This window comes from Flagellimonas meridianipacifica (assembly GCF_003001695.1).
In the GTDB taxonomy this organism is placed as follows: domain Bacteria; phylum Bacteroidota; class Bacteroidia; order Flavobacteriales; family Flavobacteriaceae; genus Flagellimonas; species Flagellimonas meridianipacifica.
This window is the reverse complement of the sequence record NZ_PVYX01000003.1, coordinates 1-115,343: the sequence shown is the minus strand read 5'-3', so window position 1 is coordinate 115,343 and position 115,343 is coordinate 1. Positions and strand designations below refer to the sequence as shown.

111 protein-coding genes, 5 tRNA genes and 1 pseudogene (1 of these 117 running past the window's edge) are annotated in these 115,343 nt (G+C 39.9%); 54 read left to right on the top strand and 63 right to left on the bottom strand.

All coding sequences use genetic code 11. The features are described 5' to 3' along the window. The 4 genes from CLV81_RS19945 to CLV81_RS19930 all read right to left on the bottom strand — a co-directional run. A protein-coding gene (locus tag CLV81_RS19945) for an HYR domain-containing protein (RefSeq protein WP_106147934.1) crosses the window boundary here: on the bottom strand, positions 1-3,113 show its 5' portion. 2,368 nt of this gene lie to the left of the window's left edge; only the first 3,113 of its 5,481 coding nucleotides appear in the window; its start codon is at positions 3,111-3,113; the stop codon falls past the left edge of the window. A 221-nt stretch (positions 3,114-3,334) separates the two neighbouring features. Further along, entirely contained in the window at positions 3,335-5,287 is a 1,953-nt protein-coding gene (locus CLV81_RS19940; RefSeq protein ID WP_106147932.1) for an OmpA family protein, read from the bottom strand. 9 nt (positions 5,288-5,296) lie between these two features. Then, complete coding sequence (locus tag CLV81_RS19935; protein ID WP_106147930.1) at positions 5,297-6,247, bottom strand: PorP/SprF family type IX secretion system membrane protein; 951 nt, start codon at positions 6,245-6,247, stop codon at positions 5,297-5,299. Between the two features lie 15 nt (positions 6,248-6,262). Next, complete coding sequence (locus CLV81_RS19930) at positions 6,263-9,085, bottom strand: gliding motility-associated C-terminal domain-containing protein (protein WP_106147929.1); 2,823 nt, start codon at positions 9,083-9,085, stop codon at positions 6,263-6,265. A gap of 387 nt (positions 9,086-9,472) precedes the next feature. Between CLV81_RS19930 and CLV81_RS19925 the strand changes: the two genes are divergently transcribed. Together CLV81_RS19925 and CLV81_RS19920 are read left to right on the top strand one after the other, a co-directional pair. Next, positions 9,473-11,068, top strand: a complete 1,596-nt coding sequence (locus CLV81_RS19925; protein WP_106148109.1) for a peptide chain release factor 3 — start codon at positions 9,473-9,475, stop codon at positions 11,066-11,068. 94 nt (positions 11,069-11,162) lie between these two features. Beyond that, positions 11,163-11,594, top strand: a complete 432-nt coding sequence (locus tag CLV81_RS19920) for a hypothetical protein (RefSeq protein WP_106147927.1) — start codon at positions 11,163-11,165, stop codon at positions 11,592-11,594. Positions 11,595-11,642: 48 nt separating this feature from the next. Here CLV81_RS19920 and CLV81_RS19915 read toward each other — a convergent pair whose 3' ends face one another. From CLV81_RS19915 to CLV81_RS19785, 27 genes are all read right to left on the bottom strand, one after another. Continuing rightward, positions 11,643-11,960, bottom strand: coding sequence for a DUF3467 domain-containing protein (locus CLV81_RS19915; protein WP_106147925.1), 318 nt, complete (start codon positions 11,958-11,960; stop codon positions 11,643-11,645). 61 nt (positions 11,961-12,021) lie between these two features. Then, positions 12,022-16,320, bottom strand: a complete 4,299-nt coding sequence (rpoC, locus tag CLV81_RS19910) for a DNA-directed RNA polymerase subunit beta' (RefSeq protein ID WP_106147924.1) — start codon at positions 16,318-16,320, stop codon at positions 12,022-12,024. A 43-nt stretch (positions 16,321-16,363) separates the two neighbouring features. Then, complete coding sequence (gene rpoB / locus CLV81_RS19905; protein WP_106147922.1) at positions 16,364-20,173, bottom strand: DNA-directed RNA polymerase subunit beta; 3,810 nt, start codon at positions 20,171-20,173, stop codon at positions 16,364-16,366. A 128-nt stretch (positions 20,174-20,301) separates the two neighbouring features. After that, complete coding sequence (rplL, locus tag CLV81_RS19900) at positions 20,302-20,685, bottom strand: 50S ribosomal protein L7/L12 (RefSeq protein WP_106147920.1); 384 nt, start codon at positions 20,683-20,685, stop codon at positions 20,302-20,304. 52 nt (positions 20,686-20,737) lie between these two features. After that, complete coding sequence (gene rplJ, locus CLV81_RS19895) at positions 20,738-21,253, bottom strand: 50S ribosomal protein L10 (RefSeq protein ID WP_106147919.1); 516 nt, start codon at positions 21,251-21,253, stop codon at positions 20,738-20,740. A 25-nt stretch (positions 21,254-21,278) separates the two neighbouring features. Then, the gene (gene rplA / locus CLV81_RS19890; RefSeq protein WP_106147917.1) at positions 21,279-21,968 is read right to left on the bottom strand and encodes a 50S ribosomal protein L1; all 690 of its coding nucleotides are present in this window, start codon (positions 21,966-21,968) and stop codon (positions 21,279-21,281) included. Positions 21,969-21,986: 18 nt separating this feature from the next. Then, a complete protein-coding gene (gene rplK, locus CLV81_RS19885) occupies positions 21,987-22,424 on the bottom strand; it encodes a 50S ribosomal protein L11 (protein WP_106147915.1) in 438 nt (145 codons plus the stop codon). A gap of 67 nt (positions 22,425-22,491) precedes the next feature. After that, the gene (nusG, locus tag CLV81_RS19880) at positions 22,492-23,043 is read right to left on the bottom strand and encodes a transcription termination/antitermination protein NusG (RefSeq protein ID WP_106147913.1); all 552 of its coding nucleotides are present in this window, start codon (positions 23,041-23,043) and stop codon (positions 22,492-22,494) included. A 6-nt stretch (positions 23,044-23,049) separates the two neighbouring features. Further along, a complete protein-coding gene (gene secE, locus CLV81_RS19875; protein WP_106147912.1) occupies positions 23,050-23,238 on the bottom strand; it encodes a preprotein translocase subunit SecE in 189 nt (62 codons plus the stop codon). Positions 23,239-23,259: 21 nt separating this feature from the next. Beyond that, a tRNA-Trp gene (locus CLV81_RS19870) sits at positions 23,260-23,332 on the bottom strand. A gap of 115 nt (positions 23,333-23,447) precedes the next feature. After that, entirely contained in the window at positions 23,448-24,635 is a 1,188-nt protein-coding gene (gene tuf, locus CLV81_RS19865; RefSeq protein WP_106147910.1) for an elongation factor Tu, read from the bottom strand. 48 nt (positions 24,636-24,683) lie between these two features. Continuing rightward, positions 24,684-24,755: transfer RNA gene (locus tag CLV81_RS19860), tRNA-Thr, on the bottom strand. Positions 24,756-24,841: 86 nt separating this feature from the next. Then, positions 24,842-24,914 (bottom strand) — tRNA-Gly (locus CLV81_RS19855). Between the two features lie 80 nt (positions 24,915-24,994). Continuing rightward, positions 24,995-25,077: transfer RNA gene (locus tag CLV81_RS19850), tRNA-Tyr, on the bottom strand. A 22-nt stretch (positions 25,078-25,099) separates the two neighbouring features. Next, positions 25,100-25,173 (bottom strand) — tRNA-Thr (locus tag CLV81_RS19845). Positions 25,174-25,274: 101 nt separating this feature from the next. Next, positions 25,275-25,577 (bottom strand): ribosome hibernation-promoting factor, HPF/YfiA family, encoded by a 303-nt coding sequence (hpf, locus tag CLV81_RS19840; RefSeq protein WP_106147908.1) that lies wholly within the window; start codon positions 25,575-25,577, stop codon positions 25,275-25,277. A 59-nt stretch (positions 25,578-25,636) separates the two neighbouring features. Next, positions 25,637-26,527: a tyrosine-type recombinase/integrase gene (locus tag CLV81_RS19835; protein WP_106147906.1), complete on the bottom strand. Its 891-nt coding sequence runs from the start codon at positions 26,525-26,527 to the stop codon at positions 25,637-25,639. Between the two features lie 94 nt (positions 26,528-26,621). Further along, positions 26,622-26,816 (bottom strand): 30S ribosomal protein S21, encoded by a 195-nt coding sequence (rpsU, locus tag CLV81_RS19830; protein WP_106147904.1) that lies wholly within the window; start codon positions 26,814-26,816, stop codon positions 26,622-26,624. Positions 26,817-26,898: 82 nt separating this feature from the next. Then, complete coding sequence (locus CLV81_RS19825) at positions 26,899-28,071, bottom strand: acyl-CoA dehydrogenase family protein (protein WP_106147903.1); 1,173 nt, start codon at positions 28,069-28,071, stop codon at positions 26,899-26,901. A 9-nt stretch (positions 28,072-28,080) separates the two neighbouring features. Then, positions 28,081-28,974, bottom strand: a complete 894-nt coding sequence (locus CLV81_RS19820) for a ComEA family DNA-binding protein (RefSeq protein ID WP_106147901.1) — start codon at positions 28,972-28,974, stop codon at positions 28,081-28,083. Between the two features lie 10 nt (positions 28,975-28,984). Beyond that, a complete protein-coding gene (locus CLV81_RS19815; protein ID WP_106147899.1) occupies positions 28,985-30,592 on the bottom strand; it encodes an alanine/glycine:cation symporter family protein in 1,608 nt (535 codons plus the stop codon). An 87-nt stretch (positions 30,593-30,679) separates the two neighbouring features. Further along, a complete protein-coding gene (locus tag CLV81_RS19810; protein ID WP_106147897.1) occupies positions 30,680-31,687 on the bottom strand; it encodes a potassium channel family protein in 1,008 nt (335 codons plus the stop codon). Positions 31,688-31,690: 3 nt separating this feature from the next. Continuing rightward, complete coding sequence (locus tag CLV81_RS20840; protein WP_106147895.1) at positions 31,691-31,918, bottom strand: PspC domain-containing protein; 228 nt, start codon at positions 31,916-31,918, stop codon at positions 31,691-31,693. Between the two features lie 2 nt (positions 31,919-31,920). Further along, complete coding sequence (locus CLV81_RS19800) at positions 31,921-33,207, bottom strand: DUF2851 family protein (RefSeq protein ID WP_106147893.1); 1,287 nt, start codon at positions 33,205-33,207, stop codon at positions 31,921-31,923. A gap of 75 nt (positions 33,208-33,282) precedes the next feature. After that, positions 33,283-33,594 (bottom strand): rhodanese-like domain-containing protein, encoded by a 312-nt coding sequence (locus CLV81_RS19795; protein ID WP_106147892.1) that lies wholly within the window; start codon positions 33,592-33,594, stop codon positions 33,283-33,285. Between the two features lie 74 nt (positions 33,595-33,668). Continuing rightward, a complete protein-coding gene (locus CLV81_RS19790) occupies positions 33,669-34,283 on the bottom strand; it encodes a thioredoxin family protein (protein WP_106147890.1) in 615 nt (204 codons plus the stop codon). A 6-nt stretch (positions 34,284-34,289) separates the two neighbouring features. Then, positions 34,290-34,850 (bottom strand): TlpA disulfide reductase family protein, encoded by a 561-nt coding sequence (locus tag CLV81_RS19785; RefSeq protein WP_170068344.1) that lies wholly within the window; start codon positions 34,848-34,850, stop codon positions 34,290-34,292. 131 nt (positions 34,851-34,981) lie between these two features. Between CLV81_RS19785 and CLV81_RS19780 the strand changes: the two genes are divergently transcribed. The 11 genes from CLV81_RS19780 (at position 34,982) to trpA (ending at position 43,833) form a co-directional block, all read left to right on the top strand. Beyond that, positions 34,982-35,428, top strand: a complete 447-nt coding sequence (locus CLV81_RS19780; RefSeq protein ID WP_106147887.1) for a MarR family winged helix-turn-helix transcriptional regulator — start codon at positions 34,982-34,984, stop codon at positions 35,426-35,428. A 1-nt stretch (position 35,429) separates the two neighbouring features. Beyond that, positions 35,430-36,062, top strand: coding sequence for an NAD(P)H-dependent oxidoreductase (locus CLV81_RS19775; RefSeq protein ID WP_106147885.1), 633 nt, complete (start codon positions 35,430-35,432; stop codon positions 36,060-36,062). Positions 36,063-36,087: 25 nt separating this feature from the next. Continuing rightward, positions 36,088-36,660 carry a YceI family protein gene (locus CLV81_RS19770; RefSeq protein WP_106147883.1) on the top strand — a complete coding sequence of 191 codons (573 nt, stop codon included), beginning with the start codon at positions 36,088-36,090 and terminating at the stop codon, positions 36,658-36,660. Between the two features lie 247 nt (positions 36,661-36,907). Continuing rightward, positions 36,908-38,305, top strand: coding sequence for an anthranilate synthase component I family protein (locus CLV81_RS19765; RefSeq protein WP_106147881.1), 1,398 nt, complete (start codon positions 36,908-36,910; stop codon positions 38,303-38,305). Positions 38,306-38,308: 3 nt separating this feature from the next. Beyond that, complete coding sequence (locus tag CLV81_RS19760) at positions 38,309-38,875, top strand: anthranilate synthase component II (RefSeq protein ID WP_106147879.1); 567 nt, start codon at positions 38,309-38,311, stop codon at positions 38,873-38,875. 100 nt (positions 38,876-38,975) lie between these two features. Then, positions 38,976-39,971: an anthranilate phosphoribosyltransferase gene (gene trpD, locus CLV81_RS19755; RefSeq protein WP_106147877.1), complete on the top strand. Its 996-nt coding sequence runs from the start codon at positions 38,976-38,978 to the stop codon at positions 39,969-39,971. Positions 39,972-39,994: 23 nt separating this feature from the next. Next, positions 39,995-40,786 carry an indole-3-glycerol phosphate synthase TrpC gene (gene trpC, locus CLV81_RS19750; protein ID WP_106147875.1) on the top strand — a complete coding sequence of 264 codons (792 nt, stop codon included), beginning with the start codon at positions 39,995-39,997 and terminating at the stop codon, positions 40,784-40,786. Positions 40,787-40,870: 84 nt separating this feature from the next. After that, a complete protein-coding gene (locus tag CLV81_RS19745; RefSeq protein WP_106147874.1) occupies positions 40,871-41,551 on the top strand; it encodes a phosphoribosylanthranilate isomerase in 681 nt (226 codons plus the stop codon). Beyond that, positions 41,535-42,716, top strand: a complete 1,182-nt coding sequence (trpB, locus tag CLV81_RS19740) for a tryptophan synthase subunit beta (protein WP_106147872.1) — start codon at positions 41,535-41,537, stop codon at positions 42,714-42,716. The genes CLV81_RS19745 and trpB overlap by 17 nt, the downstream gene beginning before the upstream one ends. Continuing rightward, positions 42,601-43,032 (top strand): GIY-YIG nuclease family protein, encoded by a 432-nt coding sequence (locus CLV81_RS20895; RefSeq protein WP_313790298.1) that lies wholly within the window; start codon positions 42,601-42,603, stop codon positions 43,030-43,032. Before trpB ends, CLV81_RS20895 begins: the two co-directional genes overlap by 116 nt. 36 nt (positions 43,033-43,068) lie before the next feature. Continuing rightward, on the top strand, positions 43,069-43,833 hold the full coding sequence (gene trpA, locus CLV81_RS19730) for a tryptophan synthase subunit alpha (protein ID WP_106147871.1): 765 nt from the start codon (positions 43,069-43,071) through the stop codon (positions 43,831-43,833). Here the strand turns inward: trpA and CLV81_RS19725 are convergent. Continuing rightward, positions 43,830-45,104, bottom strand: a complete 1,275-nt coding sequence (locus CLV81_RS19725) for a sensor histidine kinase (protein WP_146129952.1) — start codon at positions 45,102-45,104, stop codon at positions 43,830-43,832. The two genes, trpA and CLV81_RS19725, sit on opposite strands and share 4 nt — an antisense overlap. Positions 45,105-45,210: 106 nt before the next feature. Here CLV81_RS19725 and CLV81_RS19720 point away from each other — a divergent pair, with 106 nt between their 5' ends. From CLV81_RS19720 to CLV81_RS19710, 3 genes are read left to right on the top strand one after another with little or no spacing between them, the layout of a single operon-like run. Then, the gene (locus CLV81_RS19720) at positions 45,211-46,713 is read left to right on the top strand and encodes a M20/M25/M40 family metallo-hydrolase (RefSeq protein ID WP_106147867.1); all 1,503 of its coding nucleotides are present in this window, start codon (positions 45,211-45,213) and stop codon (positions 46,711-46,713) included. Between the two features lie 50 nt (positions 46,714-46,763). Next, positions 46,764-47,123: a hypothetical protein gene (locus CLV81_RS19715; protein WP_106147865.1), complete on the top strand. Its 360-nt coding sequence runs from the start codon at positions 46,764-46,766 to the stop codon at positions 47,121-47,123. A 12-nt stretch (positions 47,124-47,135) separates the two neighbouring features. Further along, positions 47,136-48,017, top strand: coding sequence for a hypothetical protein (locus tag CLV81_RS19710; protein WP_106147863.1), 882 nt, complete (start codon positions 47,136-47,138; stop codon positions 48,015-48,017). Between the two features lie 163 nt (positions 48,018-48,180). Here the strand turns inward: CLV81_RS19710 and CLV81_RS19705 are convergent, their stop codons facing one another. The 5 genes from CLV81_RS19705 to CLV81_RS19685 form a co-directional block, all read right to left on the bottom strand. Then, positions 48,181-50,745: a phosphoenolpyruvate carboxylase gene (locus CLV81_RS19705; protein WP_106147861.1), complete on the bottom strand. Its 2,565-nt coding sequence runs from the start codon at positions 50,743-50,745 to the stop codon at positions 48,181-48,183. 125 nt (positions 50,746-50,870) lie between these two features. Continuing rightward, entirely contained in the window at positions 50,871-51,545 is a 675-nt protein-coding gene (locus CLV81_RS19700; RefSeq protein ID WP_106147860.1) for a uracil-DNA glycosylase family protein, read from the bottom strand. Between the two features lie 17 nt (positions 51,546-51,562). Next, positions 51,563-52,324, bottom strand: a complete 762-nt coding sequence (yaaA, locus tag CLV81_RS19695) for a peroxide stress protein YaaA (protein WP_106147858.1) — start codon at positions 52,322-52,324, stop codon at positions 51,563-51,565. A 92-nt stretch (positions 52,325-52,416) separates the two neighbouring features. Then, complete coding sequence (locus CLV81_RS19690) at positions 52,417-53,442, bottom strand: RluA family pseudouridine synthase (protein WP_106147856.1); 1,026 nt, start codon at positions 53,440-53,442, stop codon at positions 52,417-52,419. Position 53,443: 1 nt separating this feature from the next. Continuing rightward, positions 53,444-54,031, bottom strand: coding sequence for a PASTA domain-containing protein (locus CLV81_RS19685; RefSeq protein WP_106147854.1), 588 nt, complete (start codon positions 54,029-54,031; stop codon positions 53,444-53,446). A gap of 78 nt (positions 54,032-54,109) precedes the next feature. On the opposite strand from CLV81_RS19685, the gene CLV81_RS19680 reads away from it, so the two are divergent. The 5 genes from CLV81_RS19680 (at position 54,110) to CLV81_RS19660 (ending at position 59,877) form a co-directional block, all read left to right on the top strand. Then, positions 54,110-55,114, top strand: coding sequence for a D-alanine--D-alanine ligase (locus CLV81_RS19680; RefSeq protein WP_106147851.1), 1,005 nt, complete (start codon positions 54,110-54,112; stop codon positions 55,112-55,114). Between the two features lie 29 nt (positions 55,115-55,143). After that, positions 55,144-55,602: a pantetheine-phosphate adenylyltransferase gene (gene coaD, locus CLV81_RS19675; RefSeq protein ID WP_106147849.1), complete on the top strand. Its 459-nt coding sequence runs from the start codon at positions 55,144-55,146 to the stop codon at positions 55,600-55,602. A gap of 183 nt (positions 55,603-55,785) precedes the next feature. Beyond that, positions 55,786-57,630, top strand: a complete 1,845-nt coding sequence (locus CLV81_RS19670; protein ID WP_106147847.1) for a PAS domain-containing sensor histidine kinase — start codon at positions 55,786-55,788, stop codon at positions 57,628-57,630. Continuing rightward, positions 57,614-58,027 (top strand): response regulator, encoded by a 414-nt coding sequence (locus CLV81_RS19665; protein WP_106147845.1) that lies wholly within the window; start codon positions 57,614-57,616, stop codon positions 58,025-58,027. The genes CLV81_RS19670 and CLV81_RS19665 overlap by 17 nt, the downstream gene beginning before the upstream one ends. A 92-nt stretch (positions 58,028-58,119) precedes the next feature. Further along, positions 58,120-59,877 carry a M14 family metallopeptidase gene (locus CLV81_RS19660; RefSeq protein WP_245912113.1) on the top strand — a complete coding sequence of 586 codons (1,758 nt, stop codon included), beginning with the start codon at positions 58,120-58,122 and terminating at the stop codon, positions 59,875-59,877. On the opposite strand, the gene CLV81_RS19655 is transcribed toward CLV81_RS19660, so the two are convergent. Beyond that, positions 59,864-60,466 (bottom strand): NUDIX hydrolase, encoded by a 603-nt coding sequence (locus CLV81_RS19655; protein WP_106148103.1) that lies wholly within the window; start codon positions 60,464-60,466, stop codon positions 59,864-59,866. The genes CLV81_RS19660 and CLV81_RS19655 overlap by 14 nt on opposite strands. Before the next feature lie 7 nt (positions 60,467-60,473). On the opposite strand from CLV81_RS19655, the gene pyrE reads away from it, so the two are divergent. Then, the gene (gene pyrE / locus CLV81_RS19650; protein ID WP_106147844.1) at positions 60,474-61,115 is read left to right on the top strand and encodes an orotate phosphoribosyltransferase; all 642 of its coding nucleotides are present in this window, start codon (positions 60,474-60,476) and stop codon (positions 61,113-61,115) included. A 6-nt stretch (positions 61,116-61,121) separates the two neighbouring features. Further along, positions 61,122-61,517 carry an SRPBCC family protein gene (locus CLV81_RS19645; RefSeq protein WP_106147842.1) on the top strand — a complete coding sequence of 132 codons (396 nt, stop codon included), beginning with the start codon at positions 61,122-61,124 and terminating at the stop codon, positions 61,515-61,517. On the opposite strand, the gene CLV81_RS19640 is transcribed toward CLV81_RS19645, so the two are convergent. After that, a complete protein-coding gene (locus CLV81_RS19640) occupies positions 61,514-62,257 on the bottom strand; it encodes a biotin--[acetyl-CoA-carboxylase] ligase (RefSeq protein ID WP_106147841.1) in 744 nt (247 codons plus the stop codon). The two genes, CLV81_RS19645 and CLV81_RS19640, sit on opposite strands and share 4 nt — an antisense overlap. A gap of 81 nt (positions 62,258-62,338) precedes the next feature. Here CLV81_RS19640 and rsfS point away from each other — a divergent pair, with 81 nt between their 5' ends. Genes rsfS through CLV81_RS19610 form a run of 6 tightly spaced genes read left to right on the top strand, consistent with a single transcriptional unit; the run spans position 62,339 to position 67,068 of the window. After that, complete coding sequence (gene rsfS / locus CLV81_RS19635; RefSeq protein WP_106147839.1) at positions 62,339-62,716, top strand: ribosome silencing factor; 378 nt, start codon at positions 62,339-62,341, stop codon at positions 62,714-62,716. 3 nt (positions 62,717-62,719) lie between these two features. Then, positions 62,720-64,660 carry an ATP-dependent zinc metalloprotease FtsH gene (gene ftsH, locus CLV81_RS19630; RefSeq protein WP_106147837.1) on the top strand — a complete coding sequence of 647 codons (1,941 nt, stop codon included), beginning with the start codon at positions 62,720-62,722 and terminating at the stop codon, positions 64,658-64,660. A gap of 52 nt (positions 64,661-64,712) precedes the next feature. After that, positions 64,713-65,321 carry an LUD domain-containing protein gene (locus CLV81_RS19625; RefSeq protein ID WP_106147836.1) on the top strand — a complete coding sequence of 203 codons (609 nt, stop codon included), beginning with the start codon at positions 64,713-64,715 and terminating at the stop codon, positions 65,319-65,321. A gap of 5 nt (positions 65,322-65,326) precedes the next feature. Next, complete coding sequence (locus CLV81_RS19620; protein ID WP_106147834.1) at positions 65,327-66,130, top strand: phosphatidate cytidylyltransferase; 804 nt, start codon at positions 65,327-65,329, stop codon at positions 66,128-66,130. After that, complete coding sequence (locus CLV81_RS19615) at positions 66,120-66,785, top strand: phosphatidylserine decarboxylase family protein (RefSeq protein ID WP_106147832.1); 666 nt, start codon at positions 66,120-66,122, stop codon at positions 66,783-66,785. The genes CLV81_RS19620 and CLV81_RS19615 overlap by 11 nt, the downstream gene beginning before the upstream one ends. Next, positions 66,778-67,068 carry an acyl-CoA-binding protein gene (locus CLV81_RS19610; RefSeq protein WP_106147830.1) on the top strand — a complete coding sequence of 97 codons (291 nt, stop codon included), beginning with the start codon at positions 66,778-66,780 and terminating at the stop codon, positions 67,066-67,068. The genes CLV81_RS19615 and CLV81_RS19610 overlap by 8 nt, the downstream gene beginning before the upstream one ends. Before the next feature lie 4 nt (positions 67,069-67,072). Here the strand turns inward: CLV81_RS19610 and CLV81_RS19605 are convergent, their stop codons facing one another. From CLV81_RS19605 to CLV81_RS19580, 6 genes are all read right to left on the bottom strand, one after another. After that, a complete protein-coding gene (locus tag CLV81_RS19605; protein ID WP_106147828.1) occupies positions 67,073-68,341 on the bottom strand; it encodes a sterol desaturase family protein in 1,269 nt (422 codons plus the stop codon). 103 nt (positions 68,342-68,444) lie between these two features. Next, on the bottom strand, positions 68,445-69,329 hold the full coding sequence (locus CLV81_RS19600; RefSeq protein WP_106147826.1) for a dienelactone hydrolase family protein: 885 nt from the start codon (positions 69,327-69,329) through the stop codon (positions 68,445-68,447). A gap of 134 nt (positions 69,330-69,463) precedes the next feature. Then, the gene (locus CLV81_RS19595) at positions 69,464-70,309 is read right to left on the bottom strand and encodes a sugar phosphate nucleotidyltransferase (protein ID WP_106147824.1); all 846 of its coding nucleotides are present in this window, start codon (positions 70,307-70,309) and stop codon (positions 69,464-69,466) included. 1 nt (position 70,310) lies between these two features. Next, positions 70,311-71,366 (bottom strand): mevalonate kinase family protein, encoded by a 1,056-nt coding sequence (locus CLV81_RS19590; RefSeq protein WP_106147821.1) that lies wholly within the window; start codon positions 71,364-71,366, stop codon positions 70,311-70,313. Between the two features lie 18 nt (positions 71,367-71,384). After that, positions 71,385-72,782, bottom strand: a complete 1,398-nt coding sequence (locus CLV81_RS19585) for a Gfo/Idh/MocA family protein (RefSeq protein ID WP_106147819.1) — start codon at positions 72,780-72,782, stop codon at positions 71,385-71,387. 39 nt (positions 72,783-72,821) lie between these two features. Further along, positions 72,822-75,446 carry a valine--tRNA ligase gene (locus CLV81_RS19580; RefSeq protein WP_106147818.1) on the bottom strand — a complete coding sequence of 875 codons (2,625 nt, stop codon included), beginning with the start codon at positions 75,444-75,446 and terminating at the stop codon, positions 72,822-72,824. A gap of 195 nt (positions 75,447-75,641) precedes the next feature. On the opposite strand from CLV81_RS19580, the gene CLV81_RS19575 reads away from it, so the two are divergent. Continuing rightward, the gene (locus tag CLV81_RS19575; protein WP_106147816.1) at positions 75,642-76,031 is read left to right on the top strand and encodes a DUF1573 domain-containing protein; all 390 of its coding nucleotides are present in this window, start codon (positions 75,642-75,644) and stop codon (positions 76,029-76,031) included. Between the two features lie 50 nt (positions 76,032-76,081). Here the strand turns inward: CLV81_RS19575 and CLV81_RS19570 are convergent, their stop codons facing one another. Further along, on the bottom strand, positions 76,082-77,422 hold the full coding sequence (locus CLV81_RS19570) for an aspartyl protease family protein (protein ID WP_417935443.1): 1,341 nt from the start codon (positions 77,420-77,422) through the stop codon (positions 76,082-76,084). Between the two features lie 141 nt (positions 77,423-77,563). Between CLV81_RS19570 and CLV81_RS19565 the strand changes: the two genes are divergently transcribed. The 9 genes from CLV81_RS19565 to CLV81_RS19525 all read left to right on the top strand — a co-directional run bounded on the left by CLV81_RS19565 (position 77,564) and on the right by CLV81_RS19525 (position 86,362). After that, the gene (locus CLV81_RS19565; protein ID WP_106147814.1) at positions 77,564-78,757 is read left to right on the top strand and encodes a pyridoxal phosphate-dependent aminotransferase; all 1,194 of its coding nucleotides are present in this window, start codon (positions 77,564-77,566) and stop codon (positions 78,755-78,757) included. Then, the gene (gene murB / locus CLV81_RS19560) at positions 78,754-79,770 is read left to right on the top strand and encodes a UDP-N-acetylmuramate dehydrogenase (protein ID WP_106147812.1); all 1,017 of its coding nucleotides are present in this window, start codon (positions 78,754-78,756) and stop codon (positions 79,768-79,770) included. The genes CLV81_RS19565 and murB overlap by 4 nt, the downstream gene beginning before the upstream one ends. 199 nt (positions 79,771-79,969) lie before the next feature. Then, positions 79,970-80,536, top strand: coding sequence for an RNA polymerase sigma factor (locus CLV81_RS19555; RefSeq protein WP_106147811.1), 567 nt, complete (start codon positions 79,970-79,972; stop codon positions 80,534-80,536). Continuing rightward, positions 80,533-81,291 carry an anti-sigma factor gene (locus tag CLV81_RS19550; RefSeq protein WP_106147809.1) on the top strand — a complete coding sequence of 253 codons (759 nt, stop codon included), beginning with the start codon at positions 80,533-80,535 and terminating at the stop codon, positions 81,289-81,291. Before CLV81_RS19555 ends, CLV81_RS19550 begins: the two co-directional genes overlap by 4 nt. A gap of 76 nt (positions 81,292-81,367) precedes the next feature. Next, on the top strand, positions 81,368-81,574 hold the full coding sequence (locus tag CLV81_RS19545; protein ID WP_106147807.1) for a membrane or secreted protein: 207 nt from the start codon (positions 81,368-81,370) through the stop codon (positions 81,572-81,574). Between the two features lie 38 nt (positions 81,575-81,612). Further along, entirely contained in the window at positions 81,613-82,170 is a 558-nt protein-coding gene (locus CLV81_RS19540) for an RNA polymerase sigma factor (protein WP_106147805.1), read from the top strand. 62 nt (positions 82,171-82,232) lie between these two features. Further along, the gene (gene lipA, locus CLV81_RS19535) at positions 82,233-83,108 is read left to right on the top strand and encodes a lipoyl synthase (protein ID WP_106147803.1); all 876 of its coding nucleotides are present in this window, start codon (positions 82,233-82,235) and stop codon (positions 83,106-83,108) included. 24 nt (positions 83,109-83,132) lie between these two features. Continuing rightward, positions 83,133-84,143: a type I glyceraldehyde-3-phosphate dehydrogenase gene (gap, locus tag CLV81_RS19530; protein WP_106147801.1), complete on the top strand. Its 1,011-nt coding sequence runs from the start codon at positions 83,133-83,135 to the stop codon at positions 84,141-84,143. Positions 84,144-84,220: 77 nt separating this feature from the next. Next, the gene (locus tag CLV81_RS19525; RefSeq protein ID WP_170068347.1) at positions 84,221-86,362 is read left to right on the top strand and encodes a tetratricopeptide repeat-containing hybrid sensor histidine kinase/response regulator; all 2,142 of its coding nucleotides are present in this window, start codon (positions 84,221-84,223) and stop codon (positions 86,360-86,362) included. Here CLV81_RS19525 and lpxK read toward each other — a convergent pair. Continuing rightward, entirely contained in the window at positions 86,359-87,390 is a 1,032-nt protein-coding gene (gene lpxK / locus CLV81_RS19520) for a tetraacyldisaccharide 4'-kinase (protein WP_245912111.1), read from the bottom strand. The two genes, CLV81_RS19525 and lpxK, sit on opposite strands and share 4 nt — an antisense overlap. Before the next feature lie 14 nt (positions 87,391-87,404). Here lpxK and CLV81_RS19515 point away from each other — a divergent pair, with 14 nt between their 5' ends. The 4 genes from CLV81_RS19515 (at position 87,405) to CLV81_RS19500 (ending at position 90,315) form a co-directional block, all read left to right on the top strand. Next, positions 87,405-88,499, top strand: coding sequence for a Nif3-like dinuclear metal center hexameric protein (locus CLV81_RS19515; RefSeq protein ID WP_106147795.1), 1,095 nt, complete (start codon positions 87,405-87,407; stop codon positions 88,497-88,499). A gap of 3 nt (positions 88,500-88,502) precedes the next feature. Continuing rightward, positions 88,503-89,285: a zinc ribbon domain-containing protein gene (locus tag CLV81_RS19510; protein WP_106147793.1), complete on the top strand. Its 783-nt coding sequence runs from the start codon at positions 88,503-88,505 to the stop codon at positions 89,283-89,285. 60 nt (positions 89,286-89,345) lie between these two features. Continuing rightward, positions 89,346-89,732: a DUF4174 domain-containing protein gene (locus CLV81_RS19505; protein WP_106147791.1), complete on the top strand. Its 387-nt coding sequence runs from the start codon at positions 89,346-89,348 to the stop codon at positions 89,730-89,732. Positions 89,733-89,916: 184 nt separating this feature from the next. Further along, positions 89,917-90,315 (top strand): DoxX family protein, encoded by a 399-nt coding sequence (locus CLV81_RS19500; RefSeq protein ID WP_106147790.1) that lies wholly within the window; start codon positions 89,917-89,919, stop codon positions 90,313-90,315. A 33-nt stretch (positions 90,316-90,348) separates the two neighbouring features. On the opposite strand, the gene CLV81_RS19495 is transcribed toward CLV81_RS19500, so the two are convergent. Next, positions 90,349-91,689, bottom strand: coding sequence for an FAD-dependent oxidoreductase (locus CLV81_RS19495; RefSeq protein WP_106147788.1), 1,341 nt, complete (start codon positions 91,687-91,689; stop codon positions 90,349-90,351). 130 nt (positions 91,690-91,819) lie between these two features. On the opposite strand from CLV81_RS19495, the gene CLV81_RS19490 reads away from it, so the two are divergent. From CLV81_RS19490 to CLV81_RS19475, 4 genes are read left to right on the top strand one after another with little or no spacing between them, the layout of a single operon-like run. Continuing rightward, positions 91,820-92,485: a flavin reductase family protein gene (locus CLV81_RS19490; protein WP_106148099.1), complete on the top strand. Its 666-nt coding sequence runs from the start codon at positions 91,820-91,822 to the stop codon at positions 92,483-92,485. Continuing rightward, positions 92,454-92,588, top strand: a complete 135-nt coding sequence (locus CLV81_RS19485; RefSeq protein WP_106147786.1) for a DUF2256 domain-containing protein — start codon at positions 92,454-92,456, stop codon at positions 92,586-92,588. The genes CLV81_RS19490 and CLV81_RS19485 overlap by 32 nt, the downstream gene beginning before the upstream one ends. Position 92,589: 1 nt before the next feature. Further along, entirely contained in the window at positions 92,590-93,882 is a 1,293-nt protein-coding gene (locus CLV81_RS19480) for a DASH family cryptochrome (RefSeq protein WP_106147784.1), read from the top strand. A 4-nt stretch (positions 93,883-93,886) separates the two neighbouring features. Next, entirely contained in the window at positions 93,887-95,419 is a 1,533-nt protein-coding gene (locus tag CLV81_RS19475) for a cryptochrome/photolyase family protein (RefSeq protein ID WP_106147782.1), read from the top strand. Positions 95,420-95,556: 137 nt separating this feature from the next. Here CLV81_RS19475 and CLV81_RS19470 read toward each other — a convergent pair whose 3' ends face one another. The 4 genes from CLV81_RS19470 to CLV81_RS19455 all read right to left on the bottom strand — a co-directional run bounded on the left by CLV81_RS19470 (position 95,557) and on the right by CLV81_RS19455 (position 97,856). Further along, on the bottom strand, positions 95,557-96,105 hold the full coding sequence (locus tag CLV81_RS19470) for a ClpP family protease (protein ID WP_106147780.1): 549 nt from the start codon (positions 96,103-96,105) through the stop codon (positions 95,557-95,559). An 83-nt stretch (positions 96,106-96,188) separates the two neighbouring features. Further along, entirely contained in the window at positions 96,189-97,016 is an 828-nt protein-coding gene (locus CLV81_RS19465) for a mechanosensitive ion channel family protein (RefSeq protein WP_106147778.1), read from the bottom strand. 22 nt (positions 97,017-97,038) lie between these two features. Beyond that, a complete protein-coding gene (locus CLV81_RS19460) occupies positions 97,039-97,227 on the bottom strand; it encodes a hypothetical protein (protein ID WP_106147776.1) in 189 nt (62 codons plus the stop codon). Continuing rightward, positions 97,227-97,856, bottom strand: coding sequence for an RNA polymerase sigma factor (locus tag CLV81_RS19455; RefSeq protein WP_211298032.1), 630 nt, complete (start codon positions 97,854-97,856; stop codon positions 97,227-97,229). Before CLV81_RS19455 ends, CLV81_RS19460 begins: the two co-directional genes overlap by 1 nt. Positions 97,857-97,943: 87 nt before the next feature. Between CLV81_RS19455 and CLV81_RS19450 the strand changes: the two genes are divergently transcribed. Both CLV81_RS19450 and CLV81_RS19445 read left to right on the top strand, forming a co-directional pair. Next, complete coding sequence (locus CLV81_RS19450; RefSeq protein ID WP_106147774.1) at positions 97,944-98,627, top strand: hypothetical protein; 684 nt, start codon at positions 97,944-97,946, stop codon at positions 98,625-98,627. After that, the gene (locus CLV81_RS19445; RefSeq protein ID WP_106147772.1) at positions 98,624-99,793 is read left to right on the top strand and encodes a peptidase associated/transthyretin-like domain-containing protein; all 1,170 of its coding nucleotides are present in this window, start codon (positions 98,624-98,626) and stop codon (positions 99,791-99,793) included. The genes CLV81_RS19450 and CLV81_RS19445 overlap by 4 nt, the downstream gene beginning before the upstream one ends. Here the strand turns inward: CLV81_RS19445 and CLV81_RS19440 are convergent. Further along, positions 99,790-100,941, bottom strand: coding sequence for an MFS transporter (locus CLV81_RS19440; protein WP_106147770.1), 1,152 nt, complete (start codon positions 100,939-100,941; stop codon positions 99,790-99,792). The genes CLV81_RS19445 and CLV81_RS19440 overlap by 4 nt on opposite strands. Before the next feature lie 5 nt (positions 100,942-100,946). Continuing rightward, on the bottom strand, positions 100,947-101,726 hold the full coding sequence (locus tag CLV81_RS19435) for an aldo/keto reductase (protein ID WP_281258023.1): 780 nt from the start codon (positions 101,724-101,726) through the stop codon (positions 100,947-100,949). 198 nt (positions 101,727-101,924) lie between these two features. Between CLV81_RS19435 and CLV81_RS19430 the strand changes: the two genes are divergently transcribed. Next, the gene (locus CLV81_RS19430) at positions 101,925-102,782 is read left to right on the top strand and encodes an AraC family transcriptional regulator (protein WP_158259161.1); all 858 of its coding nucleotides are present in this window, start codon (positions 101,925-101,927) and stop codon (positions 102,780-102,782) included. Here the strand turns inward: CLV81_RS19430 and kynU are convergent. Together kynU and CLV81_RS19420 are read right to left on the bottom strand one after the other, a co-directional pair. Further along, the gene (gene kynU, locus CLV81_RS19425) at positions 102,771-104,039 is read right to left on the bottom strand and encodes a kynureninase (RefSeq protein ID WP_106148093.1); all 1,269 of its coding nucleotides are present in this window, start codon (positions 104,037-104,039) and stop codon (positions 102,771-102,773) included. The two genes, CLV81_RS19430 and kynU, sit on opposite strands and share 12 nt — an antisense overlap. 29 nt (positions 104,040-104,068) lie before the next feature. Then, a complete protein-coding gene (locus CLV81_RS19420) occupies positions 104,069-104,551 on the bottom strand; it encodes a GNAT family N-acetyltransferase (RefSeq protein ID WP_106147766.1) in 483 nt (160 codons plus the stop codon). Positions 104,552-104,618: 67 nt separating this feature from the next. Between CLV81_RS19420 and CLV81_RS19415 the strand changes: the two genes are divergently transcribed. Beyond that, positions 104,619-105,260 (top strand): O-methyltransferase, encoded by a 642-nt coding sequence (locus CLV81_RS19415; RefSeq protein ID WP_106147765.1) that lies wholly within the window; start codon positions 104,619-104,621, stop codon positions 105,258-105,260. Here the strand turns inward: CLV81_RS19415 and CLV81_RS19410 are convergent. From CLV81_RS19410 to CLV81_RS19380, 7 genes are all read right to left on the bottom strand, one after another. Further along, positions 105,216-105,797, bottom strand: a complete 582-nt coding sequence (locus CLV81_RS19410) for a phosphatase PAP2 family protein (RefSeq protein WP_106147763.1) — start codon at positions 105,795-105,797, stop codon at positions 105,216-105,218. The two genes, CLV81_RS19415 and CLV81_RS19410, sit on opposite strands and share 45 nt — an antisense overlap. Positions 105,798-105,800: 3 nt before the next feature. Continuing rightward, positions 105,801-106,073: a Sec-independent protein translocase subunit TatA/TatB gene (locus CLV81_RS19405; protein WP_106147761.1), complete on the bottom strand. Its 273-nt coding sequence runs from the start codon at positions 106,071-106,073 to the stop codon at positions 105,801-105,803. An 84-nt stretch (positions 106,074-106,157) separates the two neighbouring features. Beyond that, on the bottom strand, positions 106,158-108,479 hold the full coding sequence (locus CLV81_RS19400; protein ID WP_106147759.1) for a M1 family metallopeptidase: 2,322 nt from the start codon (positions 108,477-108,479) through the stop codon (positions 106,158-106,160). A 62-nt stretch (positions 108,480-108,541) separates the two neighbouring features. Continuing rightward, on the bottom strand, positions 108,542-109,054 hold the full coding sequence (locus tag CLV81_RS19395; protein ID WP_106147757.1) for a DUF6702 family protein: 513 nt from the start codon (positions 109,052-109,054) through the stop codon (positions 108,542-108,544). Between the two features lie 41 nt (positions 109,055-109,095). After that, positions 109,096-109,908 carry a carboxypeptidase-like regulatory domain-containing protein gene (locus CLV81_RS19390; RefSeq protein WP_106147755.1) on the bottom strand — a complete coding sequence of 271 codons (813 nt, stop codon included), beginning with the start codon at positions 109,906-109,908 and terminating at the stop codon, positions 109,096-109,098. Continuing rightward, on the bottom strand, positions 109,905-110,699 hold the full coding sequence (locus tag CLV81_RS19385; RefSeq protein WP_106147753.1) for a peptidase associated/transthyretin-like domain-containing protein: 795 nt from the start codon (positions 110,697-110,699) through the stop codon (positions 109,905-109,907). Before CLV81_RS19385 ends, CLV81_RS19390 begins: the two co-directional genes overlap by 4 nt. Beyond that, entirely contained in the window at positions 110,689-111,429 is a 741-nt protein-coding gene (locus CLV81_RS19380) for a peptidase associated/transthyretin-like domain-containing protein (protein ID WP_106147751.1), read from the bottom strand. Before CLV81_RS19380 ends, CLV81_RS19385 begins: the two co-directional genes overlap by 11 nt. 213 nt (positions 111,430-111,642) lie before the next feature. Here CLV81_RS19380 and CLV81_RS19375 point away from each other — a divergent pair, with 213 nt between their 5' ends. The 3 genes and pseudogenes from CLV81_RS19375 to CLV81_RS20625 all read left to right on the top strand — a co-directional run. Beyond that, positions 111,643-113,208 carry an autotransporter outer membrane beta-barrel domain-containing protein gene (locus tag CLV81_RS19375; RefSeq protein ID WP_106147749.1) on the top strand — a complete coding sequence of 522 codons (1,566 nt, stop codon included), beginning with the start codon at positions 111,643-111,645 and terminating at the stop codon, positions 113,206-113,208. Further along, positions 113,208-114,371, top strand: coding sequence for a gliding motility-associated C-terminal domain-containing protein (locus CLV81_RS19370; RefSeq protein ID WP_106147748.1), 1,164 nt, complete (start codon positions 113,208-113,210; stop codon positions 114,369-114,371). Before CLV81_RS19375 ends, CLV81_RS19370 begins: the two co-directional genes overlap by 1 nt. Positions 114,372-114,546: 175 nt before the next feature. After that, a pseudogene (locus tag CLV81_RS20625) lies at positions 114,547-115,343 on the top strand (hypothetical protein); the annotation flags it as partial.

Below are 115,343 nucleotides of genomic sequence, written 5' to 3'. Positions count from 1 at the left end.
ATTTCAACCTCGGTCGAAGTCCCGTTTCCTCCTGTTGAGGCACCAAGTATCTCATCATGTAAGGCTGGCTCACTTGTCACTACACCGTTGGAAGTAGTCGTCATGTTCATTACATTGGCATCAGCGTCCCCACTAAATACATCTTCATAAACAAATGTTACGGCAAAGTTGTTTGCATTTCCTCCAACATTATCATCTACCACAGTAACCGTATAACCTAAGGCCGTTAGCTTATTAATTGTATTTTGCTCTTCCGTTCCTGGGGTTCCATTCGTCACCCACAGTACTGTAAATGCATTTGGACATTCCACTGAATCCAAGATACCATCGTTATCATCATCCAAATCGGCCGAATCCACAATACCATCCCCATCAGAATCTACGGAAATCAGTAATGTGGCTTCATTTGAGGTGACTGCGGGACAAGAACCTGAAGAATTGGATACCAAAATTCTAAAAATGTAGTTGTCTTTTGCCAAGTCAACATTTAAAACGGTCAATATTTGGGTGTTAGTTCCTGAATATTCGGCTCCATCAGATATGTTGGAAAAGCCACCTCCACCATTCGTGCTTACCTGCCATTGATACGTATCCGAATTACTGGAACTCGTGGTGAAAGTTGCGTTGCTTCCAAGACTTACCGTTTGATCAGAAGGTTGTGTATTAATCGTTATAGGCGTTACGGTAATGGTTTGGGTGACATCCACCGTATTGCCAGCGTCATCTGTTACTCTATAGGTCCTAGTGATGATTTCTGGATTTGTTCCCCCATCACTAACATCACCAATAAAGGTGACAGCAGGATTAGCTGTACAATTATCTGCTTCATCCGTGATTATATTAATATCTGATGCGGGTACATCCGCAGAACAGAAAACGGTTACTGGCGAAGGATTACTTGCGGTAGGCGCTACGTTGTCTACAGTAACGGTAGTGACACCTGTTATGCTTAAAACCGGGTCTCCTACCGTACCTCCATACTCCACTACATATCCTTGAGGTTGATAGGGACCAGAACCAGCCCCTGTATTAGATAGATCATTCCAGGATCCTGGTGATGAAGTTACAGACGGATCCGTAATGTGAGCATAGTCTTCATTACCCGATTGATTTGGCTCGCCAGAGTTCCAAAATGCAAAATTAAAGGGTGGAGTCGTTGTACCTCCTGCTGTACCCGTCCAAAACGTAGTTCCAGCTTCCGGTCCAGTTACCCATTGCCAATCTCCTTCCGTTGCCGCATCACTAGCTCCAATCCATCCCACTCCTTGGGCCTGTGATCCAGAGAAATCCGCTTCAGCTTGTGATGTCAAAGTGGCTAGATAGCCTTGTAGACCAAAATACGTGCGTAAAGCAGCCGCATCTCTTGCATCAGTCCATGTAATACCAATATCCGGGACGAATTCATAGTAGTGCCCTGTTGGTGGTAAATAGTTTGCCGTACCCGGTGTAATGGAAAACTGTCGAGTTCCCGTTGGTGATGGATTACTACTAGAAAATTCTACACCAAGGATTGCCGCTTCAAATTCGGGAAAAGTAGCGGGCCCCTGAAGTGTAAGCTCGCCTTCCGTAGCATCCCATGTCCCAGTTATATTTGGATGGGTTCCAGTAAGAGTCAATAAATCCTCTCCATTTACATAACCTGATGATATTTGGATATATATCGCATCAATTGTGGCATCATCAGGGTCTGTTAGACTTACTGTTTCTGCAATACCTAAAGAACCTCCAGGGCAATACACTTGGTTCCCCGTAATCGTTAACACCGGTGGCTGATCTAATGTTGGCACAATAGATTCATTTAAATCATCTGCTGTGGCATTGCTGTCTGTTTGATCAGCGTTTACGGCAGTAATAGTGTTCGTTATGGTAGAACTATTTGTGCCCCAATTTACATTTGCTGTGATATTTAGTGTGGCCGTTGAACCATTGTTTAGATTGCCTATCGTCCAAACTCCAGTTCCTGAAACATAGGAACCATCATCACTAACGTAAGTAACCCCAGCAGGTAAAACATCCGTAATACTCAAATTGGTAGCGTTTCCAGGACCATTGTTGGTTACGGATAGGGTATAAACAATATCAGTACCCTCTTTGGGTGTATTGTCATCTACCGTCTTTGTAACAGCCAAATCGGTACTTGCCGATGTACATACACTTATTGAGAAGCTGTTTAATGTCCCTGTGTCGCCACTGAAATCATCAAATATGGAAAGAGTCCAGGTACCATTGGGATTTTCACCATCGAAATCAGAGAGATTACCTTCTGGTCTATAAATGCCATCAAATGGGGCAGTTCCTGCAGTTACCGCCGTTGCGCCAGCGTCGTCAAAAATCGTGTTGGTATAATCATCACCACTGCCGCCGTTATCGCTAGAAAGCAATACTGTGGTCCCCGATGGACTCGTCAGGCTAATATCCAAATCTTCATCCCAAGTATGCGTAATGTCCAGGGTCACATAGACATCTGTAATGGTTCCCGCACCAAAACCACTTAAATTTGAGTTTAAGGTCGTTAAATCACTTATAGTAGAACCTGGTGAGGATGTAATCGTGTTACAGGTAGTATTCAAAGGGTCACCTTGGACTCTAATATTATCTATCTCGTATAATTCAGAACCTCCGGTATTATAAAAGGTTATCCTGAACTCCAAGGTACTTCCTGACAGCCCAGTTACAGAATAAGAAGATTGTATAGGGTCGGATGGAGAATTATCTCCGGAGGCGTTTTCAATCTCAATGTAAGTACCTCCGTCAATTCGATATTCTATCTGAAATACGTCTTGACCAAAATCCAAAGTTCCTCCTTGACCGACGTCCAAACTAAATGAAACATTGGAATAACCTGCTATATTGATGGTATTCGTAGTCCAACGTGCAGTAGTATTGTCTGTATTCTGTCCTCTCAGGACTTGTGTGCCGCCAGAAGTACGAACATCCACATCCCCATCATTGGTAGACCAAGTAGCTGTGCTAATACCTTCTCCTGACCCTGTCTGATTCCCGGTGCTGTTATCTTCGAAGTTTTCCAACCAAATGGTAGTCTGCCCAGAGCATAGCAAAGTGCCAAAAAAAAGGAAGAATACTAAAAGATTTCTTTTGCTTGGTGAATTCATCTATGGATTTTAGCACGAAAACTTCCTCCATAGCAACGAAAGTCTTCTTATGGATGCTAAAAATAGAAGGGTATTAGGGTGTAGCCCAAAAAATGTTGTATAAGCTCCAATTTGGAATATGTAGCCTACTAAAATCGAAGTAAGTCAAAGAAAAAAGCCAAAAAAAACACGCTCCGTTTATCGATGAAGCTGCCATTTTATTGGACGTAATAGACCAACTGTTACTCAAAAATTATGAACTCGGAACGTCTGTTCAATTGATGCTTATCTCTGGAACATTGTACTCCATTCTCGCATTCATTGACCAGTCTGGTTTCTCCATATCCTACCCCTTCCAACCGATCTGGTGAAATCCCTTTGGAAATCATATAATCTACCGTAGATTCAGCTCGTTTTTTGGATAACCAAAGGTTGTAGGCGTCGTTCCCTCTACTATCTGTATGTGAATTGACTTGTATCTTTAGACTAGGATACTTTTCCATGGCAACAATCACCTTTTGAATCTCAATCTCCGCATCTGGTCTAATATTGAACTTATTCAAATCAAAATAAATGGTACTCAGCTGCAAAAGTTTGGCCAAATCATCCCCAAAACCTCCGGTAACAACATCCCTCTCCAAGTAAAAATCAACTATTCTTGGTTTTCCATAGGATTTAGTCAGGTATTCTTCGGCGGGTACGTAACCATCCCTTGATGCTCTTACAAAATTTCCTTTTGAGCAATCCAATTGAAGCACATAGTTCCCTTTTGAATCAGTTATAGTAGAAGTCAACTCTCGGTTCTCTTCATCAATAAGTTTTACGGTTGCACCTGCCAAAATTTCATTTGAAATTCGATCTCGTACAGTTCCCGTAACTTCTTGGATACAGTCCAAAACCAACGGCTTGGTCTCAAAGAAGTGGTAAATATCATCCTCGCCCATGCCTCCTTCCCTGTTAGAAGAAAAGTACCCTTCCTTTTCTTCATTATTTATGATAAAAGCAAAATCATCTGTTGGTCCGTTAATAGGTCTTCCAACGTTTACAATTGGCTGATCATATTCATCAAAAGCAATTTTAGTTGCAAAAATGTCCAAACCTCCAAGGCCAGAATGTCCATCCGAAGAGAAGTACAACACACCATCCTTAGTGATGAATGGGAAGGTTTCTCTAGCTCCGGTGTTGATGTTTTTTCCTAAGTTGACAATGGGCCCATATGTACCATCACCAATTATCTCTGTCATGAAAATATCCGATTCTCCATATGACCCTGGCATGTCTGAAACAAAGTACAGTCTCTTTTCATCGGGACTTAGAACAGGGTGAGCGATAGAATACGAATTGTTATTAAAAGGTAGTTCGACAATATTTGTCCACTCCCCATCAATGTATTCGGCACTATATATCTTCAGTCGAATTACTCCTTTTTCATCTTTGTACTTCTTTCCGTCCAGAAAGTTATTTCTTGTGAAGTACATCACTGAGCCATCTTTAGTCACCACCGATGTGGATTCATGCAACCTGGTATTAACATCTCCTTCAAGTTTGACAACATTGTCATTTGAGATACTATCAGCATTTACCTTGTATAAATCCAAAAAGTCTCGAGAGTTCCATGTATGCCTATACCGTGCCAGATTTCCGGTATCCCTATCGGAAGCGAAAATCAATCCCTTTTCGTAATACGAAGCTGCGAAATCCGTGTACTTACTATTATATTTGAAAGGTGCAATATCGTATCTTCCAGAATTTGCTTCAATCTTATCCAAGTAGTCTTCATCAAAATCAACTTCTAAAGATGATGCCATTTGTTTGAATTTAGCCATCACCTTGGCCGATTCATCATAATCACCCAGTGTTTTTAGAGATTGTGCATACCTAAAGAAAAAATCCGCTTCAGTATCTTCGGGAAAGGTTTCTATCAGCTTTTTATAAACATTTGCAGCCTCCTCATACTTAGCATTGAAATAGTAGGAGTTGGCCAGACGCTTCAACAAATCAGGTGAGGAATAGCCTTTGTCCAACACCTTTTTATAAATGTCAATTGCCGGACTAAAGGAATACTCGTCATATCGTTCATCAGCCTTTGCTTTTACCCGAGCCTGTAACTTGTCTTCAATTTCCTCTTCTTGTGCAGTAAGCTGCACTGAGCTTCCAACCAATACAAAAAGAATTAAGAATACTCTTTTTATCATATCCCGGTTTTAAAAGAATCTTGGAGAAACGGTTCTTTGGAATGCTTTCAGCAGTTCCAATCGTAAAAACACTTCAAACGATCCATCATTAAACTGCGTTCCACCCAGCTCGGTTGTTTCCCGGTCATAGGCCAGTCCCAGCATAATCTGGTCCGTGATTTGAAATCCAGCCAAAGCGCTAACCGCAGCATCCCATCTATATGCAGCTCCAAAACTAAAACGATCGGCAAACAAGAAGTTAGCTGACATATCTACTTGCAAAGGAGCTCCCCCCACAGCTTTAGTTAACAAAGCAGGTTTGAATTTCAATTGACTATTCAAGTCAAATACATATCCAGTGATAAAGTAAAAGTTAATTCGCTCTGTAGCCAAAAAATTCACTGAGTTTGAATCTCCTGCACTATTATCAAAGAACTCAGTTTCCAAAATATTTGGAGCAGATAGACCCGCATAAAACCTATCCGTATGATAATAAACACCCAAACCAAAGTTTGGAGAAAACTGATTATCAATGTTTTCTTGACTTACTACTTCCTGATCAAAATTACGAAGACCATTAAAGTCCAAGCTAAGCATATTTCCACCTGCTTTTAATCCGAAAGAAAGCTTGGCATCCAAAGAAACATCAATTGTATAAGATAACACGGCATCTAGATAGGTTTCTTGAACCACACCATCACCAATATTATCATTTACTATTGAGATTCCATAACCCAGTCTACTGTTTCGGATAGGTGAGTGAAGGTTTACCGTAAAGGTTTCTGGAGCACCTTCCAGCCCAACCCATTGGGAACGATACAAACCAGCGAAACTTAACTGTCCCCTTGAACCAGCATAAGCCGGATTAACACTCAAGGTATTAAACATATACTGGGTGTATTGGGCATCTTGTTGTGCAAAAACCGAGTTTAAGGTTATCGCAAGAAACGAGAGAAGGACCCAAAAATATCTTCTATTCATGCTATATCAAGTAAGTTATTGGCTTATGTATAAGAATTCGGAATCTGTGAATCTGCCTTCATCGGTTTCGTATTCAAAGATATAAAAATATACCCCTGAGGGTAGAAAATCGTTGACACTCAATGTAGATCTTCCCCTTGATCGTCCATCAAATACATTGTTCACATTATTGTAATTTTCACCATCATAGACTTTTACACCCCATCTGTTGAAGATTTGAAGCGTGCTGCTTCGTACCAATTCCAATCCTCTGATAAATAAGAAGTCATTTCTACCATCTCCATTTGGCGTCACCAATTGGTTGACTTCCACTTCCTGTGTAGGAGGTCCAGGATTGTTATCGGGATCAAGGTAGTCGGGGGTGCCGTCACCATCGGTGTCGTCATCGGTAGGGTCGCCGTCCTCGTCCGCGTCCTCGTCCGGGGTGTCGATACCGTCGCCGTCATCGTCGAAGTCCCTATAGTTCACGTCCTCCGTGCCGTCCGTGTCAGGAAGGTCGTTCGCAGGGTCGTCTATCTCGTCGTTCACATCGTAGCCGTCGTTCACGTCACTGCCCTCATAGCCGTCATCGAGACCGTCGTTGTCCGTATCGGTGCCCGTGAACTGCTGGTCCGGAACGCCGTCGAAGTTGAAGTCGTTGCCCTCGTTGTTGTCCGCAACTAGGTCGTTGTCAGAGTCGTCGTCCAGATAGTCCGGCTCGTCCTCGCCGTCCGTGTTCTCAGGGGTGAGGCCCTCGTCCCCACTGCCCTCGTAGGCATTGTCCAGACCGTCATTGTCGTCGTCCTGGCCCGTGGGAGGGACATAGCCATTGGTCGGCTGCGCCTCAACGTTGTCCGGGATGCCATCATCGTCACTGTCGATGTCAAGGCTGTCCGGACGGCCGTCACCGTCACTGTCACCTAGCGGCTCCTCAACCACATCCAGTATACCGTCGTTGTCATCGTCGATGTCAACAACATCGGGAACACCGTCCCCGTCCGTGTCCGGACCGTTGTCGGGATCAAGGTAGTCGGGGGTGCCGTCACCATCGGTGTCGTCATCGGTAGGGTCGCCGTCCTCGTCCGCGTCCTCGTCCGGGGTGTCGATACCGTCGCCGTCATCGTCGAAGTCCCTATAGTTCACGTCCTCCGTGCCGTCCGTGTCAGGAAGGTCGTTCGCAGGGTCGTCTATCTCGTCGTTCACATCGTAGCCGTCGTTCACGTCACTGCCCTCATAGCCGTCATCGAGACCGTCGTTGTCCGTATCGGTGCCCGTGAACTGCTGGTCCGGAACGCCGTCGAAGTTGAAGTCGTTGCCCTCGTTGTTGTCCGCAACTAGGTCGTTGTCAGAGTCGTCGTCCAGATAGTCCGGCTCGTCCTCGCCGTCCGTGTTCTCAGGGGTGAGGCCCTCGTCCCCACTGCCCTCGTAGGCATTGTCCAGACCGTCATTGTCGTCGTCCTGGCCCGTGGGAGGGACATAGCCATTGGTCGGCTGCGCCTCAACGTTGTCCGGGATGCCATCATCGTCACTGTCGATGTCAAGGCTGTCCGGACGGCCGTCACCGTCACTGTCTTGGCATAGACCAGGAGCAATCCTAATCTCAATAAAATTGGTAATTGCCTTATTCGTTGTGAAAAACTCTATACTTGATGCAAATGAAACAGATTGCCAAACAAAATCCTCACTATTGGAACCAGAAGCAGTAACCGAAAAAACGTTGTCATTTTCTTCAACAATTACGTTTTCTGGATTACCTATGAATTCATAATGTGCATTATCCAGAGCTACAATTCCATCAGAACGCCCAACACTTAGACCTCTGGAGTGGGAGGGTTTTATTCTAACCGGAACTGTCCCAGTAAAATCAAATCGAATTGGATTATCCTTATCTATGGAAAAAGAACCCGAATCGGAAGTCATACCATTTGTTACACTGACCAGTATGCTTCCAGCCGGAAGATTGAACTTTGAACTTATATCCAGATTTGTTACAGATAAATCTGAAGCATTATTTGGAAAACCTAAATCGGCTGGTCGTATACGTTCAAAATCCAAAGAACCACATTCCACCGTGTCCAAAATACCATCATTGTCGTCATCCAAATCCACCAAATCAATAACACCGTCCCCGTCAGTATCAGGACCGGCCATGTCCGGGTCGTCTTCACCGGGACCTTGGCAATCAAAAAGAAAACTGAAGTCTATTTCCCATCGTTCTTCGTCTCCTTCTGGACCTATCCAAACCCAAGCCGAAAGACCTTCTGCTTCATTTTCTGAATGATACAATGCTCCACCAGGGCCAATTTGAACCCCATAGTTTCCCGATGCACCAAGGCCTGTTCGATTAGAAACTTTTAATACACCTTCATAACCACAATCTGAACCTAAAAGTGATATGAAACTTTTACTTTCATCAATCAAATAGTAGGTTTGATTCTCAGCCAAAGCTCCAGAACAACCCCCACCTTTAAAATCACCACCATTAGCGCTCCAAGCTCCCCAATCTTTCTTTCCTTCCAATACAACATATACTTCGGCCACACAATTTCCTAATTGGGTGGTTCCAGAAATAAGACCAGTACCATCTGCAAAGGATTCAAAGTATAAGGATACATTATCGCTAGAATCAAATAATCCATTTTTCAACCCCAAAAGGTGATTTTTGTTGGGATTCCCACAATGGTCGGTATTCAGGATTTTACATTTTGTGCTAGTTTGGCTATGAGTACTTACCTTGTCCTGTTTATCAGCACTAGTTTCATTTATACCGAAAGAGCTTAAAGAAACAAATAGTGGTATTAAAAAAAATGTAGCAACAAAAGCTTTAATTCCTTTTATAACAGAAGAAATGGTTTCCATAAATGACAGTTTTGGTCAACTAATCACCATGGCGGGAGGCTAAACTTAAGAATAAGAATTGGGGCATTCCACTCCTAAAACTGCGGTTTTGCGTAGGTTTCTACGAACCGAATGACATAATTAAAGCATTTGAGAGTTTTCACCTACTTTAATCGATAAAGTGCCATTTACACAATATTACCAACCACATATATGGATACGTATCCAATCTTAATTTGGATTTTTGAAGTCGAAATTGAGTTTGTTTACGAAATGGAAAAGTACCCCACTTTTTCCTAAAAATGGGATTTTGAATTGTTTTTTTTCTTCATTCTTTCAACAGTTTTCAAACCGTTGTTTTTCTGCGACAATAGATTCAATTATCTTATTTTTGCCGAAATTTTTTACATGGATTTTGGCACTGAAATAGAACGAAGACGGACTTTTGGAATTATATCCCACCCCGATGCCGGGAAAACCACACTAACCGAAAAATTGTTATTGTTCGGTGGTGCTATCCAAGAAGCCGGTGCGGTGAAGAACAACAAAATCAAAAAGTCCGCAACCAGTGATTTTATGGAAATAGAACGACAACGTGGTATTTCCGTAGCAACTTCTGTGCTTGCCTTTATTTATAAAGACAAAAAAATCAATATCCTGGATACACCCGGACACAAAGACTTTGCGGAAGATACATTCAGAACCTTAACCGCAGTGGATAGCGTTATTGTAGTCATTGATGTAGCCAAAGGTGTGGAGGAACAAACCGAAAAACTTGTTCAGGTATGCAGAATGCGCAATATTCCCATGATTGTCTTTATTAACAAGCTTGATCGCGAGGGAAAGGACGCGTTTGATTTATTGGACGAAGTAGAGCAGAAACTTGGTCTTTCCGTGACACCGTTAAGTTTCCCCATTGGAATGGGTTATGATTTTAAGGGTATCTACAACATCTTTGAAAAGAACATCAACCTATTTAGCGGAAATAGCAAACAGAATATTGAAGAAACCATAGCATTTGATGATTTAGAAAGTTCTGAACTTGAAAATATAATTGGTGAGTCCGCAGCTTCAGAGCTCAGGGACAATCTTGAATTGGTCAGTGGTGTTTATCCTACATTTAATCAAGAGGCCTACTTGAAAGGAGAGCAACAACCTGTTTTCTTTGGTTCTGCTTTGAACAATTTTGGGGTGCGAGAATTATTGGATTGTTTTATCCAAATAGCTCCATCACCAAGAGCCAAAATGGCCGAAGAGCGACTCGTAGAAGCTTCAGAAAATGATTTCTCCGGTTTTGTTTTTAAAATACATGCCAATATGGACCCTAAGCACCGGGATAGACTTGCTTTCATCAAGGTGGTTTCCGGAACTTTTGAAAGAAACAAGCCCTATCTGCATGTTAGGCATGACAAAAAATTGAAATTCTCCAGTCCAAATGCCTTTTTTGCTGAAAAGAAAGAGATTGTTGATGTTTCGTACCCTGGTGATATTGTAGGATTACATGATACCGGGAATTTTAAGATTGGGGACACTTTAACCAGCGGAGAAAAACTGAATTATAGAGGCATACCCAGTTTTTCACCCGAGCATTTTCGCTATATTAACAATGCGGACCCCATGAAGGCAAAACAACTTAACAAGGGAATAGACCAGCTTATGGACGAAGGTGTTGCTCAGTTGTTTACTTTGGAACTAAATGGGCGAAAAGTAATTGGCACTGTGGGGGCCTTACAATATGAAGTGATTCAATATCGATTAGAGCATGAATATGGGGCTAAATGTACTTATGAGAACTTTCCGGTATACAAAGCCTGTTGGGTAGATCCCGAAGATGAATCTAATGAGGAATTCAAGGAATTCAAGCGAATCAAACAAAAGTTTTTGGCTAAAGACAAACGAGGACAACTGGTCTTTTTAGCAGATTCCCCATTTTCATTACAGATGACACAACAAAAGTATCCTTCCGTTCAACTTAGATTTACTTCGGAAAAAGAATCCAACTAAACTACTCTTTGCTATTTAATATTGATTTTGGTCCAAGACTGTGATGTCACATTTTTTGTAACTTCCTCAGCGTAAACCAATAAAAATCAATATTATGACAAACTCCGCAAAGCCGCCCATATGGTTTTGGGTGGTAAGTATTGTTGCCCTTTTATGGAATGCCATGGGGGTCTTTAACTATTTGAATCAAGCTTACAATAAAGAAGCGATGTTGGAAGGGCTAGAGCAAGCCCAACGTGAAGTATTCGAGGGAATTCCTGCATGGGCCACTGCTGCTTTTGCTATTGCTGTTTTTTCTGGAATTTTGGGTTCAATTGCACTGCTAATTCGTAAAAAATGGGCAAAACCGCTTTTTACGATTTCTTTAATTGCAGCCGTTGCACAATTTGTGAACTGGTTATTTCTTTCCAACACAGTTGAAGCTTTCGGTCCCAGTGCTTATGTAATGCCTCTTATTGTAGTTATTATTGGATTTTACCTCATCTTCTTCTCCAAAAAAGGAATTCAAAAAGGTTGGCTGAGTTAAATCGAATTTCTATAATCAAAAATGCCTGAACAAATGTTCAGGCTTTTTCTATGCTTCTCCGGTGGGTCCAAAATTCAATGGAATGGGAGGTTGCTCATAATCCTTGATTGTCCCATGGGCCTTTTCAAAGCGAGCGACATTATCATTTAAAGCTTTAAGAAACTTTTTAGCATGTTGTGGTGTGAGTACGATTCTACTTTTCACCTTTGCCTTGGGTGCTCCAGGCATCATACTTATAAAATCAACTACAAATTCAGAGACGGAGTGATTGATAATCGCCAAATTGGAGTAGATTCCCTCGGCTGTTTTTTCGTCCAGCTCTATATTGATTTGTTTCTGATTTTGATTCTGATTGTTATCAGCCATCTTATTTTTAATTTAAAGTAAAAAAGAAAACCCTGACCGATTGGTCAGGGTTTGTATTGATTTAGAATTTGAATTCCTCTTTTCGGGCCATGATTTCATCGTACTCTTCTTTAGAGCCTACAATAATGCTATCATAATCCCTCATACCTGTACCTGCTGGAATCTTATGTCCAACAATTACATTCTCCTTCAATCCTTCCAATGTATCCACTTTACCATTTACTGCTGCTTCGTTCAATACTTTGGTTGTCTCTTGGAAAGAGGCCGCAGAAATGAATGATTTAGTCTGAAGTGAGGCACGTGTAATACCTTGAAGTATAGGAGTTGCCGTTGCAGCAACCGCATCTCTGGCTGTAACCAAGTTCTTGTCCTCTCTACGCAAAATGGAATTTTCATCCCTTAATTCTCGAGCAGTAACAATCTGTCCTGGTTTTAGGTTCTCAGATTCTCCAGCATCCTCAATGACTTTTTTACCGAAAATCTCATCATTTTCGCGAATGAAATCATCTTTGTGTACCAATTGGTTCTCCAAGAAGGTAGTGTCCCCTGAATCTTCAATTCGTACTTTACGCATCATTTGACGTACAACTACCTCAAAGTGCTTATCATTGATTTTCACCCCTTGTAAACGATATACTTCCTGTACTTCGTTCACCAAGTACTGCTGTACCGCAGAAGGTCCTTTGATAGCTAAGATATCCTCAGGAGTGATAGACCCATCGGATAATGGCATACCGGCACGTACATAGTCGTTTTCCTGTACCAAAATCTGATTGGAAAGCTTCACTAGATACTTTTTGATTTCACCAGTTTTGGATTCGATGATAATCTCACGGTTACCTCTCTTGATTTTTCCGAAGGAAACCACACCATCAATCTCAGATACAACAGCAGGGTTGGAAGGGTTACGTGCTTCGAAAAGTTCGGTAACTCTTGGAAGACCTCCGGTAATATCACCTGCTTTTGCAGATTTACGTGGAATTTTCACCAAGATTTTTCCTTCTTTAATCTTTTCTCCATCATCTACCATGATATGAGAACCAACTGGTAAGTTATAAGAACGCAATGTCTCTCCTTTACCATCTTTAATCAATAGCGTTGGGATGAGTTTCTTGTTTCTTGATTCAGAAATCACTTTTTCTTGGAAACCGGTCTGCTCATCTATCTCTACCTGATACGTAACGCCTTGCTCAATGTTTTCATAAGCAATTTGTCCTGTAAACTCAGATACGATTACCCCGTTATAAGGATCCCACTGGCAAATAACATCACCACTCTTAATCTTGGCTCCGTTCTTTACGAAAAGCTGGGAACCGTAAGGAATGTTATTTGTACTCAATGTGATTCCTGTGTTGGTATCCACAACTTTAATCTCAGAAGTACGGGAAATAACGATGTTGGCTTTTTCGCCTTCACTGTTCTCTCCAACAACAGTTCTCAAATCTTCAATTTCGGCTACACCATCAAACTTAGCTTCCAACTTGTTATCCTCAGAGATGTTACCAGCAATACCACCCACGTGGAATGTTCTCAATGTCAACTGTGTACCAGGTTCTCCAATAGACTGGGCTGCTACTACACCAACTGCCTCACCTCGCTGAACCATTTTATTGGTGGCTAGGTTTCTACCGTAACACTTGGCACAAATTCCCTTAGGCGCCTCACAAGTCAATGCGGAACGTACTTCAATTTTCTCAATTGGCGCAGCATTCACTTTTTTGACATCTGCTTCAGATATTTCTTGACCTGCCTTAAGAATTAATTCCTCAGTAAGTGGATTGTAAACATCATGCAATGAAACTCTACCTAAGATTCTTTCGCCAAGGGTCTCTACAACTTCTTCGTTCTTCTTAAGAGCTTCTACTTCAATTCCACGTAGCGTACCACAATCTTCGATATTGATGATTACGTCTTGTGAAACGTCAACCAAACGACGTGTCAAATATCCGGCATCCGCAGTTTTCAAAGCGGTATCCGCTAGACCTTTACGCGCACCGTGAGTTGAAATAAAATATTCCAAAATCGATAGTCCTTCCTTAAAGTTGGAAAGAATCGGGTTTTCTATAATCTCACCACCGCCAGCAGTCGATTTTTTCGGCTTTGCCATCAATCCACGCATACCGGTCAACTGACGAATCTGCTCTTTGGAACCCCTCGCACCTGAATCCAACATCATGTATACCGAGTTGAATCCCTGCTGATCTTCACGAATTCGCTTCATAGCCAATTCGGTCAACATCGCATTGGTAGACGTCCAAACGTCAATCACCTGATTGTATCGTTCGTTGTTGGTGATAAGACCCATGTTATAGTTCATCATAATACCATCTACCTGACCGTTTGCATCAGCAATCATCTCATGCTTTTCGGCTGGAATGATGATATCTCCTAAACTAAAGGACAATCCACCTTTAAAGGCGAATTCGTATCCCATGGTTTTAATCTTATCCAAGAACTCAGCAGTAGCAGGAACATCGGTTACTGCCAAAATATCACCAATGATATTTCTCAGTGCTTTCTTATTAAGAACCTGGTTGATGTAACCTGCTTGTTCAGGTACTACACTGTTAAACAATACCCTACCTGTAGTGGTTTCGATGATTTGAGGAACTAACTCTCCTTCTTCATTGAAATCTTTAACACGAACCTTGATACCTGCGTTCAAGTCAACTTTGCCTTCATTGAAAGCAATAACTACCTCTTCATCTGAATAGAAGGTCAATCCTTCACCTTTAATAGGCACTTCTGGAGTAGACTTTCTTTCCTTGGTCATGTAGTATAGACCCAAAACCATATCCTGCGAAGGAACGGTAATTGGTGAACCATTTGCCGGGTTCAGGATGTTCTGAGAAGCCAACATCAACAATTGTGCTTCCAAAATAGCTTCTGGCCCCAACGGAAGGTGAACGGCCATCTGATCCCCATCAAAATCCGCGTTAAATGCGGTACATGCCAATGGGTGTAGACGAATTGCTTTACCTTCTATCAGTTTAGGTTGGAACGCCTGGATTCCCAAACGGTGCAATGTGGGGGCACGGTTCAATAGTACCGGGTGTCCCTTAAGCACATTTTCCAAGATATCCCAAACCACGGGTTCTTTCTTGTCGATTATCTTTTTGGCAGACTTAACTGTTTTTACAATACCTCTTTCAATCAACTTACGGATTACAAAAGGCTTGTACAGCTCAGCTGCCATATCTTTTGGAAGACCACACTCATACAACTTCATTTCCGGTCCGACAACAATTACGGAACGAGCGGAGTAGTCCACACGCTTACCGAGCAAGTTTTGACGGAAACGACCTTGCTTCCCTTTCAAGGAATCAGAAAGTGATTTAAGGGGTCTGTTAGATTCTGTTTTTACCGCAGAAGCTTTTCTTGTGTTATCGAAAAGTGAATCCACAGCTTCTTGAAGCATCCTTTTTTCGTTACGAAGGATTACTTCAGGAGCTTTAATTTCCATCAATCGCTTCAAACGATTGTTACGGATAATTACCCTACGGTATAAATCATTCAAATCTGAAGTAGCGAAACGACCACCATCCAAAGGAACCAATGGACGTAATTCTGGTGGAATTACCGGAATCACTTTCATGATCATCCATTCTGGAAGGTTTTCACGATTGTCTTGCGACTCACGGAAAGCTTCAACTACTTGAAGTCGCTTTAAAGCTTCAGTTTTACGTTGCTTTGAAGTCTCTGTATTGGCTTTGTGTCTCAATTCATAAGACAACTGTTCCAAGTCAATTCTACCCAACAAATCAATAAGACACTCTGCACCCATTTTAGCGATGAACTTGTTAGGGTCAGTGTCTTCCAAATATTGATTTTCGGAAGGAATAGATTCCAAAATATTCAAGTACTCCTCTTCGGTCAAGAAATCCATTTTGTTGATTTCCTCACCTTCTGGGCCTTTGGCTATACCTGGCTGGATGACTACATATCTTTCATAATAGATAATCATATCCAACTTCTTGGAAGGTAATCCCAAAAGGTATCCTATTTTATTAGGAAGCGACCGGAAATACCAAATGTGCGCCACTGGCACAACCAAATTAATATGTCCAACACGGTCCCTACGTACCTTCTTCTCAGTTACTTCCACACCACAACGGTCACATACAATACCGCGGTAACGGATACGCTTATACTTACCACAAGCACATTCGTAATCCTTTACAGGACCGAAGATACGCTCGCAGAACAATCCATCACGCTCAGGTTTGTGCGTTCTGTAGTTAATGGTCTCAGGTTTCAAAACCTCTCCACGGGACTCTGCCAAAATGGACTCTGGGGAAGCCAATCCGATGGAAATTTTATCAAACCTTTTTGGTACGTTGTTATCTTTTAATCTAGCCATAATGCTATTGCGATAATTATGATTAAAATGCTTTTAGTTTATTCTATTCTTCCAAACGGATATCCAAGCCCAAACCTTTAAGTTCGTGCATCAATACGTTGAAAGATTCTGGCAATCCAGGTTCTGGCATAGTCTCACCTTTTACAATGGACTCATAAGTCTTCGCCCTACCGATTACATCATCCGACTTTACTGTCAAGATTTCACGTAGCGTAGAAGAAGCTCCATAGGCCTCCAATGCCCATACCTCCATTTCACCAAATCGCTGACCACCAAACTGGGCTTTACCACCCAATGGTTGTTGCGTAATCAATGAGTATGGTCCAATAGACCTGGCGTGCATCTTATCGTCTACCATGTGACCTAATTTCAACATGTAGATAACACCAACGGTTGCCGCTTGATCAAAACGCTGACCTGTACCACCATCATAAAGATGGGTGTGTCCAAATCTTGGAACGCCCGCTTCATCGGTAAGTGCATTTATCTGGTCTAGCGTAGCTCCATCAAAAATTGGCGTACCATATTTTCTACCTAATTTCTGACCGGCCCAACCTAGAACCGTTTCATAAATCTGACCAATGTTCATACGAGATGGCACCCCAAGTGGGTTCAAGACGATATCCACTGGTGTTCCGTCTTCCAAGAAAGGCATATCTTCCTGACGAACGATACGTGCCACGATACCTTTGTTACCGTGACGACCTGCCATCTTGTCTCCCACTTTCAGCTTACGCTTTTTGGCGATATAGACCTTGGCCAACTTCATGATACCTGCAGGAAGTTCATCACCAACTGAAATGGTGAATTTATCCCTTCTCAAGTTTCCTTGAATATCATTCAGCTTAATCTTATAGTTGTGCAATAGGTCAGCAACCAAAGTATTTGTAGCATCATCCGTAGTCCAACTACCGCTTACCAAGTGAGCGAAGTCATCAACGGAGTTCAACATTTTGATGGTATATTTCTTTCCTTTTGGAAGCACTTCCTCTCCCAAATCGTTCATTACACCTTGTGAAGTTTTTCCACTTACCAATCCAAAGAGTTTTTCAACCAAAACATCTTTTAATTGCTGGAATTTCACTTCGTAATCCATTTCCAATCGGGAAATCGCTTCTTTATCTTCGGAACGCTTACGCTTATCCTTGATGGAGCGAGAGAACAACTTCTTATCGATTACCACACCTCGCAAAGATGGAGAAGCTTTCAAGGAAGCATCTTTTACATCCCCTGCTTTGTCACCAAAGATGGCGCGAAGTAGTTTTTCTTCTGGAGTTGGGTCTGATTCCCCTTTTGGTGTAATCTTACCAATCAGGATGTCACCAGGTTTAACCTCGGCTCCAATACGGATCATACCATACTCGTCCAAATCTTTGGTAGCTTCTTCAGATACGTTAGGAATATCATTGGTCAATTCCTCAGCACCCAATTTGGTATCTCGTACCTCAAGCGCATACTCATCAATATGAATGGATGTGAAGATATCTTCACGAACCACTTTTTCAGAAATAACAATTGCATCCTCGAAGTTGTACCCTTTCCATGGCATAAAGGCCACCTTCATGTTACGACCCAAAGCCAATTCTCCAGCTTGCGTAGCATATCCTTCACAAAGCACCTGTCCTTTCTTCACCTTGTCCCCTTTTCTTACGATAGGTTTCAAGTTGATGGAAGTACCTTGGTTGGTTTTTCTGAATTTAACCAAGTTATATGTCTTGGAGTCTTCTTCAAAACTTACCAATTTTTCCTGCTCGCTTCTGGAGTACTTTATGGTAATTTTCTGAGCATCCACATATTCCACGACACCATCACCTTCGGCATTGATCAACACTCTAGAATCTGTAGCAACTTGTCTTTCAAGACCTGTACCCACAATAGGAGAATCCGGTCTTAACAGTGGAACCGCCTGACGCATCATATTTGAGCCCATCAAAGCTCGGTTTGCATCATCGTGCTCCAAGAAAGGAATCAAAGAAGCAGAAATGGAAGCAATCTGGTTTGGAGCAACGTCCGTATAGTTTACTTCACTAGGATCTACTACTGGAAAATCCCCTTCTTCGCGGGCAATTACCTTATCAGAATCAATTTGTCCATCCTCCTTCATTGGAATGTTAGCCTGAGCTATTTTCATTCCTTCCTCTTCCTCAGCACTTAGATAGGTAAACTCTTTGGTGTTTACCTTTCCATCCTCCACTTTTCTATATGGTGTTTCCAAGAATCCCATTGGATTTACTTTGGCGAAAACACCCAAGGAAGATATCAAACCAATGTTTGGTCCTTCAGGAGTCTCAATAGGACAAAGTCTTCCGTAGTGCGTGTAGTGAACGTCACGAACCTCAAAACCTGCTCTTTCACGGGAAAGACCTCCAGGTCCAAGTGCCGATAGTCTTCGCTTGTGCGTAATCTCAGCCAATGGATTCGTTTGATCCATAAACTGAGACAACTGGTTGGTACCAAAGAATGAGTTGATAACTGAAGATAATGTCTTCGCATTAATCAAATCAATAGGCGTAAATACCTCATTATCCCGAACGTTCATACGCTCACGGATGGTACGTGCCATACGCGCCAAACCTACTCCAAACTGAGAGGATAATTGCTCTCCCACGGTTCTAACACGACGGTTTGACAAGTGATCGATATCATCAATCTCCGCTTTGGAATTGATTAGCTCAATCAAATATTTGATTATGGTGATAATATCTTCCTTGGTCAAAACCTGCTTGTCCATTCCGATATCAAGACCTAACTTTTTGTTCATTCGGTAACGCCCAACTTCTCCCAAATTGTATCGTTGGTCAGAGAAGAACAGCTTGTCGATGATTCCACGTGCAGTTTCCTCATCGGGTGGTTCAGCGTTACGCAATTGTCTATAAATGTGCTCTACCGCTTCTTTTTCAGAGTTGGTAGGGTCTTTTTGTAATGTATTATAGATAATGGCATAATCTGACTGTGAACTATTTTCTTTATGAAGAAGAATAGTTTTCACATCAGCGTCCAAAATTTCATCTACATGTTCTTTTTCAAGAATAGTATCACGATCAAGGATAATCTCGTTTCTTTCGATGGAAACTACTTCTCCTGTATCCTCATCTACGAAATCCTCATGCCATGTGTTCAATACCCTTGCTGCCAATTTTCGGCCCAACACTTTCTTAAGTCCAGCTTTGGATACTTTTATTTCCTCGGAAAGGTCGAAAATCTCTAAAATGTCCTTATCACGCTCAAATCCGATAGCACGGAAAAGTGTGGTTACGGGTAATTTTTTCTTTCTATCAATGTAAGCGTACATAACGCCATTGATATCAGTAGCAAATTCAATCCAAGACCCTTTGAAAGGAATTACCCTTGCAGAGTACAATTTGGTTCCATTCGCATGGAATGATTGTCCGAAGAATACCCCCGGAGATCTGTGCAATTGAGAAACCACAACGCGCTCAGCACCGTTGATTACGAATGTACCACTAGGTGTCATGTAAGGGATAGTACCCAAATACACATCCTGAACGATGGTTTCGAAATCCTCGTGCTCAGGGTCAGTACAGTATAATTTCAAACGTGCTTTTAACGGAACGCTATAGGTAAGTCCCCTTTCGATACATTCTTGGATGGAGTATCTAGGTGGATCTATAAAGTAATCCAAGAATTCCAGTACAAACTGGTTTCTGGTATCTGTAATTGGAAAATTTTCCATGAAGGTGTTGTAGAGCCCTTCATTTCCTCTCTCGTCAGATTTGGTCTCAAGCTGGAAAAAGTCTTGAAACGACTTGATCTGAATGTCCAAGAAATCCGGGTATTCCGGTATGTTCTTAGCGGATGCGAAATTTACTCTTTCAGTATGATTTGTGAACATCAATGGACAAATTTTGATAGTGAATTCTCTAGTGGGTCATGTGTGCCATCACACATAGCTGTAAAAACAGGCTAAGGTCTAACCATTTTTATGGAAAGACCTTAACCCAATTTGTATGGTAAAAGCTATTATTTAAGCTCAACTTCTGCTCCTGCTTCTTCCAAAGATTTTTTGATACCCTCAGCTTCGTCTTTAGCAACTCCTTCTTTAACAGCTTTAGGAGCACTATCAACGATTTCTTTAGCATCTTTCAATCCAAGACCTGTAAGTTCTTTAACCAACTTAACAACAGCTAGTTTAGAACCACCAGCTGCGGTAAGGATTACGTCAAATTCTGACTTTTCTTCAGCGGCTTCTTCACCACCTCCAGCAGCGGCACCACCTCCAGCAACTGCAACTGCAGCAGCAGCAGGCTCAATACCGTACTCTTCTTTTAATATGTCAGCCAACTCGTTTACCTCTTTTACGGTTAGGTTAACCAACTGTTCTGCAAAATCTTTTAAATCTGCCATTTTTCTATCGTTTAATCAAATTTGTAAAATATACTTAGTTATTGTGCGCGAATTATTTTTCAGAAAGGGTTTTAAGGATACCTGCCAATTTACCACCTCCGGACTTAAGACCAGAAATAACGTTTTTGGCTGGGGATTGTAACAATCCAATGATATCTCCGATAACTTCCTCCTTGGACTTAATATTTACAAGTGCATCCAAGTTCTCATCCCCTACATAGATAGCTTCTTCGATAAAAGCCCCTTTAAGTAAAGGTCTATCAGATTTCTTTCTGAAGTTTTTGATAAGTTTTGCCGGTGCATTCCCAGTTTCGGACAACATCAAAGATGTATTGCCTTTTAACACTTCGGGAAGTTCACCAAACTCCTTATCTGAAGCTTCCATTGCTTTTGCGAGCAAGGTATTCTTCACTACTGCAAGCTTAATGTTCGCCTTGAAACATGCTCTTCTAAGGTTAGAAGTAGCAACAGCGTCCAAGCCGGAAATATCCGCCAAATAAATATTGGCATTATCGGCCAACTGTGCAGTCAAGTCCTCTATTACGATTGCTTTTTCTTCTCTTGTCATAATTAAATTATTGAGCTACCAGTTATTAAACTGCTTTTGGATCTAATTGAACACTGGGACTCATTGTGCTGGAAAGGTAGATACTCTTCATGTATACCCCTTTTGCTGCAGCAGGCTTCAACTTCACCAAAGTATCTATCAATTCTTTGGCATTTCCAGCAATTTTATCTGCCGAAAAAGATGATTTACCAATTGCTGCGTGCACAATTCCAGTTTTGTCCACTTTAAAATCTATCTTACCTCCCTTAACATCGGTTACAGCCTTAGCCACATCCATTGTTACAGTTCCGGTTTTTGGATTGGGCATTAAACCTCTTGGTCCTAAGATTCTACCTAAAGGTCCTAGTTTACCCATAACACTAGGCATGGTGATGATAACGTCAACGTCTGTCCATCCCCCTTTGATTTTATCCAAATATTCATCCAACCCTACAAAGTCAGCACCAGCTTCTTTAGCTTCTGCTTCCTTGTCTGGGGTCACCAATGCTAAAACTTTCACTTCTTTTCCTGTTCCGTGAGGAAGTGTTACCACACCACGAACCATCTGATTGGCTTTTCTTGGATCTACACCCAAACGAACTGCCAAATCAACAGAAGCGTCAAATTTTACATTGGTAATTTCTTTTATTAAAGCCGATGCCTCTTCCAAGGAATACAATTTATTCCTGTCAATTTTGGAATGGGCTTCTTTTTGCTTTTTCGTTAATCTTGCCATTATAAAATTGCTTTACGATTAAAAAGGTCTTTTTCCAGACACCTTAAGTCCCATGGATCTAGCCGTACCAGCAACCATCATCATTGCTGATTCAACTGTAAACGCATTCAAATCGGCCATTTTATCTTCCGCGATTTGTTTTACTTGATCCCAGGAAACGTTACCTGATTTTACCCTGTTAGGCTCGCCAGATCCTTTTTTAATCTTAGCTGCTTCCATCAATTGAACTGCCGCGGGTGGTGTTTTTACAACAAACTCGAAAGATTTGTCTTTGTAAACGGTGATAACAACCGGCAATACTTTGCCCTGTTTGTCCTGTGTACGTGCATTAAACTGCTTACAGAACTCCATAATGTTAACACCAGCAGCACCTAAGGCGGGTCCAACCGGTGGCGATGGATTCGCAGCACCTCCCCTAACTTGTAATTTAACTACCTTATCTACTTCTTTTGCCATTGTTTTTAATTAAATGTAAAAGTGTGTTAATTGGAAGCAACACAACTTTCTATATGTAACAGCTCTATTAAATTTTTTCTACTTGCATGTAGCTAAGTTCCAATGGTGTTTTTCTTCCGAAAATTTTCACCATTACCTCTAGCTTACGCTTTTCTTCATTGATTTTCTCAACAGTTCCATTGAAACCATTGAAAGGTCCATCAATAACCTTTACTGTTTCGCCAAGTACAAATGGAATGGCTACGTTATCTGTGTTAACGGCCAATTCATCCACTTTCCCTAGCATTCTGTTCACCTCAGACTTTCTTAATGGCACGGGATCACCTCCTTTTGTTTCACCTAAGAATCCAATTACGTTGGTAATTGATTTGATGATGTGTACCATCTCTCCTCCTAAATTGGCTTTGATCATAATGTACCCAGGAAAGTAAACCCTTTCTTTGTTGATTTTCTTTCCATTTCTGATTTGCACCACTTTTTCAGTGGGTACTAAAACTTCTTCCAGGTAATCACCAAAACCATTTCTCTCTACTTCACTCTCAATGTAGCCTTTGATTTTATTCTCCTGGCCACTGACAGCTCGTACTACATACCATTTTTTCTCAAGAACCTCTGACATATCGAACTATCCTATTACTTGTTCAAAATACAACGTGATCAATTTGCTGAACAAAGAATCGACTCCCCAAGTTGCAAGGGCAAAAAGAATGGAAAAAACAGCAACAACAACCATAAGGTTTGATGCCTTTTCCCGGTTTAACCAGGTTACGTTATTTTTCAATTCTTCGAAAGACTCTTTTACATATGTCAACATAACAATAACTGTATTTTCTTGCACGGGCGGAGAGGCTCGAACTCCCGACACCTGGTTTTGGAGACCAGTGCTCTACCAACTGAGCTACGCCCGTTTTTTGGCGTTCTTTCACTCGAAAAATCGAGATGAGCTACACCCGTTTATAATTACACTGAAAGGTATCCGCCAATTGACGGACACCCTTTAGTGCAATACTTTATATAAAATAATTAATCTAGGATTTCAGTAACCTGACCAGCTCCTACAGTTCTACCACCTTCACGGATAGCAAAACGCAGACCTACATTCAATGCAATAGGCTGAATCAAATCAACTGTGATTGTCAAGTTATCTCCAGGCATAACCATTTCAACTCCATCAGGAAGATTAATGTTTCCTGTTACGTCAGTCGTACGAACGTAGAACTGAGGACGGTAGTTGTTGTGGAATGGTGTGTGACGACCACCTTCTTCTTTTTTAAGGATATAAACCTCCGCTTTGAACTTAGCATGTGGTTTAACAGAACCTGGCTTACAGATTACCATACCTCTTTTGATATCGGATTTTTCAATACCTCTCAAAAGAATACCTACGTTATCTCCAGCTTCACCTCTATCCAAAATCTTACGGAACATCTCTACCCCAGTAATTGTAGAAGCAAGTTTTTCAGCACCCATACCAATGATATCAACAGCATCACCAGTGTTGGCAACACCTGTTTCAATACGACCAGTTGCAACGGTACCACGACCAGTAATGGTGAATACATCCTCAACAGGCATCAAGAAATCTTTCTCAACATCTCTTTCAGGAAGTTCAATCCACTCATCAACAGCAGCCATCAATTCCATTACAGTGTCAACCCACTTTTGCTCACCGTTCAAAGCACCTAGCGCAGAACCCGCGATAACAGGACCGTTGTCACCATCGTACTCGTAAAAAGAAAGCAATTCCCTTACTTCCATTTCAACAAGCTCTAAAAGCTCGTCATCGTCAACCATGTCAACTTTGTTCAAGAAAACAACGATTCTAGGAATACCTACCTGACGACCTAAAAGGATGTGCTCACGAGTTTGTGGCATAGGACCATCTGTTGCAGCAACAACCAAGATAGCACCGTCCATTTGAGCAGCACCAGTAACCATGTTCTTTACGTAATCCGCGTGACCTGGACAGTCAACGTGAGCGTAGTGACGGTTCTCAGTTTGATACTCAACGTGAGAAGTGTTAATAGTAATACCTCTTTCTTTTTCTTCAGGAGCGTTGTCGATAGAATCGAAGCTACGAAGCTCAGACAAACCAGCGTTCGCCAAAACAGTGGTAATAGCAGCAGTCAATGTAGTTTTACCATGATCAACGTGTCCAATAGTACCAATATTTAAGTGCGGTTTGGAACGATCAAAAGTTTCCTTTGCCATTTTAAATAATTTTAATCTTAGTTTATATTAGTGTACAAATCGTTTTCGAGCCAATGACGGGATTTGAACCCGTGACCTCTTCCTTACCAAGGAAACGCTCTACCCCTGAGCTACACCGGCGTAAAGTGTTGAATCAACTCCTCAAAAATTCCTTTTCTAGAGGAAGAGATTCCTGCCTTCGCAGGAATGACATTAATGTCTTTTAGAGCGGGAGACCGGGTTCGAACCGGCGACATTCAGCTTGGAAGGCTGACGCTCTACCAACTGAGCTACTCCCGCATTTTTTTTGGAACAAGTCCAAACAATTTCACTATTTCAAAAAACTTCCCTTTTTAAGTTGTTCCGCGAACAACTTTTTGTGGGGAGAGCAGGATTCGAACCTGCGAAGGTGAAAACCAACAGATTTACAGTCTGTCCTCGTTGGCCGCTTGAGTATCTCCCCGCCTTATTTTCAGTATCTTACGAGCCGATAGAGGGACTCGAACCCACGACCTGCTGATTACAAATCAGCTGCTCTAGCCAGCTGAGCTATATCGGCATTTTGCCACTTTTTTAAGCATAAAAAAGTCCGCTATTTCTAACGGACTGCAAATGTAGCGTTTTATTTGTTTATTCAAAATAAATTTGAAAAATTTTTAATCAAGCCTTGGCCCTTAGTTTTTCCTTCTTTTTCACCAATTGTCTTTCCAAAGAACTACAGGCGGAATCAACTGCTTCTTCAAAGGATTTACACTGTTTTTTTACGATGAATTTATCTCTCGGCACTAACAATTTAATTTCCACAATCTTATTCTCTTTTGCACTGGTGTTATCCACCTTCAAATAGACATCAGAACTAATGACCTTATCATAAAACTGATCTAACTTGTCCATTCTTTTTTGAACGAAATCAATCAATTTTCCATCCGCCACAAAATTTACAGATTGTGCATTTACTTTCATATGGTTTTTGTTTTTAGGGCCACCAACAGAGGTAGACTGGTTAAACTTCGACAAGAGCATTACTTCTTGTTCCTGGGGTGGGCCTTGAGATGTGCTTTTTTTAGCTCAGCTATACTATTATGGGTGTACACCTGTGTGGACGCCAAGCTCGCGTGGCCCAATAACTCTTTCACAGCATTTAAATCGGCTCCTTGATTTAGTAAATGGGTTGCGAAGGTATGTCTTAAGACATGTGGACTTCTTTTTACTTTAGGAGACACCAAACTAAAATACTTATTTATAGTTCGATAAACAAGTGTTTCATAAATTTTAAGCCCCCCTTGGGTCAAAAACAAATAGGTATCATCTTGGACTTTTTCAAGCTTGGAACGCTCGTCAACATAATGGTCCATTAACGACATTACCTTGGGCAGTAAAGGAAGTATGCGTTCTTTATTTCTTTTTCCTAAAACCTTTATGACTTTTTTTGCCCAATCTACATCGCGCAGCTTAAGATTAACAAGTTCAGTTCTCCTAATCCCGGTAGCGTATAACATTTCTATCATTAATCTATCCCTAAGACCTTCAAAGTCATCATTGAAAGGAATCAATGTCAACACCTTGTCCATTTCTATTTCGGAAAAAGGCACCTCTACTTTCTTTTTGGTTTTTAGAGCTTTGTGCTTTACCAATGGAGAAGATGTAATTTGACCCGTCTTTTGAAGAAACTTATAATAAGCATTCAAGGAAGATATTTTTCGATTGATGCTTCTATTGGTCAATCCGCTGTCTGCCAAATGTACTATCCAACTGCGAATAAAGGAATAAGGGATTTTGTCAATGTCTTGAACATCAAATTCATCAGAACAGAAGTGGTTAAATACTTTCAAGTCTTTTTCATACGCCAGTATGGTGTGCTTGGAATAGTTCTTTTCCAGCTTCAAATACTCAACAAATGCATGGACTGACATATTTCAAAGGTATCAAATTACAACATGTACAAAAAAGAACATCCCTTGTAGAAATTCTACAAGGGATGCTATATATATATTATTAGATGTAGCTTTAAATCTCTTCGCTATCTCTAAGGCTTTGAATATACTGTGCCTTTTGCACCACAGCTCTTCGCTTCACAGAAGGCTTAGTATATTGTTGTCTAGAACGCAACTGGCGCATTGTGCCAGTTTTGTCAAACTTTCGTTTGAAACGTTTTAAAGCTCTATCTATGTTTTCTCCTTCTTTTACTGGTATTATCAACATGGGCTACAACCTCCTTTCTTTTAGATTTTGGACGGCAAAGATATGACTTAATTTGAATTGTAAACTATTCTGAGGACAAAATTTAACTCTGCGGAACTGGAGCGAAGCTTTTTTTGTCAATCATAATTTTGGCCAATATCTCTTTCAGGATTTCTGAAGTACCTCCGCCAATGCGACCTAATCGGCTATCTCTAAGCATTCTGGCAAGGGGATACTCCTCCATATATCCGTATCCACCTAACATTTGTAGACATCCGTCAATGACCTTATCTGCCATTTTGGTAGACATCATTTTGGAAATCGTCGCTTCTTTAACCGAATATATGCCTTGATTCAGTTGATTCGCTACGATGTAGTTATAGCTTTTGCACATTTCCATTTCGGAGGTCAATTCCACCATGGTATGTCTAAGAGCCTGAAAAGTATCCAAAGATTTTCCAAAAGCGGTACGCTCTTTCATATAATCCATAGTATACTGTAAAGCATGCTCTGCTCTGGCGTGCGCATTAATACCCATAACCAAACGTTCTAGGTCCAAATGCTGCATAAGATAGGAAAAACCTTTATTCTCCTCTCCCATCAGATTTTCAAGAGGTAATTTCACATTGTCGAAGGCAATTTCGGCAGTGTCCGAGGCTCTCCATCCCAGTTTATCAAGTTTAGTAGCCGTAACACCTGGAGTATCTCTATCAACTAAAAAGATACTTATTCCTTTATTCCCTAATTCGGGTTGTGTTTTGGCCGATACTACCAAATAATCGCTGTAGAAACCGTTGGTGATGAATGTCTTGGAACCGTTCAATACGTAATGGTCATCCATTTTAACCGCAGAGGAACGCATCCCCGCCACATCTGAACCTCCAAAAGGCTCGGTGATACAAAGACATCCTATTTTATCTCCCATGATACTGGGAGCTAGGTATTCATTTTTAATACGCTCATCTCCCTCTGCATTCAGATGGGTCATGGCTAAATAAACATGGGCCCACATCGCAGCGGCAAATCCACCGGAATTAACTCTTTGAAGTTCTTCCAACAAGATAACGGTATAGAAAAAGTCCAGGTCCAAGCCGCCATACGCCTCTGGGTAAAGAAGACCAAAATAGCCCATCTCGCCAAACTTGTTCCAAATAGAACGGTCAATTACACCTGTTTTTTCCCAATCGTCCACATGAGGAACCACTTCTTTCTGCAAAAAATCGCTAAGACTTTCTCGAAATAATCTATGCTCTTCATTAAAATAGGTATCAACCATAACTAAAAACTAATCAACTTTAAAAGACAAATATAATTCAATTCTGTCAATCTTTTCTTCAGAAACGTTAAACACATTAGTCATCTCGTTTAACGAACGTAAAGGTCCGTTTTCTTCTCGATATTTCACAATTTCTTTGGCCTGGAAAGGTTTTATATACACTAGTTGGGCAATTTCGGTAGCTGTAGCATTGTTAATGTTGATTTTTTTGATTTCAGGAAGAGGACGAAGTACTTGAAAACGTTGAAGAATTGCTTCAACAACATGGGATTCCAATCCATAAACATCGTAAAGCTGCCCATTAGTTAAGAAACCGCCCAATCTATCCCTGAACTTTACTATCCGTGCTGATAGCTTTTCCCCTACGCCGTAAACCTCTCTGAGTTGTTCTGTCGTCGCTTTGTTCAAATCAATTATAGTATTTGATGGGATGGATTGCTTCCCTTTATTTGAATCCTTAGCCGTGTAGGTATTTGAACTGTTATTCTTTTGCTTCCATTCGGGAAATTTGAAGTAGGAAGAAATTGCCAAAAGCAAAGAATCAGAAACTTGGGTTACTTCTTGAAACTCAGTGGCAGAATTCACATATCTCCCCGTTTTCCTGAATTCAAAAAGTCGGTCAATTTCTTTCGGGGACATTCCTAAAGTATATCCTTTATAGTCCGATATAAAGTTAGGATTGAAGGGATAGATTTTTCGACTACCCTTCTCTATTGCCAATTGTTTTAGACTATCCACTTGATGTTGTACCTCTGCATCAAGCATAAGTGCCTGATTGGTGTTTGCAGGTGTTGCTCTTACCAAAACATAGGCAAGCTGAAGAAGGACAATTAACAGTACCAAAAAGAAAATCCCATTTCGTTCTTGCTTGGTGAACCTGAAATGGGATTTAAAATCTTTCAAAAGTGCAAAATTATTTTCCTGACTTTATTGCATCCAAATAGCGTTTCAACTGTTTTTTCACTTCTGGGAAAAGGAAATACAGCCCAACCATATTGGGGAATACCATGGCAAAAATCATAGCATCCGAAAAAGCCCAAATAGAATCCATACTTGCTGCTGCACCAATAACCACGAAGGTCAAGAACAACAACTTATAGGTTAAATCGGTTTTCATTCCTCTACCGAATAAAAATTTCCATGATTGAAGCCCATAATAAGACCAAGAAATCATTGTAGAAACAGCAAACAATACAACTGCCACTGTTAGGAATACATTGGAATATGGAATATACTCGGCAAATGCTTTGGAAGTAATTCCAGCTCCTTCATAAGGAAGACCATCAATCATAACAACACCTGAACCATCTCCACCATAATCAAAAACACCCCCAAAGTTAAATATGATAATAACCAAGGCCGTCATAGTACAGATTACAACGGTATCGATAAAAGGTTCCAAAAGGGCAACCAAACCTTCAGATGCCGAATACTTGGTTCTTACAGCCGAGTGGGCAATGGATGCTGAACCCGCACCCGCCTCATTGGAAAATGCAGCTCTCCTGAATCCAACCAATAATACTCCAATTACCCCACCAACTCCTATTGCTGTTGGGTTAAAGGCTTCGGTAACAATCAGGCTTATAGCATCATCAACAAGACTGAAATTACCAAAGATGATATAAAGACAAGCTAAAATGTAAAGCAGGGCCATAAAAGGAACTACTTTCTCCGTTACCGATGCAATTCTTTTTATTCCACCAATGATAATGATACCCACCAACAATGCCAAAACAACTCCAATTATAGTACCTGCCATAGTGCTCTCCCATCCGAACAATTCTTTAACCACGATGGTGGCTTGGTTTGATTGTGCCGCATTTCCTCCACCAAATGAACCTCCGATACAGAAAATGGCGAATAGCGCTGCTGCAATCTTACCTAAGGTTTTAAATCCTCTATTTTTAAGACCTCGGCTTATGTAATACATGGGACCACCATATACGGTTCCGCTTTCATCAACATCTCTATATTGAACACCAAGTGTACATTCTACAAACTTGGTCGACATACCTAGAAGCCCACAAATGATCATCCAAAATGTGGCTCCCGGTCCTCCCAAGGCTATCGCCAAAGCTACACCCGCAATGTTCCCATTACCCACAGTTCCCGATACTGCGGTGGCCAATGCCTGAAAGTGACTTACTTCTCCTTCTTGACTTTCATCACGAATGGTATCGGGTAAATCCCCGTCTACAATATTTACTTCAGCTTTTTCTACGCCATGACCTGCACTTCCCTCCAATTCATCATATTTTCCTCGCACTACGTTGATCGCAGTCCAAAAATGGCGAATATTCGGAAACTTAAAATATAACGTGAAGAACAAGGCACTTCCTACCAAAAGAATAAGTACAAAAGGAGTTCCAAAAACGGGAAAGAAAATAACGGTATTGAAAAAATCAGAAACAGGCTTAAAAGCTTGATCTATCTTCTGATCTAACCCTATTTCAGCGGTTTCTTGAGCGAATGTAAGCAATGGTAAAAACAGAGTGAAAATCGTTAGAAGTCTATACTTCATAATTTGAAAAGTTTGGTACGTTAAATTGATGTAAAGTGGGCAATATCCTAAAAAAAATCTTCGGAATCAAATAATGCACCTGTTAAACTAGCCAATGCTAAACATTTGATTCAGCTTTTTTATTTGTTCCGCTCTTCCTAGAACGATGACCTTTCCTTTTGGCTCCAATACCAAATCCGCTTCTGGGTTGATGATGTAATTTCCGTTTGGATCTATATACCCAATTATGGTGCAGCCCGTTTTACGCCTCAAATCCAAATCCTTAATGGAATTGCAATCCACTTGGGTGGTCAAATCCTCTATTTCCACTTCCTCTAGGTTCGTAGTGTTTTCTCCTTCCATGGACAATTGGTTGATGAACGTGATTAAATCTGGCATGACCACAAGAGACGCCATATGGTCTCCCCCTATTTTATCTGGCATAATCACTTTGTTTGCCCCCGCGAGTTGTAATTTGGTAAGCGAAGTAACCTGGGAGGCCCTGCTTATAATAAACAGGTCTTTGTTAAGCTGTCTTGCGGAGAGTACTATAAATAAATTCTCTGCATCATCTGGAACCGCAGTAATTAGGTATTGAGCCCTCTCTATTCCTGCCTCAACCAATATTTCATCCTCGTTAGCGTCGCCTTCCACAAAAAGTATTTCATCTTCAAACCGTTCAATGACTTCCCTGTCCTTTTCAATGACCACAAATGGTTTTTTGTATGCTTTCAACCTATCGGCAGCTTGCATTCCATTTCTTCCAAATCCGCAGACCACAATGTGGTCTGATAGGGCTTCAATCTTTTTTTTCACTTTTTTCTTTTTTAAAATTTGAAGTGAGTTTCTTCCCAATAAGTATTCTGTTACCACCGAGATGGCGTATCCGAAAATAAAAACACTGGTAACGATTAAAAATACAGTAAAAATCTTCGCATCTTCATCCAAAGGCCGTACTTCGGAGAAACCGACCGTAGTTACGGTTATGATGGTCATATAGATGGCTTCAATCCATGTAAAATCTGAGAACAATTTGTACCCAACAACTCCAATCACCAAAACAAGAATCATCAAGAAAAGAGCCAGAACAATTTTGGAACGGAACAATCTAACCATAAACTATAAATCAAAAACTGATGTTCTCTTGGTATATACTAGGTCCTTGATTTTTAGCCAAAATGCCATAAAAAGATATAAGGCAAAACCAAACCCCAAAGTTGCAAAAGTTAAATAGATGAAAGTAATTCGCACCACTCGGGCCCGTATACCAATTCGTTCAGCGATGCGACGGCATACCTCAAAGCCTCTTTTTTGAAAGTAATACAAAAGGTTGTAAAAAAAAGACATGGCTAAAAGTATACATTTCTGTTCAATAAATTCACTCCAACGGCACAATGCAAACACTTTTTTTGAGAGCAATATGCGGTATACAATTGTATTTTGGCCTGACTCTCCAACGCATTTTCCGATTGAACTTTAAGGTCATTAAAACCTTCAACTATTGTGTTTGATTCACTTTTAATCTTTGAAATCAAATCTACCAACTCTTCATTCCATTGCTTTCCAATTCTTTGAGCATAACTGAATTTCAATGGAATTACGGTATTAATGAGCAGTAAGTCTATAAAGGCTTTGGATATTTGCCGCTTGCTTTTTTTGCTTGACTTTCCAAATGTGAAGTGATTTTCCCAATATGAACTAGCCAACACTTGAAAAACATGATAATAGTCTTCCAAGCTATCAATTGCCATCAATCGTTGAAAAAAACCGCAGTTTTTATAATATAGATTTGCAAGTTGAGAAATACGAAGGGTAGGAAAACTTGTTGGTCGCATGCCATAGAAAGCTGGTTTTTCTTCTGGAATTTCCAATTCAAACTTCTGGGTTAGATAACCATACTCCTTTTTTAATTCTAGGTAATACCTATCCGTGCAATCTTCAACCTCCAAAAGCCCAAAATGACCAAAAAGAAGACTTTCCAATTGAAGAAGGTCTGTGCTGGTCTTCCGTACAATTGAAAAATCCAGTTTTAAAGCACGATTCAAAAAGAATGAACCGTTGATTTTTGTTCCAAAACTTTTGCAAAGCAATGAGAATAAAACAGCCTCCCAATTGTTATTGGACTTTTGTAATAGTGCTCCAATGTGTTTTGATTTTTGCTCCAAGCGTTCAAAGTAGAGCCGCTCTTCCCAACTTTTCCACATTACTGGAGCCATGTCGGCAATACTTCTCTCACAATTGATGAACTTAATCTTGGAAGTATCCATCAATGCCTGATATGAAACCAGAAGTTCCTCTGGAATGAGGTGTTGCAATACCAAAGTAGCAATCTGGGACCCATCTTTTCTGAAAACAGCGATATCGTCCTCCCATACCACATGAAGGATTACATTGTCGTAGTTTTTATCAATTTCATGATGATGGGCATACCAGTCGGAAGACTTAAGGTGCATTTCAATGTTTCCGGCCCATTGTTGGTCGTCAATCAGAATTCGTGCATTCAAAAAATCTGGACCCTCACCAGAATTGGGAAATCCAAAATTGATTATTTGTAATTCTTCTTTTTGCTCAGTGAACAGTTTGGATAAGGGAATCTTTTTATACTGCCATATATAATGGAGTAGGTCTTCTCGCATGATTTGGGACTTAAGTTTTAAACTGACTGCGTATTTTTTGAGGTGTAGGTTAATACGCAGTCATAAACTTAAGTATTATTCCGCAACTTCTCCTTCCCAATTCATAAATCCGCCTTCAAGGTTGTAGGCATTCTCAATACCGATGCTATTCATAATGGCACATGCTTGGCCGCTTCGGTTTCCGGATCTACAGTACACGTAATAGTTCTTGGTCTTGTCAAGCTTTTCCAGTTCGTTCAAAAACTCTTGCCCCAAATAGATATCGATATTGGTTGCACCGGGAATATACCCCTCCTCTACTTCTTCTGGAGTACGTACGTCCAAAATAAAGGAGTTATCATCATTTTCCAATTGGGTTTCCCACTCTTCTTGTGATAGGTCTGACATTTTTATCAATTTAAGTTTAGCAAAAATAAAAATCCGGAGCATAACCCCGGATTTGAATCTCTTAATTCTATGGATTATACTTTTATGGTGCATCCAATGGCCTTGGTCGAGGTTACCTTGATCTCTTTCCCAGCCAACATGGCATCCACTGCATCTTCCACATAGGTTTCGTCTACCTTTGAAGCATCTTGGTAGTTATCATCTATAGCACCAATATATTTTACCACGTTCCCATCGGCAGTCTTTTCAAGCAAATAGACATGAGGCGTTCTGGTTGCCCCGTATTGAGGATACACTTTCTGGCCTTCATCCAATAGATAAGGAAAAGTAAATCCCTTTTCTTTGGCCCTGGCTTTCATCTTTTCAAAACTGTCGCCCGGTTTGGCCGATGGATTGTTCGGATTAATCGCAATTACGGGAACCCCTTTGGATTTGTATTTCGCATCCAGTTCAATAATACGATCTTCATATGCCACGGCATAAGGACAGGTATTGCAGGTGAAAATCACCAAAAATCCTTTAGCATCAGAGTAATCTGAAAGTGAAACCATTTTTCCGTCAATATTCTTCAATGAAAAATCAGCAGCAGTATCGCCAATAGCATAGCCCTTTTCGGCAAAAGTATTTCCAACAAAGGAGGCCATTGAAATCAGAAGTATCAATGCGCCCAAGATTTTAAAGGTTTTCATTTCTATTTAATTTATGAATTGATTTAATTCGTTTGTGAGTTCCTCATAGGTAAAGCCTTTTTCATAAAATAGGCGTTTATCCTTATTATAAATAAGAGTGGCAGGAATACCCCCTCCCCATTCTTCTGAAACTTTGGGAATCCATGTGTTCTGTTTTGGATCGTCCAGTATTACCACTTCTGATTGCAGTCCTTTCTTTTCCACAAAAGGTTCAAGACGGGATTTCCACATACTGGGCATATCCAAGCTCACTAGAACAACTTTTACATTGTTATCCTTAAACTCGGTATTGACCTTTTCAAAATACGGAAGCTCCTCTATGCAAGGCTTGCACCATGTTGCCCAAAAGTTTACTATATAAGTGGTGTCATCTTCCAAATGAAGCATTGGCTCAAAAGAATCAAAGTTGTACACAGGGAATTTGACTTTGCTATTTTCCTCACTATTAGAAACAATAGTTTTAGCCACTATTTCTTGACTAGTATCGCTATTTTGCTTAGACTTTTCTCCACATCCAACCAAAGTCAACATCACAGAAAAGAATATCAATAGTAAATATCTCATCATTTAATATTCAGACGATTAAAATTAACCATTGCTTTACCCCTCTTTCTTTTTTTTAACAAAACTTTATAGTCACAAATATTTTTCTACTAGATAAATCAATTTACATTTGTATATACAAATATTGTAAATACATGAATGTAGAGGAAATCATAAAGACCACAAAAAAAATTCCATTGGAGAGCCGTACTCTTATTCACTTGACCTTGGTACACAACCAGGTGAATGAGATAATCAACAACGCTCTCAAACCTTTTGAGGTCTCCCTACAACAATTCAATGTGTTGCGAATATTAAGAGGACAAAAAGGGAGACCTGCTAATCTTTCCACCCTCAATGAACGTATGGTGACCAAGATGAGCAACACCACACGTCTTGTGGATAAACTTTTAGGTAAGGGATATGTTAATAGAGCTGTTTGCGCCACCAATAGACGCAAGGTGGAAATTATTATCACTGACCTCGGCAAGGAAGCGCTTGCCAAAATGGATAAGGCGGTCAGCAAGGCCGAAAAAGATGCGGTTTCCAATTTATCCCAAAATGAACTTGAAACTTTAAACACCCTATTAGACAAATTTTAAAATGAGCACCACCTTAGAAAACCTCAACTGGCGCTATGCCACTAAAAAGTTTGATGCCGACAAAAAAATATCCAGCCAGGATTTGGACACTATTTTGAAAGCCATTCAACTAAGCCCCTCTTCTTATGGGTTACAGCCTTATCATATTCTTGTAATTACGGATGAGGCTCTCAGAAAAGAATTACAACCGGCTTCTTGGAACCAATCACAAATAGTGGATGCCTCCCATCTATTGGTATTTGCGGCCAAATCTGAATTTGGCAGTGAATTGATTGATGATTATCTCCAAAACGTAGTAGACACAAGAGGTGTAAATCCAGAAAACCTGAAAGGATATGGAGATTTTATGAAATCAAAACTTCTGGATTTACCCAACAATATAAAAACTACATGGACATCAAGACAAGCTTATATAGCAGCGCAGAGCGCGATGTTGGCCGCGGCTGAGCTAAAGATTGACACTTGTCCTATGGAAGGTTTTGAACCGGCTAAGTATGATGAAATACTGGGCTTAAAGGATAAAGGGCTTACTAGTGTTGTAGTCCTTACCGTTGGCTATCGTTCTGAAGAGGACGATACTCAAAACTATCCCAAAGTTCGCAAAAGCAACAAAGAATTATTTACTCACATATAAATTAGTACACTCTTAAATTTTAAACATGAAAACAAGCATTTTATCATTAGCATTGACCCTAGTTTTTGGCGGAGCCGTATTGGCGAATCCAATTGATGGAGAAAAAAAGGCCGTAAAGGTTGAAGAAAGCACAGTAACCTGGAAGGCCTACAAGGTTGGTGGTTCCCACGTGGGCACCATTGCCCTTAAATCTGGTTCTTTGGAATTTGAAGGCGAAACTTTAGTAGGAGGTGAATTCGTAGTCGACATGTCCACAATCAACACTACAGATTTGACAGGTGACTATAAAAACAAATTGGACGGTCACTTGAATTCTGACGATTTCTTTTCAACGGCTTCAAATCCAACATCTTCTTTGGTTTTCACTGGTGTGAAGCAAACTGGAAAGAACGCATACAGTGTAACTGGAGACTTGACTATTAAAGGAATTACAAAGCCTATTTCTTTTGATCTTTCTGTTTATGGAACAAAAGCAACAGCTACTTTGAAAGTTGACAGAACTAATTTCGACGTAAAATACGGGTCAGGAATTATTGGTACGGCAAAAGACAAGCTTATCTACGACGAGTTTGACTTGGTTGTCGACCTTCAGATGTAATTGACCTAAGTTTAGTGTTTGGAAATCCCGTTGGACAGCGTATCCGACGGGATTTCTAATTTTATGCGACAAAATTGGTGAAAATTCATTTTCCTTTCTATATTTGAAGCAATGAAATTAAACAATGTAAATACTTGGTGGTGGAAAAACTTACGACAGATATCGTGAGCTAGTCCCCATTATAACCATATACGAGGCTTGTCATCACGACAAGCCTTTTTTAGTTTAAAATTTTAGCTCTTTTAAAATGGCCTATAAATTAAAAACACATTACAGAAAGATTCTCGCGGACACCATAACACCTGTTAGTGTCTATCTAAAAATACGGGACAAATTTCCCAATAGCATCCTTTTGGAAAGTAGTGATTACCATGCCAACGATAATAGCTTTTCATATATATGTTGCAATCCCATTGCCTCAATCAAAATTGAAAATGAAAGTGTAACAAAGACGCTGCCTGATGGGACAATGGAAACCATGCCAATAACCGAAACAACCGATGTTACTCAAACCATTCACGAGTTTGCCCAGAAATTTTCCGTTGAGAACAATGGGTTCAAGTTCATAAACAATGGTCTCTTTGGGTATATGGCCTATGATGCGGTTCGCTATTTTGAAGATGTGGAAATCTCCACCAAACCAAATTCTATCCAAATTCCAGATATCTATTATGCGGTTTACAAAAACGTAATCGCCATAAACCACTTTAAAAACGAAGCCTATCTTTTTGCTCACTGCTATGATTGTGAAAGCAATGTAGCAGAGATAGAACAATTGCTTAACGTAAGAAACTTTGCTTCCTATAATTTTTCTTTGGAGGGTGGCCCAGATTCTAACTTGAAGGACGAAGAATACAAAGAGCATGTAACTTTGGCCAAAAAGCATTGTCAGCGCGGAGATGTTTTCCAACTGGTGCTTTCCAGACGTTTTAGCCAAACCTTTAAAGGTGATGAGTTCAATGTGTATCGTGCTTTGCGCTCCATAAATCCGTCACCCTATCTTTTCTATTTTGACTATGGGGATTTCAAGATTTTTGGCAGTTCACCGGAAGCACAGTTAATTGTGAAAGAAGGAAAAGCAGAAATTCACCCCATTGCGGGCACTTACAAAAGGACAGGTAGTGATGAGCAGGATGCCGAACTTGCCAAACAACTAGCACAAGACGAAAAGGAAAATAGTGAACATGTAATGTTGGTGGACTTGGCGCGCAACGACTTAAGCCGAAATGGAAACACGGTCAATGTTGAGACCTATCGTGAGGTACAGTACTTTTCCCATGTGATTCATTTGGTGTCAAAAGTGACGGGAATAAAAAAAGAGGATATTCCAACAATGAAAGTGGTAGCGGACACTTTCCCAGCTGGAACTCTAAGCGGAGCACCCAAACATATGGCCATGCAGCTTATTGAAAAATACGAGAAAACAGGAAGGTCATATTACGGAGGTGCCATAGGTTTCATGGATTTTAGCGGGAATTTCAATCATGCCATTATGATTCGGACTTTTTTAAGCAAGAACCACAAGCTGCACTATCAGGCAGGGGCCGGATTGGTTGCAGCCTCAGACCCGGAGACCGAATTGCAAGAAACCTTCAATAAACTGGGCGCTCTCACAAACGCACTTAAAATAGCGGAAACTATCTAAGCCATGGGAAGAAAGATATTGATGATAGATAACTACGATAGTTTCACCTACAATTTGGTACACTATCTTGAGGATTTGGATTGTGAGGTAACGGTCAGACGGAATGACCAATTAACACTGGAAGAAGTGGAACCTTTTGAAGAGATTGTTCTTTCTCCCGGGCCGGGAATTCCAGATGAAGCTGGACTCTTAAAATCTATAATTGAAACCTATGCCCCTACCAAACGTATTTTTGGGGTATGCTTGGGTCAACAGGCCATTGGGGAAGTTTTTGGAGGAAGCTTAGTGAACTTGGACCAGGTATATCATGGAATTGCCACTACCATTCAAGTTGTGGAGGAGGATGTTATCTATAGGGATATGCCTAAAAAAATTGAAGTAGGTAGATATCATTCTTGGGTGGTTCACCCAGACTTACCAGAAGAATTGGAAGCCACTTCTTTTGATGAAAACGGTCAAGTAATGTCATTAAGACACAAAACCTTGGATGTAACAGCAGTGCAGTTTCACCCAGAATCGGTATTGACACCACAGGGAAAACAGATGCTAAAAAATTGGCTTGATAACTAACTTTAGATGTTAGTCCTGCTGTCATCCTAAGCGTAGTGGAAGGAGGCAGGAATCCAAACAAATAGATTCCGCATCAAATGCGGAATGAAAAAAAATTAAAATGAAAGAAACACTAAATAGACTTATCAATCACGAAATACTCTCCAAGGAAGACGCCAAGCAAATCTTGGTCAATATTGCCAAAGGAGACTACAACACAAGCCAAATAGCTGCTTTTTTAACGGTTTATATGATGCGGAGCATTACCATTGAAGAATTGGAAGGCTTTCGCGACGCGTTGTTGGAGCTTTGTTTGGCAGTGGATTTAAGTGATTACAATCCCATAGACTTATGTGGAACCGGAGGAGATGGCAAGGATACATTCAATATCTCCACATTGGCCTCATTCGTTACCGCTGGTGCCGGAATTAAAGTGACCAAACATGGGAACTATGGTGTTTCCTCCAAATGTGGCAGCAGCAATGTCATGGAATTTTTGGGTATCAAATTCAGCAACGAAGCAGACTTTTTGAAGAAATCAATTGAAGAAGCTGGAATATGTGTCCTTCATGCACCTTTGTTTCATCCTGCCATGAAAAATGTGGCGCCCATTCGACGGGAATTGGCAGTAAAGACGTTCTTCAATATGTTGGGGCCCATGGTAAACCCTGCTTTTCCTAAAAATCAAATGGTAGGGGTTTTCAATTTGGAGTTGGCCCGAATGTATGGCTACCTGTATCAAAACACAGATAAAAACTTTACCGTTCTGCATGCTTTGGATGGGTACGATGAAATTAGTTTAACCGGGGCTACCAAAACCATTTCAAATGGTTCAGAGGGTATGCTTTCTCCTTCTGATTTTGGAATCTCCAAGGTAGATGCAAAAGCCATTGTTGGTGGAGACGACGTATCAGATTCAGCCCAAATCTTTATGGATATTCTTCAAGGTAAAGGAACCGAAGCCCAAAACAATGTAGTTTGTGCCAACGCTGGAGTGGCTATAGCCACGGTGGAGGGAATTAGCCCAAAAGAGGGTTTTGAAAAAGCAAAGGAATCACTCTTGGGAGGCAAAGGACTAAAAACACTGAAAAAAGTTCAAGAATTAAGTATTCAGTAGCAAAAGGAATCGGAAAAAAGAAGATGAACATTCTAGATAAAATAGTAGCCGATAAACGCAAAGAAGTATCCCTCAAAAAGGGGTTAATTCCGACAAGTCAATTGGAAGCTTCAGTGCTTTTTGAAAGAAACTGTGTTTCATTGGCTGAGTCGTTGCGTAATTCGAATACAGGAATTATAGCAGAACACAAACGCCGTTCCCCATCCAAACAAACCATAAATCAAAACACAAATGTTGGAGTTGTGGCTAAAGGATATGAAAAGGCAGGGGTTTGTGGCATGAGTGTGCTAACGGATATCAAGTACTTTGGAGGTTCATTGGAAGATTTACTCTTGGCCCGAGCTTCTGTATCCATGCCCTTGCTCCGCAAGGAGTTCATGATAGACGAATACCAGGTCTTGGAGGCCAAAGCCTACGGAGCTGATGTCATCCTTCTGATTGCAGCCGTGTTGACCAGAGAAGAAATCAAAACCTTATCGGAACTGGCCAAAAGTTTGGGTATGGATGTTTTGTTGGAGGTTCATAACCAACAAGAATTGGAAAAGTCAATTATGCCTAGTTTGGATATGCTAGGGGTAAACAATAGAAACTTAAAAACCTTTGAGGTCAGTTTGAATACCAGCAAAAATCTATCCCAACTGATTCCGGATGACTTTGTCAAAGTTTCAGAAAGTGGAATTAGTTCCATTGAAGCCATCACGGAATTGAGGAAGTTTGGATATAGGGGGTTTTTGATTGGGGAGAATTTTATGAAGACGGAGAATCCTGGCCGGAGTGCCAAAGCGTTTATTGAAAGTTTGAAAAAAAATATGTAATGTCATGTCGAACGGATGTGAGACATCTCAATATTTCTTGAGATTCCTCAATCGCTTCGCTCATTTCGGAATGACAGAAAGAAAATGAAACTAAAAGTTTGTGGTCAAAAATATAATATAAGTGAAGTTGCAGAACTGCAACCTGATTATTTGGGCTTTATTTTCTGGGAACCGTCCGCCCGTTCTTTTGAGGGAGAAATCCCTTCCCTTCCCAAAGGGATAAAAAAAGTAGGGGTTTTTGTGGATGCGCCAATTCATGAAGTATTGGAAAAAATTGAGAACTATCAATTGGATGGGGTTCAGTTACACGGAAATGAGAGTCCAGAGTATTGTGAACAGTTACGTCATTCCGAACATGTTTCGGAATCCCATCCGAAGGAGACCCTGAAACAAGTTCAGGGTGACGGCTTAATAATCATAAAGGTTTTTTCCATCAAAGACGAGTTTGATTTTTCGATACTCGAATCGTATGAAGAGGTATGTGACTACTTCTTATTTGATACCAAAGGAAAGTTGCCTGGCGGAAACGGATACACCTTCAACTGGAAAATCCTTGAAAATTATCCCTCAACCAAACCTTATTTTTTGAGTGGCGGTATTGGATTGGAAAACGCAGAAGATATCCAATTGTTTTTACAAACCGATTCGGCTAAATACTGTCATGCCATTGACGTCAATAGTAGATTTGAAACAGAACCCGGGCTTAAAAACATAGAAAAACTAGAAGAATTCAAAAAAATATTGCACCATGAGTTATCACGCTAATGAAAAAGGATATTATGGCGAATTTGGTGGGGCATTTATCCCTGAAATGCTCTATCCCAATTGTGAAGAACTTCGCCAAAACTATTTAAAAATAATGGCAGAGCCTTCTTTTACGGAGGAATTTCATCAATTGCTCAAAGACTATGTGGGTAGGCCGACCCCGCTCTACTTTGCCGAGCGACTTTCCGAAAAGTATCAAACAAAAATTTATCTCAAACGGGAAGATTTATGTCATACAGGGGCACACAAGGTGAACAACACTATTGGGCAAATTCTGATGGCCAAAAAATTAGGTAAGAATCGAATCATTGCAGAAACCGGCGCAGGTCAACATGGTGTGGCAACCGCTACTGTCTGTGCGCTAATGGGAATTGAATGTGTGGTGTATATGGGTGAAATTGATATCGCACGCCAGGCTCCCAATGTTGCTAGGATGAAAATGCTGGGGGCCGAAGTAAGAGCAGCTAAATCCGGTAGTAGAACCTTGAAGGATGCAACCAATGAAGCCATTCGGGATTGGATAAACAATCCTGTTGACACCCATTACATTATCGGTTCTGTAGTTGGACCACATCCCTATCCAGATATGGTGGCGCGATTTCAATCTGTAATATCTGAAGAAATCAAGTGGCAATTAAAGGAAAAAGAGGGTAGAGAAAACCCAGATTACGTAGTGGCCTGTGTGGGTGGCGGAAGTAATGCTGCTGGAGCTTATTTTCATTATTTGGATGAACCTAAAGTGGGCATTATCGCCGTTGAAGCTGCCGGAAAAGGAATAGATACCGGTGAGAGCGCGGCTACCTCAGCTTTGGGTAAAGTAGGTATTATCCATGGAAGTAAAACCTTGTTAATGCAAACACAGGACGGACAGATTACTGAGCCCTACTCGATTTCCGCGGGATTGGATTATCCTGGTGTCGGTCCAATGCATGCCCATTTGTTCCGTAGTGGGCGGGGCGAGTTTATTTCGATAACTGATGATGAAGCAATGACAGCTGGACTCGAGGTTTCCCAATTGGAGGGCATTATACCTGCTATAGAAACCAGTCATGCCTTTGCCATTTTTGATTACAAAAAATTCGAAAAAGAGGATGTTGTGGTCATCAATCTATCGGGTAGAGGAGACAAGGATTTACAAACATATATTGATTATTTTAAACTGTAATCGTCATGCTGAACTCGGTTCAGCATCACATCCTACTATGAAAAGCAGCTTTGTTTACATATTGACCAATACGTACCGGACTACTTTTTATATCGGAGTTACTTCAGACTTAAAAAAGAGAATAACAGAGCATATTGAGGGTTTTGGTTCGGCTTTTATTAAAAGGTATAACTTGAAAGATTTAATATTTTTTGAGGAGTTTTCAAACATAAATCAAACGATTGAAAGAGAAAAACAGCTCAAAAATTGGCACAGAGAGTGGAAACTAAATCTTATCAGAGAACAGAATCCTTCTTTATCAACTTTAATAATTTAATGAGAACCTGAAACAAGTTCAGGTTGACGCATAGTTATGAACCGAATTCAAGAAAAACTAAACGAGGACAAAAAGCTCCTTTCCATATATTTTACAGCCGGATACCCTGAAATAAACGATACAGTTTCCATTATTGAATCACTTGAGGAAGCTGGTGTAGACATGATAGAGGTTGGACTCCCTTTCAGCGACCCCCTCGCAGATGGACCAACTATTCAGGAAAGCTCTACAGCTGCACTTCATAATGGAATGCATACCGAACTACTCTTTGAACAATTAAGAGACATTCGAAAAACAGTAAATATTCCCTTAATTGTAATGGGTTATTTTAATCCCATGCTTCAGTATGGCGTAGAAGCGTTCTGCAAAAAATGTCATGAAATTGGTATTGATGGCATCATCATGCCCGACCTTCCATTGGATGTCTTTCAAGAAGAATATGAAGCTATTTATAAAAAATATGGGCTAATCAATGTCTTTTTAATAACTCCCCAAACCAGCGAGGAACGTATTCGAGAAATCGATGAAGTCTCTGATGGATTCATTTACATGGTCAGTTCGGCCAGTACCACTGGAGCAAAATCAGGTTTTGGAGATGAACAAAAGGCCTATTTTGACCGAATTGCCTCATTAAACCTCAAAAATCCGCAAATTGTTGGTTTTGGAATAAGTAATTCAAACACGTTTCAAGCGGCAACGGAGAAGGCTAAAGGAGCCATTATTGGGTCGGCATTCATTAAATATTTAACCCAAAATGGAACAGAGAATATTCAAAGTTTCGTAGAGAATATTCTCGACTAAGCAAGCCCTAAGTTTGTTTCAAAGGGAATGGACTTAAAAATCTGAATTTCGGCGGTCACTCCTTTCGGGCTTTTGGAAAGCTTAAGTCCACCATTGTTTTTCTTTAGCATCCGCTTACAGATGAAAAGCCCTTTACCGGACCCTTTCTCCTTTTTCGTGCCTAGAGAACTTGTAACTATTTGCCCCGTATTTATTTTTCCAAGTTTTTCTTCATCAACTTGTTCAGCCATGTTATGCACACGTAGGCTGAAATGGCTTTCATTTTCCATGTTATCTATCAAGATACGTTGGTTTTGGGGTGAAAACTTTATGGCATTTGTAAGCAAATTTCGAATCACAGTTTGGAAAACCTCTTTGGAATAAAACAAATTGAATTCTTTGTCAACCGCATTCACCAAACTCAGATTCTTTTCACTTAAATTCTGCGAATACTGGTTCTTTATGCCCTCAACAAGTTCATAAAGGTTGATGTCCATATACGATTTGAGGGTTTCATCATTTTGCATGGCCCAATTCAAAAGATTATCCAACATACCGTAGGTCTTATCTATGGATTGTTGAAGCAAGCCCAGATACTCGTTTCTATCCGATTTGGATTTTGAATTGCGGGTGATGGTCGTCAACATTGAAATTTGATGGATGGGCGTCCTCAAATCATGGGCAATTATTTTCATAATATCCTTACGAAACGTGGTAAGTTCCATCAATTCCTCATTTTGAACACTGACCACCTGATGTTGTTCCTGAAGTTCGTTCTGTAATCGAATAACTCGGTTAAAAACAAAAAAGCTCACGGCACCCACGGAAGAAATCATAATAAAAGCCAGGATATACTTTCCCAAGGGCAATTCCGGATAGAGCATTGCGCAAGCTATGATGAATGCAGTGTTGTAGCCAACTACAACAAATTGGTGCCAAGGTTTTTCAAATACGGCCAATAAAAGACCCATTACAAACACGATCATCTCGACCCTAGAGAAATAAGCTTCAAAATTCAGATTGGCATCTTCTAACCTAAAGGGTAAATAAATTGTGGATGAAAGGATATTGATGTACACCATAATGATGAACAACAAGCTGGTCGTCATCCATTTCAGTTTCCAAATGACTGAAGAAATCAGGACAATGGAAAAAACGACGAGATGCTTTGCCGCATACTTATTCAGTCCGCCTAACTGATATTCCGTAAAAAAATTAGTGGCCAATCCAGCCAACACCAAAATAATGAGGACATGAAAAATTATGCTGTTGCGGTTAATAGCAACAAGCACTTGTTTATCTTTATAAAACGTACTCAATGTAGTTTCCAAAATTGACACAATATTGATACCTGAACGTATTTTGGTGTATTTTCTTACTTTTTTGACAGATTTTTAGATGAAACGCAATATTCTATTTCTTTTTTTATTGACCATTACATCTGGTTTTAGCCAGAATTTGGATAGTATTAGTATCAAGTCCAGTGTGGCTTCTGCCATTCAGGATTTACGTGATTTCGTGGCCATTCCCAGTGATGCTCTTAACGGGAGTGATATTCAAGACAATCTGTTTTGGCTAAAAAAGCAATTCGGTGAGCGTGGTTTTAATACCACAGAGCTGGACACCGAAAACCATCCCTTATTTTTCGCAGCACTTCCTTTACGTGACGATAAACCCACTATTCTCATTTATATGCATTTTGACGGGCAATCAGTGGACCCGAGTAAATGGGACCAGCCTAGCCCTTACCAAGTAGTCTTAAAAAAACCCAATGGGGATACTTATGAAACCATTTCCTTCGATGAGTTGGAGAACGATATCGATTATGATTGGCGTTTGTTCGGTAGGGCCACGGCGGACGATAAAGGTCCTATCATCATGTTTCTCCATGCCATAGACCTTTTAAAAAAGAATGAAAGTGAAATACCCTTTAATATCAAGGTCATTTTGGATGGCGAAGAAGAACGAGGTAGCAAACCACTTCCAAGAGCGGTAAAACAGTATCGTGAACTGTTGGAAGCAGACTTTCTAATAATTAATGATGGCCCTATGCACCCATCAGGAAAACCTACGCTAATTTTTGGATGCAGAGGAATTACTTCGTTGACCCTAACTACTCATGGTCCTTACAAACCCCAACATAGTGGACATTATGGTAATTATGCCCCAAATCCTGGTTTTCAATTGGCTCAGTTGCTGGCAACTATGAAAGATAGTGAAGGTAGAGTTCTGATTCCGGGATATTATGATGGCATATCCATAGATGAAAACACGCAGTCAATTTTAAAGAGTGTACCAGACGATGCTAAAGCAATTTCTGAAAAACTACAATTTAGAACTGCTGAAAAAGTAGGTAGTTTTTACCAAGAAGCCCTACAATATCCAAGTTTGAATATTCGAGGGTTAGGTTCTGGATGGATTGGGAATAAAGCACGTACAATAGTGCCAGAAAGTGCCACGGCAGAATTGGATTTGAGATTAGTACCAGAAACCGATGGAAATCGCTTAAAGAAACTAGTCAAAGACCACATCAAAAAACAAGGTTTTTATGTGATGGACAAAATTCCGAGCAAAGAAGAACGAATGGCCCATGACAAAATAATTACCATAAAGGAAGGGACTGTAACTGATGCTTTTAGAACTGACCTCAATAATTCCTACGGGAATTTTTTGAAAAAAACCTTAGAGTCTAGTTTTGGTGAAGAGGTGGTGCAGATTCGAATTATGGGAGGAACCGTTCCCATTGCTCCTTTTATCAATGAATTGAAAATTCCGGCCTTTGTAGTTCCTATGGTAAATCATGACAATAACCAACATAGTCCAAACGAAAACCTCAAGATTAGTCAGTTGGCCTATGGGATTCAGGTGTTTTATAGTATTTTTAATACAATAAATAATTAACTAATTTAATTATCTCCTATAGCGTCCACTTCAACCCTGCCAAACGACCAATGCGCAATCACCCTCAACTAAACTTAGTTATACTTTTATTATTTCTAAGTTCATGTAGTCCTAAGATTTCCACCTCATTAATTCAAGAAAACAAATACAACTCTTTAAAATATGATGAGAAAATCACTGTTCTGGAATTAAACGATAAGCAGCCAGACAATGTTGAAATTTTAGGGCATGTAGAAATAAGAGATACTGGATTTAGTACAAAATGCAATTATAATACCGCATTGGATAGGGCAAAGCTTGAAGCCAGAACCGCTGGCGGAAATGCCATTAAAATAACCAAACATAAAAAACCAGATTTTTGGAGTACATGTCATAGAATAGATGCTACCATCCTAAAAATCAAGAAATAATCAAACCAAAATATGAGAAAAAAAATAGCTTTTGTAGTTGCCCTTTTTTTATCTGTTCAAATTACGTCGTCGCAAGATTTGATTGTCACAAAGCAAAATGACTCTATCCAGTGCAAAATTCTAAGGGTAAAAAAAGACATTATCTATTTTGTATTTAAGAATAAGGATGAATTTCAAAGTACTTCAATTCCGGTAGATGATATAATCGATTATCGAAAGAGTTTTTATGAAAGTAATCAAATACCAAAAGAAAGTCTTCCTGATTATAATGAATATGCCGGATTTAGGTTTGCATTCAATGGAGGTTACAGTTATGATCCCGGAAGATTGAATAGCAATACAATCAACCTAGGTTTTGAAGATTTTTATAGAGAGTTGAGGTCGGGCTATCATTTGGAAGCCAACATTACCTATTACTTAAGTAAAAACATTGGCCTTGGAATCAAATACAACATTTTCAAAACCTCCAATAGCATAGAAAATGTTGGTTTTATAGATACAGATGGTTCAGATATCATTGGAACACTGGCAAATGACATTACCGTATCGTTCGTTGGAGCAGTTTTGTCCTATAGGTTTCCTGGAAAAAAATCAAAAAACGCATTCATACTTAATTCTTCAATTGGATATTTGTCCTATAGAGATAACCAAGTTTTAGCTATTCCTGTCAATGTCAAGGGCAACAATTTAGGTTTTTCCTTTGATATTGGTTACGATTTTTTACTAGCCGAAAGACTTTCTTTAGGGATACAAGCAGGGGCAACTTCAGGAAGAATAAGAGAACTTGAAATAACTGGTGATTCTGGGACAAGCTTAGTAAGAATACCTGACGATGAAAGACCTAGCGGAAGTGCTAGGCTTGACTTTTCAATAGGCCTGCGGTACAACTTATAGGCATATTTTTATGGCAGAACATATTTTGGTATTATCTAGAAACTATCAACAATTCTTTTTAAAATCATATCTTTCTGCACTTTGCTTTCAAGTCCTTACACCTTATATATACAAAGAATTAAAACCTCTAAATCACTTTATCAAAACTCAATTCTCCTAACTCTTACGCCGAATTCCGACTTGCATTAATATTTCCGTAGAGTGAACGCGTCACAATCTTTTCATAAAGCTCTTTAAATTCAGAATCTTGGGAAATATGAAATAGCGCATTTTGCTGAATGACCAATAGCGGTAATACAATGTTTTCACGAATGTTGACAGACTCCCGTGAAATAGCCTCGTCTTCCATCAAAATCTTGGAACCGGAAATCTGAAGCAACATCTTTTGGGAAAGCTCGTACTCTGAGTACAAAATGTTCCAGAATTCACCATATTCCGCATCCTCCTTCATATAGCTGGTCAAATTGAAATTGGTTTTTGCCAATGACATCATACTGTTGTGCATCAGTGCACGGAAAAAAGGAACTTCCTTATAGAGTTTTTTTACTTCGTTTAAACGACCCTCATCCTTAAACTTTTGAATCGCAGTTCCCAAACCAAAGTATCCCGGTACGTTTTGTTTCAACTGGCTCCAGGAGCCTACAAAGGAAATGGCTCTTAAATCGGATAAGGTCAATTGTTTTTTGTTCCCTCTTTTCCCTGGGCGACTCCCTATATTGGCATTGGAATAGTATTTTAACGTACTTCGGTTCTCCAAATAGGAAATAAACTTGTCATGTTGTTTCAAAGCCTCATATTTGGCAAAACTCAATTCCGAAAGCTCTTCAATCAATTTCCGCTGTTCCGAACTTATTCCTATTTCCTTACCAAAAAGATTGTTGCTCAACCCTGCAGTCAATAATTGTTCCGCATTGTGGATAAACTGGTCTTTGGTACCATAGGTACTGGTAATAGTTTGTCCTTGAATAGTCAACTGGATTTCATGGTTGGCCACATCTTTGGTCTGTGCGGCATAAAAACGATGGGTTTTCCCCCCGCCACGAGCGGGTGGACCTCCCCTACCATCAAAAAACAGGGCCTTAATACCATTCTTCTTACAAACCTTGCTCAAGGTTTCTTTCGTTTTTAATATGGACCAATTGGCTTTAAGATATCCCCCGTCTTTCGTCCCGTCCGAGAAGCCCAACATAATGGTATGGGTATCTTTTCTTTTTGTCAGATGATCGCGATACATTTTGGTATCAAAAAGGGTTTGCATCACACTTTCTGAAGCTTCCATACCCTTCATGGTCTCAAAGAGCGGAATGATATCAAATGTAATTTCTTTGGCATCCCATCCACACCAACGGAACAATCCAAAAACAAAAAGCACGGAAAAAATGTCTTCAGAATTACTAATAATATATCGATTACAACCTTCTTCTCCATTTTTTGATTGGATGGACTTCAATTGCTTGATATTTGCGATGGTATCCTTGACGATATCCTCTTGGTATTTTTGAGTAGCAATTTTTGGATTTTTCTTCAGCAGCCAATCAATCAACTGCTTTTCGGAAAGCTCATCCAAACTTTCTTTGATTGCACCTTCTTCCTTTAGAATGGTTTCCACCACCAAGTAATGCTTACTATGATCTTGTCGAATATCCAGGGAGGCAAAATGCGATTTAAAAATTCGCACTTTATAAATAAGGTTATCCAATTCTACCAAATAAAGACCATGGTAATCTTCTAGCAGGGTTTCACGGATTTCATTGAGTTTTCCCAAAATCTCCTCATGACCAATAACAAAGTCTACATTAAACATTGCTTGATACAGCGAATCACTAAGCGTACCCAATTCATTTTGCAACGATTTAAAAGTGAGTTTCTTGCGAATAGACTTTAACTCGTTATAGTAACATTTCATCAAGGTTGTACGCAATTCATCCGCCACTTGATTTGTGATTTTCGCGGTAACAAATGGATTACCATCACGATCTCCACCAGGCCAAAAGCCAAGCTTAATTATATCGTAATTGGAAAAATCCTTATTTCGAACATTGCGCTTCACATAGGAAAACAACTCTCCCACAGCATCGTAGTACGTGTGACGAAGTATGTGAATTATGTTTTTTGCCTCATCCAAAGGTGTTGGCTTCTTTGCATTCACCAAAGATGTCAAACCCAATTGTTGCAAGGTGATATCTATATCATTGACCTTGTTTTCCTGAATTAGTTGGCCCAAATCGGAAATAATGTCAAGTACGGCAGGGGTATAAAACTGCGTAGGGTGCGCAGTTAAAACAATTCGTGCACTAAAGGTTGATAGCTTCTTGGATATCTTGTCCCAATTTTTGTCCTGGTCCACCAATTTAAAATAGTCCTTAATGGATAGTGAACTGGTATATTTTTGAAGCTTTGGAAATGCGGAATCTTCCACACTGTCATATAAAACTACCTGTCTCTCCACGTATTGGATGATATTGAACATAAAGTCCAGCCGCCGCCGTTCGGAGTCAATATCCGTGAAGTTGTCAAAGAAGTTATCCAGTATTTCCTGAGGTTTTTTACCCGCGTTCAACCCTTTTACACATTGATCAAAAAGTATGGGAATCAAAATGCCAACATTTTCAATATTGCGATAGGGCAAACTCAAAAAGAGACTGTTATAAATTGTGAATTTATTTACAACGGATTTCTTGAATTCCTCCAATCGTTGAACCTGTTGTGTATCGGTATGTTGTGACATGATATACGTAGCTTTGAATTTTTAAATATCGGGATAAAAGCCAGATTACCCCATTTTGTTTTCTCAAATAACAATTTGTTAAGCTAGTGATTCAAAAAATAACAGAGAAAAGTGTAATTCCACTACTATCTGAACGTATCCAAGAGGAACGGGCGATATTGATCTACCCTAAAATCGAAAGTGGTGTATAGGGGATTCTCCTGTTTTTTATCCTTGTATTTTTGAAGACTTCCCACAGCCCTGTTTGCAGCACCAGAGGGTGCGGTAAAAGAAACCGTCTTAACGATTCTGTTTTTTCTAGGTAATTTAAATTGATGGATTCTCGGTACCACTGAAGAAACTATTTCCAACTGAACATTATGGGTTTTTATATGTTTTCTGAAGAAATATTCAGGGCCATTTTTGCTATTGCCCCCCATAAATAGCAAAGTACTTATGTTCTCATATTCATAGAGGTATCCCAAAATATTTCGGAGTTTCACATTTTGCATTCCCAAGTCCGAAGCATCCACTTTTTCCCGTTCAGCACTATCCACAATGTCACAAACAGCTATTCTATGGTCCAACAAAAATTGTTTTCGTTGTGAAGTGGCCCCATGAGTGGTTTCATATTTTAATCCCAGATTAAAAATTCTATCCAAAATAGGCCAGAGCATACCATTCCTACTTCCATAGCAAAAATCAACATCGTCGGGTTTTAAATCTCCTGTGGTAAATCTAGGCGGAGGTAATGTACCTACAATAAGTTTTTCTGCTTCAGGAAACAAAAAAGGTTCGTACGGATGCTTATGAAAAAACAAAAGGTTTTCAAATGGGTTTATCGGACAAAAACCGGTTGGTTGGGTTTCAATGTATGTTCTTGGCTGAATAGATAACCATCGTAATCAAATCCTTTGATGTCATCCAGAGTTTTGGCGTCAGAATCTAAAATATAACGCACCATGGAACCTCTTGCCTTTTTGGCGAAGAAGCTAATCACCTTCAGATTGTCATTTTTCCAATCTTTGAAAATCGGGGCAATCACTTTTGTTTTGAGAAGTTTTTCATCTATGGCTCCAAAATACTCGTTACTTGCCAGATTTACAAAAAGCTCACTCTCTTCTAGTTCTTCATTCATATGCTGCGTAAGCTGCTTTTTCCAAAACTCATACAAATTCTTTTTTCGAGCCACCTTCAATTGGGTTCCCATTTCCAATCTATAGGGTTGGATCAAATCCAAGGGCCTCAAAATACCGTAAAGTCCAGAAAGGATTCGAAGCGTATCTTGTAGTTTATCCAACTTGTTCTCTGGAATGGTATATGCATCCAATCCTTGATATACATCCCCATTGAAGGCGTACACCGCGGGTCTTGCATTTTCTGGAGTAAAAGGTGTGGAAAATTGTTGGTTTCGCTCCCAATTCAGTTCTGCTAGACTATCCGAAATGGACATCAACTTTGCCAAAGCCTTGGGCTTTTTTTTTGCCAAGACCGAATTCAATTTGGTAGATTGCTCCAAAAACAAGGGTTCACTAAACCTTTTGGTTGGTAAAGCCGTTTCAAAATCTAGTGATTTCGCTGGAGAGATTACAATTTTCATTTTCAGTGATTTTCAGTAAAAATAAGAAGGAAAGTCCATTTAAAATAGAAGGCCATGATGATGTTTAACAATGGACGAATTGAAAAAACTTATCAGCCATTGTGCTTGGCGTAATTACTCCATTTTTCTATCGCACTTTTCATATCCTCAGGAAGTTCCGAATCAAATTTCATGAATTCTCCTGTCTCTGGATGTTCAAAGCCTAAGGTTTTGGCATGTAGCGCCTGTCTTGGTAATATCTTAAAAGTGTTTTCAACGAATTGCTTGTATTTGGTAAAAGTTGTTCCCTTAAGGATTTTGTTGCCACCATAGCGTTCATCATTGAAAAGTGTGTGTCCCAGATGCTTCATGTGTACACGTATTTGGTGGGTCCTGCCCGTTTCCAGTTTGCATGAAACCATGGTTACATATCCAAAACGTTCCAATACCTTATAGTGCGTAATGGCCTCCTTGCCGTTGTCACCCTCAGGAAATACAGTCATCTGGAGTCTGTTTTTTGGATTTCTCCCGATATGTCCTTCTACAGTTCCCTCATCTTCCTCTACATTGCCCCAGACCAATGCCATATATTCACGCTCGCTGCTTTTATCAAAAAACTGTTTGGCCAAATGAGTCATAGCTTCTTCCGTTTTGGCTATTACCAAAAGTCCTGAGGTGTCCTTATCTATCCGGTGTACCAATCCAGGTCTATTTGAACTGTTCTTTGGGAGGTTTTCAAAATGATGTACCAAAGCATTGATTAACGTACCGGAATAATTTCCATGCCCCGGATGCACCACCATACCTGCAGGTTTATTGACCACCAAAAGTGTATCATCCTCATAAATGATATCCAAAGGAATGTCTTCAGGAGTCAACAAAAACTCATAGGGAGGATGCTCAAACATGACCTTTACCTCATCCCCTGCCTTTACCTTGTAATTTTGCTTGACCACCGCATCATTCACCCAAATATGTCCTTGCTTGGCAGCCTGTTGAATTTTGTTTCGGGTTGCATTTTCAATGAAATTCATCAAAAACTTATCCACCCGAAGTGGTTCTTGACCTTTTGCGGCCGTGAACCGGAAGTGCTCAAAAAGTTCGTCTGGATTAACCTCAGGATTAGCAGAAGCATCCATATTATTGAGAATCTGCCTGAATGCGAGCCTTTGCGGGTACTGTACCGTTCCCACAGATAAGCTCAATCTTGGAGGTTTTAGGTATTTTATCCCCTGGTTTAAGATACTTGCCCTTATGCTTCATCTGATAAACCATGTCTTTACCCAATTCATCGATATAGGTAACCCGTTGTACATCCAAACCTACCGCACGCAACATGGAAGTAGCATTCCGTTGGGTCACTTGAATGATGTCTGGAACAGTTACTTTCTTATATCCAGATGGGTTTACGGTAAAGTATATTTTCCGATTGGACTTTACCTTGTTTCCCGCTGGGGGGTCCTGTTCCAAAATAGAAAAACGAGGGTATTCTGGATTGTAATTGGAAGAATCCAATACTTGGTATCGCAAACCTGCATCTTCCACAGCCTTTCTCATTTCAATTACTGACATCTTTGAAAAATCCGGTACTTCAACGAACTCACCATGGTTGGTTGAGCTTTTCAACCATTTCAATATTCCATAGCCAATAAGCACAACCGCCACTACTGCCAATCCCAACTGAATCAAAAAAGTCTTGCTTTTTAAAAAGCTTAAAAAATGTCTCATTTCGTGTAGGTAACTGGACAAATATAGGAAAGCCAATGCTTTTTTCTTTACTTTGAGCCAGCCATATTCGACGACCGGATGAAAAAGAACATTGCAATCGTAATGGGAGGATATTCCAGCGAGCATGATATATCCATTAAAAGTGGAGGTATAGTTTATAAACATTTGGATAGCGAAAAATTCAATGTCTTTCGCATCCACATCTATCTACAAAATCAGGGAAGTAAGAATTTAACCAACGGGATATGGGCCTATCTAACTGAAGATGATAAAGAAGTTCCGGTGGATAAATCGGACTTCAGCATTACGTTTCATGGAAAAAAAATAAATTTCGATTGTGTTTTCAATGCCATTCACGGTACTCCTGGTGAGGATGGTCTTTTACAGGCCTACTTTGAGCTTTTAGGGATTCCACAAACTTCATGCAATCATTATCAGGCCGCTTTAACCTTTAACAAACGGGATTTATTGAGCACTTTAAAGCCTTTTGGAGTTCAATGTGCCACATCCTTTTATTTGAACGAAGAAGACCCAATTGATAAAAAGCGAATTGTGGAAAAAGTAGGTTTACCTTGTTTTGTGAAGGCGAATCGGGCCGGCAGTAGTTATGGGATTTCCAAGGTCTACAAAGAGGAAGAATTGAAGACCGCTATAGAAAATTCCTTTAAAGAAGACCATCAAGTGATTATCGAATCTTTTTTGGAAGGTACTGAAGTATCTGTAGGGGTGATTACCTATAAAGGGGAGGTAACCGTTTTGCCTATTACCGAGATTGTCTCAGAAAATGATTTTTTTGATTATGAAGCCAAGTATGAAGGAAAATCGCAGGAAATTACACCTGCCAGAATAAACGAAGAACAACGGAAGAAAGTTTCCCAGCTTGCTGAGGATATCTATAAAATTATTGGGTTAAAGGGATATTCACGTAGTGAATTCATTTTTGTAGGTGACGAACCTTATCTCTTAGAGGTTAATACCACTCCTGGTCTGACCGAAGAAAGTATCTTACCCCAACAGGCAAAGGCTGCAGGTATAGAACTATCTGAATTATTTGAAAGTGCAATAGACGAAGCTTTGCGCTAGAATACCTATTTTTAAACAAACTTTCCAAGATGAGGCGCGCGATATTCCCAGGTTCTTTTGATCCACTTACTTTAGGACATTACGATATTATCTCCAGGGGAATTACATTGTTTGATGAACTTATCATCGCCATAGGTATCAATGCCGATAAAAAATATATGTTCAGTCTAGAGGAAAGAACGCATTTTATTAAAGAGGCCTTCAAGGAAGAATCCAAAATTAAGGTACTTACCTACACCGGCCTAACTGTTGATTTCTGTAAAGAAGTTGGAGCCAATTTTATTTTGCGCGGTCTTCGTAACCCCGCGGATTTTGAGTTCGAAAAGGCAATAGCACATACCAACAGAAAATTATCCGAGATTGAAACTGTGTTTTTATTAACCTCCTCCGGGAAATCGTACATAAGCTCTTCCATAGTAAGGGACGTTATTCGAAATGGAGGTGACTATACTGGATTGGTGCCAAGTACGGTTAAGGTAAAATCCTAAAGCCTCAGGAAGTAGCATACCGGTGCATTTCATCGATACTTAAAGGGCAAGAAACTTCAAAAACTTACCGATAATCGATAAAACAACAGCTTTTGGGTTATTCACAACATAAAAATTAATGCATAAGAGCAATACTATTACTTTAGTAAGAAATTTCTTAATTCCCAATCTTATCTCTTTACCTTGAAATCAACTCAAACGGACCTCAATAATTCTATTGTACATCAATTGCCTCTGGCAACAGTATTAGTTGACCTATCCTTCAATCTTATAGATGCCTCCCATACGTGGCATCAATTCTTTCCCTCTAAAAAGGACCTAAATAACCCTCAAAAGATTTTTACATTTTTTGACGGTCATGAAGGTTGTACTCCTGAACTACTCGAAGAATACCTAATAGGAAATGACATTCGAACCATTCGTCACAGCGTAATGGGCAAGGACAACCTACAATGGCTTGAAAGTACATTTGCCCCTTGGTTTGATGATAATAAAACCATCCAAGGAACCATTATTCAGACCATTGACATTGGCAGACAAATACAAAAAGATGTTGAGCTGGAACAAACCAAAGAACTTTTTCAGGCCACCACGGAGATCAATCATATAGGTAGTTGGGAATATAACATAGAGACCGAAAAGCTTTCTTGGTGCAAAATGACGAAACAGATTCATGAAGTTCCAGAGAACTACGAGCCAAATGTCGCCGAAGCCATCGAGTTCTACAAGCAAGGATATAGTAGAAACAAGATTTCCATGCTGTTTCATAAAATCCTGCAAGAAGGAACTTCGTTCAACGAAAGACTTCAAATTATCACTCAAAAAGGAGAGGAAAAATGGGTAGCCGCTGGAGGAAAGGCTATCAAAAAGGAAGGTAAGACCTTAAAGATTTTTGGAACCTTTCAAGATATCAACCAACAGGTAGTTGCTGAAAAAAGAACCAAGGAGAGTGAGCGGCTATTGACCACGTTGATAGACAATCTCCCCATCAACGTATTTATCAAGGATAAGGATTCAAGAAAAATTCTGGTAAACAAGGCAGAATGTAGTTATTTGGAAGCCAGCCCGGATGAACTAATAGGTAAAACAGATTTTGATTTATATGACAATACCGTAGCCAAAACCTCCAGAGATGAAGATTTAGAGGTAATGCGTTCATTAAAACCCATGTTGGGAGAAGAGACCATTAATGTGAGAAAGGATGGTAGCATCACGCATTTCCTCACTTCTAAAATTCCACTACTGGATTTGGAAGGGAAAGCTTATGGACTTATTGGTATGAGTATGGATATCACGAATCTAAAGCAAAAAGAAGAACAGCTTAGAAATCTCATCAATGTAACCGCCATTCAAAACAAAAAGCTTATAAACTTTGCACATATTGTATCCCATAACCTTAGGTCCCACAGTGCCAATTTCTCCATGCTTTTGGATTTTTTGATTAAAGAAAAAGAACCTAAGGAAAAAGAAAGAATTTTGGGAATGCTTTCATCTGCTTCTGACAATCTGTTGGACACCTTGGAAAATCTTAATGAGGTAGTTGATATCAGTACAAACGTCAATCTTGACAAAAAGTCCCTCAGTTTAAATGAAGGAATTAAAAGAGTGCAACAAAACCTATCAGCCTTCCTTGAAAAAAACAAAGTAGAAGTAACCAATACAATTGATGAAAGTATACGGGTAATGAGTGTTCCAGCCTATCTGGAAAGCATTATTCTCAATTTGATGACAAACGCCGTAAAATATCGGCATCCTATGAGAGTTCCTCAGATTACCCTCACAGCATCAAATGAACCTAAAGGAATTGCCCTATCGGTTACAGATAACGGGTTAGGAATTGACCTTGAAAGGTATGGCGACAAGATTTTCGGGATGTACAAAACCTTTCACAATAACAAAGACGCCAGAGGGTTGGGCCTTTACATCATAAAAAACCAAATTGAGGCTATGGACGGATATATTTCCGTGGAAAGCTCGGTAAATAAGGGCAGCGTTTTCAAAGTTTTTTTTAATGAAGAAAATGAATAACATTTTTATAATTGATGATGATCCCATTACCGTTTTCGGCATTAAAAAAATGTTGAAAGCCTCGGTTTCTTGTGAGAATATAAGCGCTTTTGATAATGGTAAGATGGCCATCGACCAGCTAAGACTAGATATCGAAAATGGCTGCCCTATGCCAGAAGTTATTTTTCTGGATATAAACATGCCTATTATGGACGGCTGGGAGTTTCTTGAAGCGTTCTTGGCATTACCCATTGAAAACAGAATCATTATCAATGTTATTACCTCTTCCATAGACCCCGCAGATTACCACAAATGGAATGAATTCAGATTGAAATGTTTCCATTATCTGAATTTTAAAAATAAACCCATTTTCAAAATAGAGACTACCGATTTAAGCAGAATCAATCTGGCTTCTTAATCCATAATTATCCCTATTTTTGAGGTTTATCGGAAAAGCGTTCTTTTCCTCTAACATCAATTATTTAGAAGTTGAAGCCTTACCTTTTATTATTGCTTGCATTTCTGTTCTTTTCTTCCTGCAAAAAACCTTTGGCAGATGAAGTGGACACCTATAAAACCGTATTTGAATCCACAAAGGGAGAAGAAACCGCTACCTACGAAGAAACCATATCATTCTATATCCGATTGGCCAAGGAATTCCCAGAAATCAATATTCAAACGATAGGGGAAACCGACAGTGGTTTTCCCCTTCATGTGGTCACTTTCAATCCTGATGGGGATTTTAATTTTGACAATGTACGAAAGGAAAAAGCCATTCTTCTTATCAACAACGGAATACATCCCGGCGAAAGTGATGGTATTGATGCAACCATGCTCCTATATCGCGACTTGGCCATTGAAAAACTAAAAGCACCAAAGAACACGGTACTTGTTACCATACCCATATATAACATTGGTGGCGCCCTAAATAGAAATTCCACTACCCGCGTCAACCAAAATGGTCCCAAGGAATATGGCTTTCGGGGGAATGCCCTTAACTATGATTTAAATAGGGACTTTGTGAAAATGGATACAAAAAACGCAAAGACCTTTACACAAATTTTCCATTTGGTAAAACCTGATGTATTTATTGACAATCATGTAAGCAACGGAGCGGACTATCAATATACGTTGACCCATTTGTTTACTCAACATAATAAATTAGGAGGCGAGCTGGGCTCATTCCTCCATAAAAGTTTCATCCCAGAGATTGAAAAAGGACTCTCGGAAAAGGAATGGGACATTACACCTTATGTTAATGTCTTCAATAGACCTCCGGAGCTTGGTTTTAGTCAGTTTATGGACCACCCGAGATATTCCACTGGTTATACAACGCTTTGGAACACTTTGGGCTTTATGGTGGAGACCCACATGCTCAAACCGTATGCGCAACGGGTTGAAGGTACTCTGGAAATTATGAAAACTACCATTGATGTGATTGAGAATGAGTACCAAAACATAAAAAAATTAAGAACCGAAAGTTTAGCAAAAAGTCAGGAAAGTGGTAATTACTACTTCAACTGGCAAGTAGATACCACACAAACATCTACATTAAATTTTAAAGGGTACGAAGCCGAGATGATGGATAGTGAGGTCACGGGGCTTTCCAGGCTTAAATATCATAAGGATAAACCATTTACCAAGGAAATTCAGTATCAAAACTTTTACTATCCAAAAGATACTGTTCCAATTCCTGAAGCATACCTCATTAAAAAGGGGCAACAAAAGGTTTTGGATAGGTTTGATTTAAACAATATCACCTATTTCCCTTTAGAAACGGATACTGTTTTGCAGGTTGAAACATACAGGATTGTTGATTTCAGCACAAGAAAGAATCCTTATGAAGGGCACTATCTGCACTATAATACCCAGGTAGAAAAAAGTGTGAAAAAGGTTCATTTTTCTGCGGGAGACTATTTAGTCCCCACAAAACAAGATGGAATTCGGTATATAATGGAAACCTTGGAACCTCAAGGAGTGGATTCTTTTTTTAATTGGAATTTTTTTGACACCATTCTCCAGCAAAAAGAAGGCTTTTCTCCCTATGTTTTCGAAGATTTGGCATTGGATTTACTAAAAAAAGATTCTGTTTTGCGTGAGACCTTTTTGCTTAAGAAACAACTTGAACCGGATTTTGCTGAAAATTGGTACACACAGCTGGATTGGATTTATCAACATTCACCCTATTCAGAATCTGCTTATTTGAGGTATCCTGTCTATCGTATTGCTAGAAATAGTGCAGCTGCATCTCTTGTCAATCTCGAGTAGGCCAATCTTCAAACAACACTTTGATATTGAAATAAGAGTTCTCTAAAGCCTTTTTCGCCTTTTTGGGGCCTTTCCACTTTACCTTCATGATTCCCTCTTCCAATTGACCTTTAAGGTCTCCTTTGAACGGAGTTGACATGGCAAACCAATGAACTACCTTTAAGGTATACTCCCCGTTTCTTTTAAAAATGTGATAGGTAGTCCTCATAAATTTATCAATGGTCAAGTCCGTTACACCTGTCTCTTCTTCAACCTCGCGAACCGCAGCCTTCTCAATGGATTCTCCCTTATCTACTTTGCCTTTTGGCAAATCCCACTTTTCATTACGATAGATGAATAAAACCTTACCCTTGGCGTTAGTAACAAATCCACCAGCGGCCACAACCACGGGTAGTTTGTGCCTGAAAACCTCCATGAGTTTGGTTTCTTCCGGATGGTAGAGATAAGCAACATCAGATTTGCCTTTAGCCAATAGATTAATGGCTTCGAGAACCGATTCACTGTCCATGGAAAACAAGTTTCCATTTGCGTCTTCTGGCCTTTCGTTTGTTAAAATCAGTGGGGACTCATTAACAAAAACTTTATACATTTGCGCAATGGTTTTAGACAAGGATGTTGCGAAAAAAACAGCTGAGCTTTTGCTACAAATTAATGCAATAAAGTTGGATCCTGAAAATCCATTTACATGGGCATCTGGCTGGAAATCCCCGATTTACTGTGATAACCGTATTATGCTTTCCTTTCCGGAGGTAAGACGTTTTGTTGGAAGACAAATGGCCAAACAAGTGGAAAAATTATATGGAAAACCCGATGTGATTGCCGGAGTGGCCACTGGTGCCATAGGAATAGGCCTTTTAGTCGCCGAAGCCTTGGACCTTCCTTTTGTATATGTAAGACCGGAGCCAAAATCCCATGGAAGGCAAAACCAAATTGAGGGACAAATTGAAGAAGGGCAAAGCGTAGTAGTAATCGAAGACCTAATAAGCACTGGAAAGAGCAGCCTTAATGCTGTAAGGGCTTTGAAGAGTAAAAACGTTGCTTTAAAAGGAATGATAGCGATTTTCACCTATGGCTTCGACATCGCTTCCACCAATTTTACTCAAGAAGATGTTGCCCTATATACATTATCTGATTATGACCATTTAATTCAGCAAGCTTCTGAAACCAACTATATTAAAGAATCACAATTACAAACCCTATTGCAATGGAAATCCAATCCACAGCAATGGAAACAATAACCCAATATGCATATTGAGACCCCGACCAAAAAGGTAGCTAAAAGTCAGCAGGAAATATTTGAGTTTCTGACAGACATCAAAAACTTTGAAAAGTTAATGCCCGAAAACATTGATAAATTTGAGGTTTTGGATGATGACACCTTCAAATTTGCGTTGAAGGGTATGCCGGAAATCGTTTTGCGGAGAAAAGAACAACATCCTTATGAAAAAATGGTGCTTGGCGCGGCAAGCGATAAGTTACCCTTTACATTGACAGCCCTTGTCAATAGTTTGGGAGATATGGAAAGTGAAGTAACCTTGAGTTTCGAGGGTGAATTCAATGCCATGATGGCGATGATGATAAAAAGTCCTATTACCAATTTTATGGAGACGTTGTCAAATAATATGGCAACAGCCATTTAGAATTGAAGCGACACCTCTTTTAAGGAATATTGCTTTATAGTATCATTCTCCAACTCAACTATTAGTTTTCCCTCTTCAGAAACACCACGGATAATCCCAAAGAAAAGCTGGCCGTTTTCCTCTTTAAAAGTGGATACTTGGTCTTTACGAAACAATAGTGCCTCATATTGTGTTTTCAGTGAGGTTAGTGAGATTTGTTCCGTTTTATCCAAGAAAGACTTCATTTTTTCAAGGATAAGATTCAAGATATAATCCAAATCAAAAGTGCGTCCCGAAACAAGTGCCAAAGACGATGCTTTATCAAGATTTCCAAAGGAAACTTGATTTACATTGAGTCCAATACCTATAATGGATTTTTTAACCAAACTGCCATTTAGGACATTCTCTATCAAAATACCGCAAATCTTTTTGGAACCTGACATAATGTCGTTAGGCCATTTGACTTTAACGTTTGGAATATTCATGTCGGTCAAAACCGTGTGCAACACTAGGGAAACCACAATATTCAAATGGAACTGATGTGCAACCTTTAAGGCATCAAAATGCTTCAACACACTAAATGTCAAGTTTTTACCTTCTTCAGACTCCCATTTCGTCCCCATTTGGCCCCTACCCTTTTTCTGTACTTTGGTAACCACGGTAGTGTAGTCTTTTAAAGTAGAGGATACCATCAAATTCTTTAAATAAAGATTTGTGGAGTCCGTGGCATCAAGTTTGATTATTTCTGTTAGTTCTCCCAAAGTGGTGCGTCCAAGGATATATTAAATTCTGGGACTAAGAAAACAAAAAAAACATAACTTTGTAGAAACTAAAATATTTGAATGCAGAAGACGAAAGCGAGCGCAGATGAACTAATTGCCTTAATACTACATGGAATAGAAGAAGTTAAAGGTGTTGACATAAATCTTTTAGATCTTAGGGAAATTGAAAATACAGTTTGCGACTACTTCATTATCTGCAATGGTACTTCCAACACGCATGTGAATGCGATAGTTTCTTCCATCCAAAAAACCGTGAGCAAAGCAATACAAGACAAACCTTGGCATGTAGAAGGTTCTGATAATGCTGAGTGGGTTTTGATGGACTATGTAAATGTGGTAGTACATGTATTTCAAAAACATATAAGAGAATTCTACGATATTGAAGGACTTTGGGGAGATGCCAAAGTCACCATGGTGGAGAGCAGTTACAATTCTTAAAAAATGGCAAAAGAAAATAATCCCAATACCCCCAAAAAACCGCGGTTTAGTTCGTGGTGGATTTATGGTGTGGTAATCGCGTTGATCATCGGCTTCCAATTTTTTGGTGGAAGCACATTTTCAAGTACAGAAAAAACAACTACATCGGAATTGCAGGAATACCTCAGAAATGGGGATATTTCTGAAATTCTGATTATTACCAATACCAGACAGGCCAAGGTGTTTTTGACCGAGGAAGCCTTGCAAAAGGATGTCCACCGAAATGTAGCAGATAGACCTTTTAACTTCTCGGCGGGCAAAATGCCCCAATATGTTCTGGATTATGGGGACCTTCAGAATTTTGAAGATGAAATCAAAAGCATTAAAAAAGAAAACAACCTAGACACTATTGTAGATTTTGATACAGAATCCAATGTTCTTGGTGAGTTGTTGCTTTCACTACTTCCCTTTGCCCTTATTATAGGTATTTGGATATACCTTATGCGCAGAATGTCTGGAGGTGCTGGTGGAGGTGCCGGTGGTCAGATTTTCAATATTGGAAAGTCCAAGGCCAAGCTTTTTGATGAGAAAACAGATACTAGAACTTCATTTAAAGATGTTGCCGGATTGGAAGGTGCCAAAGAAGAAGTTCAAGAAATAGTCGAATTCCTTAAGAATCCCGACAAATATACTTCTCTAGGAGGTAAAATTCCAAAGGGCGCACTGTTAGTAGGACCTCCCGGAACAGGAAAAACCCTTTTGGCCAAAGCTGTTGCAGGTGAAGCCAAGGTTCCCTTTTTCTCCTTATCAGGTTCTGATTTTGTTGAAATGTTTGTGGGTGTTGGTGCCTCTAGAGTACGTGATTTGTTTAAACAAGCAAAGGATAAGTCACCGTCCATTATTTTTATCGATGAGATTGATGCCATTGGTCGAGCTAGAGGGAAAAACAATTTTACGGGTTCTAATGATGAGCGCGAAAACACCCTGAATCAGCTATTAACAGAAATGGATGGTTTTGGTACAAATACCAATGTAATCGTATTGGCGGCAACGAACCGTGCCGATGTATTGGATAAGGCCTTGATGCGAGCAGGTCGATTTGACAGACAGATTTATGTGGATTTGCCCGATTTAAGGGAGCGAAAAGAGATTTTTGAAGTCCACCTACGTCCTATAAAGACGGCAGAGACGCTGGATTTGGACTTTTTGGCAAAGCAAACACCTGGATTCTCAGGAGCTGATATCGCCAACGTGTGTAACGAGGCAGCTTTGATTGCGGCCAGAAAAGAGAAAAAGGCAGTTACCAAACAGGATTTCTTGGATGCGGTTGACCGAATTATAGGTGGTCTTGAAAAGAAGAACAAAATCATTACCCCGGAAGAGAAGAAAACCATTGCTTTTCATGAAGCGGGGCACGCAACAGTAAGTTGGATGTTGGAGCATGCAGCTCCCCTAGTGAAAGTGACCATAGTTCCTCGAGGGCAATCTTTGGGTGCAGCTTGGTATCTTCCTGAGGAAAGGCTTATTGTAAGACCTGAGCAAATGTTGGACGAAATGTGTGCAACAATGGGCGGTAGAGCTGCGGAAAAAGTAATTTTCAATAAAATTTCCACAGGAGCACTTAGCGATTTGGAAAAAGTAACCAAACAGGCTAGGGCCATGGTTACCATCTATGGATTGAACGAAGCATTGGGTAATGTTACGTATTACGATTCATCTGGTCAGAGTGAATATGGATTTAGCAAGCCCTACAGCGAGGAGACTGCTCAAAGGATAGATGAGGAAATCTCGAAGATTATTGAGAAACAATATCAGAGAGCCATTGACTTATTGAAAGAGAACAAAGATAAATTGACCGAGCTGGCAGACCGTCTTCTGGATAAGGAGGTGATTTTCAAAGATGATTTAGAGAAAATCTTTGGAAAGAGGCCTTTTGAAAAAGAAGAGCTAGAGACCACGGAATAGTTATTTGGCATTTTGCTGAAAATTAAAAGGTAAACAAGTAACCTCAAGAAAAGTGGGAGTATTTGATAAACTCTTTGGTGGAGGAAAAAAGGTTTCCAAAGAGACTTTGGAAACCCGTGGAGCCCACATGCCAGATTTGAAAATCCCTGTCGATGAAAAATTCACGATATATTTCAAAAAAAATGGCGGTAAGTTTATCTATTGTGAGGATGATGCAGAGGTAACTGAAGCGTTACAAAACATTATTTCAGAAAATGACTGGCAAAATCATCTTTTTTATATCATGGATGATAGACTTGAAAGCCGGTTTAAGCAAGACAAGTTAAAATTCACCAAAGTACGCAACGAAAGTGAGATTTTCTTCACCACCTGTGAGCATTTGATTGCGCACAACGGTTCCATTCTGGTCTGCTCCAATCAAATCAAGGAAAAGAAATTGTCCGAGCTTCCATCCAACCTTATCGTTTATGCTACAACTAGCCAATTAGTAGATTCCATAAGTGAGGGACTCAAAATTATTAAAGAGAAATACCGCAAGAATATTCCCAACAATATTACCACTCTCAAGCACTTTGAGCCCACTCCCGAAAACAAAAATGATTTTCTTTCCTACGGTAGTGCCTCAAAAAATGTATATCTTTTGCTTTTGGAAGACTACTAACAAGAATGAAGGAAGTACTTAGACGCGCTTTAACCGGTGTGATTTATGTGGTATTGCTACTAGGCTCGGTTTTTTTAAGCTCTGATGCTTTCGACTTTCTTTTCATGGTATTTGGGCTTGGATGTTTGTATGAGTTTAAAAGAATTGTACGAATAAAAGGATACCATATCTTCATTGCGTACTTGGCCATCTGGTGGGTCTTTATTCACATTACCCAGCATGCTTTATCCATTACTATTTTACTCGTTTTGACCTTAGCCATTAATCTAGGTTTGATGGCATTTCTCTTTTCCAAGAAAAAAATCAGGTTTACCAAGGTCCAAAAGTTCTGTATTGCCGTATTGTATATCGGAGGTGGATGTATTTTTTTGACCATGATTCCTTATAAGGAAAATGGATTCGCCAAATTTTTGATTATGGGTCTCTTTATTTTAATATGGGTCAATGACACTTTTGCTTATTTAGTGGGCAAGTCCATGGGCAGAACAAAATTGTTCCCCTCAGTTTCTCCAAAAAAAACTGTTGAAGGTTCGTTGGGAGGTCTTATTTTTGCATGCGTAGCAGCTTATATAATGGCTAGGTACGAAACCAGCCTAACCTTGTTTCAATGGATACTCTTGGCTATTGTTTTGGTAATAGCAGGTAATCTGGGTGATTTGTTGGAATCCAAGTTTAAACGCTTGGCAAAAGTAAAGGACAGTGGTGCCATTTTACCAGGTCACGGAGGGATTTGGGATCGTTTGGACAGTCTTATATTTGCCGCTCCATTTGCATATTTGACACTTAATATTTTTTCCTATGTTTCATAGAGAGGGGCAGAAAATAATCATTACAACCTTTTTTATCGCGGTTGCCTTAATCCTAGTATCACATTTTTATGTGGATTTAGAATGGTTGAGAATCGGCATCCAATTATTGGCACTTATTTTTCTGATCCTTGTTTTACAGTTTTTCAGAAATCCAAAAAGACCGGTGACCCCACGTTTTGATGAGATTTTGGCTCCGGTTGATGGAAAAGTGGTTGCCATTGAAGAAGTGTATGAACCTGAGTATTTTAAGGAAAATAGAAGACAGGTTTCTATTTTCATGTCTCCATTGAATGTCCATGTTACACGTTATGCCGCCAGTGGAACCATTACCTATTCCAAATACCATCCTGGTAAATATCTCGTCGCTTGGCACCCAAAATCCAGCACGGAAAATGAAAGAACGACGGTAATCATGCACACACCAAAATTTGGAGAAATTGGGTATCGCCAAATTGCGGGAGCATTGGCACGAAGAATTGTCAACTATGCGGAAGAAGGAGAGCAAGTGACCCAAGGACAAGATGCCGGGTTTATTAAATTTGGCTCAAGAGTGGATTTATTACTGCCTTTGGACTGCGATATCGCAGTAGCCATCAATCAAAAAGTAGTAGGTGCCAAAACTTGTATTGCAGCTTTTAGAAAGAAGGATGAGTGATGAGAACTTACATAACAAATTCCAAGAGGCCGTAGCTTTTCTGAACGCTTACACCAAACCATTACCTGCAGATACATTGCTCAAGTTATATGCATACTACAAAATAGCTAACAAAAACTTCAACCACCCAGGAAGCAAAACCCCATTGATAAATGCTTTCAAAGCCAATGCACTAATTCAGGCCCAAAGCATCAGTGTGGAAGAGGCTATGAAGAACTATATTGAACTTGTAGATGAACTACGGCGTAGGGAAAAAGAAAATCCTTCTGAATTCGATGGATAGTGTTTTATAGTTTCACTCCGTCTACAGCCATATCCTTTTCTTGAAAAGTGAAGTAAATACCGGCAAAAATGGTAATGGTAAAGTATAGTGCCATAATATAGGAACCAAAACCGAAATAGGCATTTAATCCAAACCAATCTCCGGTTAGAAGAATAAGTACAAGTCCTGCAATGCCTCGAAAAACCTCAATCCAAACCGCATAGGGTGCACGATCCATAAGTGTTGTATATCCATAAATACCAACAAAAACATAAGCCCCGAACCAAAGGAGTCCATTAGAACCAATATTGGAATAATTGTAGAACATAAACATCATCAAAACCGTGGTTGCCAACAATTGAAAAATTGCATATCCCTTTAGAGCAGAAGATGCTTCCGTTCTGTACTTTTTGAAATTATATACATCCTTAATTATAGTTACAGGATATTTATCCCTAACATCGGGCGGTCTCCATCCTGTTGGCATAAACCAAATTCTAAGCTTATCCAAATAACTATCCGTACGCCAAGCGTCCTGCATCAATCTCCAAATATGCTGAAAATTGATGTGTATTGGGTTCCAAGTATTGGCCGGTTTTAAAACTCCGTATTTTGGAGGAACATCATCTAGCTCTTCCTGAAATGTACCGAACATCCTATCCCAAAAACTAAAAATCTGTCCCAGATTTTTATCTATGTACTCTGGATTTATAGCATGGTGCACCCTATGTTGTGATGGGGTAATAATAATATATTCCAACCAACCCAATTTCCCGATATGCCGCGTATGATACCAAAATTGGGCAAAGAGATGAATAGGTGCCAAAATAGCAATTACTTTATTGGGCACGCCCAACAGCGCCGCTGGGACAAGTAAAAGTGGAAAGTATCCCAACAAATTGGATATGGATTGACGCAGTGCACAGGCCAGATTAAATTCTTCGCTACTATGATGGATAACATGTTGGTTCCAGAAAAAATTGATTTGGTGGCTCAACCTATGGTTCCAATAACCCGCAAAATCCAAAGCGATAAATGCGACGGTCCACACCAACCAAGTCTCCTTAATCTCTATCAAAGCCAAATACTTGAGTAAAATAGGGTAAGTAATAATAATCACTACCAAACCAAGGGAGTCCTTCACAATATTGGTAATACCCGAACTTAGACTGCTCACCGTATCCATTACATTGTGCGTCTGCCTTTTTACAAAGTAGCCATAGAGGATTTCAACAAGAACCAATCCTACAAAAAATGGTATGGCATACAAAAGCGCTTTGGCGTAGGTTTCCATATCATTAAATATATGAAAAAGCCATAAGTATTGAGATCATACTTGACTGGCGGCTGATTTGAATTGATAACCGAATAGTCTTTTAAATCAGCTTTGTAAATTATCAACGGAGTTTTTCCTTGAAAAAATCCATGGTACGCTGCCAAGCAAGTTCCGCGGCAGGCTTATCATATCTTGGCGTACTGGTGTTATGAAAACCATGGTTTACATCAGGATACATATAGGCCACGTAATCCTTACCATATCGTTTTAGTTCCACCTCATATTCTGGCCACCCTTCATTTACGCGAGTATCCAAACCAGCATACTGCAGCATCAAGGGAGCATTGATTTTATCAATATCAGTTTGTGGTTGTCTTCCATAAAACGGCACGGCCGCGGCCAATTCGGGGAGACGAACCGCCATCATATTCGAAATCCATCCTCCAAAACAAAAACCTACCACTCCTACTTTTCCATTGCTCAAATCATGCTTCATTAGATAATTATAGGCCGCTATAAAATCTTCCAACATTTCTTCTCGGTCCCGTTTACGTTGCATAGTCCTGCCCTCATCATCGTTCCCAGGATATCCTCCCAAAGGAGACAGCGCATCAGGGGCTAAGGTTATAAAGCCATCCAAAGCGGCCCTTCTAGCGGTATCCTCAATATAAGGGTTCAATCCACGGTTTTCGTGTACAACAACAATTCCACCCAATTTTTCTTTTGTTTCTTTCGGTATGGATAACAACCCTTTAATTGAGCCCCCTCCCTTTGGTGATTCATATGTAACATAATCGGACTTAAGTTTGGGGTCTTTTGGGTCCACCAATAAAGTATCCGAATAATTGGGCATTAAAAAACCCATCAAAGAGGGAACTGTAATTCCCCCAACGGCGTACATCGAGAGTTTTTCCACAAATTCACGTCGTTTCAATTTGTTATGGGCGTACGCATCGTACAAATCGAAAACCTCTTGCTTAATGTCTTCTTTTTTGAGTTTTTTCATGATGTAGTGTATTAGGAAATTGAGAATACCAGACGCTTAGCGACGCTACTAAAGATAACACAACTTTTATCTGACACCCTAATTTTGAATTAGATATATGAAACGCCTGGATAACTTATGTGAAAACGGCAATATCATTCAATTTTAAAATGACCAATATCTTCTGCATTGGTTAAATCCGGAATATACTCCGAGCGAGGATAACAGAGCATGCCTTCGGGATGATCAGCTACCATGTTACGGACGGCTTCGGGAAGCTCCTTTTCATTTCGGATAGGATGTATAGAGCAGTTTTTTAAATACGGGTAGATTGATTTACCAGAAAAACTAAAGATGTTCATGCTAACTCGTAACTCCCCTGAAGCATCTCGGTATTTATTCATTTTGGAGATTTCAGGTTTTTCAACAATGCCCTTTAGGTAGCCTTCAGAAGAAATATCCATCAAAGCGAATTTGGCAAGGCGTTCATCCGAAAACTTTAGCCCGGAACTGCCATAACTTATCAACGCGTTCGGTACAGAACGTGTTTTTCTTAAATCTCCCAAAGCGTCTACAGAGTATAGATTATCACCATTGCAAACAGTGAAAACAGTATCCTTTAGTTCCGGATATTGGTTCAAGCATTGCTCCAAGGCATCAGCGGTTCCCAGAGGTTTATTGCGACCTTCAGGTATATGTTGAATAGCAAAATGAACCGAAATCCCTTGGTATTTATTATCCCTATCCTTATAACCTACCTCATCCTTAAATCCATCATTTTGTCTGGAAGTAATCAAATACACTTGCGTATACCCAGCCTCCACAGCGTTTTTAATCAGATAATAGAGCAAAGGTCTCCCTGATGCTCCAAGTGGGATAAGACTTTTATGCAATTTTTGAGCAATATTTTTGGTCTTTTCATCCAAATTGGCAGTCGCTAAACTCTTTTTCATTCGGGAAGAACTGCCGCCCACCATTATAATCAAGCTATTGTTATCCATTCTAAGAACTTGTCAGATTTACTTCGTAGGCATCCTTAGCCCCTTGACTCAAAAAAGCTTGAACAACCCTTTCCATATTCTCTTCTACAACCAATGCCACCATACATCCACCACCTCCAGAACCAACGATTTTGGTTCCCAAAGCACCTGCTTCCCTTGCAGCTTCCATCATTTTTATCATTGGTTGTGGTGTATTTTGAATTTGATTTTGCAATATGTCTTGATGTGCATTCATTAAGCCCCCCAAGAATTTGATATCTGGATTTTCCCGTAAAAGCTCTTTTTTAGCTTTCTTGGTTATCTGATAATTGTGGACCGCTGCATACCAATGGGCTCTATATTTTTCTGGAACTGCGTGTTTGTATTTCTCGTAATCATCCGCGGAGGCCAGTTTCATATTGAAATCAGGGTATTGTTGTTTTACCGCTTTGATTGCTTTTTGCCCATATACCCGTCCATTTTTAAGCACATCCAGTGTCTTTTTGGGCAAACCTGATTCTGACACAACCAATTTGCCAAGTTTGGTGCTCAGTTTAGTAGTTTCACCCTTTTGGGTATCAATAAAGATGAGCCCTCCTTGAGCTATGGAATATTGGTCCATAAGTCCGCCAGGTTGATTAAAAAAAAGCACTTCCGCCTCATAGGCCCAATGGCCCACCTGCTTGTTGGTCCAAGTTTTTGGAAATTCCTGGGAAGACAGCAAAAAGCGAATCCAGGCTACTGTTAAAGCTGAAGAACTTGATAGACCCGCGTTTAGCGGTATGTTTCCTTCAATTTCAACAGTGTATCCGTGTTTCAAATGCAACCCACTCTTTTTTAATACAGCAATAGCAGAAAGAAAATAATCGCCTTCATCCACCTCTTCCAATGAATCGTTAAAATTGATGGTGCGACGGGTTCCTATATCCTTAAGTTGAATTTCGAAGCGATCAGTGTGATTGAGAGTTGCAGATATGTTTATGTATCTATCAATCGTACCGGCAATCACAGGCAATCCCAAATAGTCTTGATGGTCACCATAAAAACAAATTCGCGCAGGAACCCTAATATTAATCATAGTGATATAAATACATAATCATGCGATAATATCCAGAGGACTTGTATTTTTCCACTCTCCGCGAGTAAAATCAGGAAAGGGTTGAGGAGCTCCTTCGCTAGCTACCGAACGTTCACTCAATGGGGCCACGGCACTCCAAAAACAGCCTTCATATACATTTTGATCTAATGGAAGTCCGTTTTGAAGACATTCTACAATGCGATATACCATAATGCCATCCATACCTCCATGTCCACTATCCTTTGTGGCATTGTTAAGCCTTTTATACAGTGGATGATCATACTTTTCGTAAATCGCCTCTAAATCATCTCCTTCCACCCAGGTATGGTGGTCCTTAGTTAATCCTTCTACCCCTCCCTCAAGAGCAATTCTTGGCGGAAAATCGGTTAAAGCGCCCTTGGTTCCTTGAATCAAGTTCAACCGGCTGTAGGGTCTGGGACTGGTTTCGTCCCATTGCACCATTATAGTTCTTCCTAAGGTAGTCTTGATGATGGAAGTATTCAAATCACCACCTTTATACTCCAGTTTGTTCCATTTATGGTCTTTTGGGTAATTTTTTTCAGCATACGCCTTTCTTCCCATGGATGGAGTGGAAAATGAAACCAAACTACCAAAAGTATCGTCGGTCCTGGCTAGGTTCATATACTGAGCGACAGGACCTAAACCATGGGTAGGATACAGATTCCCATTTCTCTTGGCGTAATGATGTGTCCTCCACGAACCAGTTCCCCGCCGTTCTTCTTCCATCTGCCAACGTAATTCATGGATATAAGCCGCCTCTCCATGTAAAATCTCGCCAATCACACCTTGGCGACACATATTCAAAAACATCAATTCCTCACGCCCATAATTCACGTTTTCCAGCATCATGCAATGCTTTTGAGTATGCTCTGCGGTATCCACTATGTCCCACATCTCGTTCAAAGTGACAGCAACGGGGACTTCAACAAGAGCGTGGGCTCCTTGTTTCATAGATTCTATGGCCATTGGAGCATGATTGGTCCAGTTAGTGGCTATAAAGACCACATCTGGGCGCACCTCCTTTAGCATTAACCGCCACTTATCCTCATCACCCCAGTATTGAGCCACATTATTTGCTACTTGCTTTCCAGCAACTTCTTCCACCCAAGAGGTCTTTTCCTTCACTAAATCTTCATAAACATCACAGATAGCTACCACCTCGGTTCCCGGTAAGGATGCAAAAAACTTAATATGGGTTCCCCCTCTGGCACCAACCCCGATAAAAGCGGCACGGACCTTTTCTAATTTTGGAGCAGTAAAACCACCCATATATTTGGATTGAATGGGTCTGTTTTCCGATGCCCTTATATATTCCGGGATTACGGACCAGGCTCCAATTGCTGCAGAAGAGAGTGTAGTTTTTTTAACAAAACTTCTTCTATCAATTTTCTTCATTGGAGTAATTTTTATTGCACCAAGATGTGCGGGTTGATTTTATTCCAAACTTGCCAAGCTTTTCTCCAAGGTATCAATTTTGGCCTCGGCATCGGCAGCTTTCTTTCGTTCAATGGCCACCACTTTCTCAGGTGCATTGTTTACAAAGCGCTCGTTGCTCAACTTTTTTTGCACTGACTGTAAAAAGCCTTTGGTATAATTTAATTCTTCGGTAATTTTTTTTATTTCAGCTTCTACATCAATCGCTCCCCCTATCGGAATAAAATATTCATTGCTCTTTACCCGGAAACTCAGAGCTCCATCCAGACTGGAATCAACACTTTCCAGAGTTGATAGGTTGCCCAGTTTAAAGATAATGGAATCCATGGTTTTGTCAATTCCTTCACTATTCAATACCGAAAGTTCCAAACTTTCCTTTTGTGGAATATTTTTTTCCTTTCGGATGGTCCGAATACCCGAAATCACTTCGGAAGCAAAATCAAAAGCCTCAGTCAATTCTGCTTTATGAGAAGTTGTTTTGGGCCAATTGGAAATAATCAATGCTTGTTGTGGTGTTCTTTCCGCAATATGTTGCCAAACCTCTTCTGTCAAAAACGGCATAAAAGGATGTAGTAATTTTAGGTTTTCCTCAAACCAATGAATCACAGAATCATAAGTTGTTTTGTCTATCGGCTTTTGATATGCCGGTTTTACGATTTCCAACAGCCAAGAGCAGAAATCATCCCAAACCAACTTATAGATGGCCATAAGCGCGTCTGAGATTCGGTATTTTGAAAAATGGTCATCAACCTCAGCCAAGGTTTTATTGAACCTAGCTGCATACCATTCAATCCCTATTTTGGCTGATTCAGGCTGTTCCATCTCAACAATTTCCCAACCTTTAATCAAACGGAACGCATTCCAGATTTTGTTGGCGAAGTTTTTCCCTTGTTGACAGAGCGCTTCGTCAAAAAGCAAGTCGTTACCCGCAGGAGAACTCAGCAACAATCCAACCCGTACTCCGTCTGCGCCAAAATCCTCCATCAATTTTAAAGCATCTGGAGAATTGCCCAAAGATTTGGACATTTTTCTTCGTTGCTTATCTCTGACCAATCCCGTAAGGTATACATTCTCGAATGGTCGCTTGCCACGATATTCATATCCTGAGATGATCATTCTCGCTACCCAAAAAAACAAGATATCCGGCGCGGTAATCAGGTCGCTTGTAGGGTAGTAATAATTAATTTCCTCATTATCCGGATCCAAAATACCTCCAAACACACTGATTGGCCATAGCCACGACGAAAACCAAGTATCCAAGGCGTCGGGGTCTTGTTTTAAATCAGATTCCCGGATGTTTGGATTTTTGGATTTGGCCTTTTCCAGCGCAGCCTCTTTGGTTTCAGCTACGACAAAATCTTCCTTCCCGTCACCGAAATAGTAGGCTGGAATCTGCTGTCCCCACCACAGTTGTCTGGAAATGTTCCAATCGCGGATATTCTCCATCCAATGGCGATAGGTGTTTTCAAATTTCTTGGGGTACAATTTTACCTCACCTGTTTCAAGAACCCCGTTAAGGGCCGGTTTAGCCAAATCTTCCATTTTCAAAAACCACTGGTCGGATAGCCGGGGCTCAATAATCGCTTTGGTGCGCTCGGAAGTACCTACCTTATTTGTATGCTGTTCTGTTTTTACCAAGAATCCTTTTTCTTCCAACTCTTTAGCAATCTCCTTGCGCACCACGAAACGGTCTTTTCCTTCGTAATGCAATCCGTAAGAGTTTAAAGTAGCATCCTCATTGAAAATATCCACAACCTCCAAATTGTGCTTGTCTCCTAGGTTTTTATCATTTTCATCATGGGCTGGAGTTACCTTCAGGCATCCTGTACCGAACTCAATATCCACATATTCGTCCTCAATGATGGGTATCACCCTATTGCATATAGGAACGATGGCATTTTTACCCCTTAAATGGCGATATCTTTCATCATTGGGGTTGATGCAAATAGCGGTATCACCCAAAATCGTTTCTGGTCGTGTTGTGGCGATAGTAACCTTTTCATCGGAACCTTCAATAGGATAGGATAAATAATACAATAGCCCTTGGCGTTCCTCATAGATTACTTCCTCGTCAGAAAGGGTTGTTTTGGCCTCTGGGTCCCAATTTACCATTCGATAGCCCCTATAAATGAGGTCTTTTTCGTACAAATCGACAAAAACTTTTATCACAGAGGCTGACATATCGTCATCCATAGTGAATTTCTTGCGTTTCCAATCCAATGAGCAGCCCAACTTTTTAAGTTGTTCAAATATCACCCCGCCGTATTCGTCCGTCCATGCCCAAACATGTTCCAAGAATTCTTCACGGGTCAAATCGGATTTTTCAATGCCCTCCGCCTTTAGTTTGGCCACTACTTTAGCTTCAGTCGCAATAGCAGCATGGTCTGCTCCTGGAACCCAACACGCATTCTTTCCCATAAGACGGGCCCTTCGAATAAGTACATCTTGAATCGTATTGTTGAGCATGTGACCCATATGCAATACTCCAGTGACGTTTGGTGGCGGAATTACAATGGTATATGGTTCTCTTTCGTCTGGTTTAGAGCTAAAAAAATCGTGCTCCATCCAGTATTGATACCAGTGTTCCTCAACCTTTTGAGGCTCATATTTTGAAGGAATCTCCATTTTTCGGTATAGTTTTTGACTAATTTTGACTCGGAATGGGGTTTTGGAAGGAGTTGCAATATTAAATTTTCGCTATACTTCGGCTGAAAACCCGTCCGGAAATACGAAACAAAAATAAGTAACGTTATTACATAACAAAAGAATTTTGGATGCAGGTAGAAAACATTTACATTTGAAATTCACCCAAAACTAGAAATGATGAAAAAAACTGTACTCATGTTGTTTGTAGGGTTGTTATCCATAGGGATTTATGCCCAGGGTACAACTGCTAAAATTGAATTTAAGAGTGAAACCATCGATTATGGTGAAATCGCTAAAGGTAGTGATGGTGTTCGAGTTTTTGAATTTACCAATACCGGAACAGCACCTTTGGTAATCAGTGATGTTAAATCTAGCTGTGGATGTACTATTCCAAAAAAACCAGAGGAACCTATTATGCCTGGAAAGACTGGCGAGATTCAAGTAAAATATGACACGAAACGAGTAGGTCCTATTCGAAAAGCCATTACGGTAACGTCAAATGCTGATACACCGACCAAAGTTCTCAAGATAAAAGGGAATGTAAAGGCTGAAGGCGCGAAATAAGATTTTCACTTACAAAACAAAAAGCCCCTGATAATCAGGGGTTTTTCTATTTAAAATACTTTTTTCAGGACAAAAGTGAAAAGAAGGTCTCTATTATAACGTTCAATGAGCACACGAATGCGTTTCCCTTCCTTTTCATTGAGCATTTTCAATATTTCCTGAATCTTATACTTATGTATTCTTTTCCCATTCACGGCTAGTATAACATCACCTTCTTTAAGACCAGCCTCGGCAGCAGGACTTCCGGACCTAATTGAAGAAACTACAATCTCTGGGACCAAACTCAATCTTGTTTTATTCTCTAACAATATCTGGACATTACCAAATGAACCTTTCTTTTGTTGGACAATACCATTTGAGTTTGCAATGCGCTCTGCAATGTATCGTAACCCATTGTGCTGCAGTTCGATACCAGCCAAGTTATATTGAAAAGGGGCTTTGAAATTCCCATTTTTCTTAAGTTTCAATGTACCTCGCGAATAATCAAAAACCATATTGAATCTTCTCAAGATTTCGCCTCCCAAGCTTCCACTCCGGTCTCCATAGTTTTGTAAAAATCCAATGGATTCACGGTAAGGGAAGGCCGCTTTAGCATCTTTCAATTCAAAATCCCCAATACGTATGCCATTGACTTTGGATCGTTTTCCGAAAATATCTCCGCTCAGCCCTCTTCCCAAATAATCTTCATAATTCTTATGGGGTATTTCCAGACCCTTTTCCGGCTGGTGAAAGAGCCAAAGAGCATCGCTACTACCAGTATCTACCAAAAGCTTAACTGGTATATCGGCAGAGTCCTCAGAAAGAACGGTAGCTTTAACATAGGACTTCCGAGATTCCACTGTCAAAGGTAGAATCTGTGCTTTTTTATCTGGTTTATCCTCATATAAATTTGGATTATGCAACTTAATATTCTTTGCAGAATAATTGATTTCCACGATAAAATCCCGAAATAAATCATATCCCATGATTCCATGTACCGGTACTCCCAGTGAAGTCGAGAAATTAATTCCTTTATCCAGAACCACATACATATCTTGGTTGTAGTTCTTGGCTTTTCCCAGTTTAAATGCATTACCAGTAGAACTTAAAGCCTTTATAGGCTCACCGCCTCCTAAACCAAGAATTGTGACTTCAGAAACATTATTGATTTGAACAGAATCTTGCTCTGCCAAGTTGAAAAGAATAGGTTTGCTTACACCTGAATCAAGCACAAAAGTCAAGTCTGAACCATTTATTTCAATTGGAATCAACATCAAGTTGTTAACCAGTTCAAACTTGATTTTCTGAAGTTTCTGCTCAGATGGCAATTTGAATCCTTGGGCCGAAATCCACAATGGAAAACAGCTCAAAAAAATAGCCAAAAAGAATGCCAATAGCTTCAAGTTATACACTTTTAAAATAGTAAGTCTTTTAAAAATAGGAAAAAACGTCTAATTATAACTTTAATTTAACATTCCTATAACCGCTTAAATATTTGAGGATTTGGTTGTTTCCATGCTTTGGTTTCACCATTTTTGCCTAAAATAATTCAAATGCCCACGATTTCTGAAAAGGGTAAAAAAATGCCCGCTTCACCAATTCGCAAGTTGGTTCCTTATGCGGAAGCAGCCAAAAAAAGAGGGACGCATGTTATCCACTTAAACATCGGACAGCCGGACATCAAAACCCCAAAGGTTGCCCTGGATGCCATAAGGAACAATACTATTGAAGTTTTGGCATACAGCATGACCGAAGGTTCTGAAGAATATCGAAAAAAGATTGCCAACTACTATAAAAAAAATGATATTTCAGTATCTCATGAAGAGATTATAGTAACCACAGGCGGGTCCGAGGCTCTTTCATTTGCAATGGGCACCATTATGGACCCTGATGATGAAATCATTATCCCAGAGCCTTTTTACGCCAATTATAATGGGTTTGCCACGGCATCTGGAGTAAATGTGGTACCAATTGTGTCTACTCTTGAGAACAACTTCTCATTACCTCCAATTGCTGAATTTGAAAAACGTATTACTTCAAAAACCAAAGCCATTCTCATTTGTAATCCAGGTAATCCAACGGGTTATCTCTACACTGAGGAAGAAATTAAACAATTGGCAGAATTGGTTAAAAAGCATAATCTTTTTCTTGTGGCTGATGAAGTTTACCGTGAGTTTACCTACGATGGAACCGAGCACTACTCTATTCTCCAACTTCCTGATTTGGAAGAACATGCCATAGTTGTGGATTCTGTATCGAAACGCTACAGTATGTGTGGAGCCAGAATTGGTTGTTTGGTATCCAAGAACAAAACGGTAATGGATACTGCCTTAAAGTTTGCACAAGCTAGATTATCTCCACCCACTTTTGCACAGATTGCCAGCGAGGCAGCGCTGGATACCCCTCAAGAATACTTTTACGATGTCATTGAGGAGTATGTTGAAAGGAGAAATATCCTAATTTCAGAACTTCAAAAAATAGATGGAGTTAAGGTAGCGGTTCCCAAAGGAGCTTTTTATTGTGTTGTTGAACTTCCAGTTGCTGATGCTGATGATTTTGCCCAATGGATTCTGGAAAGTTTTGAAATGGACGGTGAGACCGTAATGGTTGCTCCGGCTGCAGGATTTTACGCCACAGAGGGACTTGGAAAAAATCAAATTCGAATCGCCTATGTTCTTGAAAAGGAACAGCTTATAAAAGCGGTACATATTTTAAGTGAAGCTCTGAACACCTTTCCAAATAAGTGAAGATTCAAGAAAACATATCACTTAGAAAATACAATACTTTCGGCATAGATGTCTCTGCTAGATTCTTCGTGGAGATTACTGGTTTACTTCAGTTGCAAAAAGTACTTGAGTTAAAGGCGTATCCCAAAAAATTCATTCTTAGTGGAGGCAGCAACGTTTTATTGACCCAGGATATTGATGTCTTGGTTATGCACATCAATCTAAAAGGAATTTCAATCGAGGACGAAACCGATTCTGAAGTCGTACTCAAAGTTATGGCAGGAGAAAACTGGCATGATCTTGTACTTTGGAGTTTGGACAAGGGATATGGAGGTCTCGAAAACCTTTCATTGATTCCAGGTAACACAGGTACAGCCCCGATTCAGAATATTGGTGCCTATGGTGTTGAGTTAAAAGATGTCTTTGAAAGTTGCACAGCTATGGAAATAGCTACAGGTGAATTGGTTGAATTTGACCAAGATAGTTGTCAATTTGGTTATAGGGATTCCATTTTCAAAAACAAAGCCAAAGGAAAGTATATCATAACTTCAGTAAACCTTAGGTTAACCAAAGAAAATCATCAACTCAATACGAATTATGGCGCTATTGAGAATGAGCTAAAAAAACTGGGCATCGTATACCCTACTGTCCACGATGTCTCAAAAGCCGTCATTGCCATTCGCCGAAGCAAACTGCCAGACCCAGATGAGATTGGTAATAGTGGAAGTTTTTTCAAAAATCCTATTGTTTCCAAGAAAACCTTTGAAAGACTAAAAAAAAGCTATCCAGAAGTTCCTTCGTATCAGATTTCGAAGTCTGAGATTAAAATACCCGCAGGATGGCTTATCGAACAATGTGGTTTTAAAGGTAAACGCATTGGAGACGCTGGAGTGCATGAAAAACAAGCTTTGGTATTGGTCAATCACGGAAATGCTTCTGGAGAAGAAATATTGGATTTGGCAAAAACCATTCAAAGAACGGTCAATAAAAAATTCAAAATAGAAATAACACCAGAAGTGAATATAATAAGATAACCCCTGCATTGCTATGAATTACAGGGGTTATACCAAACCAAACTAACCAAAAACTTAATATAATGAGTGCTTTATCGCACCGTATTCTTAAAGTCAACGCTCAGCAAAACTGCTTTTTATATTTTAGCGTTGGTTTATATACGGTGCAAAACGTATTTTTAGATTTCGCCCCCAATAAATTTTACCTTAGAAACCTCAAATGAGCTCACTAATCGAAAAACATATTGTTACCCTTCTTGCGGAAAAGGATGACAAGGCTATATCATTATTGTATGAACATTATGGAGACACGCTATATGGTGTCGCTTACAAGGTGGTGAAGGATGATGACTTGGCCCAAGATATCCTTCAGGAAAGCTTCATTAAAATTTGGAAAAAAGCGGACACCTATGATGTCTCAAAAGCCAAGCTTTTTACATGGCTTTTCAGAATTACAAGGAATACGGCAATCGACAAGCTACGGAGTATAAACAATAAAATGGACAAAGAAGTCCAAATTGACGTTTCTGACGTATATAATGTTGGAGTGGAAGGTATTAGGCCTGATGTCTTGGACATGCAGGATAATCTCGAAAAAATTGAGCCTAAATACCAAATAGTTCTTGAAGCTTTGTTTTTTCAAGGAATGACCCAACAGGAAGCCAGTGATGAACTGGATATTCCCCTGGGAACCATAAAGTCCCGACTTAAAATAGGTTTACGGGAACTTGGGAAACTGTATAAAGTGTCGACAACACTGCTCTTAATATTAAATATTTTGCCATGAAAGAAAAAATACTATCCTTCTTAGAATCAGATGTTTTGGAGAAATACCTCATTGGAGATGCTACCAAAGAGGAATCTTCCCAAGCTGAACGCTATATTGCCATGTATCCTGAGGTTCGCAAGGTATATAACGAGCTTCAAGATAATTTAGAGGCCTATGCCAAGCTCTATGCACGAAAGACGCCTGAGGGCCTAAAAGAAATAATTCTTCATAGTGCCAAAAGACAAAAGTCCTCCAATATTAGTTTATGGAGATACGCGGTAGCGGCGAGCGTAGCCATTTTGGTATTCGCAGGGTCTTCCTTGTTCTTTTGGAACCAAAACAAAAGCTTGCAGCAAGAAAATACCTTGGTCAACAACAAAATCAAGTATTTGGAAGAGAACATGAAGAACCAGTTGGAAGATGTGCGAAACCAATTTATTGTTCTTAATAACCCAGATACAAAAAAGTATTCCGTTAAGGGAAAAAAGGAAGGGAAGGAGCTTAAGGCGGTTGCCTATATCAATCCAGTAAAAAAGCTTTCATATATAAATGTCAGCAACGTACCTCAACTTCCAGAAAACAAGTGTTTTCAGATGTGGGCCGAGGTTAACGGTGAGCTTGTAAACCTTGGGGTTATCAAACAATTGGACGATAAGGATAAACTTCTTGCCATCCCTTACGCAGACAATGCCATAGGCTATATTACCATAGAGCCGAAAGGTGGTAATACTTCACCATCGGTACAGAATATTGTGGCAAATATTATGTATTAAGCAAACTTTTCTAAAGTTACCTTAAACAGGATCCCTAATAGTTCGGTATTTCGTAATTTTGCTTAAAATTTCGACTATGGAATTAATATTGCTTACAATAGGCCTTCTTGGAATAGCACTTGCCGGAATAACCATCAAAATATGGTCAAAAAAAGATGGAAAGTTCGCAGGGACCTGCGCTAGCCAAAGTCCGTTTCTAAACAAAGAAGGGGAAGCTTGTGGTTATTGTGGAAAACTCCCAAGCGAGCAGGACTGCAAGAAAGATTCCGTGGTAGAGGTCTAAACATTACCAAAAAGGCTCACCTCCAGCAAACATAGACTTTGAGCAAAACAGATTCCATTAAGGAAAACATCCAAAGAGCAAAGGAAGGAAACCAGATCGCTTTCAGTTTTCTTTTGGACACCTTCTGGAACGATGTCTATGGTTTTCAGTTGCTTCGGACCAAAAACGAAAATGATGCCGAAGACATTACTATACGAACTTTTTCCAAGGCTTTTGATAGAATTGAAACCTACAACGAGGACTATGAGTTCCGTACTTGGTTGATTACCATTTCCAAGAACCTTCATGTGGATTTAATCCGCAAAAGAAACAGAAACGTGCTGGAAGAAATGGACAGCCACGGAGAGGCCGTACATAGGGTTTTGGATGAGACCCCTACGGTCGAAGACCAACTCATCATCGAACAGAATCTGGCCAGCCTTTTGCAGGATATCAAAAAAATGAAACCACATTATCAAAAGGTGATTAACCTAAGGTATTTTAATGAGTTGAGCTACGCGGACATAGCCAAAGAACTTGATGAACCTATAAACAATATCAAGGTCAAACTGCTACGTGCCAAAAAGTTGTTGGCGGAGATAATCAAAAAAAAGTAGCTTTCAATCTAAGTTTATCATCCTATCGCAGTTTCGTATCTTTGTACATCTAAAAAATTGATATGAGCACTACAACGGTCGAAAGCGTTGCACCACCTAAAGGGAAACCCAAATGGCTTCGTGTCAAACTTCCAACAGGGAAAAAATACACCCAGTTAAGAGGGTTGGTTGACAAGTACGATTTACATACCATTTGTACTTCTGGAAGTTGTCCCAATATGGGCGAATGTTGGGGAGAGGGTACAGCTACCTTCATGATTTTGGGCAATATCTGTACACGTTCCTGTGGTTTTTGTGGTGTTAAGACGGGGAGACCAGAAAGTGTTGATTGGGCAGAACCCGAAAAAGTAGCACGTTCCATTAAAATAATGGGTATCAAACATGCGGTGGTCACCTCAGTAGACCGCGACGACCTTAAGGATATGGGGTCCATTATTTGGGCTGAGACCGTTAAGGCCATTCGAAGAATGAATCCCAACACTACCTTAGAGACTCTTATTCCAGATTTTCAAGGAATCGAAACGCATTTGGATAGAATTTTGGAGGCGGCACCAGAAGTTATCTCCCATAATATGGAAACCGTAAGAAGACTGACCCGTGAGGTTCGTATTCAGGCTAAATATGACCGAAGTCTAGGCGTTTTGGATTATTTGAAGAAAAACGGAGCCAGAAGGACCAAATCCGGAATTATGCTAGGACTGGGCGAAATGGAAGAAGAAGTAATACGTACCATGGAAGATTTACGTTCCGTGGATGTTGATGTGGTAACTATTGGACAATATCTACAACCTTCAAAAAAACATTTGCCCGTGAAAGAATTCATTCTTCCAGAACAATTCAAAAAGTATGAAGAAATCGGTTTGGAAATGGGGTTCAGGCATGTAGAAAGCGGTGCTCTGGTACGTTCGTCCTACAAGGCACATAAGCACATTGACTAATCCTCTTTTTGTTTTTCTCTTTTTATGAAACGCATTACCATTGGAATAAACGGTTTCGGTCGTATTGGTCGCACACTTTTCCGATTATTGGAAAAACGGCCAGATATCCAAGTTGCTGTAATCAATGACTTGGCGGATGCCCCTACCCTAGCCCATCTTTTGAAGTATGATAGCATTCATGGAAGCTTCGATGCAACCATTTCCACAGAAGGGGGCAGTATGCTAATAAACAACCATTCAGTACAGGTACTAAATCACCAAAATCCCGGTAAAATCCCATGGGGTGATTATGGAGTGGATATTGTAATAGAAGCTACGGGCAAGTTTAAAACAAAGGAAGTACTTGAAAAACACATTGAGAACGGAGCCAAAAAAGTAATTCTTTCCGTACCTCCACAGGAAGACTCCATCAAAATGATTGTAATGGGCGTCAATGAAGAGTTTCTTACCCAAAATGACCATATTATTTCCAATGCATCCTGCACCACCAACAATGCTGCACCAATGATAAAGGTTATTGATGAGCTTTGTGGTATAGACCAGGCATACATTACCACGATACATTCCTATACTTCGGACCAAAGTCTGCACGATAGGCCGCATCGCGATTTAAGGCGTTCTAGGGCCGCTTCGCAATCCATAATTCCCACTACCACTGGGGCGGCAAAAGCCCTTACCAAAATTTTCCCTAATTTGTCAGATGTTATTGGTGGCTGTGGTATACGTGTACCGGTACCCAATGGGTCGCTAACAGACATTACATTCAATGTAAAACGGGAGACATCCATACAGGAGGTAAATCAGGTTTTTGAACAACGTGCAAACCAAGATTTGAAAAATGTATTGAAATACACAGAAGACCCTATAGTTTCCATTGATATAAACAATAGTTGTTATTCTTGTACGTTTGATTCTTTGATGACCTCCGTTATTGGTAAAATGGTCAAAATAATCGGATGGTACGATAATGAAACTGGATATTGTTCCAGAATAATTGATGTAATCGATTTATTTATAAGGAAGAATTACGTTTGATTTTGAGCTCAACCCACAATCGCATAAGCGGTAAAATCCTCATTTTGCTGTGCATAATTCTATGCACCCAACTGGGAATGGCCCAAAATGACATAAGTTCCACATCCCAAGTACAATCCATTTTCGACGATTTTCTAAAATATCGCCATCAAAACAAGATGGATAAGGCCTTGGAAAGCCTCAATGAAGCCTCTGAAATAGCGGAGAACAATGAAGATGCCAAGTTACTGTTGGACACATATCATCAGTACTCTCGAATATATTTGGAAGAAGGTGATCGCGAAACGGCACTTTTTTATTGGGACAGGGCCAGTATTCTTCTAAAGGACCTCTCGTATCCATTTGGAAATGCTTTCCATAAATATTTGGAAGCTTGCATTCGGTTTGATGAAGGAAACAATTTTCAGGCATTAAAACTTCTGGAAGAATCCAGAACACTGAGCAACAATAGAAATTTGGGGAACAACATACTTTTATTGGAAGGGTATATCTATTCCAACATCGAAAAGTATGAGGAGGCAAAAACTAATTTGAATGCCCTGATTGTCAATTCTGACGATAAGGAAAGACCTTATCTTGCTACAAAAGCCAATATCCAACTTGCTAAAATAAGTAGGATACAAGATGATTTGGAAGATGGTATAATGCACTCCAAGGCTGCTCTGGAACTATCGCAAAAGTATAGTTACTACAAAGAAATAAAAGCTGCAAATCAACTCCTTTCGGATATTTATGAAAAAACGGCAAGCTATGAAGAGTCGCTTTTTTACCGAAAGAATTTGGAGCAAATCAAAGATTCACTATTCAACATAGACAAGGTAAAGCTTGAAGCAAAAACTGCCGATAAGATTCGATTTGACCATCAAATGAATGAAATCAATAAGTTGACGGCGAAAAATGAAGAGCTAAGTGAATCTAAGAACCGCTCGGAGATTACTGCTATACTTACCTCGGCGTTTTTGACCATTATCTCCCTATTGGCCGTATCGCTCTTTAGAAATAACCAGATAAAGCTCAAGACCAACGACCTTCTCTACACGAAGAACAAAGAACTTGAGCTGGCAAGGGATGCTGCGGTATCTGCTATGGAAGCAAAAACTAATTTCCTTTCAACAGTAACGCATGAATTAAGAACTCCACTTTATGCGGTTACGGGATTAACCCATTTGCTCTTGGAAGAAAATCCGGCCGACCATCAAAAAGAGCATCTAAAATCATTGAAATTCTCGGGTGACTACTTATTGAACTTTATCAACGATATTCTTCAAATTAATAAAATTGATGCCGATAAATTGGAACCTTTGAACATCGAGTTCAAACTGGAGAAAGTATTGGCAGATGTGGTCGACTCTTTACAGCAAAATGCGAACGAGAACAACACAAAACTTATACTCGATTACGATTCCAACATACCCAAACAATTACTGGGTGACCCATTGAAACTTTCCCAGATTTTCATGAACCTGGTTGGAAATGCGCTCAAGTTCACCAAAGAAGGAAAAGTTGAGGTCATTGCCAAATTGCTTAGAAAGGAAGAAGATCAGGTAACACTGTATTTTGAGGTTAAGGATAATGGAATAGGTATTTCCGAAGAACAACAGATGCACATATTTGATAGTTTTGAACAAGGTTCGGTTCAAATCAATAGAGAATATGGCGGTACAGGTCTTGGCCTTACCATTGTAAAGAGTCTCTTGGGATTATTTGATAGTAAAATCCATTTGGAGAGTGAAGTAGGACATGGCAGCTCTTTCTTTTTTGAAATGAACCTTAAACTGGATAACAACACACTAGAGGAGATTGCTTTCGAACTAAATCCCGAAGAGTTCAACTTTAAAGGTTTGCATGTTCTTGTGGTTGAGGATAACAAAATCAACCAGGTCATAACCAAGAAAATGTTGAGCAAAAAGGAAATTACTTGCGATATTGCCAACAATGGTAACGAGGCCATAGATTTGGCAAAAGCCAATACCTATGACGCCATTTTGATGGATATCCATATGCCCGGAATCAGCGGTGAAGAGGCCACCCGACAAATTCGAAAATTTGATATGGAAATCCCCATTATAGCCCTTACCGCAATTTCGCTGGACGATAGTTTAGACAGTTTTTACCAAGCGGGCTGTAATGATGTGGTGACCAAACCCTTCAAGCCTGAAGTTTTCTATCAAAAAATTGGGGAGAATATCTTTAGGAAAAAGACCGGTGGCGTCGTTTAGAACAGAGCAGATAGTTTATCTTCCAAAATAGCCTTATCCTGTTTTGAGAAACAATGGGATATTTCTAGATAATACAGTTCATCAACCCTTCCCTCTAGTCTAACATAGTCCTTTTCTGTGGTTAAAATCATATCAAAACCGTTGAACTTTTCGACTTCATTTTCCGTAAAATAATGATGGTCTCCAAATTCAAGATGCTGAAATTGGATTCCTTTGGATTCCAAAAACGTAGTAAAAGGTTTTGGCATGGCGATTCCCGTAACAACGGCCACCTTTTTATTTTCAAAATCCTTCCATTCTTTGGATTTTCCAGAACTGTGCTTCACTAAGTCAGCATAAACAAACCAGCTCAACAAGACACTTTGACCTTTTTTTGGTTTCAATTTCTCAACTATCCTTTTTCTCTCCGCTTCAGAGGGTTCTTGAGGGCATTTAGTAACCACAATAATATCCGCTCTATGCGATTCCCCTTTACTATCTCTGAGGTTACCGGTGGGCAAATACCAATCATCAACATACAAATTGGAATATGTGGTTAAAAGAATTGAAAAAGATGGAATTACCTTACGATGTTGAAATGCATCGTCCAACAATATTGCATCTGACCTATTCAACTTCATGAGTTCTTCGATTCCATTTTGCCTGCTGTTATCCACAGCAACTTGGACCTGAGGGAACTTTTTGTGTATCTGAAAAGGTTCATCCCCCAAATCGGCCACAGTACTTGAAGAGTTTCCCAAAACAAAGCCCTCTGATATTCGTTTGTATCCCCTGCTTAGCACTGCTACTTCCTTATCTTTCAAAATCCCAACAAGGTACTCTATCATTGGAGTTTTACCCGTACCGCCCACACTTAGATTACCAACACATACAGTAGGAATATCATACTTCTTTGAAGAGAACCAACCCCAATCGTAAAATCGGTTTCTGACGTAAACCACAAGTGCATAAACCAGGGAAATTGGGAAAGCTATGATTCTTAGGACACGCCACATAGAGCGAAAATATAATATTTTATCTTTAGCCATATTTAATTTTTCCCATGAGAATACAGGATGTTGCCCGGATAATTGAAGAACTTGCCCCTTTGGCTCATGCCGAAGATTTTGATAATGTTGGTCTTTTGGTTGGCAATCCCCAAAACGAAGTAACTGGAATATTGGTCACTCTGGATACCTTGGAGAATGTCGTGGATGAGGCCATTGAGAAAGGTCGCAACCTAATAGTCAGTTTTCATCCCATCATCTTCATGGGGCTCAAGCGATTAACAGGAGCAAATTATGTGGAACGTGCGGTTATAAAGGCAATCGCAAACAATATTGCCATTTACAGCATTCATACCGCTCTGGACAACAATCAATTTGGAGTAAATCGAAAAATCTGTGAGGTTTTGGGTATTCAAAATCCAGAAATATTGATTCCCAAAAAAAACACCCTAAAAAAGTTGACCACCTATGCTCCACAAAAGGATGCTGAAACGCTCAAACAGGCTTTATTTAACTCAGGAGCCGGAAACATTGGAAAGTATAGTCATTGCAGTTTTAGCACAGAAGGATTAGGAAGTTTTAAAGCAGAGGAAGGGGCCAATCCCACTTTGGGAGAAATTGGTAAAACCCATTTTGAAAACGAAGTTCAAATCAATGTGGTTTTTTCCTTCGAAAAAGAAAACCAAGTTGTCAAAGCCCTGTTGGAAAACCATCCCTATGAGGAGGTAGCCTATGAAATCTATTCAATGGATAATCCCAACTCTAAAATGGGCATGGGCATGGTTGGCAATTTGAAGGAAGAAATGGATGTAGACCTGTTTTTGTCAAGTGTTAAGCAAAAAATGAACGTCCCTTCCATCAGACATTCACAATTTTTGAAGAAAAAAATCAAAAAAGTAGCCGTTTTGGGAGGCAGTGGAGGATTTGCCATTGGAGCGGCCAAAAAAGTAAAAGCTGATGTTTTTTTAACGGCAGACCTAAAATATCATCAATTCTTTGAAGCCGAAAACCAAATTGTTTTGGCAGATATCGGACACTTTGAATCTGAGCAGTTTACAAAAGACTTATTGGTTGATTATCTTAAGAAAAAAATTCCTAATTTTGCAGTCGCGTTATCGGAAAGTATAACAAATCCCATCAAGTATTTATAATATATGGCGAATAAAAATGAAAGCATCACTGTTGAGGAGAAGCTAAGAGCGCTTTACGACCTTCAGTTGATTGACTCAAGAGTGGACGAAATACGTAATGTTAGAGGTGAGCTTCCTTTGGAGGTACAAGATTTGGAAGATGAAGTATTGGGCCTTAAAACACGTATGGACAAGTTGAAGACCGATGTGGAAACCATCAATTTTGAAATAGCGGCCAAGAAAAACCTTATTGAAGAGTCCAAAGCCTTGATGAAAAAGTATGCGGAGCAACAAAAGAATGTCCGTAACAGCCGCGAATTCAACTCATTGAGCAAGGAAATTGAATTCCAAGAGTTGGAAATTCAATTGGCAGAGAAAAACATCAAGGAGTTCAAGGCACAAATTGAGCAAAAGAAAGAGGTTGTTTCAGAAACCAAAGAAAAACTTACCGAGCGTGAAAATCACCTAAAGCATAAAAAAGGGGAGTTGGACGCTATTTTGGCAGAAACTGAAAAGGAAGAAAAAGCGTTACTTAAAAAATCCGAGGAATTCGAGGAAAAAATAGAGGAACGTTTGGTACAGGCCTACAAGCGCATTCGTCATAACGTAAAGAACGGATTGGCTGTGGTTCCAGTTGAGCGTGGAGCTTCTGGAGGTTCATTTTTTACCATTCCACCTCAAGTTCAAGTTGAGATTGCTTCCCGCAAAAAAATTATCACGGATGAACACAGCGGAAGGATTCTAGTAGATCCTTTATTGGCAGAAGAGGAGCAAGACAAAATGCAACAGCTTTTTGAAAAAATATAAAGGATTCCTTTTCCTTTGGAAAAAGCCACTCTTTGAGTGGCTTTTTTAGTATTTTACCTTATGAAATCTTTGTTTCTCATACTATGTTTTGCCTTTAGTTTTCAATGCTTCGGGCAGGAATTGAATGAATATCGATGGAAAAATCGATTGATAGTTCTGGTAAGTGAGGAATCAAATGCGCCAAAGGCCAAACAACAGCTAAAACTCTTAAATCAAAATAACAAGGACCTGCTAGATAGAGATATAGTGTTACTCCAAAGAGGACCTGGTTCCCAGGATTTATTACAGTTTTCAATTGCCCCAAATTTTCAAGGGATACTGCTAATCGGAAAAGATGGAGGACTAAAATTGAAAAAGCCATTTATAGTAGCCCCTCAGAAAATTTTTGATTCAGTGGATTCCATGCCCATGAGGCGAGCAGAAATGCGAAAAATGGACAAACACTGATTTCAAATCCTGAAGCAGTGCAGGAGAGGAAGTATTCCTATCTGAACTCAATGCCAAAAAAATTCCGTTTATCCCAACCAACCTCCTTTTGAACCACAGTTTAGTTGGTTTCGGCAAAACTCTATTCCTTGTCCCGGAATTTAGAGGGTAACTTAGTGCATAACAAATCTTAAACCATCAAACTATGAAAAAAGAATATACTACTTACTACGTTTTTCTTGGATTGTTTTCTACAATGATATTGGCTTCCTTATACAAACATTTGTTTGCTTATGATGCTATGGTGTATGAATATGCGAAGCTTGGATATCCCGAACATTTGGTAAAACCCTTGGCTATAGCTCAATTCATTGGCCTATGTTTAATTTTCTACAACAAAAGCAAAAGACTTCTGGAATGGGCATATGCTGGTTTCATCTTAAACTTAGTTTTCGCAATCATTGCGCATTGTGTTTCCAAATATGGAAATGGAGCACCCGCCGTGATTTGTTTGGTCCTATTGTTCACGACCTATTTTCTAGGCAAGCGAAGAAAATCCGAAAAACAACACGAAAAATCTCCATTCCACGTTCAAGGTGCTTAAAACAAGAAGGCGGTTCTGAAAAGTCCGCCTTTTTTATAAATAGGATAGAATCTGTTCCTCGACTTCCAAAGAATCCCAATTTTCTTCAATATTGGGCGTTTGCATGATGTTTTTCATAATCGCTTCTTGCCTATCCCCTATCTCCAATGCTTCCGAGTAGGGCCTATCTGAGAAAGTAACCCGGCTATAGACCGGTATCCACTTCTCCGGATGCCTTTCAGTAAACCGTTTTTCAATTTTCTTTTGAAGTAAGAATTTTGGGTCTGCTGTTTTGCTGCTCATTTCGACAAAATTTCTGTAACTCAATTCAGCAATGGCATCGGCATTGGGCTTTCTTAGTTTTTGATAGTGTTCAAAAATGGCATCCCAGTCATCCCCAAACTTTTCAATCTGCTCGTTCAATACAAAAATGTCCTCAAACCCGGCATTCATACCTTGTCCATAGAAAGGCACGATTGCATGGGCAGAATCTCCCACCAAAGCCACTTTATTCCAATAAGTCCACGGATAGCACTTCATTGTTACCATGGCACTGGTTGGGTTTCTAAAAAAGTCACCGGTCAAATCCTCTATTTCCTTACGAACATTAGGAAAATAGGTTTTAAAGAATTGCTTGGCTTCTTTTTCGGTAGTGATGTTATCGAAGGACACCTCTCCTTCAAAAGGCAAAAACAAGGTACACGTAAAACTTCCGTCCAAATTTGGCAAGGCAATCAACATAAAGTTACCTCTAGGCCAGATATGGAAGGAATTCTTATCCAGTTTATGGGTACCATCCGCATTGGGTGGAATGGTCAATTCCTTATAGCCCACATCAATGAAATCTTGGGAATAATCAAAGCGGCTTCTACGTTGCATCTTGTGCCGTACACGTGAAAAGGCACCATCACAACCAAAAATCATGTCAAATTCATACTCTTTCCATTCACTTTTCTCTGACTCTCCAGTATAGATTTTTGCTTCAGGAAGGTTCACATCCCATACTTTTTCATTGAACTGGAAAACGGTTCCGGCCTGCTCTGCCAAATCAATCATTTTCCGGTTCAATATACCACGGGAAATGGACCAAATCGCCTCGCCTTCCTTACCATAAGATTGAAAGTACATTGGCTTGTCCACAACATGCATGGCCCGTTTATCCATCGGAATGGCAATTTCTTTGATGGTTTCTTCAAGACCTACTTTACGAAGCGACCTCCATCCCCTATTGCTCATAGCTAGATTGATGGAACGGCCTGAGAATTCAACAGTACGGATATCCGGTCGACGGTCAAAAACCGTAATCGAATGTCCTTGTTTTCTTAAATATATCGCTAGTAGGGAACCCACCAATCCTGAACCGATGATGGCGATGTTTTTCGGAGTCTGTACCATTAGGTGACTTGAGGTGAAATTTTGTTGAACCACTAAAATAAGGAATTTGACCCGTATGCAACCTTTAACCGAATCATCCACAAACTTTTTTATTTTTGTTTATCATTTTTGTACTTTTGTTAAACAAACTATGATACACCTTTCAAAAAAAGCTATTAGAACTTTACCTTCGAGACACAAGGCGAACCTTGTTAATACCGTTTCCGGTTATAAATCCGCTAATCTCATCGCCTCAAAATCAAAAGATGGGACAACCAATGTGGCCATTTTCAACTCGGTTATTCACTTGGGAAGTAATCCGGCACTTCTGGGTTTTGTACTTCGGCCTTTAACTGTGGAACGCCATACGTATGACAACATCAAAGCCTCTTCCACCTATACCATAAACGCTGTTACCGAAGAAATTTACAAAAGGGCCCACGCTACCTCAGCTAAATACAGAAAAGACGAGTCGGAATTTACAAAAACAGGACTGACCGAAAGTTACCAAGGCGACTTTCCTTCTCCTTTTGTGAAAGAAAGCCCTATCCAAATTGGATGTTCCTATGTCAATGAATATGAAATACAGGAAAACGGATGTATTCTTATGGTAGGTGCCATTGAAGACATTTATATCAAGGAATCCGTTTTGTTAGATGATTTCTGGGCCAAACTTGATGAAGCCAATTTGGTATCCATCGTGGGGCTGGATGGGTATGCCAAACCTAAAATAACGGACCGACTTTCATATGCCAAGCCGGACGAAACTTTAGAATCCCTTATTCATGGCGCACAAAAAAGTGAATCTTCCCACTAAAATCTGTGCAGTGTGCGGTAAACCTTTTACTTGGCGAAAAAAATGGGAAAAGGATTGGGAAGCAGTAAAATATTGCAGCCAACGTTGCAAAAAATCAAAGTAAGATGAACACATTGGTATGGTTTGGAAACGACTTACGAACGGCTGATAATCAAAGTCTCGCACAAGCCGCTAAAGAGACGAAGGTCATAGCTGCCTACTTTTTTGACCCGCGTTCTTTTGAAATGACCAGGCATGGGTTCAAAAAAACAGAACGTTTTAGGGCCAAATTTTTAATTGAAACCGTGACCGAACTCAAAAGAAATCTTGAAGCCCTGAACATAAATCTGCTTGTGTTTGTTGATAAACCAGAAAACGTATTGCCAAACTTGGTCAATGAATACAACATACACCAAATTTATAAGCAGAGAGAATGGACTTCGGAAGAGGTTAATGTATTGAACAGCGTAAAATCCAAATTACCCAACGGAATTGACATCATTGAAAGTTTTGAACAATTTCTCTTCCATCCCGATGACCTTCCCTATCCATCGTTTCAAAGTATCCCGAACATTTTTACCCAATTCAGGAAAAAATGTGAAAAAGAAGTTAGTGTAAGACGAGAGGAAGAGGTTCCATCCATGTCAAAGGATAATTTGATAAAAAATTCCACTAAAATCCCATCTCTTGAAGCACTTGGATTTGAGCATTTCGCCCATGAACCTAAAAGCGCATTTCCATTTAAAGGTGGTGAGAAGGAAGCCCTGAAAAGAATTCAACATTACTTCTGGGATTCAAAAAAGCTTGCGTTTTATAAAAAAACTCGAAACGGATTAGTGGGAACGGACTATAGTTCCAAGTTTTCCCCTTGGCTAGCCAATGGCAGTATATCGGCTAGAACCATTTATTGGGAGGTTAAAAAGTTCGAGAAGGATATCAAGAAAAACCAGGATACTTATTGGCTCATTTTTGAATTGATATGGCGTGATTACTTCAAATATGTTTCGCTGAAGTATGGAAACGACATTTTCAAATTGGGTGGAATACTTCAAAAATCCTATGAATGGAAATCCAGCCCACTTCAATTAAAATCATGGACTGAAGGCACAACCACTGAGCCCTTTGTAAATGCCAATATGAAAGAATTGGCTAAAACCGGCTGGATGAGCAATAGAGGTCGACAAAACGTTGCTAGTTATTGGGCCAAAGAACTACAACAAGATTGGCGCATTGGGGCTGCTTATTTTGAATCAATGCTCATTGATTATGATGTGCATAGCAATTGGGGCAACTGGATGTACAATAGTGGTGTGGGCAATGACCCAAGGGACCGAAAGTTCAATATAAAAAGACAAGCCGAGATGTACGATCCAAAGGGAAGGTTTCAAAATCTATGGCTGCAAGACACTTTATTCTAATCGGATGAAAACACTACGCTTAATTCTCGGGGACCAATTAAACCTGCAGCATAGCTGGTTTGAAGAAACGAATGACAATGTCACCTACCTCATGGCCGAAATGCGTCAAGAAACCGAATATGTGAAACATCACATCCAAAAAGTGGTCGGTTTTTTTATGGCTATGCGAAACTTCTCAGAAGCATTAAAGAGCAAAGGACATACTATTGTTTATCTAAAGATAAATGACCCGGAAAATCTTCACGACCTAGATAAAGTTATTCAGCATCAAATAGATGAGCATGGCGCTGGTAAATTTGAATATCAATTCCCTGACGAATATCGACTGGATAAACAACTTTCTGATATTTGCGAATCCCTGGATATACCGGTCGAGGCTTTTAATACAGAACACTTTTATACTACCCGCTATGAACTCCGAGATTTCTTCGAAGGGAAAAAGCAATTGATTATGGAAAGCTTTTACCGGATGATGCGAAAAAAACATGACATCATGATGGTAAACGGTCAACCGGATGGCGGGAAATGGAACTTCGACCACAGCAATCGTAAAAAATGGACCGGCTCACCTGCCATTCCCAAAGAACTCAACTTTTCAAAGGATGTGAGTGCACTTTTGGATGAAATAAACCAGGCTGAAGTCGAAACTTTTGGAAACATTGATGCGGGACGTTTTAACTGGCCCACCTCTGAAGCAGAATGTGAAGACCTATTGAAGTATTTCTGCGAAAACCTATTGAAGTATTTTGGAGATTATCAAGATGCCTTCCATACCAGTGAAAAATTCCTTTTTCATTCTCGTTTATCTTTTGCAATGAACAGCAAAATGCTTTCACCCAAAAGGGTTATTGACCAGGTGCTGGAACACTTTTATGAAAATCAATCGGATATACATATCTCACAGGTGGAAGGCTTTGTCCGTCAAATTCTTGGTTGGCGGGAATATATGCGAGGGATTTATTGGATGAACATGCCTGAATACGCCAGTTTGAATGAATTGCATAACCACAATCCGCTACCAGCATTCTTTTGGACTGGAAAGACAAAGATGAACTGTTTAAAACAGTCCATAAACCAAAGTTTGGACGAAGCCTACGCACATCATATACAAAGATTGATGATTATTGGAAATTACGCCTTGTTGACACAGACAAATCCTGATGAAGTAGACGCTTGGTACCTTGGCGTGTACATTGATGCCATTGAATGGGTTGAGATTACCAATACCCGGGGGATGAGCCAATTTGCAGATGGGGGAATCGTAGCAACAAAGCCTTATGTGAGCAGTGCCAATTACATCAACAAAATGGGAAACTACTGTAAGGGTTGCCATTATAAGCCTACTGAAAAGACCGGTGATACAGGATGCCCTTTCAACTCGCTGTATTGGAATTTTTTGGATGAAAAGAAGGAATACTTTGAGAACAACCAAAGAATGTCAATGATGCTGAACCTATTAAAGAAAAAAGACGCCAAAGAAATGGCAATTCTAAGGGAAAGAGCACAGGAAATCATCAAGAATCCGGAAAGATTTTAACATTTTAACAGAACATTAAAATCTTTCGGCATTGTTATTGCCGTAGATATATAAAATATTCCGCTTCGGCGTCCATATATATGCAGAAAGTCCTTCGTAAACACTACGAAGGACTTTTTCCCTTTTATAGACCAATGTTATTCTAAAATTCCGTCAACGATTCCATATTCAACGGATTCCTCCGCCCCCATCCAATAGTCGCGGTCAAAATCTTTCATTACCCTCTCAAAAGTTTGGCCGCAGTTCTCTGCTAAGATATGGGCTCCCAATTCTTTGGTTTTGATGATTTCCCTCGCTTGAATTTCAATATTGGATGCTTGTCCTTGAGCTCCCCCACTAGGTTGATGAATCATGACCCTAGCATGAGGTTGGATAAAACGTCTTCCCTTTTCCCCCACAGAAAGTAAAATAGATCCCATGGAAGCCGCAAGTCCAGAACAAACGGTGGAAACAGGACTTTTTATTTGTTTTATGGTATCGTATATGGCAAACCCCGAGGTAACATACCCTCCTGGGCTATTGATAATCAATTGAATTTCGTCATTACTTTGTAGGTCCAAGTACATCAACCGGTCAATTACGTGTTTTGCTGAATCATCATCCACCATTCCCCATAAAAACACTTTTCTCTCTTCCAGTAATTTTTCTTGGATCAATTCGCTGACCTTTCCTTTTTTTGAACTCATCTTTTACGTATTGAAAGTTTCAAAATTAATCAAATTCCAAGGAAGTAACATGCCCTATTAACGACTTGTTATATCATTTTACCTCAGCCTTTGATTTCTACTTTGGCGGATGTTACATCTTTAATGGGAATAACATACTTTCCTGATTTGGTTACTAGTGTAAGGCTATTGTTTTCTATAGCTTCCACCGTACCAGAATGTTCCCCTATAACTATCTTATCCCCAACGGCATAGGTTCGTCTGGTATAGAAAGAACGTAACAAGTCTGTAATAATATCCCTTGAACCCAATCCCAATCCTAGGGCAAAAGCCAAAAGGAAAGCTCCCAGAATCATGGTGATGTTATTGGTAATTATCGTGGTATCAATCCCGGCTTGATTCAACGCAGTAATGGAAATGAAAATCACAATGATGTAGAACAACATATTGCTGACCACGTTGGATCCTGAGAATTCCAAACTGTCGAACAATTTTTTCACAGTGGTTTTTACAAAATTCCCAACGTATAATCCAATCATCATCAAAGCGAGAGCGCTAAACAGTCTAGGCAAGTAGCGAAGGAGGTTACCAATTTCTGTGGAAATGATTTCCCAGCTAAGGATATCAGCCGCAACAATTAGAAAGACCAATAACAACAACCATTTAACAAATCCCAAAATGATTTTGGCAATGTCAAATTTGAAATCTCCTTTCCCGAACAAATTCATCTCATTGATTTTTTCACTCAACGTATCCACTTTGGCCAGTTTCAGGATTTTACCAAGTACAAATAAGATAATCTTTGTCACAATCCATCCAATCAATAAAATAATAAGTGCCCCTATTATTTTTGGCAAGGCAGAAGCGATATCCCTTCCCATGGTTATTAGGGAATTAAAAGTCAGGTCTTTCCATTCGTTTATTGTTTCCATCTGTATTGTTTTACTATTGTTATCAATTGTTTCCAAAAGTTTTAAAGAGTCTTCTCAATGCCGAGCCAATATTAAATGAGAACAGGGAGCCCATGTCCATAATGAGCTTGGCCGCAGCAATATCGTTCATCACCTTTTTCTTCATACCAGGGGGCACCTCACGTAATGAGGCCTCCAATTCCTTAAAAGGATTTTTTCGTTTTTTCGCCATTATTCCAAGGTATTATAGGTTTCCATTAATCTTTTCTTTGCCCGTTTCAAACGCATTTTTATCGCACTTTCGCCCAATTCCATTAACTCGGTCAGCTCTTTTATACTGGCCCCATCTTGATATTTGAGCAACAACAGGGATTTCTCTTCTGCAGAAATCAAATCCAAGGCTTTTTTCAGTTTTTTAGATTTCATTTCAAAAAGGTCCTCGTCAGGGATTTCTGCCGAAAGTTTATATTCGGAATCTTCCACGGGAACCGATTTGTCACTCATTTTGCGTTGTTTGTTCCGGTTTACATAGTTGACACAAAAGTTATAGGTAAAGGAAAATAGCCAAGTGGAAAACTTGGATTTTCCTTTGAACATCTTCAACTTGATGAACAGTTGAAGAAAAACATCCTGTGTCAGGTCTTCTGCCTCATCTTGCGATTTGGCAAAACCATAGCACTTATTGTACACCATTTTTGCATATCGGTCATACAATCTTCCAAAAAGCATGGGGTTGTTATTGGCCACAATCCGTTCCACCAACTCCTCATCCGAAAGGTGGGCATACGGGTCATTTTCTTCCAATGATCTCTTATCAAGGTTACTTATAAGAGTTAGAAACAGCCTTTTTATAAAAGTCACTTACAGGTATTTACAGAAGAAAGTCTTGGTTAAATCAATCAACAAGATAACTTAAAAAGACGGTATCTTTGAATAATAAACCAAGTTATGAAAGCACCATTTTCCATTTTTATCTGTCTATCCCTTTTCCTTGTGGCTTGTAAAACCGAACCAAAAAAAAGCACCGTTGCAGAAGCGGAGCCTTCTCAATCCATTCTTGAAAAAATTGCCTCCGCCCATGGATATGAAAATTGGAAGGCCGTAAAAGAATTTCACTTCACTTTTAATGTGGATAGGGATAGTACCCATTTTGAACGTTCGTGGATTTGGAAACCTAAAACCAATCAAGTAACTGCAATAAGCGCAAATGATACCCTGACCTATTTCAGAAAAGAAATGGACAGTGTTGCTTACAAAACCAACGGAGGGTTCATCAATGATAGATATTGGGTATTGGCTCCATTCAATCTGGTCTGGGACCAAAACAATTTTGAGTATGAACATACTGAGAGTGTTACCGCTCCCATAAGTAACAGTCCCATGCAAAAATTAACCATTGTATATTCCAATGAAGGTGGGTACACTCCTGGCGATGCCTATGATTTCTATTTTGGCGATGACTTTATTCTTAGGGAATGGGTATTCAGAAAAGAAAATCAGGCAGAACCATCAATGACCACAACATGGGAAAACTACATTGAAATTGGGGGTCTTCAGCTAGCACAAGACCATAAAAAACCTGAAGGTGGATTTAATTTAAACTTTACCAATTTGAAGGTCGTTACCGAATGAGGTTAAAGATTCTTCCCCTACTTATCTTTTCCATCACTTTTGGTTGGGCACAAAACCAAAGGTTAGTGGTCATCCTTGATGCTGAAAGCAAGGAGCCCTTGGAATTTGTGGATGTATACAACAAAATGGACCATACTACCACCAATTCGGATGGGACATTCTTTTTCATGAGCGAGTTGGATTCTGTAGTCGCCTATAAGGTGGGCTATGAAAAGGTACGCACCACATTTGAAGCACTGAGGGACACCTTGTATTTAAAACCCAGTGCCTTTAAGCTAAACGAAATCATATTGACAAACACAAAAACCCTCTGGGATAAGGTGCGTGATTCAATTCCAAAGCATTACATGTTCACACCTTTTAAAGAGCGTTTCTTTCTCAGGTGTTTGCTTCGTAAAAATGGTAAAATGGTTAGGATACAGGATATTGAAGGAAAATTGCAACGAAAGACTCTGATTTATCGAACTGGGATGGAGTCTTCAAAGAAGGATTTTTCTTTTGAAATATCCAACATGCGAAAAATAGGTACGGATAAGGACGAGAATAAAGTGTACTTCAGTTTTTTTTCGCTTTCAGAACTTTTGTTCGAAACCATCCGATTGAATGCCACTGGTGATGGTTTTAGTCTCGTTGAAAAAGAATATGAAAATCAGAGTAAGTCCAAAATATTCTTTCAAAGTGATTCGAGTTTGGTGGGTTTGAATACTTCGGGAAATTACATCATCGACAATCAATCCAAGGCTATTGAAGCTTTTGTGATGCAGAGCCGAATAGATAGGGATAGATATTTTAAAAATGGACCTGTACGCTCACGGACGGTTGGTGTGAACCAGATCGTCAATTTTACCAGATCTCCTAAATGGGACAAATATTTTATCACCTCAGCCAAAATTTTGTATTCTGTGGAAATCACCCATACCAAGAAAACGTTCAAAGATTTGTATACCTGCGAATATATTTTGCAGACTTTTGAAAACAACGGCTCCTTTAGTTTTAACAGCAACACTAATGGAGAGAAGGACATTTTTAAGTTAAAACACGATTATAATCCTGAATTTTGGGAGAATCAAAACCGATTACTCCTAACGAAAGAGATGCAGGATTTTATCAATTCTTTTGATTCCAAGAAGAATCCATTCAAATCAAAACGAAAAAGGAAAAACTAGCCTCTTTTTCTTCGGGTGAGTGCTTGTGAAACTATAAGTACCAGAACGGCAACGCCCAACAAAACGGAAAAGGTATTTTTCAGGCCTCCATTTTCAGCAATGAATCCTAAGATTACCGGTCCCAGCAAAAAACCTGCATACCCAGTCCCTGCAATGAAAGATACACCCTGTGCAGAATCCACTCCCTTGATATTTCCGCCAATTCTGAACAATTCTGGAACTATTACGGAGAAACCAAGTCCAGTAAAAGCAAAACCGGTTATAGCCCAGAATATGGAACCGGTTAGTACCAAAACGTATCCGAGAATTGCAATACAGGTACCAAGAGCAACAATTTTGATTGAACCTATTCTTGCGCTTATTCCATCTCCCAAAAACCTTCCCAAGGTCATCGATATGGAAAAAGCCAAAAATCCTGAACCAATCAATAGCTCAGGCGCCAAGACAACTTCCTTCAAATAAAGTCCGCTCCAGTCCACGATTGCCCCTTCACTACCCATAGATACGAATCCAATAATTCCCAAAAGCAGCAAAGGCTTGAACAACTTGAGGCTAAAAGGTTCTTTTTCTATTGGGGCAGCTTGAATGGAAAAATAATTTCGCTTAAAGTATACATTGACAGAAAAAACTAGCACCACCATAATCACCATATGAAGGAACGGATTGTTTATCCATGGAATTAAAAAACTGCCCAAACCGGCTATAACACCTCCCAAACTGAAAAAACCGTGAGCGGCAGACATAAAATTTTGCTTATCCTCTTTTTCAATTTCGGTGACCAAGGTGTTCATAGCGATATCAGTCAATCCGTTAGTAGCCCCAAAAAGAAACAAGGAGACCATCAAAACATAATAGTTTGGAGCCAATAGAGGGAAAAGTGCCGCAATGCTGCTTAAAAACACTCCATACCAAGTTGCTTTGCCAACCCCCAATCGATTGATGATCGTGGAAGCCAAAGGAAATATCACAAATACGCCCAAAGAAAGACAGAACAATGCAATTCCCAAATCAGCTTTGCTGATATCCAGCTTTTCTTTGACTGAAGGAATGTATATGGCCCAAGTTCCAAACCAAATATTTAAACTGGCAAAAACCCAAGCTGGACCAAAATATCTTGGGTTGGAAAAAATAAGTTGCAATGATTTCATACGAATTAAAAGATATGGGACAAATCCTCTCCTAAGTTTCTGTTTTGATTCAATCCCTCAATGACATCCATCTCCGTCTTTGACAGCTCAAAATCAAAAATATTTATGTTTTCCTTGATTCGTTTTGGAGTTACCGATTTGGGGATAACGGCTACTCCTCTTTGCACTAGCCATCGCAAGGAAATCTGAACGGGAGATTTATTATACCTGTTTCCAATTTCCACAAGCTCAGGAATTTTCAAAACTTCACCCATCATTATTGGACGCCAAGCCTCAAGCTGTATTCCATGTTGGTTGGCAAAATCCAATAACTCAGGTTGGCTATAATGCGGATGAATCTCCACTTGATTTATAGCGGGAACAATTTCTGAGTGTTCCATCAAATCTTGTAACTGGTCCATACTAAAATTGCAAACGCCTATGGCTTTTGCAAGACCTTTTTTGTAAATCTCCTCCATGGCGCGATATGTTTCCTTGTATTTTGACTTTACTGGCCAATGAATCAGATATAAATCCACATAATCCGTTTGCAATCGGCCAAGACTTCGCTTAAAAGCTTCAAGGGTTGTATCATATCCCTGTTCGGTATTCCACACCTTGGTTCCCAAGAAAATATCTTCCCTAGGAACTCCACTCCTTTGAATGGCTTTTCCCACCCCCTCTTCATTTTCATAGGCCGATGCGGTATCAATTTTCCGATATCCTGATTCCAAAGCGGAAACAACCGCGTTTTCAACTTCTTGGTCGTTTTTAGCAAAAAGAACACCCAACCCAATTTTGGGCATTTTTAATTGGTTGTTAAGCTCAAAATATTCACCTCCCTCCATAAACACTGATAGTTATTGGTTGTCTTTATTCGACTTAGAACAAAGTAACTCTGATTTTCATGCTTTTTTTAGAATAAATCATTCAAGCTATAAGCTATTTTATTCCATTTTATACCATTTTATAAAATCATTTGGTAGTTTTAGCTTATGAAACCCATGTTGGAGACCATTAGCGTTACTTCCGATGCTTCTTTTAAGATTGAGACCTATAGAAGCGCTGACAATTGCGCCATGGCGGGCTGGCACATTCATCCCGAATACGAATTGGTATTTGTAAAAAATGGTAGGGGTCTTCTCCATATTGATACTACAAAAACATCGTACACGAACGGCACATTGGTTTTTCTTGCTGGCGATATTCCCCACGCCGATTTCGGAAATCGTGAAAACCTAGATAATGAAGAAATCGTTATTCAGTTCAAACAGGACTTTTTAGATGAAAAACTTCGGGTTTTCCCAGAGTTTCGAGCAATAAAAAAGCTTATAGAAAAATCAAAGCATATTTTAGTTTTTGATGAACAGGTAAAAAAGGGACTGGAAAAGAAATTTAGAAAGTTCAGAACCCTAGACAATCAGGGGAAGCTGATAAACCTGCTAGGCATTCTGCACGAGCTGTCCAGAGAGACATCATACCAGATGCTTCGCCAAAGCTTCCCTTTAGGAAATTTCAAAAGGGATGATATACTTCGCTTGGAACAAGCCTTTGAATATGTAAACAATCAATATTCCCAGAATATCTCTGTTGAGGAAATAGCCCAACAACTCGGCTATACCCCAAATTCATTTTGTCGTTTCTTCAAGAAAATGACACAAAAACGCTTTATTGGGTTTGTGAATGAATTCAGAATACAAAAGGCCGTCGAATTTTTCAATGAAGCCAATTCTACCATAAGCGATGTTATGTTTCGGTCTGGATTTAATGACGCTTCGTACTTTTCACGACAGTTTAAAAAGTACCAAGGACAAACACCATCAGCATATGTTCAGGACAGATATTCTCAATCAGTTTTTTAATATGCCTTGCTTTAGGATTTGCCCAAAACGATACATATCCTCAAAAGAGCAATAAAAAGGAGTCGGGGCCAAACGAATCACATTAGGTTCGCGCCAATCGGTTATTACTCCATTTTTCATTAAATAATCAAACAACTCCCTGCCCTCGCCGTGAAGGAATACGGAAAGCTGGCATCCTCTATCTTCGGGCGTTATTATTTCAAAAGTACTTTCAACTTCCTTGTCGATTTCATGAAGCACAAACTCCAAGTAGGAAACAATCTTTTCTCGTTTTTGAATCAGTTGGTCCATTCCTACTTCCTCAAAAAGTTCCAAAGAAGCTAAATAGGGTGCCAATGAAAGGATGGGTGGGTTACTCAACTGCCAAGCATCTGCGGTTTCAATAGGGTCAAATTGAGGTAGCATTAAAAACCGGGTTTCTTTTTTTGTACCCCACCAGCCTTCAAATCTTGGAATATCTTGTTTTCCCAAATGGTTTTCATGGATGAAAATGCCGGATGCATTTCCTGGGCCACTGTTCATGTATTTGTAACTGCACCAGGCTGCAAAATCGGCCCCCCAGTCATGAAGTTCCAATTTAACATTTCCAACCGCGTGGGCTAAATCCCAACCTACCATAGCTCCAACTGACTTACCTACTTCTGTTATAGCCTTCATGTCAAAGACCTGCCCATTATAGTAATTCAGCCCACCAATGAGAACCAAGGCTATCTCCTCGCCGTTCTCCTGAATTGCATTCACAACATCTTCGGTTCTCCAGGAATGCTCTCCTTTTCGTTTTTTCACTTCAATAATTGCGTCATCTGGATTGAAACCATGAAATCGCGCTTGGCTTTGGAGCATATATTGATCTGATGGAAATGCTTTTTCTTCGCAAAGGATTTTATACCGTTTTTCCGTGGGTCGATAAAAGGAAACCATCAATAAATGGAGATTAACCGTCAAGGTGTTCATCACCGATATTTCTTCTGGTTTCGCTCCTACTACTTTTGACAGGCCATCGGCCAATCTTTCATGATAATCCCACCACGGTTTATCTGCATAAAAATGACCTTCCACAGCCAAATTCTTCCAGTCGTCCATAACCTCATCCACAAACTGTTTGGTTCTTTTTGGTTGAAGTCCCAAAGAGTTTCCTGTGAAATAGATAACGTCTTTTCCATTTACCTGAGGAAAGTGAAACTCATTGCGATATGATGCCAAAGGGTCCTCGGCATCCAACTGTCTGGCAAATTCCAGCGTGTTCTGAAAGGTCAAAGTATCCATATCCCAAAAATACAATTTGCTTATTGATTTTCGGATGGCCTGGGCATACGCATTTCAACCAGATGCTTTTTAAACCCTACCTTTTCATAGGCCTTTATAGCTGGTATGTTATCTTCATAAACAGTAAGTCGGATTTCAATAAATCCCTGAGACTTTGACCAGCTCACCAACTCATCCACAATTAGCGCATTTATTCCCATACCTCTATACTCAGGATGGGTGAACATGAAGCCCAGGTAAGCGTAATTATCATGATCCAGATAATGCCTGGCCTTTTTGGAAATACCATATCCCGAACCTACAAGTATCCCATCAACTTCCGCAACAATAACACAAGTATTGTCGTCCAATACCATTTCCTTAAGATCATAGTAGCTCAGCGGGTCTTTGCCCAAAGTAGAATCAAAAGGTCGTTCCGCGGTGATTATTCCCTGTTCAAATTCAAGGAGAGTTGGTAAATCTTCCAAGGTGGCATCCCTTATAGTACCGTTGAATTTTCTCATACTAGTTTTTTGACCATTTCCAGAATTCTAAAGTAGTGTTTTCCCTATTTTTACGAAAAGGTTACAGATGCATTTTCTTTCTCCAATTTTGGAATCTTATATCGCCAAAAGTTCAGAAGAGGAACCTCCTTTGTTAAAGGAATTGACACGTGAAACTCATCTCAAAGTAGTTCGACCAAGAATGCTTACAGGGCATTTTCAGGGTAGGGTATTGAGCATTCTGTCCAAAATCATCGCCCCGAAGCATATACTGGAAATTGGCACCTACACTGGATACTCCGCCATATGTCTATCTGAAGGGCTCCAAAAGGATGGCACATTGCACACCATTGAAGTGAATGAAGAATTGTTTGACATCCAGACCAAATATTTTGAAAAAAGTGGATTTAGCAACCAAATTGTTCAACACATTGGAGATGCGTTGGAGATAATTCCAAAATTGGAAGTCACGTTCGATTTGGTTTTTATTGATGCACATAAAGTGGACTATCATGCTTATTTTGAAAGCGCCCTAAAAAAAACCAAATCTGGCAGTATCATATTATCAGATAATGTCCTTTGGTCGGGAAAAGTTGTGGAACCTCTTGATAAGACAGACTTAGCCACTGCAGCTTTATTGGAATACAACGAAAAGCTAAAAAATGACCCTCGAGTTGAGACCGTTTTATTGCCCATTCGAGATGGATTGACCTTGTGCAGGGTGAAATAAGAGGTTATATCCTTTAAAGAAAAACCATGCTAAAGCTACGCCCACCATTGTTCCTACAATGATATCCAAAGGAAAATGTACCCCGAGGTAGAGTCTACTATAGGAAAACAGTATAGGCCAAACAAAGAAAATCCCTGCCCATTTCACTTTTTCGCGCAGAAGCAAAAAGACCAAAAATGTTACGGCAAATGAACTGGAGGCATGTCCCGAGAAAAAACTAAAATCGCTCGGCGTATGCAAGATTCGCATCATACCGTTTATAGTCTCATCATTGCAAGGCCTTAAACGTCCCACAATGGTTTTCACATAGTTGCATAAACCAGTTATCGCAAAAATCAACAACACTAGCAGGCCAATTTTTTGCAATGCCTGTTTTATTGGATACTTGATTAAAAACAAAATGATGAAAAGAATAAAAAGCGGAATCCATGAGGTGATATGGGTCACCAGAGACCAAAAAGAGTCGAAAGTAGGGGAGCCTAGATTATTTAGGTAAAGGAGCGCTTGCTTATCCCAAGAAAGCATCTGGTCCAACATGGACTAGCTTCTTTTGATTGTTCCAGTTACTTCATCCACATTTTTTTTCACTTCATTCAGTTCTTCTCGAATCTCTTTGGTGAAATCAGTATCTATACCTTGTTTTTCGGCACTTTTTTGGATTTCTCTTTTAATGTCATCCGTAGCATCACGCAACTGGCGCATTCCCTTACCCAATCCTTTGGCTATACCAGGAATCTTATCCGCACCAAAAACCATTACCACAATAAAAAGTATGAAAAAAATCTCCGCTCCGCTGATAAATAGGAAATACATAAAACAAATATAATGAGAACTTGAATGGAAAATAAAAAAGCCCTGCTAAATCACAGGGCCTTTTAACGAATTTATGTTTTAAGACTATTTTCCTTTGATATTTTCTTTGAACTTATCAAAGTCAGATTTCTCTTCTTTTTTAGGCCATGCGTTATTCGTTGTATCGATATCAGCAGTCTCCAATTTAGGGTCCACTATAATACCTACTATCTCTTTCTCAGTGGCTACAACTCGCTTAACTTCAGCATCATTCTTTCTCCAAATTTCTGCAGGATACGTAATGTTTTCTTTGGAACCATCCGCATAGGTATATTCAACAATCAAAGGCATTGGAATTCCTCCGGGCTTGTCAAAAGTAACTTCGTAGAAAAACTTAGGTTCCTTTACTTCAGCTCTTTCTTCCGCACTCATATTGTCCATCATGAACTCTTTCAAATTTTGAGAAACTTCTGTTGGAGCTTTTCCTTTTAAATCCTCGCTGTAGTCCTCGCTGTCTTCGGCAGCAAGATATACCAATGGAGGTAAATCGGCTTCGGTAAGGTTCCTATCTGCCATGTACTTCTCCATTTCTTTGGTGGGTTTGGAAGTAACATAGTACTTTTTCACACCTTTCACACCAATATCCACATAGTCCGTAGTATAGAACCATCCTCTCCAGTACCAATCTAAATCTACTGCAGAAGCATCCTCCATGGTACGGAAAAAGTCCTCAGGTGTTGGATGTTTGAACATCCAGCGCTGTGCATAGGTTTTAAATGCGTGATCAAACAATTCCTTGCCCATTACGGTTTCACGAAGAATGTTTAGAGCTGTAGCTGGCTTACCATAAGCATTTGGACCTAAGCTATATACATTCTCGGGATTGGACATGATGGGTGCAATGAAATCTTGGTCACCGCTCATGTAAGGCACAATTTTCGAAGGCTCTCCTCTTCTTGAAGGATACTTGTCGTTTGGAGCAATTACATCCGGATAATTTTCTCCAAACTCCTGTTCCGTTAGATATTGCATAAAAGTATCCAAACCTTCATCCATCCAGCCCCACTGACGCTCATCAGAGTTTACAATCATAGGGAAATAGTTGTGACCTACCTCATGGATAATTACACTTATCATTCCAAATTTCGTACGGTCTGAGTACGTTCCATCTGGATTCGGACGTCCAAAATTGAAACAAATCATAGGGTATTCCATTCCAATCTGTGCAGCATGCACGGAAATTGCCTTGTGGTATGGGTAATCGAATGTGAATTTTGAATAGGTTTCCAAGGTTTGAACCACAGCCTTAGTGGATTGCTCCTCCCATAGTGGATTTCCTTCTTTGGGATACAAAGAAACGGCCATAACTTCTTTACCACCCAATTTCACGGCTTGGGCATCCATGATGTATTTTCTTGAGGTTGCAAAAGCAAAATCACGTACCAAAATTCCTGGCTCGGTTTTGAATCTCCAAGTCTTGGTATCATTTGCAAAACCACTTTCTTTGGCAGTTGCTTCTTCCTGAGTTACGATAACAACAGGTTTATCATATGACTTTTTCGCCTGGTTGTAACGTTTCATCATATCTCTGGAGAATACTTCCTTTCTATTTTGAAGCACTCCGGTAGCATCTAAAACGTGATCTGCAGGAACTGTAATATTTACCTCATAGTTTCCAAAGGGCAGTGCAAACTCACCATTGCCCCAGAATTGATGGTTTTGCCAACCTTCAACATCACTGTAATGTGCCATACGAGGGAAAAACTGAGCTATGATATAGTTTCTGTTTCCATCGCCAGGAAAAAATTCATATCCTGAACGACCCCTATCATTTACGTGGTCGTTGATATTATACCACCACTTAATGGAAAAAGACATGCTCGCTCCACTTTTAAGAGGTTGGGGAATATTTACTCTCATCATGGTTTGATTGATGGTGTAGGATAATGCATTCCCACTTGCATCTTTCACAAAATCAATATTGAAACCACCATCAAAAGGTTCGGTGACATACGTTTTGGCAAAGTTGCCCGCAGTATAGGCAAAATTGACCCCGTTTCCGTTACGTAATGGGGACTTGGAATCTTTGGCCCTAACATTTTGGTCCAATTGCACCCAAAGAAATTCCAAATCATCGGGAGAATTGTTATAATATGTGATGGTTTCCTCACCGTAAATCTTGGCATTTTTGTCATCCAACGTTATGTCCATTTTGTAATCGGCCTGTTGTTGGTAGTAGTCAGGACCTGGCGCTCCTGAAGCAGAGCGGTATGTATTCGGCGTGGAAAACTCCTCGTACAGTTGCTTGAACTTACTTTGGTTATAGTGGCCTGGTTTACGTTCTTCTTTTGCCTCTTCTTCTTGGGCAACGGCTAGTGCTCCAAAAAGAAACAGAAGTGAAGCAAAACAATACTTGATTTTGTTCATCTTTTCTTTAGTTTTTAATCGCGGAAAAATAACTCTTTTTTTAACCATTTCTTAAGAGCAGGTCACAAGTTTAACATTCCTTTATTATTCTCTCGAATAAGAACGAAACTTTTCTTTTGTCCCTTCCATTTAAAATGAACAATGTTCTGTTGTTCATCAAAGAGATCAGTAAGGATTTCGTTTTGAATGGCAATGGATTTTGTTTCGGAAAGCTGAATATTGGGAATCTCCAGATAGAGGATAACTACGTCATTGTCATATGTTTTACCTAAAAAATCATAATCCACCTTTTCCCCATTGATTTCAACTACAAATTTTTGAAGAAAGTATCTTTTGATATAGGTGTTGGCATTCTCTAATTCATCATTGGTAGCCAACTTTGCCGTTACCCCAAACCTTTCAGACAGCAAATCTTCCAAATCATCAATAAAAACACGACTTGTAATCTGAAAAGCTGTGTCTTTTTCTGAGTACTTTACATGGGTTACACTCACATAAAACTTATGGGCCACCGAAAAAGAAAGAAAGGCAAAAACGGTCAAGACAAATAAACTATTTCTAACTGATGTTCTCATTACTATATTATATCATTAAAGTGGCAAACCCTATGCCAAAACTAGTCCAATTTATTGTCTAAACGATATGATTTGCTTTTTTTCAGCAAAAACTCCCACAAAACCAATTCGTCGTCTCTTTTTTGAATTTCTTGAAACGTGTCATCCATTTGACAGTAGTAAAAGAATTCATGAAACCTGTCATTGGGTATTTTTAAATGTGAAATCAAAACTGAATCCAAATATTTGTTTTCAATTTCCTGTATTGTTGCATACTCTTCATCCAACTTGACTCTGTTTTTCAACATTTTGGTCCGACCACTCAATCGATTAAGGGTTTTGTTTACGTTAAAAGCTATGCCAAGGGGGACTATGTATAGATATTTACCATTATCCGCATCTTTCAGCTTATTCTCACTTTGTGAAATAATCCGTACTTCTGCATTGGGTAGTCCTAGTGCTTCCGCGCTTACATCTTTTTCCAATTGAAGCCCTCCCAAATCTTCATTGAGGTTACCTGATAGGTTATAGGGCTGAACCACCACTTCATCCAATTGGTTTACAAATTCCTCCATTTCTATTAGAACAGAGTTTGAATTATAAATGGCTTTGGACACGACCAATCTCCTAGTTTTAAATTGAACAGCCGAAAACACTAAGGTGTCATTGAGGTTTACTAAAATAGAAAAGCTTCCATCTTCTTTGGTGATGGTGGCTTGTTTTGAGTTTGTGTTTTGAATGGTAATGTTCTGAATATCATTGTTGATTGAAACAATTTTACCTCTCAACAACCTTGACTTTTGTGAAATCCCAGTAAAAACCATCAAAAAGAAAAAGAGACCTGGAAGGCATTTGAAGCGTACCTGCGAATTCATTCCAAATTGTTATCTTTTCGATACGCTCGACTCTTCAAAATCATATAATCCAAAATACGGAGCTTGTCGCCTGAATCCACCACATTTTGAAATTCTTGGTCAACCTCGCAATAATACATGAAGTCTTCAATTTTTTCACTTGGAATTTTAAACAAGCCCACAAAAAGGGAATCCACATAAAAATCCTGTACTCTTTGGGTACGAGCATAGGTATTGTCCAACTTTACACGATTCTTCAACATTTTCGTACGACCGGTAATGGCATTGATTATAGGATTTAAAGGAGGACTTAAAATCATACCAACATTGAACTTGGGACCAGCAGCTTCCTGCAATTTTCGCTCGCTTTGTGTTTTAATCCTAACACCCGCATTGGGAAGTCCCAAGGCTTCGGCACTTACATCTTTTTCCAGTTGAAGGCCCCCCAAATCCTCACTGAGGTTACCGGATAGGTTATAGGGCTGTACCACCACTTCTTCCAATTCATTTACAAACTCTTCCAAAGGAACAGTGACAAATCGAGTATTGAAGATGGCCTCATTTATTGGGAGAACCTTTCTTTTAAATTGGACCGCAGAAAACACCAAAGTGTCCCCTTCCTTCACTTGAATCGCAAATTGTCCGTCAAAACTGGTGATTACGGCATTTTTTGAAGTAATATTTTGTACGGCAACACCAACTACATCCTTACCAGGGGCTTCTACCCTACCGTTCAACAATTTACTTTCTTGAGCTCTAGTATGGATTATGGACAAAATCAGCACACATCCCAAAAAGAATTTACTCTTCATTCAATTCAGTCAAATACGTTTTGCTCTGTGTTACCAAAAAATCAATCAACTGAAATTCATTTTCCTTGCGTAGCAAGGTTTGGGAAGGAACTTTATTGTCACAATACAAAAGGAATGCATCAATCTGGTCTTGTGGCAACTTAAGGTCTACAACAAAAAACTCATCATCATATACCTGCCGTAACACCTCACTAACCTTAAGTGGGGCCCGTTCCTCACCGTCTTTATTACGGGATTTAAAAAGTGCCTTAAAAATATTGGCAACATTCAAACCGTCTTGCATACCACGTACGCTTTGGGATTCCGCCACATTTTGCACTTCGGTACCGCGGTCTATCTCATATTCAAAACCTTTGAAATCTTCATTCTTTACCTCTAAAAACTTCTTTTGGTTTTCTGGACTTACAATTACTTCATCCAATTCTGTGATTTTTTCGGTCACCTCCACGACCAACCGATTGTTGCGTAAAATCTCTGGAGTGATTTTTACAACTTGTAACTGATAATTTACCGCAGTAAATACCAATTGATCCCCTTCTTTTACCGCTATTAGAAATTCACCGTTATCTGTGGTAATGGTCGCAGTTTCTGCCGTAGCATTGATTACATTTTCGTTGGGAACATTCCCGCCACGATACAATACCTTTCCTCGTAGTAACTGTCTTCCATCTTGGGCAATGGACAATCCAAAGAAAAAAGAACAGAGAATGAAAAGGATTGTTTTTTTCATAAAAACGTGTTTAGTATCATCTAAAGAAAGCCTATGGGCACCGTAAAAAAAATAAAAACATTCTAAACTTTTGTTAATTCCTCAAAAATTAAGCTGCTCATCTAAGGTTCATTCAACTTTGAAGGTGCACATTTTAACGGTAATAATTAGAATAATCGTGAGAGAAAGGTAGTTTTGCGGTTTACAAAAAAGTAAACCTCAAACCTCACTCCTGTGAAAAAAACTGTTCTCTTTTTGGTTCTAGGCCTACTACTAGGAACATCGTTATACAGTCAGATAAAAATTGGTGAAAACCCTCAAAATTTGGATGCCTCCTCCGTACTGGAGTTGGAAAGCACTACACGAGCTTTGGTTATTACCCGAGTTACCAATGCCCAAATGTTGAGCATTACTCCACTCCGTGGTGCTATGGTGTATAATACAGACACTCAGTGTGTACATTTTTACACAGGTACCGAATGGTTCAATCCATGTGCCACAGAGGGACAGACCTTTTCTGCAGATGCTAATGTAAATCCTGACCCTACCATTCTCCTTACAGAAACCGTTACCACCAATCCTGCCAATACTAACTTTAATTTTGAGGTAGGGGTTATCAATGGGGTTCGGAATATTGCTCCTTCCACCATTATTGGAGATTTTCATATTACCCCAAGTTCAATAACTAGTTTGCAGTTGGGAGATGACTCTGTGACCTTGGACAAATTGGCTGATGGGCTTATTAACGGACAGCTTCTTCAGTGGAATGGAACGGAATGGGAATTGGTTGAAGATTCAACATTTCTGGCAAATCTTGGAGAGGATGTCACATCCACAAACAATTCCATTACGGGTACTCAAACGGGTGCTGCACTTGTCCCGATGGACCTTGAGGTAAATGTTGATGGAACTACCATTGAGGTCGATGTTAGTGGGCTACAAATAGCCGATAACGCAATCACCAACGATAAAATGGCCGACGATGCCATAAACACCGACGAGATTGTCGACAATGCCGTGACCTCTGCAAAAATTCTTGACGGTGAGATAGTCGATGCGGACGTGAACGCAGCAGCCGCAATAGAAGGAACCAAGATAAATCCCAACTTCGGAGCACAGAACATAGCGACCACAGGGACACTTGCCGCTGGGAACACAACTGTAACGGGGACGCTCTCCTCAACAGGAATCACTACAATTGGGGCAAACAGCATAACCAACGTGGACGGGACAAATGGACAGGTACTGACCACAGATGGGGCAGGAAACGCCACCTGGCAGAACCCGAGCCCCTTGGCCGTGGCCACCACTACCGCAATCGATGGTAACGGATTGGCGGCAACACCACTGGACCTGGCTGACAATGCCGTGACCTCTGCAAAAATTCTTGACGGTGAGATAGTCGATGCGGACGTGAACGCAGCAGCCGCAATAGAAGGAACCAAGATAAATCCCAACTTCGGAGCACAGAACATAGCGACCACAGGGACACTTGCCGCTGGGAACACAACTGTTAATGGGTCATTAAGAGTAAACATAAGAGAAGACAATAACTTGTCTGTTACGATTTTAGATTCAGATTACACTGTAATTGTTGACAATGCCACAGATATAGATTTACCAGCCGCGAATGCCACAAATCGGGGTCGTATTTACGTAATTAAAAATCTAACGGGGGTAACTATTTCAATGTCTTCAGACAGTTTTGTTCCTTCAACGAGTGCAATCAGCACTCCTGATGTGCAACAAGGTGTTACACAAATCCAAAGTGACGGAACAAGTTGGCAACAAATCAATTAATGAGATTTTTTTTCTACATATTGTTGTTTTATGCCGGCATTGTTCAAGCCCAAAACGCCCTCTACAATAGCGGCACCCTTCGTATTCACCCAAATGGCAACTTGGGCTTTCATGCGGATTTAATCAATGAAGTACCATTCGAAAACAACCAAGGATTAGCAGGGTTCTACGGAGATATTCCTCTGCAGGTCCAAGGCAGTATTGCTCCCACCTTTAATGACGTGGAGTTTTTGGTATCGAACAACATTTTTCTAGGAAACTCAATCAACGTACTCAACAATACTAACTTTGTGGATGGCGATGTGTTGACCCCATTAAACGACCAAACTGTTTTTCTCAACTTTCAAAACACAGGTTTTTTCACCGGTGAGAACGATACCTCCAAAGTTACTGGGTTCGCAGCGATGACCAATCGCGACTTTTTTTCTTTTCCAGTGGGCGATGCCGAGCTACTACGGCCCTTAATGTTGGACTCTGAAGGGAATACAGATTTGGCCATTTGTGCTTACTTTTTTGAAAACCCCTCGAATCCATCCTCCATAACGGAGACTTTCGATGTAGAAGAAAAGGTAAGAAGCATTGGAACCATTTCTGACCGTGAGTTTTGGATAGTTCAGAGTGATGTGCAAGCCACTGTGACCATTAGCTGGAATCCAAGAAGTAATCTGGTGGCCATTCCCAACCTACAGCCCGAAGGTATTATCGTGGTAGGTTGGAGCAAACAGTCCAATCAATGGATAATTATTGGGAACTCAGCACAGAGTGGAGACCTGAACCGAGGTTTTGCAACATCACAACCCTTTATACCTAGTGAGTTTGCTGCAATCACTTTTGGAACCATTCCACTGCCCACAGATACCTTTGCAGTGAACAATCCTACCTTGGGCAACTACTTTTTAAGTCCTAATGGAGATGGCATTAATGATTCCTTCTTTATTGAAGAATTAGCGGAGTCTCCAAACAATAGTATGCGAATTTTTAATCGATTTGGGCAAAAAGTGTTTGAACAAATTAACTACGTAAATGAATTTAGAGGGTTCTCCAATACCGGAAGTTTTTTACTTAGCCGAGATATTGGTCTGCCAGAGGGCTTTTACTACTACCTCGTTACCTTGGATGATTTGGGACTCGAATATCAAGGATTTTTGTATTTAAACAGATAGTTTTGAAAGTTTTTTCATGTTAAATTATCGATGTAATTGTTTAATATTTAGACGATTGAAAAAACACCCCCTTTTTACCACACTATTTTCCTCCTACACAACAATACTTTTTCCTATTTGCAGTTAAGCGCGATTTTTACGTTCAAAGTGATTTGCCACAAATCTTATCGTAAATATGAAAACAAGGCTGTCTTTACTTGCGCTACTTTTTCCTGTGCTTATTTTTTCGCAGGTAAAGGTTGGTGACAATCCAAACATAATTAATCCTTCATCCATTCTTGAGCTAGAGAGTAGCAATAAGGCTTTGGTACTTACACGGCTCACCTCTGCTCAAATGCAGAGCATTACCCCGTTAAATGGAGCGGTCGTTTACAATACTGACACGAATTGCGTGCATTACTTCAATGGCGGTCAATGGATTAATTTATGTGACAGTTCAGGTTCTTCAAATTTAACCTTTGTAGATAACGGAAATGGAACCTTTTCTATACTGGATAACGGTATAATAATATTTACCTCATCGGACCTTACCGGACCTCAGGGACCGGCGGGGACCAACGGAACAGATGGTACGAACGGAACCGATGGGACAAACGGAACAGATGGGAACGGCATAGCATCGACCATGGACAACGGTAACGGGACCTTCACCCTCAACTTTACCGACGGGACCAGCTTTACCACAGCGGACCTTACAGGACCGGCGGGGATCAATGGAACAAACGGAACCGATGGTACAAATGGTACCAATGGGACAAACGGTGCGGACGGGAACGGGATTGCATCGACAGTGGACAACGGAAACGGGACCTTCACCCTGAACTTTACCGATGGGACAAGCTTTACAACAGCGGACCTTACAGGACCTCAGGGACCTGCGGGGACCAACGGAACAGATGGTACGAACGGAACCGATGGGACAAACGGAACAGATGGGAACGGCATAGCATCGACAGTGGACAACGGTAACGG

Excerpts from the sequence above, each read along its gene's own strand:
- CLV81_RS19940 (WP_106147932.1), bottom strand. The coding sequence starts at position 5,287 with ATGATAAAAAGAGTATTCTTAATTCTTTTTGTATTGGTTGGAAGCTCA.
- CLV81_RS19935 (WP_106147930.1), bottom strand. The coding sequence starts at position 6,247 with ATGAATAGAAGATATTTTTGGGTCCTTCTCTCGTTTCTTGCGATAACC.
- CLV81_RS19930 (WP_106147929.1), bottom strand. The coding sequence starts at position 9,085 with ATGGAAACCATTTCTTCTGTTATAAAAGGAATTAAAGCTTTTGTTGCT.
- CLV81_RS19925 (WP_106148109.1), top strand. The coding sequence starts at position 9,473 with ATGGATTTTGGCACTGAAATAGAACGAAGACGGACTTTTGGAATTATA.
- CLV81_RS19920 (WP_106147927.1), top strand. The coding sequence starts at position 11,163 with ATGACAAACTCCGCAAAGCCGCCCATATGGTTTTGGGTGGTAAGTATT.
- CLV81_RS19915 (WP_106147925.1), bottom strand. The coding sequence starts at position 11,960 with ATGGCTGATAACAATCAGAATCAAAATCAGAAACAAATCAATATAGAG.
- rpoC (WP_106147924.1), bottom strand. The coding sequence starts at position 16,320 with ATGGCTAGATTAAAAGATAACAACGTACCAAAAAGGTTTGATAAAATT.
- rpoB (WP_106147922.1), bottom strand. The coding sequence starts at position 20,173 with ATGTTCACAAATCATACTGAAAGAGTAAATTTCGCATCCGCTAAGAAC.
- rplL (WP_106147920.1), bottom strand. The coding sequence starts at position 20,685 with ATGGCAGATTTAAAAGATTTTGCAGAACAGTTGGTTAACCTAACCGTA.
- rplJ (WP_106147919.1), bottom strand. The coding sequence starts at position 21,253 with ATGACAAGAGAAGAAAAAGCAATCGTAATAGAGGACTTGACTGCACAG.
- rplA (WP_106147917.1), bottom strand. The coding sequence starts at position 21,968 with ATGGCAAGATTAACGAAAAAGCAAAAAGAAGCCCATTCCAAAATTGAC.
- rplK (WP_106147915.1), bottom strand. The coding sequence starts at position 22,424 with ATGGCAAAAGAAGTAGATAAGGTAGTTAAATTACAAGTTAGGGGAGGT.
- nusG (WP_106147913.1), bottom strand. The coding sequence starts at position 23,043 with ATGTCAGAGGTTCTTGAGAAAAAATGGTATGTAGTACGAGCTGTCAGT.
- secE (WP_106147912.1), bottom strand. The coding sequence starts at position 23,238 with ATGTTGACATATGTAAAAGAGTCTTTCGAAGAATTGAAAAATAACGTA.
- tuf (WP_106147910.1), bottom strand. The coding sequence starts at position 24,635 with ATGGCAAAGGAAACTTTTGATCGTTCCAAACCGCACTTAAATATTGGT.
- hpf (WP_106147908.1), bottom strand. The coding sequence starts at position 25,577 with ATGAAAGTAAATGCACAATCTGTAAATTTTGTGGCGGATGGAAAATTG.
- CLV81_RS19835 (WP_106147906.1), bottom strand. The coding sequence starts at position 26,527 with ATGTCAGTCCATGCATTTGTTGAGTATTTGAAGCTGGAAAAGAACTAT.
- rpsU (WP_106147904.1), bottom strand. The coding sequence starts at position 26,816 with ATGTTGATAATACCAGTAAAAGAAGGAGAAAACATAGATAGAGCTTTA.
- CLV81_RS19825 (WP_106147903.1), bottom strand. The coding sequence starts at position 28,071 with ATGGTTGATACCTATTTTAATGAAGAGCATAGATTATTTCGAGAAAGT.
- CLV81_RS19815 (WP_106147899.1), bottom strand. The coding sequence starts at position 30,592 with ATGAAGTATAGACTTCTAACGATTTTCACTCTGTTTTTACCATTGCTT.
- CLV81_RS19810 (WP_106147897.1), bottom strand. The coding sequence starts at position 31,687 with ATGGTTAGATTGTTCCGTTCCAAAATTGTTCTGGCTCTTTTCTTGATG.
- CLV81_RS20840 (WP_106147895.1), bottom strand. The coding sequence starts at position 31,918 with ATGTCTTTTTTTTACAACCTTTTGTATTACTTTCAAAAAAGAGGCTTT.
- CLV81_RS19800 (WP_106147893.1), bottom strand. The coding sequence starts at position 33,207 with ATGCGAGAAGACCTACTCCATTATATATGGCAGTATAAAAAGATTCCC.
- CLV81_RS19795 (WP_106147892.1), bottom strand. The coding sequence starts at position 33,594 with ATGTCAGACCTATCACAAGAAGAGTGGGAAACCCAATTGGAAAATGAT.
- CLV81_RS19790 (WP_106147890.1), bottom strand. The coding sequence starts at position 34,283 with ATGAAAACCTTTAAAATCTTGGGCGCATTGATACTTCTGATTTCAATG.
- CLV81_RS19785 (WP_170068344.1), bottom strand. The coding sequence starts at position 34,850 with ATGATGAGATATTTACTATTGATATTCTTTTCTGTGATGTTGACTTTG.
- CLV81_RS19780 (WP_106147887.1), top strand. The coding sequence starts at position 34,982 with ATGAATGTAGAGGAAATCATAAAGACCACAAAAAAAATTCCATTGGAG.
- CLV81_RS19775 (WP_106147885.1), top strand. The coding sequence starts at position 35,430 with ATGAGCACCACCTTAGAAAACCTCAACTGGCGCTATGCCACTAAAAAG.
- CLV81_RS19770 (WP_106147883.1), top strand. The coding sequence starts at position 36,088 with ATGAAAACAAGCATTTTATCATTAGCATTGACCCTAGTTTTTGGCGGA.
- CLV81_RS19765 (WP_106147881.1), top strand. The coding sequence starts at position 36,908 with ATGGCCTATAAATTAAAAACACATTACAGAAAGATTCTCGCGGACACC.
- CLV81_RS19760 (WP_106147879.1), top strand. The coding sequence starts at position 38,309 with ATGGGAAGAAAGATATTGATGATAGATAACTACGATAGTTTCACCTAC.
- trpD (WP_106147877.1), top strand. The coding sequence starts at position 38,976 with ATGAAAGAAACACTAAATAGACTTATCAATCACGAAATACTCTCCAAG.
- trpC (WP_106147875.1), top strand. The coding sequence starts at position 39,995 with ATGAACATTCTAGATAAAATAGTAGCCGATAAACGCAAAGAAGTATCC.
- CLV81_RS19745 (WP_106147874.1), top strand. The coding sequence starts at position 40,871 with ATGAAACTAAAAGTTTGTGGTCAAAAATATAATATAAGTGAAGTTGCA.
- trpB (WP_106147872.1), top strand. The coding sequence starts at position 41,535 with ATGAGTTATCACGCTAATGAAAAAGGATATTATGGCGAATTTGGTGGG.
- CLV81_RS20895 (WP_313790298.1), top strand. The coding sequence starts at position 42,601 with ATGCCTTTGCCATTTTTGATTACAAAAAATTCGAAAAAGAGGATGTTG.
- trpA (WP_106147871.1), top strand. The coding sequence starts at position 43,069 with ATGAACCGAATTCAAGAAAAACTAAACGAGGACAAAAAGCTCCTTTCC.
- CLV81_RS19720 (WP_106147867.1), top strand. The coding sequence starts at position 45,211 with ATGAAACGCAATATTCTATTTCTTTTTTTATTGACCATTACATCTGGT.
- CLV81_RS19715 (WP_106147865.1), top strand. The coding sequence starts at position 46,764 with ATGCGCAATCACCCTCAACTAAACTTAGTTATACTTTTATTATTTCTA.
- CLV81_RS19710 (WP_106147863.1), top strand. The coding sequence starts at position 47,136 with ATGAGAAAAAAAATAGCTTTTGTAGTTGCCCTTTTTTTATCTGTTCAA.
- CLV81_RS19705 (WP_106147861.1), bottom strand. The coding sequence starts at position 50,745 with ATGTCACAACATACCGATACACAACAGGTTCAACGATTGGAGGAATTC.
- yaaA (WP_106147858.1), bottom strand. The coding sequence starts at position 52,324 with ATGAAAATTGTAATCTCTCCAGCGAAATCACTAGATTTTGAAACGGCT.
- CLV81_RS19690 (WP_106147856.1), bottom strand. The coding sequence starts at position 53,442 with ATGGATGCTTCTGCTAATCCTGAGGTTAATCCAGACGAACTTTTTGAG.
- CLV81_RS19685 (WP_106147854.1), bottom strand. The coding sequence starts at position 54,031 with ATGAGACATTTTTTAAGCTTTTTAAAAAGCAAGACTTTTTTGATTCAG.
- CLV81_RS19680 (WP_106147851.1), top strand. The coding sequence starts at position 54,110 with ATGAAAAAGAACATTGCAATCGTAATGGGAGGATATTCCAGCGAGCAT.
- coaD (WP_106147849.1), top strand. The coding sequence starts at position 55,144 with ATGAGGCGCGCGATATTCCCAGGTTCTTTTGATCCACTTACTTTAGGA.
- CLV81_RS19665 (WP_106147845.1), top strand. The coding sequence starts at position 57,614 with ATGAAGAAAATGAATAACATTTTTATAATTGATGATGATCCCATTACC.
- CLV81_RS19655 (WP_106148103.1), bottom strand. The coding sequence starts at position 60,466 with ATGTATAAAGTTTTTGTTAATGAGTCCCCACTGATTTTAACAAACGAA.
- pyrE (WP_106147844.1), top strand. The coding sequence starts at position 60,474 with ATGGTTTTAGACAAGGATGTTGCGAAAAAAACAGCTGAGCTTTTGCTA.
- CLV81_RS19645 (WP_106147842.1), top strand. The coding sequence starts at position 61,122 with ATGCATATTGAGACCCCGACCAAAAAGGTAGCTAAAAGTCAGCAGGAA.
- rsfS (WP_106147839.1), top strand. The coding sequence starts at position 62,339 with ATGCAGAAGACGAAAGCGAGCGCAGATGAACTAATTGCCTTAATACTA.
- ftsH (WP_106147837.1), top strand. The coding sequence starts at position 62,720 with ATGGCAAAAGAAAATAATCCCAATACCCCCAAAAAACCGCGGTTTAGT.
- CLV81_RS19620 (WP_106147834.1), top strand. The coding sequence starts at position 65,327 with ATGAAGGAAGTACTTAGACGCGCTTTAACCGGTGTGATTTATGTGGTA.
- CLV81_RS19615 (WP_106147832.1), top strand. The coding sequence starts at position 66,120 with ATGTTTCATAGAGAGGGGCAGAAAATAATCATTACAACCTTTTTTATC.
- CLV81_RS19610 (WP_106147830.1), top strand. The coding sequence starts at position 66,778 with ATGAGTGATGAGAACTTACATAACAAATTCCAAGAGGCCGTAGCTTTT.
- CLV81_RS19605 (WP_106147828.1), bottom strand. The coding sequence starts at position 68,341 with ATGGAAACCTACGCCAAAGCGCTTTTGTATGCCATACCATTTTTTGTA.
- CLV81_RS19600 (WP_106147826.1), bottom strand. The coding sequence starts at position 69,329 with ATGAAAAAACTCAAAAAAGAAGACATTAAGCAAGAGGTTTTCGATTTG.
- CLV81_RS19595 (WP_106147824.1), bottom strand. The coding sequence starts at position 70,309 with ATGGATAACAATAGCTTGATTATAATGGTGGGCGGCAGTTCTTCCCGA.
- CLV81_RS19590 (WP_106147821.1), bottom strand. The coding sequence starts at position 71,366 with ATGATTAATATTAGGGTTCCTGCGCGAATTTGTTTTTATGGTGACCAT.
- CLV81_RS19585 (WP_106147819.1), bottom strand. The coding sequence starts at position 72,782 with ATGAAGAAAATTGATAGAAGAAGTTTTGTTAAAAAAACTACACTCTCT.
- CLV81_RS19580 (WP_106147818.1), bottom strand. The coding sequence starts at position 75,446 with ATGGAGATTCCTTCAAAATATGAGCCTCAAAAGGTTGAGGAACACTGG.
- CLV81_RS19575 (WP_106147816.1), top strand. The coding sequence starts at position 75,642 with ATGATGAAAAAAACTGTACTCATGTTGTTTGTAGGGTTGTTATCCATA.
- CLV81_RS19565 (WP_106147814.1), top strand. The coding sequence starts at position 77,564 with ATGCCCACGATTTCTGAAAAGGGTAAAAAAATGCCCGCTTCACCAATT.
- CLV81_RS19555 (WP_106147811.1), top strand. The coding sequence starts at position 79,970 with ATGAGCTCACTAATCGAAAAACATATTGTTACCCTTCTTGCGGAAAAG.
- CLV81_RS19550 (WP_106147809.1), top strand. The coding sequence starts at position 80,533 with ATGAAAGAAAAAATACTATCCTTCTTAGAATCAGATGTTTTGGAGAAA.
- CLV81_RS19545 (WP_106147807.1), top strand. The coding sequence starts at position 81,368 with ATGGAATTAATATTGCTTACAATAGGCCTTCTTGGAATAGCACTTGCC.
- lipA (WP_106147803.1), top strand. The coding sequence starts at position 82,233 with ATGAGCACTACAACGGTCGAAAGCGTTGCACCACCTAAAGGGAAACCC.
- gap (WP_106147801.1), top strand. The coding sequence starts at position 83,133 with ATGAAACGCATTACCATTGGAATAAACGGTTTCGGTCGTATTGGTCGC.
- CLV81_RS19525 (WP_170068347.1), top strand. The coding sequence starts at position 84,221 with ATGGCCCAAAATGACATAAGTTCCACATCCCAAGTACAATCCATTTTC.
- lpxK (WP_245912111.1), bottom strand. The coding sequence starts at position 87,390 with ATGGCTAAAGATAAAATATTATATTTTCGCTCTATGTGGCGTGTCCTA.
- CLV81_RS19515 (WP_106147795.1), top strand. The coding sequence starts at position 87,405 with ATGAGAATACAGGATGTTGCCCGGATAATTGAAGAACTTGCCCCTTTG.
- CLV81_RS19510 (WP_106147793.1), top strand. The coding sequence starts at position 88,503 with ATGGCGAATAAAAATGAAAGCATCACTGTTGAGGAGAAGCTAAGAGCG.
- CLV81_RS19505 (WP_106147791.1), top strand. The coding sequence starts at position 89,346 with ATGAAATCTTTGTTTCTCATACTATGTTTTGCCTTTAGTTTTCAATGC.
- CLV81_RS19500 (WP_106147790.1), top strand. The coding sequence starts at position 89,917 with ATGAAAAAAGAATATACTACTTACTACGTTTTTCTTGGATTGTTTTCT.
- CLV81_RS19495 (WP_106147788.1), bottom strand. The coding sequence starts at position 91,689 with ATGGTACAGACTCCGAAAAACATCGCCATCATCGGTTCAGGATTGGTG.
- CLV81_RS19490 (WP_106148099.1), top strand. The coding sequence starts at position 91,820 with ATGATACACCTTTCAAAAAAAGCTATTAGAACTTTACCTTCGAGACAC.
- CLV81_RS19485 (WP_106147786.1), top strand. The coding sequence starts at position 92,454 with ATGGCGCACAAAAAAGTGAATCTTCCCACTAAAATCTGTGCAGTGTGC.
- CLV81_RS19480 (WP_106147784.1), top strand. The coding sequence starts at position 92,590 with ATGAACACATTGGTATGGTTTGGAAACGACTTACGAACGGCTGATAAT.
- CLV81_RS19475 (WP_106147782.1), top strand. The coding sequence starts at position 93,887 with ATGAAAACACTACGCTTAATTCTCGGGGACCAATTAAACCTGCAGCAT.
- CLV81_RS19470 (WP_106147780.1), bottom strand. The coding sequence starts at position 96,105 with ATGAGTTCAAAAAAAGGAAAGGTCAGCGAATTGATCCAAGAAAAATTA.
- CLV81_RS19465 (WP_106147778.1), bottom strand. The coding sequence starts at position 97,016 with ATGGAAACAATAAACGAATGGAAAGACCTGACTTTTAATTCCCTAATA.
- CLV81_RS19460 (WP_106147776.1), bottom strand. The coding sequence starts at position 97,227 with ATGGCGAAAAAACGAAAAAATCCTTTTAAGGAATTGGAGGCCTCATTA.
- CLV81_RS19450 (WP_106147774.1), top strand. The coding sequence starts at position 97,944 with ATGAAAGCACCATTTTCCATTTTTATCTGTCTATCCCTTTTCCTTGTG.
- CLV81_RS19445 (WP_106147772.1), top strand. The coding sequence starts at position 98,624 with ATGAGGTTAAAGATTCTTCCCCTACTTATCTTTTCCATCACTTTTGGT.
- CLV81_RS19440 (WP_106147770.1), bottom strand. The coding sequence starts at position 100,941 with ATGAAATCATTGCAACTTATTTTTTCCAACCCAAGATATTTTGGTCCA.
- CLV81_RS19435 (WP_281258023.1), bottom strand. The coding sequence starts at position 101,726 with ATGCCCAAAATTGGGTTGGGTGTTCTTTTTGCTAAAAACGACCAAGAA.
- CLV81_RS19430 (WP_158259161.1), top strand. The coding sequence starts at position 101,925 with ATGTTGGAGACCATTAGCGTTACTTCCGATGCTTCTTTTAAGATTGAG.
- CLV81_RS19420 (WP_106147766.1), bottom strand. The coding sequence starts at position 104,551 with ATGAGAAAATTCAACGGTACTATAAGGGATGCCACCTTGGAAGATTTA.
- CLV81_RS19415 (WP_106147765.1), top strand. The coding sequence starts at position 104,619 with ATGCATTTTCTTTCTCCAATTTTGGAATCTTATATCGCCAAAAGTTCA.
- CLV81_RS19410 (WP_106147763.1), bottom strand. The coding sequence starts at position 105,797 with ATGTTGGACCAGATGCTTTCTTGGGATAAGCAAGCGCTCCTTTACCTA.
- CLV81_RS19405 (WP_106147761.1), bottom strand. The coding sequence starts at position 106,073 with ATGTATTTCCTATTTATCAGCGGAGCGGAGATTTTTTTCATACTTTTT.
- CLV81_RS19400 (WP_106147759.1), bottom strand. The coding sequence starts at position 108,479 with ATGAACAAAATCAAGTATTGTTTTGCTTCACTTCTGTTTCTTTTTGGA.
- CLV81_RS19395 (WP_106147757.1), bottom strand. The coding sequence starts at position 109,054 with ATGAGAACATCAGTTAGAAATAGTTTATTTGTCTTGACCGTTTTTGCC.
- CLV81_RS19390 (WP_106147755.1), bottom strand. The coding sequence starts at position 109,908 with ATGAATTCGCAGGTACGCTTCAAATGCCTTCCAGGTCTCTTTTTCTTT.
- CLV81_RS19385 (WP_106147753.1), bottom strand. The coding sequence starts at position 110,699 with ATGAAGAGTAAATTCTTTTTGGGATGTGTGCTGATTTTGTCCATAATC.
- CLV81_RS19380 (WP_106147751.1), bottom strand. The coding sequence starts at position 111,429 with ATGAAAAAAACAATCCTTTTCATTCTCTGTTCTTTTTTCTTTGGATTG.
- CLV81_RS19370 (WP_106147748.1), top strand. The coding sequence starts at position 113,208 with ATGAGATTTTTTTTCTACATATTGTTGTTTTATGCCGGCATTGTTCAA.